Genomic DNA, 115,343 nt, shown 5'->3' with positions numbered 1-115,343 from the left:
AACCTGGGCGGCCGCCGATCATGCCCATGCCCTTGCCACCGCGCATGCCACTGGCTTCTTTATGCGCAGGCGTCGCTGCGGGCCACAGCCACCAGGCCAGTGCAGCCACCAGCAGCAGGATCAGCAGGCCGACGAGCCAGCGACGAAGGGAACGGGAATTGGACGCTTGCATGGGTTGAACGAACCTTGTTCGGAATGACGACTTGGGGAGGATGAACGATAAGCACTGCCATCGTTTTAGCAAAGGGCCTTTACCAGAGGTTTACCTTTGCCTGACGTTGCCAAGCGGCGGAATTTTAAATGAAAACGGCCCGGAACGTGTTCCGGGCCGTTACAGGGTGTTGCTTGGAGCGGTGGCGGGCCTGAAGGTTCGGTTGCCTGGTCTGGCCCCTTCGCGGGTGAACCCGCTCCTACGGGGATGTCACAGCCGTTGAAACCCGTGCCGCACGTTGTAGGAGCGGGTTTACCCGCGAAGAGGCCATCACAGGCTACAGACGCCCGCCCTGCCCCACGCAATCCTTACTTCAGTACAGCCAGCGCCGCGTCGTAGTTCGGCTCGTCAGCAATTTCGCCAACCAGTTCGCTGTGCAGCACCTTGTCGTCCTCGTCCAGCACCACCACGGCGCGGGCGGCCAGGCCGGCCAGCGGGCCGTCGGCGATGGCTACGCCGTAGTTTTCGAGGAACTCGCGGCCACGCAGGGTCGACAGGTTCTTCACATTGTCCAGCCCTTCGGCGCCGCAGAAACGTGCCTGGGCGAACGGCAGGTCAGCCGAGATGCACAGCACCACGGTGTTGGCGACGTCGTTGGCCTGGGCGTTGAACTTGCGCACCGAGGTGGCGCAGGTCGGGGTATCGACGCTTGGGAAGATATTCAGCACCTTGCGCTTGCCGGCGTAGTCTTTCAGCGACTTGTCAGCCAGGCCTTCACCTACCAGGGAGAAAGCCGGAGCCTGGGCGCCGGCCTGTGGCAGGTTACCGTTGACCTGGACCGGGTTGCCTTTGAGAGTCACTTGAGCCATGACGAAATCCTTATGCGGGGTTTGAAAAGGACACTGAGTTAAGCATGAAGGCAGCCGGGTGCCTATGGGGGCAGGTGAAATTGTTCCATTGCCGGACGATTTTTGTGGACAAAAAATGCCGATAGCCGCGGTTACGGCCAGTTGCCTCACCGTTGCCGAACGCCCATCCCGGCCTCTCCCTACAATTCCTACACCTCTATCGGAAGTTTCGCTACCAAGCTCACCTTGTACATCTTTAGCGTACTGATTTACTGGATGACGAAAGCTATTTCTTGCAGTTCCAATCGAGGAGTTAATGGCATGAACCGCCCCGCTGGTTCGCTCCGGCGCCACCTGTGCTCGACATTGCTGATTTTGTTATGTCTGCTGGGTGTGTTTCCTCTGGACGTGATCCTCCCATCATTCCCTGCGCTCTCAGATGAGTTTCGGGTCGACACAAAACAGATTGCGTACTCAGTGAGCTTTTTTGCTGTCGGTGTGGCCATGGCGCAAATCGTGATCGGCCCACTGTCGGATGGCATCGGGCGCAAGCGTTTGTTGCTCGCTGGGTTGAGCGTATCTATTGTGGGGGCGCTCGGTTGCGTATTTTCAACCCAATATGAAACGTTCATGGCCTTTCGCTTGGTGCAGGCCTGGGTTGCGGCAGCCTCGTGCTAGGCCAGGCGCTTGTGCAGGACCTCTACAGCGGTACACAACGCAATGCCATGCGCATCCTGTTAACAAGCACGAGCGGGTTGTTCATCTCCCTGTCACCGCTGGCAGGTGCCTTTCTTCAACAGTCGTTTGGCTGGAAGGCAAGCTTTACGGTATTCGTGATCATCGCTGCAATCGTTTCACTTCTATCGTGTGTGCTGCTCCATGACGCACCTGCGTCGCATGACCGGGCGCCAAGCATGTCCAGTTATCGGGTGATGCTGCGAGACACGGACTATCTCGCGCATGCCATGCTCTCCAGGCTCGCCTTTGCCTGCCATTTTTCCTTTATCGTCATAGCGCCCTTGCTGCTGATGGGCAGGCTGGAGCTGACGGCCTATCAATTTTCTCTGGTCTTTATCGGCTATGGGTTGGCATACATCGTCGGCGGCATGGCTGCGACCTACCTGAACAGTCGCGCAAGCCCGCAAGCTCAAATAAAAGCAGGCTTGCTGCTTATAAGTACGGCGGGCATTACCCTTTTGATGTGGGAATGGGTAGCAGGTTTATCTGTGCTGGGTGTTCTACTGCCGATGATTGTCTGTACCACCGGGACAACCCTGGTACGCCCCGCCGCAACGACCCAGGCTTTGGCGCGCTATCCGCTTCAGGCAGGTGCGGCAGCGTCGCTCAATACGACATTGCTGTTCGCCGGTGCCGGTTTGACGAGCAGTGTGGTCGCAGGTTTGGAAAGCGAGCTACCGGCAGGCTTGGGCGTGCTGTTCGTGGTGGCCAGCCTGTGCGGAGGGTGGCTGCTTGCATGCACCAAGGACGATGGAATGCAACGCTGCTGAAACCTTGATCAGGCAAAAAATGCCCGGGTGGCGACAAGCGACCCGGGCATTCTTGAATGAAACGGGTGAATCAGCTTACAAGGCCGTACACCACCGAAGTCAGCGCAACCAGGCCGACCACAACGACGAACACGTTGGAGGCCGCACCGCTGTACTTGCGCATCGATGGCACACGGCGAATGGCGTACATCGGCATCAGGAACAACAGCACCGCGAGAATCGGGCCGCCGAGCGACTCGATCATGCCGAGAATGCTTGGGTTGAGGGTGGCAACGATCCAGCACACCACCAGCATCAGTGCGGCAACCACGCGGTCCAGGGCCTTGGCGCCTGGGCGCGCACCGGTCTTGGCGATGATGCCCTTCAGGCCTTCGCTGGCACCGATATAGTGGCCGAGGAACGACTTGGCGATGGCCACGAAGGCGATCAACGGCGCAGCGAACGCGATGGTCGGGTTGCTGAAGTGGTTGGCCAGGTACGACAGGATCGACAGGTTCTGCGCCTTGGCTTCGGCCAGCTGGGCGCTGCTCAGGGTGAGCACGCAGCTGAACACGAAGAACAGCACCATCACCACCATCAGCAGGTGGGCACGACGCAGGATCTGGCCGCTGCGCTCATCGGCGTGCTCGCCGTAACGGCGCTTCTGGTCGACGGCAAAGGCCGAGATGATCGGCGAATGGTTGAACGAGAACACCATCACAGGAATGGCCAGCCACAGGGTGTGCAGGAAGGCCGAGGCCGGCGGCACCTCTGTGGCGCTGTCGAGAATGCCACCGGTCCAGTGCGGCACCAGGTACAGGCCCAGCAACGCCAGCGCAACGATGAACGGGTAGACCAGCAGGCTCATGACCTTGACCGTGGCCTGCTCCCCGCAGCGCACGATGGCCAGCAGGCCGAGGATCAGCACGAATGACAGGATTGCCCGTGGCGGTGGCTGCATGTGCAGCTGGTGTTCCATGAAGCTGGACACGGTGTTGGTCAGCGCCACGCTGTAGATAAGCAGGATCGGGAAGATGGCGAAGAAGTACAGCACGGTGATCGAGGCACCGGCGGTGATGCCGAAATGCTCCTTGACCACTTCGGTGATGTCGCTGCCATCGCGCCCGGAAAGGACGAAACGGGTCAGCCCGCGATGGGCGAAATAGGTCATCGGGAAGGCCAGCACGGCCAGGATCAACAGCGGCCAGAAGCCGCCAAGGCCGGCGTTGATCGGCAGGAACAGTGTCCCGGCGCCGATGGCTGTGCCGAACAGGCCCAGCATCCAGGTGGTGTCGTGACGCGCCCAAGTGCCGAGGGCGGCGGGGGTCGATTCTGCAAAGCGTTGTTCAACGCTTGGGGCCTGCTCATTCATTCCGGGTGAAGCTCCACTCGCAAGACTGCAACAGGCTGAGAATGGCGAAATAGACGTTTCGCCCAACTCAACCGGAAAAGAGGGGCGCGATTGTGCACGGAAAGGTTGCACTTGCGAAGCCCTTTTCCGAGGAGCGGTTGCACTTGTCTTTACAAGTGGAAGGCATTGCTGGTGTCGTTCGATGGAATGTAGCGGCTTGGGAGCCTGTGGGGCCGCCTGTGGGGCCGCCTGTGGGGCCGCCTGTGGGGCCGCCTGTGGGAGCGGCCTTGCGTCGCGATAGGGCCGCAAAGCGGCCCCAGCAATTTCAGCGGCAAAGCTACAATCGTGGGGGCGCTCCGCCCCCCTTTCGCGACGCAAGGCCGCTCCCACAAAGTCCAACCGCGCCCCACAGGAGGGGCCGTGGCTGGCCCCTTGGCGAGTTACTTCTGAACGGCAGCGAACGCTTCGGCAACCCGTTGCAGGTTGGCCGGGCGCAGGCCGGACATGCACACACGGCCGCTGTCGATCAGGTACACGCCGAACTCGTCACGCAGGCGACGTACCTGCTCGACGCTAAAGCCGGTGTAGCTGAACATACCGCGCTGGCGCAGGAAGAACTGGAAGTCCTGGCCCGGCAGCAGCACGGCCAGGGCATCGACCAACGCCTGGCGCATGTCGAGGATACGCTTGCGCATCACTTCGACTTCTTCGGCCCACTGGGCATTCAGGCCAGCATCGCTCAGTACGCCGGCAACCAGCTGGGCGCCGAAGTTGGGCGGGCTGGAGTAGTTGCGGCGCACGGTGGCCTTCAGCTGGCCAAGCACGCTCTGGGCAGTGGCCTCGTCATCGCACACCACCGACAGGCCGCCCACCCGCTCGCCATACAGCGAGAAGATTTTCGAGAAGGAGTTGCTGACCAGGCACGGCACGCCGGCACGGGCCATTTCGCGGATAGCGTAGGCGTCTTCTACCAAGCCTTCGGCGAAGCCTTGATAAGCGATGTCGAGGAACGGGATCAGCTGGCGCGCCTTGACCACTTCGACCACTTGTTGCCACTGGTGCTGCTGCAGATCGGCACCGGTAGGGTTGTGGCAGCACGGGTGCAGCAGCACCACGCTGTTGGCCGGCAGGCTCTGCAAGGTGGCCAGCATGCCGTCGAAGTCCACGCCACGGGTGGCCTGGTCGAAGTACGGGTAGCTGTGCACCTTGAAGCCTGCACCTTCGAAGATGGCGCGGTGGTTGTCCCAGGTCGGGTTGCTGACCCAGACTTCGGACTGCGGGAAGTAGCGCTTGAGGAAGTCGGCACCAACCTTCAGGGCGCCGGAGCCACCCACGGTCTGTACGGTGGCCACCCGGCCGCCGGTCACGGCCGGGTGATCAGCACCGAACAGCAGCGCCTGGATGGCTTGGCGGTAGCTGGCCAGGCCTTCCATCGGCAGGTACAAGGAGGCTTCGTGGTCCTGACCGGCAATGCGTTTTTCCACCGCATCCACCGCCGCCAGTTGCGGCACCACGCCGGCCTCATCGTAGTACAGGCCAATACTCAGGTTGACCTTGTCGGCGCGCGGGTCGGCCTTGAAGGTTTCCATCAACGAGAGGATCGGGTCGCCGGCATAGGCATCGACATGTTTGAACACAGCGTGCAGCTCCTTGGATCAGGACGGTACGGAAAGTCAGCCCTGAGCATACCCGCAGAGCGGGCTCAGGAACATCCACTATTGTGCAAGGTTGTCTATGCAACATTGCATGGCTGGAAATTCGTGCTGGATTCTTCGCGAGTAAACCCGCTCCTACGGGTTCAGCGCACAGCCTGGGAACAGCTCAGGCACCTGTGGGTTTACCCGCGAAGGGGCCAGATCAGCCAAGCAGCTCTTTCAGGCCTTGCAACTCCTGCTCGGTCACCGCCACCCCCTCCTCCTCGGCCACCTCGCGCTCACGGTAGCGCCGCTCGCCCGGCATGCGCGTCAGCCCCACCGCCTGCATGTGCTCCACCAGCTCGCGGCTGCGCTGGGCAAAGCGCTCGCCCTCGGCCTTGCCTGGGTCGATGACGATGATCAACTGCCCGGTCCATGGCGTTTTCGCGCCCGGATGCCCGGACCAATCGAACTCCCAGGAGAAATGACCGCCGGTCAGCGCCGCCGCCAGCAGCTCGACCATCATCGACAACGCCGAGCCCTTGTGCCCGCCAAATGGCAGCAGGGCGCCGCCTTCCAGGATCGCCTTCGGGTCGGTGGTCGGCTGGCCATCGGCATCCACCCCCATGCCCTCCGGCAATTGCTGGCCGGCGCGCGCGGCAATCTGCACATCGCCATGGGCCATGGCACTGGTGGCCATGTCGAAAACGATCGGGTCATGCTCGGCGCAAGGCGCAGCAAAAGCGATGGGGTTGGTACCGAACAGCGGCTTGCGCGCACCATGCGGCACCACGCAGGTCATGCTGTTGACCACGCTAAGGGCTACCAGGCCCTCTTCGGCGAACGGCTCGACATCCGGCCATAGCGCGGCGAAGTGGTGCGAGTTGTGGATCGCCAGCACGGCAATGCCTGCGCTGCGCGCCTTCGCCACCAACAGCTCACGGGCCGCCGCCAGTGCTGGTTGGGCAAAACCGCCCGCAGCATCGACACGCACATAGCCGGCGGCCACGTCGCTGACCTGTGGCGTGGCCTGGCCATCGACCCAGCCGCTGGCCAACGTCGAGACATAACCGGGCATGCGGAACACCCCATGGCTATGGGCGCCATCACGCTGGGCGCTGGCGCAGTTGTGGGCCAGCACCCGGGCCACGGCCTCGCTGCACCCATGGCGCTGGAAAATCGCCTGCAACAGGCTTTGCAGCTCGGTAAAAGGCATGCGCACAACGGTGCTGGTGGAAGGTGCGGACATCTGAAGCTCCTTGTTGATTTTGGAATGGCTACAGCGTTGCAACGACAAAAACTTTCCTTCATGTGACAGCAATCTGTCAAATGTTGACTTGATGACAGAAAACATTCATTTTCTTCCCAAGCCTCACCCCTGGAGCCGCAGCATGAGCCAACTGATCAAGCAACGCCTGGAAAACAGCCTCGAAGGGGCCGCTGCCTCGGGTCGCAAGATCGCCACCTACATGCTTGCCAACCTGCACGAACTGCCGTTCCAGACCTCGGCCAGCATTGCCGCCAAGCTGGGCGTCAGCGAATCCAGCGTCGGGCGCTACTGTCGCTCCCTGGGTTATGCCCACCTCAAGGCGCTTAAGCAAGACCTGCAGAACGATCTGGGCGATGGCCCGTGGCTGGTAGGTGATCGCCTGCAAGATTACCGCCAGAACCAGGACGCCAGCGACAACGCCGGCAGCCTGGAGCTGGAAATCGCCGCCCTGGTGCGCGTACACGAATACCGCCAGAGCCCCGCCTGGCACAACGTGGCGCAACGCCTGGCGAGCAAACCGCGGGTGTTCATCGCCGGCTTCCAGACCGAGCGTGGCATCGCCATGTGCATGAGCCACCTGCTGCAATACCTGCGCGATGGCGTGCAACTGGTCGACATCAGCGCCGGGCACTTCGGCGAAGTGCTGCTGGGCCGCGCCGAAGACAGCGCCCTGGTGGTGTTCGAGGCGCGCCGTTATTCCCGCCATGCCCTGATGCTGTGCCAGAAGGCGCGCGAGGCTGGCATTGCGGTCACTCTGGTGACCGACACCTTCTGTGACTGGGCGGATGCCAATGCCGACGAGGTGTTCCGCATCCCCACCGAATTCAACCTGTTCTGGGAATCCACCTCGACGATGCTGTCGTGGGTGCATCTGATGGTCAACGAGGTCTGCAAGAAGCTCGGACCGGATGTTGAAAAACGCTTGGAAGCAACTGCCGCTCTACATAACGAATTCGTCGGCTACACCTCGTGGTCGACGGGCAAACAACAATAGCAAGAGTGCAATGAGGTGCGAGATGAACAAGTCCATGGCCTTGCTGGGTGCGTGCGCCCTGCTGCTGGCGGGTGCCGCCAGCGCTGAAACCCTGCGGTTCGCCACCGAGGGTGCCTACCCGCCCTTCAACTATGTAGACGCCGATAACAAGCTGCATGGCTTCGATGTCGACATCACCCATGCCCTGTGCGAACAGATGAAAGTCGAATGCACGCTGGTGGCGCAGGACTGGGAAGGCATCATCCCCGCCCTGATGGCGCGCAAGTATGACGCGATAGTGGCATCGATGATCGACACCGAAGAGCGACGCAAGAAGATCGCCTTCACCGAGCACTACTACCGCACGCCCCTGACCGTGGCGGTTGCCAAGGACAGCAAGATCGACAGCGCCCAGACCGACTTTGTCGGCTACACCGTCGGTGCGCAGTCTTCCTCTACCCAGGCCATCTACGCCGAAGACGTGTACGGCAAGGCCGGTGCCGACGTGAAACTGTACCCGACCATGGACGAAGCCAACGCAGACCTGGCGGCCGGCCGCCTGGACGGCGTGATTGCCGACAAATTCCCGCTGCACGAGTGGATGAACAAGAACGGCGGGGATTGCTGCAAGATCCTTGGCGACGTGGCCGACACCAAGGCCGATGCCGCGATCGCTGTGCGCAAGGACGACGAAGCCCTGCGCCAGCGCCTGAATACCGCGCTGCAACAGATTGTGGCCAACGGCACCTACCAGAAGATCGCCAGCAAGTACTTTGCTTTCGATATCTACAACTGATCTTCAGGAAGTTGTGCGCCCCCCCCTGTGGGAGCGGCCTTGCGTCGCGACAGGGCCGCGTAGCGGCCCCGGCAATCTCTGCAGTTGCATAAACCCTGGGCCGCTACGCAGCCCGTTCGCGACGCAAGGCCGCTCCCACAAGGCCGCATAACCTGCCCAAGAGGTTCGTCATGCTCGATCAATTGTCCTTGCTGTCTTTCGCCAGCGGAGGCTGGGGCCAGGCGTTGCTGGCCGGCGCGCTGGTTACCGTTTCCCTGGCCTTGGCCTGCCTGCCCATCGGCCTGCCACTGGGCCTGGTGGTCGCGCTGGCGGCGCGCTCACGCAAACGCCTGCCTCGGGCCTGGGCCACCACTTTTTCCACCGTCTTCCGCGGCCTGCCCGAGCTGCTGACCTTGCTGATCATCTATTACGGCTGCCAGATCGCCGCGCAGAAGATCCTCGCCGCCATGGGCTACCAAGGTGAGTTCCTCATCAACACCTTCCTCGCCGCGATGATCGCCTTCAGCCTGGTGTTCGCCGCGTTTTCCAGCGAGATCTGGCTGGCAGCCTTCAAGACCCTGCCCAAGGGCCAGCTGGAAGCCTGCTCGGCGCTTGGGCTTAGCAAGCGCACCGGTTTCTTCAAGGTGTTGCTGCCACAACTGACCCGCATCGCCCTGCCCGGCTTGTCCAACAACTGGCTGTCGCTGCTCAAGGACACCTCGCTGGTGTCGACCATCTCGCTGGTCGACCTGATGCGCCAGACCAACCTGGCGGTCAGCGTAACCAAGGAGCCGATGTTCTTCTACGGCGTCGCCTGCCTGGGCTACCTGCTGTTCGCGGCACTGTCCGGGCGCGTGTTCGCCTACATCGAACGGCGCAGCAACCGCCACCTGCAAGGAGCACGCGCATGAGCTTCGATCAACTGCTGGCAATGGTGCTTGACCCCGACCTGCTGGAACGCTACGGCCCGCGCTTCATCGACGGCCTGCTGGTAACCGCCAAGCTGGTGGCGATTTCCTTCAGCCTGGGTGCTGTGCTCGGCCTTCTGCTGGCCCTTGCCCGCCTGTCTCGCAGCCTGGTGCTGCAGCGCATGGCAGCTGGCTACGTGTACTTCTTCCGCGGCTCGCCGCTGCTGGCGCAATTGTTCCTGCTGTATTACGGCCTGGGCTCGCTCAAGGGCTTCTGGCAGGACGTCGGCCTGTGGTGGTTCTTCCGGGATGCGTGGTTTTGCACCTTGCTGGCGTTCACCCTGAACACTGCCGCCTACCAGGCCGAGATCTTCCGCGGCAGCCTGATGGCGGTTGCGCCTGGCCAGCATGAAGCGGCACGGGCGCTGAACCTGAAGCGCTCGACCACGTTCTTCAAGGTGATATTGCCGCAGTCGCTGCTGGTAGCCATTGGCCCGTTGGGCAACGAACTGATCCTGATGATCAAGGCCAGCGCGATCGCCTCGCTGGTGACGATCTACGACCTGATGGGCGTGACCAAACTGGCCTTCTCGCGCAGTTTCGACTTCCAGATCTACCTGTGGGCCGCCGTGCTCTACCTGGTGATCGTCGAACTGGTGCGGCGCCTGTTGAAACACCTGGAAGCCCGCCTGGGCCGCCACCTGAACTGACCGAAGGATACGTTTCATGCATTGCCAGACCCTTGTCCTCGGCGCCGGCATCGTCGGCGTCAGCACCGCGCTGCACCTGCAGGCACGCGGGCGCCAGGTAATTCTGATCGACCGCGACGAACCGGGCAGTGGCACCAGCCACGGCAACGCCGGGCTGATCGAGCGCTCCAGTGTCATCCCCTATGCCTTCCCGCGGCAACTGAGCGCACTGCTGCGCTACGGCCTGAACCGCCAGCCCGATGTGCGCTACAGCCTGGCGCACCTGCCCAAGGCCGCACCGTGGCTGTGGCGTTACTGGCGCCAGTCGGCACCCGGGCGCCTGGCCGGCGCCGCCGCCGATATGTTGCCGCTGGTGCAGCGCTGTGTCGACGAGCATGACGCGCTGATCGCTGCCGCCGGCCTGGAGGGCCTGGTGCAAGCCAAAGGCTGGATCGAAGTGTTCCGCGACCCCGCGCTGTTCGAGCAGGCAAAAACCGATGCCAAGGGCCTGAGCCGCTACGGCTTGCGGTTCGAAATCCTTGAATGCGGGCAGCTGCAGGCACGTGAACATCAGCTGGACGCCACCGTGGTCGGTGGCATCCACTGGCTCGACCCGAAAACCGTGAACAACCCCGGCGCGCTCACCCGTGGCTATGCGGCGCTGTTCCTGCAGCGCGGCGGGCAGTTCGTGCATGGCGATGCGCGCAGCCTGCGCCAGGCCAATGGCCAATGGCGGGTAGAGAGCCAGCGTGGCCCGATCACTGCCGACGAGGTGGTGGCCTGCCTTGGGCCTCAGTCAGCCGACTTGTTCAGCGGCCTGGGCTACCAGATCCCGCTGGCCATCAAGCGGGGCTACCACATGCACTACAGCACCCGTGACGGCGCTCAGCTGGAGCACTCGATCTGCGACACCCAAGGCGGCTATGTACTGGCGCCGATGGCGCGCGGCGTGCGCCTGACCACCGGCATCGAGTTCGACGCAGCCAGTGCGCCTGGCAATCAGATTCAGCTGGGCCGCTGCGAGGCCTTGGCGCGCAAGCTGTTCCCGGCCCTCGGCGAACGGCTGGACGACACACCATGGCTGGGCCGCCGCCCCTGCCTGCCCGACATGCGCCCGGTGATCGGGCCGGCGCCGCGCCACCCAGGGCTGTGGTTCAACTTCGGCCATGCCCATCACGGCCTCACGCTGGGCCCGGTCTGCGGCCGGCTGCTGGCCGAGCTGCTCACTGGCGAGCCCCCCTTCACCGACCCCGCGCCTTACAGCGCGACCCGTTTCGACTGAACCCACGCGGGAGAACAACAAGATGACCGCACCACTGAGCCTTGCCACCCTTGCCCCCGAACCCGACCCGCGTCCGGTGCTGATTCGCATCGAAGGCCTGAACAAGCACTATGGCGCGTTCCACGTGCTGCGTGACATCGACCTGCAGGTGCGCGAAGGCGAACGCATCGTGCTGTGCGGGCCGTCCGGCTCGGGCAAGTCGACCCTGATCCGTTGCATCAACCGCCTGGAAGTCGCCCAGCAGGGCAGCATCCAGGTGGACGGCATCGACCTGGCGGCCACCACGCACGAGGCTGCACAGGTACGCAGCGACATCGGCATGGTGTTCCAGCACTTCAACCTGTTCCCGCACATGAGCGTGCTCGACAACTGCCTGCTGGCCCCCACCAGCGTGCGCGGGCTGTCACGCAAGGACGCCGAGGAGCGGGCACGCATGTACCTGAGCAAGGTCGGCATCGAAAGCCAGGCGCACAAGTACCCCAGCCAGCTGTCCGGCGGCCAGCAGCAGCGCGTGGCAATCGCCCGGGCGCTGTGCATGAAGCCGCGGATCATGCTGTTCGACGAGCCCACTTCGGCGCTGGACCCGGAAATGGTCGCCGAGGTGCTGGACGTGCTGGTGCAGTTGGCTGGCACGGGCATGACCATGCTATGCGTCACCCATGAAATGGGCTTTGCCCGGCAGGTCGCCGAGCGGGTGCTGTTCCTTGAGGGAGGGCAGATCATCGAGGACAGCCCGCCGCAGGTGTTCTTCAACCAGCCGCGCACCGAGCGGGCCAAGGCGTTCCTGGCGCAGATCCTGCACTGATTGAAGACCTGTCACTGGACTTTGTGGGAGCGGCCTTGCGTCGCGAGAGGGCTGCGCAGCAGCCCCGGCAATCTATGCACAGTGCTGAAATCCGAGGGGCCGCTTTGCGGCCCTCTCGCAACACAAGGCCGCACACATGGACCAAGGTGACTTCAAGCGACCTATTCATTGCGCCGCTGCAATGACCCAACTGCATCGTTAAATATTATTGACCGCAGCCCCTGCCAAACCCACGCCGCCACAGGCCCGCATCGGTTTCAGCCCCCAGAAAACGGCGTGTCCCCCGCGTTAAAGCCCGCTTCCGTCGTTTGACATATCGAACGGCTCTGGCAAGCTATCTACAAGCCCCGACCGGAATCGTCGCCTCTGACGAGCCGGCAGTGCTCGGGGCTACAGGCAGCACCCAAGGCCCCGCGCCGTGCGCCTGCACAACAACGACAGGTCGAACCTGTCCCAAGGTGACATATGTCCAACAGCAACATTGGCAACAAGCAACCTTCCCTGCGCAAACCCGTCGTCCTGATGACCATGGGCAGCCAAGAGCGCAAAGGCCATGACTACCAGGTCATGACCCACAAATACATTACCCCGCTGGTCGAGTTCTCCGATTGCGTCCCGGTGTTGGTGCCTACCTGCTGCGGCACTGACGACCTCGAGACCTACCTGGACATGGCCGACGGCGTTTACCTGACTGGCGCTGGCAGCAACATCGACCCGGCCCTGTATGGCCAGGAAAACCAGACCCCAGGCAAAGGCCAGGACCAGAACCGCGACCTGTTCGACATTCCGCTGGTCAAGGCGGCGATCAAGCGTGGCCTGCCCATTTTCGGCATCTGCCGCGGCATGCAAGAAATCAACGTGGCCCTGGGTGGCGACATTTACCAGAAGGTGTATGCCGAACCTGGGTTCAATGACCACCGGGAAAACCCGGAAGACCCGGTCGAAGTGCAATACGCCCAGGTGCATGGGGTGAAGATCCAGCCGGGCAGCTGGCTGCACGACACCCTGGGTACCGACGAGATTCGCGTCAACTCGCTGCATGGCCAAGGCCTGCACAAGCTCGGCGCCGGTATTGAAGCGATCGCCCGTGCCGAAGATGGCCTGGTCGAAGCGATTCATGCGCCAAGCATTTCGCCGTTCTTGTTCGCGGTGCAGTGGCACCCTGAATGGCAGGCGGCGAAGAACCCTGACTCGATAAAGATCTTCCAGGCTTTCGGCGATGCTTGCCGGGCCCAGGTACGCAAGGCGCAAATCAAGCGCCAGCACGCGGCCTGACCTTCAGTTTCCTCTGCTTTGATCGCGGGGCGGTGCAAGGCCGCCCCCGTTTCCCCGGTCACCCTCTGCTGGTCCCAGAACACTTCCCGTGGAATCGGGCGGCGGGCTTGTGCCTGTCTCCGCGATCGTTTTTTCCTTTCCCTTAAGAGATACGATGACTGCCATGTGTTTGTCGTTGTACCTGCTGCGCCTGTGAAATCGAGCGCCGCCCGCGCGGCGCTTCGCGGGTAAACACGCTCCTACGTTTGTTTCGGGCCAGTTATGCCTGTGGCATTTGCGCGCGAACGCCTTGGCGCATGCCTCGATATCGCGTCGTACAAACAAGGCGGTCGCGCGCGTCTGGCACAGGCGATACTGGCCCGAAACAAACGTAGGAGCGGGTTCACCCGCGAAGCGCCGCGCGGGCGGCGCTCGATCTGCGCCACAACACACCTATCCAGACGGCCACCCTGGCGAGAACACAAAACTCTGAAAAAGGACTAGTCATCGCACAAGTTGTACGATAACTTACCTCCAACACAAAACAACACCCCCTCACCCAAGCGCCACAGGATGCCAACAACAATGAATCCACAAGAACTTAAATCCATCCTCTCCCACGGCCTGCTGTCTTTCCCGGTCACCGACTTCAATGCCCAGGGCGACTTCAACCCGGCTGGCTACATCAAGCGCCTTGAGTGGCTGGCCCCCTACGGCGCCAGCGCGCTGTTCGCCGCTGGCGGTACCGGTGAATTCTTCTCCCTGGCCGCCAGCGAATACAGCCAGGTGATCAAGACCGCGGTCGACACCTGCGCCACTTCGGTACCGATCCTCGCCGGTGTCGGTGGCTCCACCCGTCAGGCCATCGAATACGCTCAGGAAGCCGAGCGCCTGGGTGCCAAGGGCCTGCTGTTGCTGCCGCACTACCTGACCGAAGCCAGCCAGGACGGCGTCGCCGCCCACGTCGAAGCGGTGTGCAAATCGGTAAACATCGGTGTGGTGGTGTACAACCGCAACGTCTGCCGCCTGAACGCCGACCTGCTGGAAAAACTGGCCGAGCGCTGCCCGAACCTGATCGGCTACAAGGACGGCCTGGGTGATATCGAACTGATGGTGTCGATCCGTCGTCGCCTGGGCGAGCGCTTCAGCTACCTGGGTGGCCTGCCGACCGCCGAAGTGTATGCTGCCGCCTACAAAGCCCTGGGCGTACCGGTTTACTCCTCCGCGGTGTTCAACTTCGTGCCGAAAACCGCCATGGACTTCTACAACGCCATCGCCCGTGACGACCACGCCGCCGTGGCCAAGCTGATCGACGATTTCTTCCTGCCCTACCTGGACATCCGCAACCGCAAGGCCGGCTACGCCGTGAGCATCGTCAAGGCCGGCGCCAGAATTGCCGGTTACGACGCTGGCCCGGTGCGCACTCCGCTGACCGACCTCACCGCCGAAGAGTACGAAATGCTCGCCGCGCTGATGGACAAGATGGGCCCGCAGTAAGCGCTGCCCGCGGCCTGCCAGATGCCGCACCCGGAGTGGGCCTACCCCCACTCCGGTTACAATTCGTGAGCCCGCACAAAAATAACTAGTGGGAGTTTTGCCAGCATGCAAGCGACTAAGAAAACGCATGTGCGCTACCTGATCCTGTTCATGCTGTTTCTGGTGACCACGATCAACTATGCCGACCGCGCTACCATTGCTATCGCAGGCTCCAGCCTGCAGAAAGACCTCGGCATTGACGCCGTAACCCTCGGTTATATCTTTTCCGCCTTCGGATGGGCTTACGTGGCTGGCCAGATTCCTGGTGGCTGGCTGCTCGATCGCTTCGGTTCCAAGAACGTCTACGCCTTCAGCATCTTCACCTGGTCGCTGTTCACCCTGCTGCAGGGTTTTGTCGGTGGCCTGCCGGTTGCCTGGGCCGTGGTCACCCTCTTCACCCTGCGCTTCCTGGTCGGTTTCGCCGAAGCCCCGTCATTCCCGGGTAACGCGCGCATCGTCGCCGCATGGTTCCCGACCCAGGAACGCGGCACGGCGTCGGCCATCTTCAACTCGGCGCAGTATTTCGCCACTGCACTGTTCGCCCCGATCATGGGCTGGATCGTGTTCAGCTTCGGCTGGGAGCACGTCTTCGTGGTCATGGGTGTGCTGGGCATCATCTTCTCGATGGTGTGGCTGAAGACCATCTACAATCCGCGCCAACACCCGCACATCAGCCAAAGCGAACTCGAGCACATCGAGCAGAACGGCGGCCTGGTCGACATGGACCAGAAGCGCGGCAGCGACGGCCCGAAATGGGGTTACATCAAGCAGTTGCTGACCAGCCGCATGCTGCTGGGCGTATACCTGGGCCAGTACTGCATCAACGCCATCACCTACTTCTTCCTCACCTGGTTCCCGGTGTACCTGGTGCAGGAACGTGGCATGACCATTCTCAAGGCCGGCTTCATCGCCTCGCTGCCGGCGGTGTGTGGTTTTATCGGCGGCGTCCTGGGTGGCGTGATCTCCGACTGGCTGCTGCGCCGCGGCAACTCGCTGACCTTCTCGCGCAAACTGCCGATCGTCTGTGGCCTGCTGCTGTCCACCACCATGGTGTTCTGCAACTACGTCGATGCCGAGTGGATGGTGGTTGGCTTCATGACGCTGGCGTTTTTCGGCAAGGGCATCGGCGCACTGGGCTGGGCGGTGGTCGCGGACACTTCACCCAAGCAGATCGCCGGGCTGTCCGGTGGCCTGTTCAACACCTTCGGCAACATCGCGTCGATCACCACCCCTATCGTGATCGGCTACATCATCAGCGCCACCGGCTCGTTCAAGTGGGCGCTTGTGTACGTGGGTGCCAACGCGCTGGTCGCGGTATTCAGCTATCTGGTTATCGTCGGCCCCATCAAGCGTATCGAATTGCGTGATGCTGCCCCGAAGCCACACGCTGAGCCTGCCACCGACGGCGAACTGGCCAGCTCCCGTCACTGAAAAAACACGCCCGCGCCGGGTCACCCGGCATGGGCGGATGTACAAAAGCCTGAGAACCTGACAAGTAGGGCCCAAACATGCAGTTGATCGAACATTCCGACTCGCCCCGCTACGTCCGCCTGCACGACGACGACAACGTCGTGGTCGTTGTCAACGACGGCGGCTTGGGCGAAGGCGCCCGCTTCGCCGACGGCCTGACCCTGATCGAAGGCGTGCCGCAAAGCCACAAGGTGGCCACCGTGGCCATCGCCAAGGGCGAGCCCGTGCGCCGCTACGGGCAAATCATCGGCTACGCGCTGGAAGACCTGCGCCAAGGTAGCTGGGTTCAGGAAAGCCAGCTGGCCATGCCGGCCGCCCCGGACCTGGACAGCCTGCCGCGCTGCGATGCAGTGCCACAACCGCTGCCGCCGCTGGAGGGCTTCACTTTCGAGGGCTATCGCAACGCCGACGGCACTGTCGGCACCCGCAATATCCTCGGCATCACCACCACCGTGCAGTGCGTGACCGGCGTGCTGGAACATGCAGTCAAGCGCATTCGCAACGAACTACTGCCCAAATACCCCAACGTCGATGACGTGGTAGCCATTACCCACAGCTACGGCTGCGGTGTGGCAATCAACGCCCGCGACGCTTACATCCCGATCCGCACCGTGCGCAACCTGGCGCGCAACCCCAACCTGGGCGGCGAGGCACTGGTGATCAGCCTGGGCTGTGAAAAACTGCAAGCCAGCCAGGTGATGCACGACAACGACCCCTCGGTGGACCTCAGCGACCCATGGCTGTACCGCCTGCAAGATGCCAGCCTTGGCTTTGTTGAAATGATCGAGCAGATCATGGACCTGGCCGAAACCCGCCTGAAGAAGCTCGACCAGCGCCGCCGCGAAACGGTCCCGGCCAGCGAACTGATCCTCGGTATGCAATGCGGTGGCAGCGACGCCTTCTCGGGCATCACCGCCAACCCGGCACTGGGCTATGCCGCCGACCTACTGGTCCGCGCTGGCGCCACCGTGCTGTTCTCTGAAGTGACCGAGGTGCGCGACGCGATCTACATGCTGACCTCGCGCGCGGAAAACCAGGACGTTGCCGACGCGTTGGTGCGCGAAATGGACTGGTACGACCGCTACCTGCAGCAAGGCGCCGCCGACCGCAGCGCCAACACCACGCCGGGCAACAAGAAAGGCGGGCTGTCGAACATCGTCGAGAAATCGCTGGGTTCGATCGTCAAGTCCGGCAGCGGCGCTATCCAGGGTGTGCTCGGCCCAGGCGAACGGGTCAATCGCAAAGGCCTGATTTTCTGCGCCACCCCAGCCAGCGACTTTGTCTGCGGCACCTTGCAGCTGGCAGCCGGCATGAACCTGCACGTCTTTACTACCGGCCGCGGCACCCCGTATGGCCTGGCCATGGCACCGGTGGTCAAAGTGTGCACCCGCAGCGAACTGGCCCAGCGCTGGCCCGACCTGATCGACATCGACGCCGGTCGCATCGCCAGTGGCCGCTCGACCATCGAGGAGCTGGGCTGGGAGCTGTTCCATTACTACCTGGACGTAGCCAGCGGCCGCAAGCAGACCTGGGCCGAACATCACCGGCTGCACAACGACATCACCCTGTTCAACCCGGCGCCCATTACCTGATGCCGCAGCCCTGACCACGCATTCACACACGCCACTCTCAATCCCACAGGAGCACCCCATGCCTGAAATCCTCGGCCATAACTTCATCGCCGGTCAGCGCAGTGCCGCTGGCCCTCAGCGCCTGCAGAGCCTGGACGCCAGCACTGGCGAAGCCCTGCCCTACAGCTTTGCCCAGGCCACCGAAGCCGAAGTGGACCAGGCCGCCAAGGCCGCTGCCGCTGCCTTCGCCAAGTTCCGCCAACTGACTCCGGCACGTCGGGCCGAGTTCCTCGACGCCATCGCCGCTGAACTCGACGAACTGGATGACGCCTTCGTCGCCATCGTCTGCCGCGAAACTGCACTGCCCGCCGCCCGTATTCAGGGCGAGCGCGGCCGCACCAGCGGGCAGATGCGCCTGTTCGCCCAAGTGCTGCGCCGCGGCGACTTCCTCGGCGCGCGCATCGACCTGGCACTGCCCGAGCGCCAGCCGCTGCCACGCGTAGACCTGCGCCAGATGCGCATCGGTGTGGGCCCGGTCGCCGTGTTCGGGGCCAGCAACTTCCCGCTGGCCTTCTCCACCGCCGGTGGTGATACCGCGGCCGCCCTCGCCGCGGGCTGCCCGGTGGTATTCAAGGCGCACAGCGGGCACATGGCCACGGCCGACCTGGTCGGCTGCGCCATCGTGCGCGCCGCTGAGCGTACCGGCATGCCCAAGGGCGTGTTCAACATGGTATTTGGTGGCGGCGTGGGCGAGTGGCTGGTCAAGCACCCCGCCATCCAGGCGGTTGGCTTCACCGGCTCGCTCAAAGGCGGCGATGCCCTTTGCCGCATGGCCGCTGAGCGCCCGCAGCCAATCCCGGTATTTGCCGAGATGTCGAGCATCAACCCGGTCATCATCCTGCCGGGCGCCCTGGCCAAGCGTGGTGAGGCCATTGCCCGCGAGTTGGCGGGGTCCGTGTGCATGGGCGCCGGGCAGTTCTGCACCAACCCTGGGTTGGTGATTGGCCTGCAGTCACCACAGTACAGCCAGCTGCTCGCCGACCTTGGCCAGTACCTGGACCAGCAAGCCGGGCAAACCATGCTCAACGCTGGCGGCCTGCGCAGCTACGTTGGCGGCCTTGAACACCTGCATGCCCATGCCGGTATCGAGCATGTGGCCGGCCAGGCGCAGGAAGGCAACCAGGCACGCGCTCAGCTGTTCAAGGCCGATGCACGCCTGCTGGTCGAGTCCGACCCGCTGTTGCAGGAGGAAGTGTTTGGGCCCACCACCGTGGCTGTAGAGGTGCAGGACCACGACCAACTGCGCGACGCGCTGCTCGGCCTGCGCGGCCAGCTGACCGCGACGCTGATCGGCGAGGCGGAGGACTTCGATGCCTTCGCCTGGCTGGTGCCGCTGCTGGAGGAGAAAGTCGGGCGAATCCTGGTCAATGGCTACCCGACCGGTGTCGAAGTCTGTGATGCGATGGTGCACGGAGGCCCGTACCCGGCTACCTCCGATGCGCGTGGCACCTCGGTCGGCACGTTGGCCATCGACCGCTTCCTGCGCCCGGTGTGCTACCAGAACTACCCGCAGACACTGCTGCCTGAGGCACTGCGCGACGGCAACCCGCTGGGGCTGCGGCGGTTGGTGAACGGGCAGTGGAGTGACGGGGCGATCTGACCGGTTGCAAGCAACAAGAAAGCCCTGCGCACGGCGGGGCTTTTCTTTTTGACTGTACCGGCCTCTTCGCGGGCAAGCCCGCTCCTACAGGGCTATCTTGCCCGCGAAGAGGCCAGTACTGGCAGCAAAGGCTTCAGGTCCCTTGCGCTTCCGCCGCCTCATGCGCCTGGCGCAAGCGCTCGCGGCTGTTGCTCAGGTGCATGCGCATGGCCATCTTCGCCCCTTCGCTGTCACGCCGGGCAATCGCCTCATAGATCGCCTCGTGCTCATGCATCAGGCGACTCATGTAATGCGCCTGATCATCATGGGCCAGGCGCGCCGAATTCAGCCGGGTGCGCGGAATGATGCTGGTACCCAGGTGGTTGATGATGTCGGCGAAGTAGTGGTTGCCGCTGGCCTGGGCAATGCGCAGGTGGAACTGGAAGTCCGCCGACACCGCATCGGTGGCGTGGGCCGCCCCCTCGTTGAGTTCGTCCAGCGCCGCCCGCATACCGGCCAGGGCTTCGTCGCTTCGCCGCTGGGCCGCCAGCCCGGCCGACTCGATCTCCAGGGCAATGCGCAACTCCAGCACCGCCAGCACTTCGCGCAGGGTGACCACGGTGGCCGGGTCGATACGGAAACCGCCCGTAGCCGGCGCATCCAGCACGAAGGTGCCGATGCCGTGGCGGGTCTCAACCTGCCCGGCGGCCTGCAACCGCGAGATCGCCTCACGCACCACCGTGCGGCTGACGCCCTCTTCGGCCATGATCTGCGATTCGGTCGGCAGCTTGTCGCCGCGCTTGAGCTGGCCGCTGCGAATGCGTTCGGTCAGCACCGTGACCAGTTCCTGGGCCAGACTGCGCGGCTTGCGCCGGGTCCTTGCCTGTACCTGCTGCTCTGTCATTGCCCTGTATTTCACCTTGAAAGACAGCGCTCATCATAGCGCAAGCGGTTGTACGATCACATACACCCCGTGCGGTATTTATTGCCATCTTTGCAGTCCCTGGCCCCTGAAAAACGCACAGAATTCGTGGCCCATGACCTGCGCAAGCCTGTACTGTACGCCTTCACGCTCACTGTTCCATGGAAGGAATCTGCAGTATGAAAACCCTCGACCGCCTTTTGCTCGGCAGTGGCCTGCTGATCCCCCTCTGGCTGCTGGTGGGGGTATGGCTCACCGCTCAGGCCTACCCTGGCTATGATCACCTGCAACAGGCCATGAGCCAGCTTGGCGCGGCCGGTTCGCCAACCCACAGCTGGTCGCCACGGGTCAACAATTTCCCTCTGGCCCTGCTGTTTGCCCTGTTTGCCTGGGGCCTGGTGCGGCGCTGGCGCAGCTCGAAGCTGGCGCTGCTGAGTGCGGGCCTGGTGTTGCTGCATGGCATGGGCAGTTTGGGCACCGGCTGGTTCCCTTGCGACCAGGGCTGTGCACCGGCACAGCCATCTACCTCGCAGCAACTGCATAACCTGTTTGGTCTGCTGATGTTCCTCTCACTGACCTTGGCCAGCGCCGTATGGGCATGGCTGGGCAACCGCATTGCCGGCTCCCCCGCCTTGGCGCTGCTTTCCCTGGCTTGCGTGGTGTTGGCCATCATCACCGTCGCGTTGATGGGCCAGGCAGCGCAGAGTGGCCAGCTGTTCGGCCTCTATCAACGCCTTAACTACGGTGTTTCGGTGCTCTGGGTTGCCAGCCTGGCCTGGACAAGCCTGCGCAGGCCCGTGGCCAGCCCGCTGCGCATGGCTGTGACCTGACGGCAAATTGCTGGCCCACGGCTGTGGAAAGCGAAGGCAAACTCCGTTCTCTTTCAGATGCTTAGGACAGCAACATGCGAGTACTTCTAGCAACGATGGCCGGCTGCCTGCTGGCCACCTTCGCTTTCGGCGCCCAAGCCAGGGCACTGAGCCAGAACGATCGCCACACCTGCAGCTGGGGCGCGCAGATAGCCGCCGAGGCCCAACAGGCCAAGCTTTCCGGGGTGACCTTGTATGCCACGCGCAAGAAGCTGCAGGTACGCAAATTCCCCAAACCCTGGATGCGCATGACTGCCTTCGGCATTACCGAGCAGACGTACAACAGCCGCTCGCGGCTCAAGCCTGAAGCGATAAAGCGGACTTACTTTGAACAGTGTGTTCAGCATGCGACTGCAAGAAGATAACTCTTTTTTATCAGTAAATTACAGCTCAAACATAAAGCCATTTAGTAGAGTCCATATGCTGCGAAAAGGCCTCTATCGCCAGCAGCTTGTAAGCGCGTGCAAGACTCAAGCATTTGTTAAGCTGATCCGAGTCGCCAGAATTGACCAAGGCCATTCACCTGATGGATGAACTGCGCAAGATCGACCTCAACCTGCTGCTCGCCCTGCATGCCCTGCTCAGTGAACGGCACGTGACCCGCGCAGCCCTGCGCCTGCACCGCAGCCAACCGGCGGTCAGCCACGCCTTGGCGCAGTTGCGCAAACACTTCGACGACCCTTTGCTGGTACGCCAAGGTGGCGGCATGGCCCTTACCGCCCGCGCCCAATCGCTGGCACAACCGTTACAGGATGCACTGAGCAATCTCGACAGCCTGCTGGCCACCCCGCTGTTCGAGCCAGCCCGGGCCCAGCGCCGGTTCCGGCTGTCGCTGTCCGACTACGCCTCGCGCATCATCCTGCCGCACCTGCTGCGCCACCTACGCCAAGTCGCGCCCGGGGTGGACCTGGCCATCAGCCAGGCCAGCCGTGAAACCATGTTGGCGCAGTTGCTCGATGGCGAGCTGGATCTGGCCCTTGGCCTGTTCCCCGAACTGCCTCAGGACATCACCGCCCAGCCCCTGTTTGCCGATCGCTTCATCAGCGTTGCCGATCGCCAGGTCCTGCCTGCCAGCGGCGGCATGGCCTTGGAAGACTGGCTGGCACGCCCACATGTATTGATGGCCATGCGCCCGGATGCTTTCGATGAAATTGAGCGCGCACTGGCCGCCCGGGGCTTGCAACGCCGTATTGCCCTGGCCTTGCCACACTGGAGTGCGGCAGTCGAAGTGCTGGCCGGCACCGACCTGATCCTGACGGTGGCCAGCCGCGCCGTGGGGTCGTTGCGCCAGCACAGGACACTGCGCCAGTTCACGCCGCCACTGGCCATCCCCTCGTTCGACTATCAGCAAGCCTGGCACAACCGCAAGGACAGTGACCCCGGGCACCGCTGGCTGCGCGAAACCGTATGGGCCTGCAGCCAAGCAGGGCGCTGATCAGTTTTCTTGCCCCTTCACAGCTGCCGTGGAATGGGCCGGTGACGCCGTTGCCCAAGGGCCCTGTACCAGCAACACTCCGCACAGGATCAGCACCACGCCAGCCACCCTGGCCAGGCTAAGCGGCTTGCCACCCAGCCCCATCACCCCGTAGTGGTCGGCAAGCACTGCCGTGATGATCTGCCCTGCCACCACCAGTACCAGGAACCCTGCTGCGCCAAGTTTCGGGGTGAGTGCTGCGGCGCCGGCTACATACATTGCCCCCAGCACGCCTCCAATCCATAACCACCAGGGCCCTTGCAAGGCCTTGCCCATGTCTGGTGCCGGTACCCGGATAATCAGCAGCGCAGCGATCACCACCAGCATGCTCACCGTCAACGATGTGAAAGCCCCCCACAGCCAGTGCCCAAGGGCCCGGCCTACCGCAGCATTGCCGGCGGCCTGAAATGGCAACACAGCACCGGCAAGCAACGCCATTGCCACAGGAAGCACCAGCAGGAGCATCGATTTACTGAACATGGCAGTCCTCATCCAAGGTATCGATGGCCACCATGATGGTGCATTACCCAGTACTGATAGAAATCAAAATCCTGCACTTGAACTATTCGTACCATGCATAGTGAAACATCCCTTCCGTCCGGCGTGCGCATGTTGTCTTAACCCTGAAACATCTGTGCTGTTGACTTACTAAGGCACCAAGATAAACTGCGCCTTATGAATACTCTTGAGAACAAGCATCACATCATGCTCGATGCACTGGCCGAGGCCCCCGCTGACGCCAGGCAGAACGTGCGCCTGTGTTTCGAACTGCTGTCCGCTGCAGCGGCCATCAACCGGGTATGCGCCGCACGGTTGGCCCGCCATAACCTGTCGGAAGGGCGGTTCGCAATCCTCCTGACCTTGCAAGGTGCAGGCGGCCGCCTGGCACCGCTGGAGCTGGCGACGCGCCTGGCAATCACCTCAGGCACCGTGACCGGCCTGCTCGACGGCCTGCAGGGTGATGGCTTTATCAAGCGCCGCAAGGACGCCCATGACCGGCGCAAGCTGAGCATCAGCCTTACCTCGGCAGGCATAGCGGTACTCGACGCCGTTTTCGCCGAACACACCGACTGGATCGGCACGATCATGCAGTCACTGGACAACGCGCAACGTGATGCCCTGTCCGCCACGCTACAGGCACTCTCGGCCAGTCCTGCCCTGGCACTGCCACCGGACAAGCACTGAACCCAAGGCACACCCGCAAGACCACATGGAGGTGGATGATGTTGCAGAATCAGAGCGTATTGGCCCGGCTTGGCAGGAAGCCCCGGGTACATAGCGAACACGACCAGTTAAGTCGTCGCCAACCTTGGCTCGAGGCCTGCCTGCCAGCGGCCCTTTACCGGCGCCTGTTCATCCGCCGCCTTGCCAGACAGCCACTGGCCATCGAGGGTTTCAGCTTTCGCCCGGTGCAGAACCTGTTCGAACTCGAGCAGGCCCTGCGTCTGGTCAACGAGAGCTATGCACGCCGCGGCATCGCCACCGTGTGCCGTGCGGGCATGCGGTTTTCGCCGTTTCACCTGCTACCGGGCACTACCACCTTCGTGGCACTGAAAGACGGGCGAGTGGTTGGCACCGTGTCGCTGATCGAAGACTCGGCACTGGGCCTTCCACTGGAGGATGTGCACATCAACGAGGCTGTGCTACAGCGCCTGGGCGGTGTGCTCGTGGCCGAAGTCGGGACCTTGGCGGTATGTAGCCGCTACAAGGGCAAGGGCGTGCCACTGATGCTGTACAACGCCATGTTTCGATGGGCCATTGACCACCGTAAGGTGAGCACCTTGGTGATCGCCGTGCACCCGCGCGCCGCCAGCTTCTACCGCAATGTACTGTTCTTCTCGCCCATCGGCCCGGTACAGGCCTATACCAAACTCAACAATGCCCTGTCGCTGCCGCTGGCCGTGAATCTAGCCCGGGCGCGGGATGTGTTCGCCAAGGCCTACAGTGCGCCAGGCCTGAAATTTACGGTCGACCAGACGTGTACCGACCTGTTCGACTTTTTTTGCTCGCGCCATTACCCACATATCCAGCTGCCCGCCGCACAGGCTCGCTGGAGTGCCGACGACGTCCTCACCCACATGGCACGTTGTGGCACCTCGCCGCACCACCTTTCGCCGCGGGTGCGACGGGCTCTGCAACTGGACTGAGCAGCCCGCCCCGCGTTCCAAACCCACACGACTTTCATGGAGGACAAGTTCATGGACACAGGATTGCTGCGCGCGATCTACAGGGAAATCACCCTCAGGCAACCGTTTGTACGTACACCTGAGCCCGACCTGGTGATGGTCGACGAAACTTGCGTCAGTGCCTACGCCGACAGTGCCGGCCAGGGCCAGGCGCTGTCCGGCACCTACTTGTACCACTGCGCACAGATGTGCGCCCTGATCAAACCCGGTGATGTCGTACTGGATATCGGTTGTGGCCCTGCCAGCCTATTGCTGCAGTTGGCCCGGCTGAACCCGCGGGCCGAGTTCATCGGTGCCGACCTGTCCGCCAGCATGCTCGAGGTGGGCCGTGAATCGATCCGCCAGCAGGGCATCGACAACGTCGAACTGCGCGAAGAAGACATGACGCGCCTGGCCGGTATCGCCGACCGTAGCGTCGATGTAGTGATTTCGTCCATGGCCCTGCATCACCTGGCAGACCTCTCTCAGCTGGAAGCGACGTTCCGCAACATCGCGCGCGTGCTGCGCAATGATCGGGCCATCTACCTGAATGATTTCGGCAGGCTCAAGTCGGTGGAATCGGTGGACTACTTCGTCAGCCGCGCCAGCGACGGTGCCGACCAGGCTACCCTGCTCGACTACCGCAACTCGCTGCTGGCGGCGTTCTCACGGGAAGAGTTCCAGACCCTTGCCGCCAGCTATCTGGGCCCATGTGCCAAGGTCTACAGCACCGCCATCAGCCCATTGATGATGGTTGTCCGCACTCCCAAGCGGCGCTGCGTGGCGGCAATGAAGGACGAGTTCCGCCGCCGCTACCGCTGCTTGCCGCGTAGCCGCCAGGCTGATGTCGATCAGTTGCGCCTGTTCCTCGGCATGGGGGGGATGGCGAGTGCGTTCTGAGCCGCAGCGCCTGCAAGCCGCCCTGGCGGCGTGGCGCACATTGCTGGGCGACGTCCACGTGCAGACGGATGCCGCGACGCTCGCCAGGTTGCGCCAGGACACAATGCGCTCGCCCGCCCATGCCTGCGCCCGTCTCAGGCCCGCCAACAGCGAAGAGGTGGCGGCCTGCCTGGCCATTGCCCGCCAGCACAACGTTGCGCTGCAACCTGCCAGCACCGGCAACAACTGGGGCTACGGTGGCATGGCGACTACGAATAGCCACTGCGTCCAACTCGACCTGTCGCGCATGGACAAGATTCTCGCCTTTGACGAAGCGCTGGCTGTGGTCACCCTCGAGCCTGGCGTGACCCAGGCGGCACTGGCCGACTACCTGGCCAGCCGCGACCTGCCCTTCCTCACCCCGGTCACCGGCGCCGGGCCCACGTGCAGTGTGCTGGCCAATGCTCTGGAGCGAGGGTTCGGCATCACGCCGGTAACAGACCACTGGCAGGCCGTGATGGGCCTTGAGGCCATCCTGCCCGATGGTCAGCGCTACCGCTCGCCCATGTGGGCGCCTGGCACCACCCCGTGTTTCAAGTGGGGAGTCGGGCCTTACCTTGATGGCCTGTTCGGCCAGAGCGGCCTAGGCGTGGTGACGCAAATGTCGATTGCCTTGGTCCGACGCCCGCAAGTCGTGCAACCGTTCTATTTCTGGGTCGACTCCGCGGCACAGTTACCTGCAGCACTGGACGGGGTGAAACGCATTCTTGACCGTTGCGGCAGCCAGGTGGGCGGCATCAACCTGATGAACAGCACACGCCTGCTGAGCATGGCCTATGACGCGCGCCCCCTGACCCAGCTAAACCAGGCTGAGCGCGACACCGCTGCGAGGTCGCTGGCCCTGCCTGCCTGGATGGGGGTGGGCTCGATTTACTGCGAACAGGCGCAACTGGCCTCGCTGAAGGGCATTATCCGTACCGAACTGCGTCGTTTCAGCAGCCGCTATCTGTTCCGCAGCCAGCGCCAGCTGGCATGGGCAAGCCAAGCCCTGCGTCTGCTGCCAGGTGCCTGGTCCAGGCGCTGGCGGGTCATGCTGGACAAACTGCACTTGGGTATGGAACTGATGGAAGGCCGACCCAATCAGGTGGCGCTGCCGCTGGCCTATGTCGCCGGAGCACGGCCGCAGGCAGGCGCCCTGCTCGACCCGGCACGGGACAACTGCGGCCTGATCTGGTACGCACCGATCCTGCCTTTGCGTAGCCAGCAGGTGGCAACATTCGTCAGGCACATGGAGCATGTGTGCCAGACCCACCGCCTCCCCTGCCCGGTCACCCTCACCACGTTGTCTGGCCGGGCAATCGACTGCACCTTGCCACTGCTCTTCGATCGCAACGATGAAAAGGCCACGGCCCGCGCAGAGGACTGTTACCGGGACTTGTTCAACAGCGGCAAACAGCAAGGTGTACTGCCCTATCGCCTGCCTCTGGCCTTCATGCACCTGCTGACCGATACGCAGGCGCCTGCCTGGCAGCTTGGGCAGCGCCTCAAGCACGCCCTGGACCCGCAGCACCTGCTCGCACCAGGGCGTTACTGCCCACCAGCCCCGGCCACCGGATGCCATTCCTCCGCCATGGAACCTCTGCAATGAGCGACCGAAAATCCCTGATCGACCTTGGCCAACTGCCAACCCGCAACCTGGCCGAATGCCTGGCGGTGGATCAAGCCGCCCTGGTCAACGCCTTGACAGGCCAACTGCCCTCAACGTTGGTAGAGCACCTCGCTGCCAGTGCGGACCAGGCCCAGGCACTGGGCCTGTCAAAAAAAGTGGCGGCCATTGGCCTGGCGTTGGGCAAGTGGCTGGAGCAGGCCCCCGAGTCTTTGCGCCAGCAGGTGTTCGAGCAATGCTGCACGCACCCATCCGATACCGTGCGCAGCTGGGCGGCGTTTGCCCAGGCGTTCCTGTCACGCTCGCTGCCAGCGGAAGATGCCCTGCTGGCGCAGTTTCGCTTTGCCCGCGATGAGCACTTCGGTGTGCGTGAATGGGCCTGGATCGCCCTGCGACCGCGCCTGGCCCAGCACCTTGAAGCGGCCCTGGCGCTACTCGGCCGCCATACGGGCGATGCAGACCCACTGGTCCGTCGGTTCTGCATCGAGATCCTGCGCCCGCGCGGCGTTTGGTGCGAGCACATTGCCGCGCTCAAGCAACAACCAGAAGTGGCCGAGCCGTTACTGGTACCGCTACTGGCCGAAGCCGAGAAATACGCCCAGGACTCGGTCGCCAATTGGCTCAACGATGCCAGCAAGACCCGCCCCGACTGGGTACTTCAGCTGTTTCAGCGCCATCCCCCGGCCTGCAAGGCCTCGCAGCGCATCCAGACCCGGGCTACCCGAAGCCTGCCCCAGTGAACCACCACAAGGAAACAAGCATGTCACTCAAGGAAAAACTCAACGCTGTCAAACAGCAGATGGCCCAACTGCCCACCGAGGTGCTGGAAAAATTTGGCGCCTCGTTGCAAGCCCTTATCGCAAGACACCCTGAGGAGCACGTGCTCAAAACCGGCGACAACGCCCCGCTGGCCGTGCTGGAGGATGCCGATGGCAAGGCCGTGGACCTGCGGGCCCTGCTGGCACGCGGTCCATTGGTACTGGTGTTTTACCGCGGCCTGTGGTGCCCGTTCTGCAATGTAACGCTCAGCGAATACCAGCAGATGGCAAGCGATCTGGCCGCCAGCGGTGCCACGCTGGTCGCCGTCTCTGCCCAGAGCCGCGCTGCCACCCTGAAAACCCGCGAATCCCTGGGCGTGCGCTACCAACTGCTGAGCGACCCGGGCAACCAGCTGGCGCGCCAGTACGGCATCGTCTTCGAGCTGGAGCCAGAGCTGGAAGCGGTGTATCGGGCACTCGGCGCCGACCTCAAGGCACTGAACGACTGCGACGATCTCAGCCTGCCGATGGCCAGCGCTTTCATCATCGGCCAGGATGGCCGCATTCGCCATGCATTCGTCAATGTCGACTACTCCGAACGTGCCGAACCGCAGGCCTTGATCGAAGCCGCCAGCCACTAGGACTCACTCCCCGGCACCGGCCTGCCCGGTGCCTCACCTCATCACGGACAGATGACATGAAACGTATTGCTATCATGGGTGCCGGCGTGGCCGGCCACCTGGCTGCCCTGTACCTGCGCAAACGCCTGCCGGGCGTGGAAGTGACGCTAATCGGCCGTCCGGACCGCAAGCGGCCGATCGTCGGCGAGTCGACGGTCGAACTCACTACGCACTTTTTCAAAGGCATAGGCCTGGGCAGCCTGCTCGAAGAGAAGCACTACCACAAGTACGGCCTGACCTATTACCTGAAGCTACGCAACAACCCGGAATGCCGCAACTACGTGGTCCACGAGGCCCCCGGGGTTATCCGCATGCCAGCCTACAACCTTAACCGGTTCAGTTTCGACAAAGACCTGCGTGCCATCGTCGCCGGGCAGCAGGTGCAACTGATAGAGGCTGACGTGGCTGCGGTGGACCTGCATGAAGGTGAGCACACCCGCCATCGCCTGACCCTGCGCAACGAGGCGCAGAGCTGGCAGCTGGATGCCGACTGGGTGGTGGATGCCACAGGCCGCAATCGCTTCATGGCAAAGAAGCTCAAGCTGCACAAGGAGCCAACCTACCAGCGCAGTACCTTCTGGTTCCGCCTGCGCCAGTTCGACCGCAGCATTCTGCACAACATCAACACCCACAAGGACAAGCATCACTGCTACGACCCCTACTACGTCACCCACCATTTCTACGGCAAAGGCTACTGGATCTGGCTCATCCCCATGCGCAGTGACGACGGTGCCGACATGATCAGCATCGGCATCACCTACCGGCCCGACATGGTCAACGAGCGGATCGGCACTTTGGAGGCGTTCAAGGAGCGGGTCATGGCCGATCATCCGGTGATCACCGAGTTGATGGCCTCGGGCGAAGTGGTCGACCAGCACGCCATGTACAACTACATGTATGAAGCCAACCAGTACTACTCCACCGATGGCTGGTTCCTGATCGGTGACGCGGCATTCACCTTCGACCCGGCCAACAGCGCAGGGCTGGCCTACGTGGCCCAGCAGATCCCGCAGGTGGCTGCGATGATCGAAAAGGATATCCAGGGCACCCTCACCCCGGGCTACGTCAGTTGCCTGGAGTCGCACATCCAGGCGCAGCTCGCACTGCAGGACACCTGGAGCAAATGGTACGAGGTGATGGACGACCCGTTCCTGATGGGCTGGACGCTGTTGTTCGCCAACATGGCGTACTTCCATGTGGTGCTGCCGATGTACGTCAGTGGCGACTTCCTCGACGGCCACCAGGCGCAGCAGTTCGCCGACCTGCTGCCACGCTACACACGTGACTTACAGCCATCGCCGCTGCCATTCGCCTGCCTGCTGCGCGAAGTGCGCCGCTCCAACCCGGGCATTAGCCCACAGATGATCCCCAACCTGTACTCGCGCACCATCAACTTCGCCCTGTACAAGGCCGACAACCAGGCTCGCCCGCGTTACGCCGCCAGCTACTTCCTGCGCTCGGCAATGCTGCGCCTGCGCCTGATGCGCATGGTGCGCTGGAGCTTGGCACCACGCCACCTGAAGTTGCTGGCGCGGCACAGCCTGGGCACCCTGCAGGACCTCGGCCGGGCAACCAGCCTAAGGCTGATGCCCTCGTTGTTCTACAAGTACGGCGAAGCCCCCGAACTGCTCAAATCGCCATTCGGCAGCGACGGTGGTTTCCTCGACCTGGCCAAACACTGATGGCCTTGCCCAAGATGACGGCCGACCACGAACTGCTCGCCCAGAGCGGTGTGCGCCTGGCTGCGGGGGTGCGCGATGGCACGCTGTCACCGGTCGCCCTGGTCGAGGACAGCATCGGCCGCTGCCAGGCCATACAACAACGCTGCAACGCCGTGGCAGTGGCGTTGTACGACCAGGCACGGCGGGCCGCCGAGGTTGCCGAGCGCCAACGTGACCAAGGGGTTACGCTGGGCCGCCTGCATGGCGTGCCCTTCAGTTTCAAGGAAGGCCTGGGGCTGGCCGGTGCACCGAAAACCTGCGGCTCGCGCCTTCGCCAGCAACAGGTTGCGCGTTTTACCGCCACTGCCGCGCAGCGCCTGATCGAGGCTGGCGCCATTCCGGTGGCACTGGGCAACCAGGCCGAGATGGCGCTCTGGCCTGAAACTGATAACCCGGTCTATGGTTGCACCGGCAGCCCTTACCGGCAGGGGCGCAGCGCCGGTGGCAGCAGTGGTGGTGATGCCGTGCTGGTGTCCAGTGCTTGCGTACCTTTCGCGCTGGGCACCGATGGTGGCGGCTCGGTGCGTATCCCGGCGGCCTGCAATGGCATCTTCGGCCTCAAGCCATCACGGGGGCTGGTGCCATTGACCGGGCATCTGCCCCTTGACGAGCGCGGTCTGGGGCAGCCGCATGCACTGGGTATCGCCCGGCATTTCACCGTGGGCCCGTTATGCCGACATGCCGAAGACCTGCCCGTTCTGCTGGAAATCATCGCTGGCCCCGACCAGCGCGATCGCAACATTGTCGACCACTACCAGCATTGCCAGGCGCCCGGTGCATTGCAGCACCTATACCTATGCCAGCCAGACCGCCTGAGCTGGGGCAGCCGGGTATCCCCGGCAGTGACCCAGGCACTGGAGGACCTGGCGCACCACTTTCAATTACAAGGCACCCAGGTCGAACGCTGGTACCCTCAGGCACTGGACGACGCATTCGCCATCTGGCTGGCCGTGCTGAAGAAGGAAGCCGGCGCTCGCCTGGCCGATATCCTCGGCGATGGCCAACCTGTGGCGCACCTGACCCAGGCCTGCCTGGCCCTGGCCGGTAAACCCTTGCATGCCACCGGGCCCTGGCTGGCTACCGTACTCGACAGCCTGGGCGAATTCCTGGGCAGCCCCGGGCTTACGCGTCAGCTGTCGAAACGAGATGCCCTGCAACAGGCATTGGCCGAACGCCTGGCGGGCAACAGCTTGCTGGCACTACCGGTGCTCCCCGGCATCTCCCCCAAACATGGCCATGCCCTGCGCTATCCGGGCGATATCGGCTACACCGCATTGTTCAACGTACTCGGGCTGCCAGCGCTGACGGTCCCCATGGGACGCCTTGACCAAGGTTGCCCGGTTTCCGTGCAACTGGTCGCCGGCCCAGGGCAAGAGCACCGGCTGCTGAACGCAGCCCTGGCCCTGGAACATGCATTCGGTGGCTGGCTCGCACCGCCTATCTGACTCTTTATTTTCGGGACTTCATCATGTCCAATGCCATTCATGCCAGTACCGTGCAACTCACGCCGGCACCCCAGGCCCAGTCAGCCGTAGGTTCCCAGGCGGAGCACCTGACCCTGATGTTTCTGCTGCAACTCATCGTGATCTTCAGCGTCTCGCGGCTGATCGCCTGGTTCAGCACCCGCAGCCTGGGCCAGACGCCGGTCGCCGGCGAAATCCTTGCCGGGCTGGTGCTCGGTCCGAGCCTGCTGGGGTATTTCTTCCCCGAGCAACTGGCCGCGCTGTTCGTACCGCAAACGGCCACCGCCTTCGTGGTCACCGCGCAGATCGGCCTGATCCTGCTGATGTTCCAGGTCGGCCTTGAGTTCGAGTTCGGCACACACCTCAAGGGCCGCAAGCGTTCGGTCATCGTCATCAGCATGGGAGGGCTGCTGGTGCCATTTGCCAGCGGCATGCTCACTGCCGAGTACTTCTGGCAGCAGATCAGCGGGGACAAACCCTCACTGCTAGCCTTCCAGTTGTTCTTTGCAACGGCACTGTCGATCACCGCACTGCCCATCCTGGGACGGATATTCATGGAGCTTGGCCTGTCCCGCTCTCGGGTCGCCACGCTCACCATTGGCGCGGCAGCAATCGACGATGTATGCGGCTGGCTGATCCTGGGCGGCGTCACTTCGTTGATCGCCTCGCAGTTCAACCCCTGGACCTCTCTGGCGAGGTTGCTGGCGCTAGCGTTGTTCTTCGTCGTCGTGATCGCCCTAGTACGGCCACTGGTCCTGCGCTGGATAATCGGCGACCTGCAGCGCCGGCCGTTGTCGACCCAAGGGATATCGCTGATGCTGATCATTCTGTTGACCAGTGCGACAGTGACCAACCTGATCGGGGTATTTTCGATCATCGGCGGTTTCATACTTGGCGTAGCGCTGCATACCCAGCGCACCTTCGTCGAACAGTGGAATGCCAAGGTCAGCGGCGTGGTCAATGCGTTCTTCCTGCCGATCTTCTTTGCCTATACGGGCCTGCGCACCGATATTGGCGCCCTTGAGGGCAACACCGCTCTGTGGAACTGCCTGTTGATCTGCCTGGTGGCCTTCGCCAGCAAATTCTTCGGTGCTTATGGGGCTAGCCGCCTTCTGGGCGAAAATCGCCGCGATTCGGCATTGATCGGTGTATGCATGAACACCAGGGCGCTGATGGAGTTGGTGGTACTGAACGTTGGCTATGACCTGGGCGTGCTGCCCAAGGAGTACTTCACGCTGCTGGTAATCATGGCCATCATCAGTACCTTCATCGCATCGCCGCTGATTCGCTTGTTGACCGCACGCACCCGCGCCCCGCATGCGACCCCGGGGGCAACCGAGGTCAGCAACGGCCGAGGTCAGCGCGAGGTTTCGACGCGCAGCACTTCGGTGTAGATCGCGTCAACCGTCTGGCCAACCTTGAGGTTCTTCATGCGTTTCTGCAGGTCTGGGTTCTCGACCTTGACCACCTGCAGCTTGCCCTCCGGTGGCAACAAGCTCACCTCATGCGTCTTGAGGTCGATCTTCTTGATCTGAGAGGTAACCTTGACCTGGCGGAACGCCTCGCCGCCCGGGTTGGGGTTTTGCTCGGTTGCACGAATGGTACCGGACTCTTCAGTCGCTTTCGGCGCCCCACCCACTTCCGGATTGAGCACATAGGCCACGGCGCGTGTCACGTAGATGTCGACTTGGTCACCGACTTTCAGGTTGGGCAGCGCTTTGGCCTTTTCGGTCAGCTGGAACGTCACATCCTTCTTCTCGTCAGGGCCTTTCACCGTGACTTGTCGGGTGGCCAGGTCGATAGCCGTTACCTGTGTGGTGACATGGCTTTCCAGCGCCTCGCTCCCGATGGGGATACCGGCAGCCTGTACCGTGAAGCTGGCAGCAGAGGCCAGCGTGGCAAGGGCTACAGCACGAGCGAGAGTACGAATGGGGTTCATAGGCGTGCTTCCCTGTGATCAAGTCCGAATAGGCGCGTGAAAGGCTCACGCGCTAACAAGCATAGCCATTACCTGCCGCCTTGCCGGCCCTCCCGGTTGGCGACACATTTCGTCGCAGAGATCACTGTTATAGCTAATACGAATTCTTTACACTTGCTTTACATTTGCAAATCATTACTATTCGTGATCCCGATAACAACAAAGAGTCGCCTGTAATGGCAAAAAGGTCTGTTGCCCCAGCATCCATTTCCATGCTGGGCCTGCTCGTTGTGCCTGGTGTCCACGCTGCCGCCCAAACCGATACGCAAAGTAGCCTCGCCCTGCCCGCCACCGCCGTCACCAGCGTCTATGAGCAGCAAAGCTACAAGGCCAGTGAAAGCCGCAGCGCCATGAAGATCGACGCGCCGCTGCGCGATATCCCGCAAACCGTCAACGTCGTTCCCGAAAGCGTGATCAAGGACCAAGGCGCACAGTCCATGGAAGACGTGCTGAAGAACGTGCCCGGCATCGGCCTGTCCAACGGCGACGGCCAACGCGATCAGGTGACCATCCGTGGCTTCAGCGCCATTGGCGACATGTACATAGACGGCGTGCGTGACGACGCCCTGTACTTTCGCGACCTGTCCAACATCGAGCGTGTCGAGGTGATCAAGGGCCCGGCCGCGGTGCTGTATGGCCGTGGCTCCTCGGGCGGGCTGATCAACAGCATCAGCAAAAAACCAAGCTTCACGCCCAAGCGCGAAGTCGGCATGAACGTCGACAGCGAAGGCAAACGCCGAACCCAGTTCGACACCGGCTGGGCCGACCCGCAAAGCAACCAGGCCTACCGCGTGACCGGTGCCTTCGAAGACAGCGACACCTTCCGCGATGATGGCTACATCGACCGCAAGGCCATCGCACCGTCGGCCTACTTCCGTCTCTCGGACGACCTGGAACTGAACCTGGGCGCCACCTACCTGTACGACAAGCGCCTGATCGACTTCGGCATCCCGGCCCTGGGCAACCGCCCGGTGGACGTGGACCGCGACAAGCGCTTTGGCTCTGGCGATGCGGACCAGGATTACGCCCGCAGCGAGGTGTTCTCGCTTACAGCCAGCCTGGACTACCGCATCAACGACAACTTCACCCTGACCAACACCAGCCGTTACTACCGCTACGACCTGGACCGCAACAACACCTTGGCCGACAGCAGCCCGACGCGCTTCGTCACCGCGCCCGACGGTGAACTGCTGATCAAGCTCAACCGCGGCAACGTCGCCCGCGATGAGTACGGTGTGTTCAACCAGACGGAGCTCAAGCAACAAGCGCAACTGGCCGGCATGCAGCACAACCTGTTGTACGGCGTGGAAGCAGGCTTTCAGGACAAGTACCAGCGCGTGCTGAGCCAGACCAACGTGGCCCAGGTACCGGTGTACCGTGATGCCTTGGTGCCGGTACCGGAACATGCCGCCAACCTGTCGTCCAAGGGCACCAACTTCCAGCAGACCACCGGTCTGTACGTGCAGGACATGATCGAGCTGAACGCGCACTGGAAGGCATTGGTCGGTGTGCGTTATGACATCTTTGGCCAGGAGTACGACGACGACCGCGTGCAAAACATCGACCTGGATCGTACCGACAAGACCTGGAGCCCGCGTGCGGGTCTGGTCTACCAGCCAGACGCCATCCAGTCCTACTACATGTCGGTCAGCCGCAGCTATCAGCCTTCGGGCGAAGTGTTCGCGGTGAGCCCGAGCAACCAGCACCTGGAGCCGGAAGAAACCACCAACTATGAAATCGGCGCCAAATGGGACCTGCTCGACAGCCGCCTGTCACTGACCGCCGCAGTGTTCCGCCTTGAGCGCACCAACATGAAGACTGCCGACCCGGCCAACCCCAACCTGACCGTATTGGCTGGCGAACAGCGTACCGATGGCTTTGAAGCCACCGTCAGCGGGCATCTCACCGACAAGTGGCAGATCTATGCCGGTTACGCTTACCTGGACGCCGAAATCACCAAGTCCAACAGCAAGACCAATGGCGTGGCGAACGAAGGCCAGACCCCTACCCTGACGCCGCGCAACAGCGCCAACGTCTGGCTGGTACGTACCCTGACACCAGAGTGGCGTGTGGCCGCCGGAGCCAACTACGTCGACGAACGCTACACAGCGCTCGACAATGTGGTGGTGATGCCAGGCTATACCACCTTCGACGCCGCGCTGCTGTACAGCGTGCCGCAGTGGGATGCCGCGCTGCGCCTGAAGAACGTGTTCGACCGTGACTACTATGCCTCGGCACATGGCTCGGTCGACCTGATCACCCCAGGGGCACCGCGCACACTGGAAGCCAGCTTCAACTACCGCTTCTGACCCACGCGCAATGCCTGTCAGTCAGCAATTGGGCCGCTCTGCGGCCCATCGCCAGCAAGCTTTGACGATTTGATCAGATAGCATTCAGCGATTACGCGTCACCCGCCACACCGTATTCGCCAGGTCATCGGCAATGATCAACGCTCCCCGCGGGTCCACCGTCACCCCAACCGGTCGCCCCCGGGTCTTGCCATCCTCACCGCGAAAGCCCGTGGCGAAGTCGATCGGCTCCCCAGCAGGCTGGCCATTGCTGAACGGCACGAAAATCACCTTGTAACCTACCGGGTTGGGCCGGTTCCAGCTGCCGTGCTCGCCCACGAACACACCGTCGGCAAAGCGCTCGCCCATTGCCGAGGTCGAGAAGTCGACACCCAGTGCGGCCACATGCGAACCTAGGCTGTAGTCCGGCTTGATCGCCGCCGCCACCTTGTCCGGGTTCTGCGGCCGCACCCGCTCATCCACATGCTGGCCCCAGTAGCTGTAAGGCCAACCATAGAAGCCCCCTTCACGTACCGAAGTGAGGTAGTCCGGCACCAGGTCGGGGCCCAGCTCATCCCGCTCGTTGACCACCGTCCACAACTGCCCGGTCTGCGGCTGGATGGTCAATGCCGTCGGGTTACGCAAGCCGGTGGCATAGGGCCGGTGTGCGCCGGTCTCGGCATCGACCTGCCAGACCATGGCCCGATCGATCTCCACCTCCAGGCCGCGCTCGGTGATATTGCTGTTCGAGCCGATACCCACATACAAGAAGCGGCCATCCGGGCTGATGGTCAGCGCCTTGGTCCAATGGTGGTTGATTTCGGCCGGCAGGTCGGTGACCTTGGTTGGCGGGCCGTCGGCCTGGGTCTGGCCTTCCTTGTAGTCAAAGCGCACCAGCGCATCCTGGTTGGCTACATACAGCTTGCCGTTGGCATAGGCCAGGCCGTACGGTGCGTTGAGGTTATCCGCAAACACGGCCTGTACCTCGTAGTTGCCATCGCCATCAGCATCGCGCAGCAAGGTCAGGCGGTTGCCACCCTTGACCTGGGTATTGCCCTTGGCCTTGATCTGGCTGGCGATCACATCCTTGGGCTTGAGCTTGGCCGCGCTGCCTCCCCGGCCCTCAGCCACCAGAATGTCGCCATTGGGCAGCACCAGGCTCTGGCGCGGGATTTTCAGGCCGGTGGCAATGGCGGTGACACTGAAGCCCTCCGGCACGGTCGGTTTCAGTTCGCCCCAGGCAGCCGGTTGCGCAATCTTCATGCTCGGCAGCAAGCCGCGCTGAGGCTCCGGCAGCTTCGGGTCCGGGCCATGGGCCTGGGTCGGCTCGCCGTCGCCACCACAGGCACTCAGCAATAGCGCCACGCCCAACAGGCTAAATGCATGCAAAGGCTTCATGCCACACCTCCTGAACGCAGGTTGCTCAAACCGGTCCAGGCGGCCACCACCGCGAGCACTGTCACGATGACCGACAACACCAACCCAGAGGGCATCACCGCCCAGGCGTCCTTGGCATGCTCAAAGGCATTGATCAGCCCAAGCCCCCAAGTCACCAGCAGCAGCACGAAGTACAGCGTAGCGCGCCCGCCCTTGCGCTCGGCGCGGATCAGGTTGGCCAGCGCGAACAACAGAGCCAGCCCACAGAACACCAGGGCACCGGCGATCAGCCAGGCGGCGAAGTTGCTCCACTGAATCTGGTAGCTGTTGTAGTAGGCGATATCGCTCAGCAGCGCACCAAGGAACAACGGTACGCTGCCCGCCAGCAGCAGGGCATGCAGCGGGCTGGGCGTACAGCGGTAAAGGGTTTGATCAGGTGCGGTCACGGTGCCTCCTTTTCATTCAGTGACCCAGGGCTGATGGTCTTGCGCCATCAGGTAAGCGCGGGGTGCGCTTAGCAAAGGAGCCCCTTGACGCCCTGATAGTTCACCGCTTCGCTGTAATGAAATATCCTGCAAGGCATTTGCTGCCAAGCGCAGAAGGGGAATACATGAGCAGACCAAACGCGTACTGGGCCCTGGCCACCCTGCTCGGCCTCAGCCTGGCTCTCGCCGGCTGCTCCAGCAACGCCAGCAAGGCACGCTACGCCACGCCTGCAGTGGGCTCCAACTGCTTTGCCAAGGCCGTCCCCACTACCGGGGAAGGCGGCCTGGCCTGGGGCAATACATTGAGCATTGCGCGACAGAAATCCCTGAATAACTGCGTGCGTTATGCCAGCCGCTCGGGAGGCACGCCCAGGACTTGCCAGGTAGTGATGGCCAAGTGCAAAAACTGAACATATAACAATCTTAAAGTACGAAACCTCCTACAAAAACACTGCAACTTTTCACACGACATTGCGCAAGCACAATACTTATACATTCAAATAAAATCTTACACTTTCAGCCTCGACCCAAAAGCAGCGACCGAGGCATTGTCTTTCACTTGAACTCCAGATACTTGATCGCCCGCGCATCTCAGCAAGTAAGTAGGAAACTTCTTACAGCATAGAGTCGGGCCTGAAATCCAGCACAGTATGAATAACGGCATTTCAGTCTTGTCAGTACTGAAAGTTGCCGCAGTGCGTCTCTGGTTCGAAAAGACTGTCTCTCTGAGCAAGGAGCTCGCATGACCAATGCCTCCGTCAGCAGCGCCACCTCCGGCCCTGCCTGCAGCGCACGCGTGCCCATCCTACCGGTGCGCTACGCCATCGTACCCCGCACCGGCGACGCCCCCGCCTGCCGCTATGCCGATGCAGGCTTCAACCTGGAACAAGGCTTCGCCCCGCTGCAGCACTCGGCCTACACCCTCCGCGCTGTGCGCCCAGGCTATGTCTACGTGTTCATGAAAGGCCCTCTGGGCGAAAAGCTGGTCATTCATGAGCACGTCGGCGCGGGCCTCTACAAGGAGCTGCGCTACCAAGGGCTGGAGGACTACCACCGCCGTGAGCGCTACCTGTCCGGCCAGAGCACGGGCTGGGTGTGGGCCGACACCTGCCAGGACACGGCCAAGGAAGTGTGGATCGGCTACAGCCCGCACCTGTGGACCAACGCCATCACCGCCCGTATCACCGGTTCGGCAGCCCTGCGCAAACGGCACATGCGCCAGCTGGACATGGCCGAGCTGGTGAGCGGCAATCAGGCGCCGTCCACCCAGCCCCATGTGTTGCCAGTGAGTGCCCTGCAAACCTGGGTCGAAGACTTCAAGCCAACCGAGCGGCGCATGCCGCTGACCTGGAGCAGCGACCCGGTCACCGAAGCCTTGCCCATCGGCAACCTCAATGCCATCGCCCGCCACTACCCCTGGACCCAGCCGAAAGTGCCAGTGGTGGTGGCGCTCGCCGACGCCGAAGGCATGGCCCTGGACCTGAGCCTGTCGGTCTCGGCCTACCAGCATCAACTGCGTGACCTGATGCCGGCCGAGCAACTGGAGCACACAAAACCCGCCCAACCTCCCGAGCAGGAGCGCGTGCCGGCATGCTACCGGCTGGATGCCGAACAGCTCAGCCCGCAGAGCCGCGACTTTCACCATCGCAACCTGGTCGCCATGCTGCTGAACAAGACGCTGGAAAGCCTGTACCCGGCGGATGCACCTTCACCGGAACTGGCCGCGTTCAGGCTGGGCACCTCACGCCGGGGGCCTGCCCTGTCGCCGGCCGAGTCCCATTTCCAGGCCCTCACCCATGAAGATTACTCCCCCAATGGCGCGCGCCTGGCACAGCGCCTCGATGTCGACAAATACCGGCGCTTCCTCGCCGAACGCGACGCACTGGAACGGCGGATTGCCGCCCTGCGCAACCTGGCCTTGCAAGCCAGCAACGATCATGACGCCTGGCTGGCGACGGCCGAACCCCAACACATTGATAACCCCTACAGCCTGGCTGCGGCACTGGCCTGTTACGACCGCGACGAACGCACCTCCGCCCGTGGTCTGGAAATCTCACTGGCGTTGCTGATCCACCCGATGGGCCAGCCGACACCCGGCACCGAAGATCATGACCGACGCTTCAAACGCCTGGAGCAATGGCTGGACCAGCACGACAGCCCGCTTTACACCGCCTTGGCGCCGTTCAACCCGTTCAAGGATAAAGCCGATTCGATCGGCTCTTTGTTCGGCGCCAGCGACAACGTGATCGAAGGGCTGGCCGGTCGCTTCCCGGCCATGGCTGACATCACCGACCTCACCGCCCAGTCGGTCAATGCCGTGGTGCTCAAGCGCCTGCGTGGCCAAACCCGTTGGGATGCCAGCCATGGCCTGCGCCAGCAAGTGTTGCTGGCAGCGCGTGAGGCCAATGCCGAGAAAGCGCTGGGGTTGTTGGCGGCGCGCTATCGCATCACCGAGCAGGCCATTACGGAAAATCCCTTTAGCCAGGAGGTGCAGCGGTATTTGAAGAGCGGCATGGCGCAGGTTGAAGAGATGAAAGCGTTGCGCATTTCGGGTAGCCGCACGGTGTCCATCGAGCTGACCACCAGTGCGCGCGTGAAACCCAACTTCCTTGGGTTGCTCACTTCCGGCGGTGGTGGTGGTTTAAACGCGGGGATGCTGTGGTTCAACATCTTATCGCTCAAGACGGCCTACAACAGCCTGCAGAAGAGCGATGCACCGGAATACACCCTGGGGTTCGCTTCATCTGTTTTCGGGGTGATTGGTGCAGCGGCGGCGACATTGGTCAGCGTGCGGGCAACGCATAAGGCCGTCATGCTGAGATTAAGTGCCACAGCGCCGGGCATGGCCTTTGGTAACGGTCTAATCAAGCTCCTAGGAAGCAATTTGTTCGCAAAGTTGTCCGGCTACCCGGCTATTTTCCTAGGATTCGCCTCTGACTATAAAAAATCCCAAAGGCAGAAGATGCACGGTAATACTGCCGCTTCTGATTTAACTTTCTATGGTGGGGGCGCGGTCGCAATAGGCTCCGTCTTGGTATTAGAAGGTGGATTAGCTATTGCAGGCGCCACAACACTTATCCCTTTTGCAGGGTGGACTGCAGCTGCAGTAGTCCTATTAGGTGCTGCGATCATAGCTGGAGGCATCTACCTCCATGCGAAAGCCACCGAACACCTTCACAACCCTATAGAGCTATGGGCCAGTCGAAGTATATTTGGGAACCGTCTCAATGACGGCGAAAGCCGACCAGACATAATTTTAGATACCGACAAGAAACTTCCAAACCTCGTCAACATTAAAGACGAAATCAACGCTTGGCATCAGGTATTTTACTCACCCTCGCTGCTTTCAAAAAAAGAGACAAAACTGTTTGACCTAGGGCATCTAGACAGCAAATGGACTGACTTAAACACATGGACTACTCCGAACTGGACTGCTATCACACACAATCAAGTTTCTAGCATCCCCCCCACTGCTGAATTTACAGTCCTCCTACGAGGGTTTCTATTGGGCCAGAGCGAATGGCAAGCCAGCCTTAGTAGCCAACCCGAGAACAATGGCATATCTGTATTCCCAGCCACACCAGACTGCTATGAAATCAGGGGAGGACTGATACTCCACTTCAAGAATCAAATTCGAAACCACCGCCACATTAAACTGAACATCAAATATCTGCCAAATCTAGGCTTAGATGAACAAGCAGGCTCCTCCCAGACCTTCAAGCTTGGGGAACGATAATGGCCATTTCATGGATTTTCACACCCTCCGCACGCTCTCAGTTCACTCCACATATCTCAAGCCAACTATCAACCATAAACAAACATCACTTATCCCTCGTGAACCCATGGGTATCCGACTCCGTATTCATGGGAAAACTATATACCGCCATGACATTAGGGTTAGCAGCCTATATCTACCCGGAGATCATAGATGCAGATTTTAGAAAGTCAGCGCTAGCGGACCTTCACTCACTCGCACAATACATTATTGCACCACTAATATTTACACCATTCATCGCCTACAGGATATTCTTCATAAAAAATCTTTCAAACATCTACCTCAATCGCGCAACTGGAAAAATTCTATATCAACGTAACAAAAAGCTTATCTCATTCGATTGGACCAATATCAAGGGAGGGGTATTTAAGCGCACAGAGTTCGGTGGTTCATCCTTCAGCACTAGCTATGCACTTGCCTTTGCCCCGCCTAGGAAGGACGGTAGCCTCCACAAAAAAGACTGCCTCTGGGTCGACAGTAACGAACCCACCGAACCCGGCGTCAAACATGTCGCCGAAGTGTGGGAATACCTGCGCCACTTCATGGACCACGGCCCGGACAAACTCCCCCCGCCCGGTGAACCCAACTGGTGGCACAAGCCACTCCACGCCATCTGCCTGACCCCGGCAGAAGCCTGGCGCCACTATGCCCCCTGGCGAACCGGCGAGCCCGGTGAAATGCAGGGCAAAAAGAACTGGCAATTGCCGTTCTGGGCCGTGCTGTTTCCCTACAACCTCTCCGTCGCACTCTGCTGGTATGGCATCTGCCGCCTGTTCAACGTCCGAGCAGCGCCACCGCCACCAGCAGCCTTCGAAGAAGCCCCCGTTCAACCCGGCAAAAGGAAGCGCAAATGAAACCCATCGTATTGGTAGGCCATCGTCATAGCTGCCCGCTCCATGGCGAAGGCACTGTGGAAACCGGCGCAAATGCAACATTCGTGGATGGCAAGGCCGTCGCTCGTGTGGGCGATCGCATCAGTTGTGGCGCCGTTATCGAAACCGGCGCTGCCTGCACAATCATCGAGGGCCACCCCGCAGCAAGGGAGGGTGACACTACCAGTCATGGAGGGACGTTAATCGAGGGGGACCAGGGTTGGCTCATTGATTGAAAGCCACTATCGGTCACTGAGCCGGATACTGAAGCCTGTCAGTCATCCGGTTGGGGCCGTCCAGCGGGTGCCCCGTTCTCACACGCATGGCGCCATGCCCGCAGACTGCGCCATGCCTGCGTCAATCCAGCACTGGCCGAAGCAACGCCTGTGCCTCATACAGGGTCGGCAAATACCGCAACCGTATCTCATCAATACTCAACCGCGAAGCATGAGTCGTGATGGTCAGCGTCGCTTTCAACTGACCGGCCCGTCCCAGCAATGGCACCCCCAGCACCCGCATACCGATTTCATATTCCTGATCAACGATACAGAACCCCTGCCCCTTCACGCGCAACAGCTCAGCGTCCAGCTGCGCCCGGTCTGTCAGTGTGTAAGGCGTCAACGCCCGCAGCGGCTGACGGGCAAAGTATTCGTCCCGCTCCCCCTCTTCCAGCCAGGCCAGCCAGACCCGCCCGCCGGCCGTGCAATACATGGGTACCCGCGAGCCCGGCCTGATCGACAAAGACGCCACATGGCTATACCGGCTACGCACCAGATGGATGATCTCATCGCCATCGCGGGTACCCACCGATACGTGCTCCTGGGTCTGCCGCGCCACCTGTTCAACAATCGGCCGCAGCATGCGCGGCAGTTGCGCCGAGTCCACATAAGCCTGGCCGATACGCAAGGCCTTGGGGGTCAGCCAGTACTCCCGGCTGTCAGTTTCGGCAAAGCCCTCATGCACCAAGGTCAGCAGAAACCGCCGCACCGCACTGGGCGTAAGGCCAGATAACCTGGCCGCCTGCGGCACACTCAGGCGCGGCTGCTCGGCGCTGAACAGTTGCATCAGCGCCAGGCCTTTCTGCAAGCCCGCGATCAAGTCACGGGGATGGATGGCGGGTGTGTTCATGCATTCGACTCGCTACCAGAGGAACAAAAACAGCCGATTACTGCGATAACCGGATCATGACTGCGATTATCGCATTAAGTGGCCGCTTGACGCATTGTTGCACGCGTCCCTCTGCCTCACCCTTGCCTCCATAACAACGCCAATAAGGAGGTCAGCATGATTCGAGGTTCCACTGAACTGGTCGCCATCGTCGGTTCGCCCATCGCCCAGGTGAAGTCTCCGGAAAACTTCAACACCTGGTTCAACCACAACAACTGCAACCTCGCCATGCTGCCCTTCGACCTGCACGAGGCGGCGCTGGACAGCTTTGCGGATACCCTGCGTGGCTGGCAGAACCTGCGCGGTTGCGTGGTCACCGTGCCTTACAAGCAGGCGCTGGCCAACCGCGTGGACGGCCTGAGCGAGCGCGCAGCTGCCCTGGGTTCGGTCAATGTGATACGCCGCGAGCGCGACGGACGCCTGCTGGGCGACAACGTGGACGGCGCCGGCTTCCTCGGCGCTGCGCACAAGCATGGCTTCGAGCCGGCGGGCAAACGGGCACTGGTGATCGGTTGCGGCGGTGTTGGCAGTGCCATTGCCTATGCACTGGCTGAGGCAGGGATCGCCAGCATTACCCTCAGCGACCCCAGCACAGCACGCATGGGTGCTGTATGCGAACTGCTCGGCAACGGCTTCCCCGGGCTCACGGTCAGCACACAGTTCAATGGGCTGGAAGACTTCGACCTGGTGGCCAACGCGTCCCCAGTCGGCATGGGCACCCGCGCAGAGCTGCCGCTGTCCGCCGCCCTGCTGGCTACCCTGCTGCCAGACACCCTGGTCGCCGACGTGGTCACCTCACCCGAGATAACCCCGCTGCTGAACCGCGCGCGGCAAGTAGGTTGCAGGATCCAGACTGGCCCGGAAATGGCCTTCGCCCAACTGGGCCACCTTGGCGCCTTCATGGGCGTCACACCGTTGGAGATCTGAAGCCATGACGACTCTGGAGCACACACACAACAGCTTCGACCTGGTTGTGCTGGGCAGCGGTGCCGGTGGTTTTGCCGCTGCCGCCACCGCGGCCCGCCGTGGGCTGAAGGTGCTGGTGGTGGAAAAGGCCGAACGCTTTGGCGGCACCTCGGCGATTTCTGGCGGCGCGGTGTGGCTGTACGGCACCGACCAAGCCCGTGACGCCGGCGCCAAGGACTCCCCCGAGGCAATGCGCACCTACCTCAAGCAGGTCATCGGCGACGGCTACGATCCCGCCTTGGGCGATGCCTTCATCGAGCATGGCCACCAAGCGCTGCGCTGGCTGGAGCAGAACACCGAACTGCGTTATGCCCTGCGCCCACTCTCGCCCGACTATTACCCGGATGCACCCGGCGCCACTCAGTTCGGCCGGGCGCTGGAAATGGTCGAATACGACGGCAAGCACCTGGGCACACGCTTCAAGGACCTGCAGATGCCACCGCCCGGCATGCTGCTGTTCGGCGGCATGATGGTCAACCGGGTGGATATCCAGCATTTCCTCAGCATTCGCCGCTCACCCAAGTCGCTGTGGCATTGCCTGAAGCTGATGGCGCGTTACGCGCGCGACCGCCTGCAGCACCCACGCGGCACCCGGCTTACCACCGGCAACGCATTGATCGCCCGCCTGGCCACCAGCGCCTTCGCCCACGGCACGCAGTTGTGGTTGCGCAGCGAAGCCGTGGAGCTGATCGCCGAGCACGGCGTGATCACGGGCGTGGTCGTACAGCGCGAGGGCCGCCGTGAGCGGGTAATGGCCCGTGGTGGCGTGGTGTGCGCCATGGGCGGATTCGCAGCAGGCGCAATGGCCGCCGGCTACCGCCCTGCTCAAAAGGCGCCGCACCTGACCATGTCACCACCGGCCAACGACGGAGCCGCCCTGCGTCTTGCCCAGGCCGTGGCAGCAGCCGAGGGCGAGAGCCTGGCGGCCAACTTTTTCTGGGCACCGGTTTCCGAACTGCGTCATGCCGATGGTGAACGTGAGCGCTTCCCGCACCTGGTCACCGACCGCGCCAAGCCGGGCGTGATTGCGGTAGACCAAGCCGGGCGGCGCTTCGTCAACGAGTCCGACTCCTACCACCACTTCGTGCACACCATGTTCGCCAACGGCATTGCCAGCTGCTGGCTGGTCTGCGATGCCGAAGCAATGAACCGGTACGGGCTTGGCCTGGCGCGGCCCAAGCCCGTCAACAACCAGGCGTTGATCGACGCAGGCTACCTGTATCGGGCCACCACATCGCAGGCACTGGCCCTGGCCATCGGTGTCGATCCACAGGTGTTTGCGCAAACACTTGCACAGTTCAACAGCGATGCCGGCAATGGCATCGACCGCGCATTTGGCAAAGGCGGCAACAGTTACAACCGCTACATGGGCGACCCGCAACATACGCCCAACCCATGCTTGGCCCCCCTGACCAAGGGGCCGTTCTATGCCATCCGCATTCACACCGGCGACCTCGGTTCAGCCCGTGGCCTGGTGACCAACGCCGATGCCAACGTGCTGAACCGCAGCGGTTTGCCCATTCCCGGGCTGTATGCGGTCGGTAACGACATGAACTCACTGATGAAGGGCACCTACCCCGGCCCCGGCATCACCCTGGGCCCTGCCCTCACCTTCGGCTGGCTTGCTGCCAACCACATCACCGCGCGCCTGCAGGCGCCGGCTACCCCTACGGAGAAACCGGCATGTACTACGAACTGAGAACCTACACCCTCGACCCATTGAAAATGGCCGATTGGCTGGCCCTGTACCAAAGCCACGCACTCGAGGTGCAGAGCGAACACCTGGGCAACCTGGTGGGCTTTTTCACCAGCGAGTTCGGCGACGTCAACCAAGTGGTGCACATCTGGGGCTATGCCAGCCTCGACGACCGCATGGCGCGCCGCGCAGCCATGGCGGCAGACTCACGCTGGGCGGAATTCTCGCGACGCAACCGCGAGCTGGGCGCGGTACTGCGCCTGCAATCGCGGCTGCTGCGCCCGACCGGTTTCTCACCGCTGCAGTAAGCCACACGCCACCTCTTCCAACAGCCGAGCGGACCCCTTCCATGCCCCCCCTTGAATGTGACGTACTCATCATCGGCTCCGGCGCCTCTGGCCTGGCTGCCGCCGTAACCGCCGCGCATCATGGCCTGACAGTGGTCGTCGCGGAAAAAGCCAGCCAGCTGGGCGGCACCAGCGCCTGGTCGGGGGGCTGGTTGTGGATACCGCGCAACCCTCTGGCCATCGCCGAAGGCATCGTCGAAGCCGACGATGCCCCGGAGCGCTATTTGCGTGCGCAAACCCACACCCGCGAGTTGGACCCGCGTCAACGCGCCTTCCTGCGCCATGGTCCGGAAATGGTGGCGTTCTTCCAGCAACACACTGCCGTGCAGTTCCAGTGCGGCAGCCGTATGCCCGACATGCGTGAAGGCGATGGCAGTGCACGCGGTGGTCGCTCGCTGTGTGCATTACCTTACGACGGGCGACGGCTAGGGCCTTGGCTGCACACGTTACGCCCACCGCTGGACATCGTCAGCCTGGCCGGCATGGGCATTGCCGGAGGTGCCGACATGGCTGCCTTCTTCAACGCCACACGCTCGCCGAAGGCAGCGCTGCATGTTGGCAAGCGCCTGTTGCGCCATGGCCGAGACCTGCTGCTGCACCGTCGCGGCCTGCATCTGGTCAATGGCAACGCGCTGGTGGCGCGCCTGCTGCGCAGCGCCCTTGATCGTGGCGTGACATTGCTGACCGAGAAAGCGGCCAGCCGTCTGTTGTTGTGCGAAGAACGGGTCAACGGCGCGCTGTTTGCCGATGGCCAAACGATCTACGCACGGCGTGGTGTGGTGCTGGCCTGCGGTGGCTTCCCACATGATCGCCAGCGTATCTCGCAACTGATACCGCACGCGCCGGACGGTGACCAGCATTACTCCGCTGCGCCCAGGGAGAATAGCGGTGATGGTTTGCGCCTGGGCGAACAGGCGGGTGGGCGGGTGTCTGCGGCAGGCGCCCACGGGGGCGCCTGGGCGCCGGTATCGCAGGTACCGCGCCGCAATGGCCATTTCGGCCATTTCCCACACCTGATCGACCGTGCCAAGCCCGGTTTCATCGCCGTGCGCCGCGATGGTCGGCGCTTCGTCAACGAAGCCGATTGCTACCACGACTTCATGAACGCGCTGTTCGCCGCCACGCCGCAGGCTGAGCAGCCGGAGGCCTGGCTGATCTGCGACCATGCTGCGCAACGGCGCTATGGCATCGGTTGGGCCAAGCCCTTTCCCTTCCCTACCCGCTTCTATCAGCGCAGTGGCTATTTGCACAGCGGCGCTACCCTGGCGCAACTGGCGCAGCGCTGCGGGATCGACGCCGAGCAGTTGCAACGCACGGTGGAGGGCTTCAACCATCATGCGGCACAAGGTGAAGACCCTACCTTTCTACGTGGCGCGTCGGCCTACAACCGGGCCCAAGGCGACCCGCAGCAGGCACCCAACCCGTCGCTTCGGCCGTTGCTGAAGGGGCCGTTCCATGCGGTGAAACTGCTGCCAGGCAGCCTTGGCACCTTCGCCGGCCTGGACACAGACGCCTCAGCCCGCGTACTGGACCACGCAGGGCAGCCGATACCCGGGTTGTTTGCAGTGGGTAACGACATGCACAGCGTGATGGGTGGGTACTACCCGAGCGGCGGCATTACCCTTGGCCCTGGGATGACCTTCGGGTATCTGGCCGGTAGAGCGTTGAGCGGGGGCTGTGCACATCATTGATGTCGGTGTTGCGCCCATCAGGCAACCAGGGCCAAAGCCTTCTACCCTTCAGTGAGGTGAATACCTGCCGCGCCCGCAGGCCAACGCAACCGTTCGATAACCGAACAGTAGCCCGTCTCTTGAATTGACGCTGCCGTCTTCACTGCTCACCATGCACCGGCCTTGCGTGCCCCCCCTGCCTGGGAAACGGTCACGTACCCGTAGCACCGCAGCTGAATACAATTTCAAGAAACGAGCAGTCTATGAACCACTCCAAGATCCCCCCCGCCGCGCCCCGGATGTCCCAGGGCTCGATCGGCGACAAGCTCCGCGGCGCCTTCGGCGTCGGCAAGACCCGTTGGGGCATGCTCGCCCTGGTGTTCTTCGCCACCACCCTGAACTACATCGACCGCGCCGCCCTCGGCATCATGCAGCCCGTGCTGGCCAAGGAAATGAGCTGGACGGCGATGGACTACGCCAACATCAATTTCTGGTTCCAGGTCGGCTATGCCATCGGCTTTCTGCTGCAAGGCCGACTGATCGACAAGGTCGGGGTCAAACGGGCCTTCTTCTTCGCTGTACTGCTGTGGAGCCTGGCCACGGGGGCCCACGGCCTGGCCACCTCGGCGGCAGGTTTCATGGTTTGCCGCTTCATCCTCGGCCTGACCGAGGCCGCCAACTACCCGGCCTGCGTCAAGACCGTGCGCCTTTGGTTCCCGGCGGGTGAGCGGGCCATTGCAACGGGGCTGTTCAACGCCGGTACCAACGTTGGTGCCATGGTCACCCCCGCGCTGTTGCCGCTGATCCTGGCTGTGTGGGGCTGGCAGGCTGCGTTCATCGCCATGGGCAGCCTGGGCCTGGTGTGGGTCGTGTTTTGGGTGCTGAAGTACTACAACCCTGAAGACCACCCCCGCGTGCGTCAGAGCGAGGTGCAGTACATCCAGCAGGATGACGAGCCCGAGCCGACCCGCGTGCCGTTCAGCCGTATCCTGCGCCTGCGTGGCACCTGGGCTTTTGCAGTGGCCTATGCGATTACCGCGCCGGTGTTCTGGTTCTACCTGTACTGGCTGCCGCCGTTCCTGAACCAGCAATACAGCCTGGGCATCAACGTGACCCAGATGGGCATCCCGTTGATCATCATCTGGCTGACGGCAGACTTCGGCAGCATCGGGGGGGGCATTCTGTCGTCGTGGCTGATCGGCCGTGGCGTGCGTGCCACGACAGCGCGGCTGGTGTCCATGCTGATCTTTGCCTGCACCATGCTCAGCGTCATCTTTGCCGCCAACGCCAGTGGACTGTGGGTCGCGGTGGCGGCCATCTCGATCGCGGTAGGTGCGCATCAGGCATGGACGGCGAATATCTGGAGCCTGGTGATGGACTACACACCCAAGCATCTGGTGAGCACCGTATTCGGCTTCGGCAGCATGTGTGCGGCAATTGGCGGGATGTTCATGACGCAGATTGTCGGCAGCGTGCTGACCGCTACCAACAACAACTATGCCGTGCTGTTTACCATGATCCCCGCCATGTACTTCCTGGCGTTGGTGTGGATGTATTTCATGGCACCGCGCAAGGTCGAGAGCGCCTGAGAGCGCTAGCTACTTACCTCTACGGGGCCCTTGCGGGCCCTTTTTTTTGGCCTGGTATTTCTTGAGAAGCAAACAACGACAAGGCAATGTTCGGTGTGGGAGCGGGTTCACTCACGAACGTGACGCAGCCGGTGCCATGCGCCACGTTCGCTCGATCAGACGGTGGCCAACACCGCCTTGGCTTTCTCCAGCGCCATGCGCGCGCGCTGTTCGCCGCTGATGCCCTGCTCCAGCAATTGCCGCGTGGGGATTTCCAGGCTCAGCGGCACGCTCGGCGGCAAGGCGCGCAACAGGCCAACCAGGTCAGCATCGCCATCACCCGGGAAGCGTCGCTCGTTACGCGCCTGGCGCAGGATCTCGTCCATGTCGGCCGGTACCGGACCAGCAACGTCACACAGTTGGGCATAGCGCATGCGCTGCGGCGCCAGCTGCGCCAGGTCGTCCAGCGAAGAGCCGGAGCGGTTGAAGTGGAAGGCATCCACCAGTACGCAGCCATTGACGCGGTCGGCGTTGGCCACCACCCGCATGGCCTGGCGCAGGTCACGTACGTCGGTCCAGGGCATGAACTCCAGGTGAGGGTGAATGCCGTATTGCGCCGCCAGCTCGCACAATGCGGCAAAGCGTTCGGTCAGGCGCGCTTCGTCGGGGTCGTTGCCCGCTACCAGCAATTCAGTGCCACCCAACTCGGCGCCCACCGCCAGGATCGCTTCGAAATCGGCCACACAGGTTGCCGGCTCAAGACGCAGGATCTCCAGGTCGAGCACCTTGATGCCCGTGTCGCGCAGGCGCGCCTGGGTTTGCCGACGCAGTTCGGCATCGGCAACCAACGGGAAATGCCGCTCCTGTTCGGTGGCTGGCACCAGCCGTAGGCCGACATGGCTGTAACCCGCTCGGGCGGCGGCCTCGACCATGTCCGGTGGAGACAGCTCGAGCACCGTCAGGGCCGCGAGGGAAAAAATTCGATCAGTCATTTATCATCACCCGCAATAGTAAGGTTGTATCAGCCAATGTGCTCGGGCGCGCAAGCCCGACCGCTTTGGGCTGCCTGCCTTATCGCTTCGATCAGCGCCAGTGTGCGCCCCCCGTCGGCAGCGTCGATCAGCGGCGCCTGTTCACCCCGGGCAACCCGCACAAAATGCTGCAATTGCAGGGTCAATGCCTCGCCGGCGGGGATGCTTTCCGAGCTTTGCAACAGGGGCGTATGCCAGCCCGAGCCTGCCTCGGCGTAATGCCAGCGCTTGAGCTGGGGAATGCTCAGTGCTCCTTGGGTACCGGCCAGCAGATAGCACGGCTGGCCATCCTGGCGCGGGTACACAGGGCTTTCGCCAGCGTCCAGCTCCCAGCTCCACGGTGCAGCCACCGCGTCGGACCCGGTCAGGCTGCCCAGGGCACCGTTGGCAAACTGCAGCAGCACCGCGGCGCTGTCTTCGTTGGCAAAACCGCGGACATCGTTGCGGGTGAAGGCCTGCACCTGCACCACCTCGCCGCACAGGTAACGCAACAGGTCAAGGTCGTGGATCAGGTTGGTCAGCAAGAAACCGGCCCCTGGCTCGCGGCGCCAGGGCGTTTCGAAATAGCTGTCGGGCTTTTGCAGCTGCCACAGCGCGGTGACGTTGATCAAACGGCCCAGCTTGCCTTCGTTGATCACCTGGTGCGCCTTGGCGATCAGCGGATTGTGTCGGCGATGGTGCCCTACAAGCACCGGCACACCTCGGCGGCGTGAGGCTTCCACCAGAGCACGCACTTCATCCAGGTTCACGCCCACCGGTTTTTCCACCAGCACTGGCACTCCGGCCTCGACACAATCCAGGGCGGTGGCGACATGCAGGTTGTTGGGGTTAGCGACGATCACTGCCTCGGGGCGCGCATGCGCCAACATTTGCCGGTGGTCGGCAAAGCAGGGCACACCGCACTCGGCAGCGAAGGCCTCGGCCTGCGGGCCGGGGTCGGCTACCGCACACAGTTGGGCTTGCGGCACATTGCGCAAGTGCTGGTAATGCTGCCGGCCCATAATGCCGGCGCCAATCAAGGCAATACGAAGGGGTGCGTTCAACAGCCTGTCCTCTTGTCATTGTTGTTATGAAATTCTGAAACCGGGTTCCAAAATTCATACTCGACAATTTAGAACCAAGTTCAGCTTTTCAGAAGAACGGGCGCAACAGACTGTGCGGTAATCGACCGGAATATCCTCTCAGGCAAACAGCTCGCTGGCGGGGCTGGCCGCCGACAGCTCTTCTGCCGCCGACAGCAATAGCGGTGCCAGCGCGGTAAGGCGGCTTTGTGCCAGCCGCGCGCTGGGCCCGGCGATGCTCAGCACGCCGATCACCTCGTCACTTTGCGGGCGGCGTACCACTGCGGCCAGGGCTGAGGTGCCGATGGCGGAGGTCTCCTCGACCCAGGCATACCCACGCTCGCGGGCGCGGTGCAGGTAGGCGAGCAGCTCGTCGGTGGAGCGTGGCGCATTCGGGCCGAACTGTTCGGGGTCGGCAATACCTTGGCGCAACACCATCTGCAGCGCCTGCTCATCGTCCAGGCTGGCCAGCCAGGCATGCCCGGAGGCGGTATAGAACAGCGGCGCGTCGCGCCCCATATCCGGGTCGTAGCGCAGCCCGGAGCGGGCCCCCTGAGACTTGGCGATCCAGGTTTGCCGGGCACCGTCGATCACCCCAAGGCGCACCAGCTCACCGCTGTCCTGGGCCAGGCGGTCAAGAATCGGCTGGATGATGTCGGCACCGTTGCTGGCGAGGTAACGAAAGCCCAGCGCTACCAGCTTGGCCGACAGCTGATAGCGGCTGTTTTCCCGGTTCTGGCGCACGTAGCCCAGCCGCACCAGCTCCGTGAGCATGCGGTGGGCAGCGCTTTTGGGAATGTCCAGGCGCTCGGCCAGGGTTTGTAACGGCAGCCCTTGGGGTTCACCGGTAAGGCTTTCTACAAGACTGAAGGCGCGTTCGATCTGACTACCAGCCATGTCACAGGTCCCTGATTTTTTTGCGAATTCTAGAAGATGATTCCACATCGTCGCTAGCCAGCGCAGCTCGGGCCACCCCGAATGTCCGATGATCGCCCAGTTCTTGCCTGACATGACCAACCTGACCTTGCAGGACCACCCGCTGCTGATAAGAATGTGGAACATTGTTCTAATAAAAGCACAGGAAACCCGCAATGCCTTCCGCTCCTCTCGAAACCGAATGCGATGTACTGGTCATAGGTTCTGGCGCCGCCGGGCTGGCGGCGGCCGTCACGGCTGCCTGGCATGGGCAGAAGGTGATCGTGGCGGAGAAAGAGCCGGTGTTTGGCGGTGCCACCGCCTGGTCCGGCGGCTGGGCCTGGGTGCCACGCAACCCGCTGGCGCGCAGGGCCGGCATCGAGGAAGACATCGAACAGCCGCGGACTTATCTGCGCCATGAGCTGGGGGCAAACTACAATGCCGAGCGCGTCGATGCCTTCCTTGAGGCGTGCCCGCACATGGTGGCGTTTTTCGAGAAGTACACGGCGTTGCAGTTTGCCGACGGCAACGGCATCCCGGACATGCATGGCGATACGCCAGGGGCAGCCCTTGGCGGCCACCAGGTGATCGCCGCGCCCTACGATGCCCGCGAGGTTGGCGCCCTGCTGCCACGCTTGCGCAAGACCATGCGCGAAACTTCGTTCATGGGCATGCCGATCATGGCCGGTGCCGACCTTGCCGCCTTCCTCAACATGACCCGCTCGCCCAAAGCCCTGCTGCACGTGTGCAAGCGCTTTGGCCGCCACCTGTACCACCTGGCCCGCCATGGTCGGGCCATGCACCTGGTCAACGGTGTGGCACTGGTGGCGCGCCTGGCTAAATCGGCACAGGACCTGGGTGTGCACCTGCAAGCGTCGGCGCCGGCCAAACGCCTGCTGATCGAGGGTGGCCAGGTACGCGGGGCGTGGGTCGCGACGCCACAGGGCGAGCAGCTGATCCGCGCCAAGGCCGTGGTGCTGGCGGCAGGTGGTTTCCCCAATGACAACGCCCGGCGCCAGCAACTGTTCCCGCGCGATGCCAGCGGCCACGACAACCTGGCGCTGCCGCCCAAGGGGTGTTCTGGCGATGGCCTGCGCCTGGGCGAATCCGCCGGCGGTGTGGTTGCCACCGACCTGAAGTCGCCGGTGGCCTGGGCACCGGTTTCACAGGTGCCGTATCGCGACGGCAGCGTCGGCCACTTCCCGCACATTATCGAGCGCGGCAAACCGGGCGTTATCGGTGTGCTGGCCAACGGCAAGCGTTTCGTCAACGAAGCGCATGGCTATTACGACTATGTGTCGGCCATGGTCGCTGCAGTGCCGCAGGGCCAGGAGGTGTGCTCGTGGCTGGTTTGCGATCATCGCTTCTTGCGCCGCTATGGCCTGGGGCATGCCCGCCCGGCACCGCTGCCGGTAGGGCCGCATGTGCGCAACGGCTACCTGAAACGCGGCGCCACGCTCGAGCAGCTCGCCCAGGCCTGCGGCATTGACCCGTCCGGGCTGCGCGCCACGGTCACTGACTTCAATAACCATGCCCGTAACGGCCAGGACCCGGCGTTTGGCCGCGGTTCCACGCCGTTCAACCGCAAGCAGGGTGACCCACAGCACAAGGGCCCTAACCCTTGCGTGGCGCCCATCGAGCACGGGCCGTTCTATGCGGTGAAAGTAAAGCCCGGCTGTTTTGGCACCTTTGCCGGGTTGCGCACCGACGGCAATGCCCGTGTACTGGATGAGGCCGGGCAACCGATTGCAGGCCTGTACGCAGCAGGTACCGACATGGCCAGCGTGTTTGGTGGCTGGTACCCGTCGGGTGGCATCAACCTGGGGCCGGCGCTGACCTTTGGCTATGTCGCCGGGCGGCACATTGCCGGGGTGCAGGGGTATGAGTGAGCTGATCCACAATACCCGGGTGGTCGGCGCTCTGCAGGAGGACGCAGGGAAAGGCCGTGGCGCTTGAATCGAGCGCCACGCGGTCTGATTTTTCAGCGCTGTCGTCCCTCAGCTCACAGGTCTCGCTGCGCTGCGCTCCTGAATCTGCGCCAGCCAGTAGACCACATCCACCTCGTCGATCTGCTCGGTGCGCAGGAAGCGCTCGGCATATTGGCGGTATACCCCGCTGCTGAGGAACAGTTGTAGCAGTTGCCCGTCGACGTGCCCCTCGCGGGCCATGGCCACCAGGATCTTCACCGATTCGGACAGCGTCTTCGGGGGTTTGTAAGGCCGGTCTGCTGCCGTCAGTGCTTCGAAGATGTCGGCAATCGCCATCACCCGCTCGGCGATGCCCAGGTCCTGCCCGCCCAGGCGGCGCGGATAGCCGCTGCCGTTCATCTTTTCGTGGTGGTTGCCGGCGATGTCGGGTACCCGCTTGAGCTGGCGCGGGAGCGGCAGCGCACTGAGCATGATGATGGTCTGCACGATGTGTTCGTTGATCTTGAAGCGTTCTTCGTCAGTCAGCGTGCCACGGCGGATCGACAGGTTGTACAACTCGCCGTAGTTGCTGGCGTGGCCTGGCAGGTGCATGTCGAACCCCCAGATATTACGCGGGTCATCCTTGACCACCGGCGGCGTGCGGGTGCCCCAGTGCACGCAGTGCTCGGGGCGATCAGCCAGCAATGCCTCCTCTGTCGGCAGTGCAGGCTGCGGCACGCCGACAAGGCGTTCCGCCTCGTCACGGGAGATGCCCAGGCGGTTATCGAAATGGCGCAGCCAGCGGCGCTTGCCGATCACCTGCAAACGCTGGATATCGGTGTCCTGCATGAACTCGCCGCCGATGTTGGCCTGGGCGACGAAAGCGAAGTCGTCCTGCAGCTCGGCCTGGCTTCGCTGCAGTGCGGCTTTCAGCACCTGCTGGTCGGCGCCACTGGCCAGGCCTTGCCAGTAGGCCAGCTCCGCATCGCGCCACAGCACTTCGAAACGCATGCGGACTTCGTGGATGCGGTTGTACAGGGTCTCCAGCTTGGTCGCCTTGTCCACCACGTACTCGGGGCTGGTGACCTTGCCACAATCGTGCAGCCACGCTGCCACACGGAACTCGTACCGTTCTGCCTCGGTCATGCTGAAGCTGGCGAACGGACCGCTGTCAGCTGCCACTGCCTGATCCAGCAGCATCTGCGCCAGCTGAGGCACCCGCTCGCAGTGGCCACCGGTATAGGGGCTCTTGGCATCGATGGCGTCTGCCAGCAGCTTGATCATGGCGTCCAGCAGGCGTTGCTGGGCTTCGACCAACTGGCGGGTTTCGATAGCCACCGCAGCCACTCCGGACAATTCCTCGACAAAGCGCCGGAATGCCTCGCCCACCCGCTCCTGCGCCTGCTCTTCGTCCATTTGCAGGACCAGGATGCCCAACAGTGCCTGGCTACGGTCATTCAGCACCACGGCCAGACTGCGCTCATGCAGGCCGAGGGCCTGGGTCACTGTTACAGCCAAGTGCTGCCGGGCGCCCTCATCCACTGCCAGCTCGCTTGGGTAGTGTTCACCGCGGCACGAGGCGGCCAGGCGCAGCAAAGCCTGTTCAGCGTCATAGAGGTAAACCCCGCCGGCGTCGCCCCCGGCAGCTTCTACCAGATGGTTCAGCACGCCGTCGAGCATGCGCTCCAGGTTTCGCTCACGGCTGAGCGTAAGGGTAATCGCCTGAAAGTGGCGAATGGTACCGGACATGCGGCTCAGCACGCGGCTCAGTTCACGCACCTCGGAAACCCGCGAGTGCACGCCCACCTCACGGCTGAAATCAAAACTGGCCAAGCCTTGAACCTGCTCGCGCAACAGCCGCAGCGGGCGGCCAATGCGCCGGCCAAGCACACCGCCGAGCACCAGCAGCACGGCCATCAGCGCCACGGTCCAGAGCAACTGCTCGTACAAGACTTTGCGCGCCCCCACCAGTAACTCGTGGCCGGGTACGGCAATCAGCACGTACAAGTCGTGCCCGGCCAGGGTGGTCAGATGCACACGAATGCCATACCAGGTCTGGCCATCCACCTGATAAGGCTGAGGCTGGTTGCCCTTGGGCAGGTCAGCGTATAGCCGCGCCAGGCTGGGAGCGCCCAGCTCGGCGACACGCGACAGGCGCACGCCTTGCCCTTCGTGCACGATTGCCCGCTGCGGGTCCGGATAGGCCACAACGTTGCCCTGGTCATCGACCACCACGATCTCGGTACCCGGGGTCATGCGCAGGTCCTGAGTCTCGCTGGCCAAGTCGTTGACCGAGACATCCAGGCCGATCACGGCGCCACCGTCGACGCTACGTTGGGCCATGGTCAAGCCGACCTCGCGGGTGGTGAAGAACACATAAGGGCGAGTCAGCACCGTAGAGGGTTGTACCGTGGCTTCAGCGAACCAGGGGCGCAGGCGTGGATCGTAGCGATAGTCAGGTTTGGCCTGGGCCTGCAACAGGTTCAGCGCCCGATCATAAAAACGCCACTCGCCCTGCACCTTGGCGCCCTCGCCATGGTTGACGCTCTGCACCAGAAATGCCGTGCCCGGTGGAGCGGCGAAACGCTGCATCAGCTGCGGGTCATGCAGGCGACGCACCAGCAGGAACTCGCCGCTGGGGTAACCCAGATAGGCGGCGCTGAGCATGCGGTTGGCGTCCAGCATTTCCACCAGCTGTGGCAGCCGATCCAGGCGCTGTGCCTGGGTGTGCACAGTCGGGTTGTGGGCAAGCAGGCGAATGCTGCTTTGCGCAGGCTCGATCAGGCGCCTGGCGCGCTCGTCGATCGTCTTGGCAACCTGCTGGGCGGCATCGCCAGCAGCAGCCACAAGGGTTTGGCGAATACCGCGGTACCCCTGCCAGGCCAGGGCAGCGCCGAGCAGCAGCATGCCCAGCACGATGGCCAGCGCCACCAGCCACTGCAGTGAAATACCACGTCCTCTATTGCCAACGACACGCCCCGTCGACACGCAGCCCATCCCAGGTACTCCATGTGCGGCACATTGCCTTGGCTGATGTCTGCAGCAGTGTAGAGTGCATGTGAGCGTTCTGCCGGGCCGGCAACACGTTTACAGACGATCGTGCAAGGCTTTGTACCGCGACGCAGGCGACGTGGGCCATGATCAGGAGATCAGCCGCGCAACTGGTACCAGGTGGTCTTGAGCTGCGAATACTTGTCGAACGAATGCAGTGACAGATCGCGGCCAAACCCCGACTGCTTGCCCCCACCGAACGGCACCGTCACATCCAGCGCATCGACCGTGTTCACCGATACGGTACCGGCTTTCAACGCACGCGCTACCCGGTGCACCTGGTTGAAGTCGTCGCTCCACACCGAGGCTGCCAGGCCATAGATGCTGTCGTTGGCCAGGCGCACCGCTTCTTCTTCGGTGTCGAAGGCGCTGACCGCCAGCACCGGGCCGAACACCTCCTCCCGCGCCAGGCTCATGCGGCCCTCGACACCGGCAAAAATGGTCGGCTCGATGTAGTTGTCCGAACCTTCGACGGTCAGGCGTCGGCCGCCACACACCAATCGCGCACCCTCTTGCCCGGCACGCACGATGGCGGCCTCGATGCGGCCGGTCTGCTCGGCATCGACAATGGCCCCGGCGCGGCTCGCCGGATCCAGCGGGTTACCGGGCAGCCACTGGCGAGCCTTGGCCTGCAGGCGCTCGATGAACTCATCGTGGATGGCACGCTGCACGTACAGCCGCGAGTTGGCCGAACACACCTCGCCCTGGTTGAAGAAAATGCCGAAGGCGGCCTTTTCCGCCGCCAGGTCCAGGTCCTGGCAGTTGTCGAACACCAGGTTTGGGCTCTTGCCGCCGCACTCCAGCCACACCTGCTTGAGGTTGGACTGCGCCGAATACTGCATGAAGTACTTGCCCACCTGGGTGGAGCCGGTGAATACCAGGCAGTCCACATCCGGGTGCAGGCCCAGCGCCTGCCCGGCCTGCTCGCCCAGGCCCGGCACCACGTTCAGTACGCCTTCCGGCAACCCCGCTTCCAGCGCCAGTTGGGCCAGGCGCAGGGCCGAAAACGGTGATTGCTCGGCGGGCTTGAGTACCACGCTGTTACCGGCAGCCAGCGCCGGGGCTAGCTTCCACGCGGCCATGTCGAGGGGGAAGTTCCACGGCACCACGGCCGCGACCACGCCGAGGGCTTCGCGGGTGATGGTGGCCAGCGCCGTGGGCGCCGTGGGCGCCACCTGGTCGTACAGCTTGTCCAGCGCTTCGCCGTACCAGCCGAACACATGTGCCGAGCCCGGCACGTCGATGGTGTAGGCGTCCATCACCGGCTTGCCCATGTTCATCGAGTCCAGCAAGGCCAGTTCTTCACGATGGTCCATGATCAGCTCGGCCAGGCGCAACAGCACTTTCTTGCGCTCGCCCGGCGCCATGCGCGGCCAGGGGCCGTGCTCAAAGGCTCGACGGGCGCTGGCGACGGCCAGGTCGACCTCGGCCTGGCCGCAGGCGGTAACCTGTGCCATTACGTTGTGGGTGGCGGGGTTGATGGCTGCGAAGGTGGCGCCATCCTGTGCGTTGACGGGTTTGCCGCTGATAAGCGCCTGGGATGGCAGGTACAGATCCGAAGCGCGCTGTTGCCAGAATTCGAGGGTATACATGTGTACTCCTGGTAAACATGGGAGCAATCTTTTGGATGGGGGCGTCGTCCCACGGATGAATCGCCGGGGCTGCTTTGCAGCCCAATCGCGACACAAGGCCGCTCCCACAAGAACAGCGTTGCCCCTGCAAGCGACGCGATTGCTGTGGGAGCGGCCTTGCGTCGCGATCGGGGCGCGAAGCGCCCCCAGAAGGCTTAGAGCTTGCCGACCAGCCGCGCCGTGCGGTCTACGGCTATCCGGGTCTTCTCCACCAGCTCATCCAGCTCGCTGTGGTTGGCGATCAAGGCCGGGGCCATGATCATCCGGCCCAGGGTCGAGCGAATGATCACCCCTTCCTCGAAACCAAAGGTGCGGCACTGCCAGGCCAGGTCGTTCTCGTTGGCAAAGCGCTTGCGCGTCGGCTTGTGCTCGGCAAACTGCAGGGCCGCCACCAGCCCGGCCCCTTGCACCTGGCCGATCAATGGGTGATCGGCAAACACTTCGCGCAGAATGCGCTGCAGGTACGGCCCCGTGTCGTCCTTCACCTGGCGCACGATGCCTTCGTCACGCAGCGCCTTCAGGTTGGCGATGGCCACTGCCGCCGCCACCGGGTGGCCGGAATAGGTCAGGCCGTGGGCAAATACCCCGCCGCGCTCCACCAACGCCTCGGCAATGCGCTTGCTCAGCACCAGGCCGCCCATGGGCACATAGCCGCTGGTCAGGCCCTTGGCAATCGACAGGGTGTCGGGCTCGAAGCCGAAGTATTCATGGGCGAACCATTCGCCGGTGCGGCCAAAGCCACCGATCACCTCATCGGCGCACAGCAGCACGTCGTACTGGCGGCAGATACGCTGGATTTCCGGCCAGTAGCTTTCCGGCGGGAAGATCATGCCGCCGGCCCCCTGGAAGGGTTCGGCAATGAAGCCGGCAACGTTCTCGGCACCCAGTTCGAGGATCTTTTCCTCCAGCTGCAGGGCGCAGCGGCGGCCGAACTCGGCCGGGGTCAGTTCACCGCCCTCGGCGTACCAGTAAGGTTCGTCGATGTGTGCCACATCCGGAATCAGCCCGCCCATGTCGTGCATGAACTTCATCCCGCCCAGCGCCGTGGCCGCCAGGGTCGAGCCGTGGTAGCCGTTCCAGCGGCCGATCATGACCTTCTTGCCTGGCTGGCCAACCACCTGCCAGTAGCGGCGCACGGTGCGGATCAGTACCTCGTTGGCCTCGGAGCCGGAGTTGGTGTAGATCGCGTGGCTGTAGTGCCCCGGCAGCAGGCTGAACAGCAACTCGGACAGTTCGATCACCGCTGGGTGGGTGGTGTGGAAGAACATGTTGTAGTAGGCCAGCTGATCCATCTGCGTGGCTGCGGCGGCCGTCAGGTCACGACGGCCATAACCGAGCTGGGTGCACCACAGGCCGGACATGCCATCCAGGTAACGCTTGCCCTCGCTGTCCCACAGGTGCAGGCGTTCGCCCCCGACGATCACCCGCGGCCCTTCGGCGTTCAGCGCCTTCTGGTCGAGGAAGGCATGAATGTGGTGGGCGGCATCGGCTGCCTGGTAGTCACGGGTCTGGCGTTGCGGGGCGAAAGGCGCGTTCATTGTTGGTTTTCCTTTGCGGTGGGGTTGCAGGGCAGCTGGCGCTCAGCGCAGCTTGCCCATGTAGCTTTCCAGCGGGTCCTTGCCCAGCACGCCCTGGGCATTGGCCAGTGCGTCGATGAACAGGGAGAACAGTTCGGACTGGGTGCCGATGTCGAGCTTGACGTAGACGTTCTTGCGGTGCGACTTGATGGTGTCTTCCGACACCCCCAGCCGCTCGGCCAGCGACCTGGTCGAGTGACCACGCAGGATCAGCTGGGCGATACGGCATTCACGCTCGGTCAGCAGCGAGCTGCCGAAATTGTTCAGCGCGGCATGAATACGTTGCTCGAGGATGTTCTCGAAGCGCCCTGCGCGGCTGTCCAGCCCGGCAAAATGCTTGCCGAGTACCGCCAGTACCCAAGGCGTGATGAGCCCGAACCGCGTGCGGCTTTGCCCATCCAGCTTGTCGGTGAAGGCCAGCGACACCGCCAGGCTTTGCCCGGGCGCCACCTGCAGGATGTAGTTGAGTTCGTCCTCCAGGTGCGAGTGGCGGTAGAACGATTGGTAGTATTCGCTGACCTCGAAGTGATCGGGCGCCACTTCGAACAGGCCGTAGCAGCCGGATTCGACCTGTTCCACACAAGCACCGTAGAACGGGTCAAGCAGGTAGAAGCCCGACAGGTAGCGGCTGACATTGCCCTCGGGCTGCCAAGGTGCCTTGTCATCCTGCTCGAACAGCGCACAGGGCATGCCGTCGTGCGGGTACAGGTACACCGTGGTCGCCTGGATCGGCCGTATCACACTCAATGCAGCAAACAGGCTGGCGGCAAAGCCCGGCCGGCCGATCGCCTCGGTGACCTTGGCCTGGTGCTCGAACCATTGTGCTGAAAGCAATTGATTAGTCACTGTAAGCCTGCCGTTTCTTCTCAGTGGCACCGCCGCCGGTGCGGTGCGTCGTTGAGCAGATACTCCCACGGGGCTGCAGGCACCGGAATCACCCTTTGGGGTGAGCCGGGCAAGGGCAGTGGCCGCTCACCCCAAAGGGTGATTCCGGGTGCCTGCAGGGTGTGGGAGCATCAACCCGCCCCAGCGCTGCGAGCTTTCCGCTCGACCTCCTTGCACAGCACCTAACGGTTGCGAGCCTGCTCGCCTGCCGCGGTGTCCTGCATCCCTTTTCAGGAGTTAGCAATGCATACAACAACAAGTACAGCCCATAGCCCCGCCCCGCATGCACCCTCGCAACCCGGCACCAGCACCGGCCGCTTCCGCAAGTCCATGAGCATGACCGCCCTGGTGCTGTTTGGCCTGGCCTACATGGTGCCCCTGGCCGTATTCACCACCTACGGGCTGGTCACCCAGATGACCAAAGGGCACCTGCCCACCGCCTACCTGCTCACGCTCGCCGCCATGCTGCTGACCGCCTACAGTTACGGCCGCATGGTCCAGGCCCACCCCTACTCCGGCTCGGTCTACACCTACACGCGCAAGGCCTTCGGCAGCCATATCGGCTTCATCACCGGTTGGACACTGCTGCTCGACTACATCTTTCTGCCGCTGCTCAGCTACCTGCTGATCGGCATCTACATGTCGGAATACTTCCCGACCATCCATGCCTGGGTGTGGGTGGCGGGCTCCATTGCCCTGGTCACCTTCCTCAACCTGATCGGCATCGAGTCGATCACCCGGGTCAACTGGATCCTGGTGGTGGTGCAACTGGTGTTCATCATCGTCTTCGTCGCCCTGTCCATTCTCAAGCTCAGTGGACAGGCGGAGCCGGTGTCGCTGCTGGCCCCCTTGCACCACGAAGGCTTCAGCGTGCCGTTGATCATGACCGGCGCCGCCGTGCTGTGCCTGTCGTTCCTCGGCTTCGATGCGGTATCGACCATGGCTGAGGAAACCAGTAACCCGACCTACCGCATTCCCGTGGCGATTCTGGCGGTGTCGTTGATCGGCGGCCTGCTGTTTCTGGTGGTGTCTTATTGCGCACAGATGGTGTTCCCCGATTGGGGCAGCTTCGCCGATCCGGATTCGGCGTCGGTCGACGTGATGCGCCGGGTGGGCGGCGAGCTGCTGGTAACCGCCTTCACCGCTACCTACGTGGCCGGCTGCTTCGCCTCGGCCATGGTGTCCCAGGCCAGCGTGTCGCGCGTACTGTTCGCCATGGGCCGCGACGGCGCATTGCCGCGGGCATTCGGCCAGCTGGTGACGAAAAAGCGCGTGCCGGCCACTGCCATCCTGGTGGTCAGCCTGCTGTCGCTGATCGCCCTGGTGATTACCCTGGATACCGTGGCGAACATGATCAGCTTTGGCGCACTGTTCGCCTTTTCAGCGGTGAACCTGGCAGTGGTCAAGCACTACCTGGTTGACCAGAAACTGCGCGGTTGCCGCAACTGCCTGCTGTACGGCGCCATTCCCGGCCTGGGCTTTCTCAGCACGTTGTGGCTATGGAGCAGCCTGACCAGCCTGTCGTTCACCATCGGCCTGTGCTGGATGGGCCTGGGCCTGTTGGTGCTACTGGGGCTGACCCGGGCGTTGCGCGTGAAGCTGCCAGAGTTGCAGATGGCCGAGTGAGCCCTGACGCCTTGCATGACCGCTCCTGCAGGGCATCGCGAGAACCCGGGTGATAACTGCTCGTTATCACCCGATCCGGATTAATCATTATTCAGCCCCCCGTTCGCCCCCTACAGTCCTGACCAACGATTTTCATTGCCAACGGGAAACGAAATGTCCATCGAACACCGCCTGAACCACATCGCCGGCCAGCTCAGTGGCCACGGTGACGTGCTGCTGCACAGCCTCGACGCCCACACCGGTGAAGCACTGCCCTACGCCTTCCACCAGGCGACCGGCGACGAGGTGGAGGCCGCCGCGCAGGCCGCCGAGGTGGCCTACCCGAGCTACCGCAGCACCCGCCCGGACCAGCGCGCCGCTTTTCTCGACGCGATCGCCAGCGAACTGGACGCGTTGGGTGATGACTTCATCCAGGATGTGATGCGCGAAACCGCACTGCCTGAAGCGCGCATCCGCGGCGAACGCAGCCGCACCAGCAACCAGCTGCGCCTGTTTGCCGAAGTGGTACGGCGTGGCGACTTTTACGCTGCACGCATCGACCGCGCCCTGCCCCAGCGCACCCCGCTGCCGCGCCCGGACCTGCGCCAGTACCGCATCGGCGTGGGCCCGGTGGCCGTGTTCGGCGCCAGCAACTTCCCTCTGGCCTTCTCCACCGCTGGCGGTGACACCGCTTCGGCGCTGGCCGCCGGCTGCCCGGTGGTGTTCAAGGCACACAGCGGGCACATGCTCACTGCGGCCCATGTGGCCGCGGCCATCGACCGTGCAGTGACCAGCAGCGGTATGCCGGCGGGCGTTTTCAACATGATCTACGGTGCCGGTGTGGGCGAAGCACTGGTCAAGCACCCAGCCATTCAGGCAGTCGGCTTTACCGGCTCGCTGCGCGGTGGCCGCGCCCTGTGCGACATGGCCGCAGCACGCCCGCAGCCGATCCCCGTGTTCGCCGAAATGAGCAGTATCAACCCGGTGATCGTGCTGCCGCAGGCTCTGCAGGCTCGCGGTGAACAGGTGGCGACCGAACTGGCCGCCTCGGTGGTGCTGGGCTGCGGGCAGTTCTGCACCAACCCGGGCCTGGTGGTGGGTATCAGCTCGCCGCACTTCGAGCATTTCCTGCAAACGCTGGTGGCACGCATGGCCGACCAGAGCCCGCAGACCATGCTCAACGCTGGCACCCTGCGCAGCTACCAGAACGCTGTGCAGCACCTGCTGGCGCACCCGGGTATCCAGCATCTGGCCGGCCAACCGCAAACGGGTAACCAGGCTCAGCCGCAGTTGTTCAAGGCCGACGTGAGCCTGCTGCTCAATGGCGACCCGCTGTTGCAGGAAGAAGTGTTCGGCCCTTGCACCGTGGTGGTTGAAGTGGCCGATGCCCAGCAACTGGCCGAAGCATTGCGTCACCTGCAAGGTCAGCTGACCGCCACCCTGATTGCCGAACCTGACGACTTGCGCGCCTTTGCCTCACTGGTGCCGCTGCTCGAACGCAAGGCCGGGCGCTTGCTGCTCAATGGCTACCCGACCGGTGTGGAGGTTTCCGATGCCATGGTGCATGGCGGCCCCTACCCGGCCACCTCCGACGCCCGCGGCACTTCGGTCGGCACCTTGGCCATCGACCGCTTCCTGCGCCCGGTGTGCTTCCAGAACTACCCGGACGCACTGCTGCCGGATGCGTTGAAAAACGCTAACCCGCTGGGGATTGCCCGGTTGCTGGAGGGTGTGAGCAGCCGCGAGGCGGTGTGATCTTTCATGGCTGCAACCCGTTGCGGCCTCTTCGCGGCTCTAGCCGCCAAGAGGCCGGCACTGGCGCTTCAAGCTGTATACAATCAGTAAAAAGCTTGCTTACAATACCGAGCGCCTATGACATCGGTAATCGCCGATGCGTATTGCGCAGGCTTGCACCATGTCATCTACAAACCCTGCAAAAACGCTCCTCGTCAAAAACGCCGCGCTGCTGGTCACCATGGACGGCGAACGCCGCGAAATCAAGAACGGCGGCCTGTTCATCGAAGGCAACCTGATCAAGCAAGTCGGCCCCAGCGATACCCTCCCGCAGCACGCCGATGTGGTTCTGGACATGGCCGGCAAGGTGGTCATCCCAGGCCTGGTCAACACCCACCACCACATGTACCAGAGCCTCACCCGCGTGGTACCGGCAGCTCAGGACGGCGAGCTGTTCAACTGGTTGACCAACCTGTACCCGATCTGGGCGCGCCTAACCCCCGAGATGATCGCGGTGTCGACCCAGACCGCCATGGCCGAGCTGATTCTCTCCGGCTGCACCACCTCCAGCGACCACCTGTATATCTACCCCAACGGCTGCAAGCTCGACGACAGCATCCACGCGGCGGCCGAGATCGGCATGCGCTTCCACGCCGCGCGCGGCAGCATGAGCGTGGGGCAGAGCCAAGGCGGCCTGCCACCTGACGCGGTGGTGGAAAAGGAAGCCGACATCCTCAAGGAATCGCAACGCCTGATCGAGGACTACCACGATGCCAGCCACGGCTCGATGCGCCGCATCGTGGTCGCGCCATGCTCGCCGTTCTCGGTCAGCCGCGACCTGATGCGCGAAGCTGCCGTGCTGGCGCGCCAGTATGGGGTGTCGCTGCACACCCACCTGGCCGAGAACGTCAACGACATCGCCTACAGCCGCGAGAAGTTCGGCATGACCCCTGCCGAGTACGCCGAAGACCTTGGCTGGGTCGGCCATGATGTATGGCATGCCCACTGCGTGCAGCTCGACCAGCACGGCATCGAGCTGTTCGCCCGCACCGGCACCGGCGTCGCCCACTGCCCATGCTCGAACATGCGGCTGGCCTCGGGCATCGCCCCGGTACGCAAGATGCGCGACCACGGCGTACCGGTGGGCCTGGGGGTCGATGGCTCCGCCTCCAACGACGGCGCCAGCATGATCGGTGAAGTGCGCCAGGCCCTGTTGCTGCAACGGGTGGGCTTCGGCCCTGACGCGATGACCGCACGCGAAGCACTGGAGATTGCCACCCTGGGTGGCGCGAAAGTGCTCAACCGCAATGATATCGGCGCCCTGGCCCCGGGCATGGTCGCCGATTTCGTCGCCTTCGACCTGGGCCATGTGGCGTATGCCGGCGGCCACCATGACCCATTGGCGGCACTGGTGTTCTGCACCCCGACCCAGGTGCATACCAGCGTGATCAACGGCCGCGTCGTGGTGAAAGACGGCCAGCTGGCCACCGTCGACCTGCCGCGCGTACTGGAACGCCACAACCAGCTGGCCCATCAGCTGGTCAGTGGCACTTGAGGCCAGGCATCAGCTCGGCATCGCCGGGTTGAATGAAGGTCATGCGCAGCCCTTTGGGCTGCGCTGTCATGTAGAAAAGCTGCGGGTAGCGCGCACTACGATGTCATGTCCACTCAAAGGTCCATGACCATCTCATGCCAGGCCATACCGCCGTGGTCCGACGGCGACGGTTTCACGTATCGGTAGCCCAGCTTCTGGTACAGGGCCACATGCTGCTCCTTGCACATCAGGTGAATGGTCTGCTTGCCCGCCGCGTGCATGCGCCCGATGAATTCGTTCATCAACAGTTTGGCGTAGCCTTTGCCCTGGTGGGCCGGGTCTACAACCACCGACATGATCACCACGTTCGCGGCCGCCGGGTCATGGCCGACCAGCTCTTTGAAGGCCTCGTCGGACATCACGACCTCGTGGGCGCAGCCACTGTTGATGAAACCCACAATCTCGCCGTCGCTTTCCAGCACCAGGAAGCCTTGTGGGTACTGCGTGATACGCGTGCGGATTTTCTCCAGCGTGGCCGCCTCATCCCCTTCATAGGCGCCAATTTCGATGGCGTAGCAACGCTCGGCATCGGCGGGAACGGGGGTGCGGAACTGAAGGGCGCTCATGGCAAGTATCCTTGGCAATGGTAAAGGCAGCCGCCATGATAAATGAGCCTCGACCTTGCGCTCCATCATTGCGAACTCGGTCAGGTCGGGCGTGTGACGCTTGATGCTTGCCAAGGATGGCAAGCATCATGGGGACCTTGCTCTATTGCCACGGATACGCCGATGACCGCTGTAACTTCCCCCTTCACCGAACCCAGCCGCTGCAAACGCCTGAAAGCGGCCAGCAGCAGGGATCATGACAGCGTCGATCAACTGGTAATGGCAGCGCGGCCTTTCGAGAGCCGCGAGCGTTATGGGCGCTTCCTGCGGGTGCAGCACCGTTTTCATGGCAGCCTGTTGGCGTTGTATCAGGATGAACAGCTCAACCAGCAACTGCCGGGGCTGGCGGCGCTGTCACGGTTCGCGGCAGTCGAGGCCGACCTGCGCGACCTCGGCCTGCTGCTGCCAACGCCCACCCAACCGGTCCGTGTCAGCTCGGCCCAGGCCTTGGGATGGCTGTATTGCAGTGAAGGCTCGAACCTGGGGGCGGCGTTTCTCTACAAGCACACGCAACGTCTTGGGCTGGAGGGTGACAAGGGGGCCCGCCACCTGGCCCCTCACCCGGATGGCCGAGCGCTGCATTGGCGCGAATTTGTTGCCAGGCTGGACAGCCTGGTGCTGGGGGAGCAGGAAGAAGCAGAGGTGGTGAAAGGGGCGATTGCTGCGTTCGACAGTTACCGGCGGCATTTGCGTGAGGTGTTTGCAGGCCTATGACTGACCAGTGGGGCACTCACGGCGGCTACTGCACAGCGCCAACCACCCCGGCAAAGTTCTTCAAGTTGTTGCTGTAGCGAACTTTTTCTTGATTCCCTGTCTATGTGTGAGGCACAGAAGGTAGCGGAACGCGAGACAGGGTTCGCCCCACACCTGCTGGCCAGATGGCTCATTCGTTATCAGAGGTTGGCTACGCTCATGAAAATACATGTCGCAAGGTTGGTGCTGCTCGGCCTGTTCTCGCTCGCGGCGGTGGGCACGGCATCGGCAACGCAAATGAAAGCCGCCGAACCGGTTTCACCGGCTGTCCAGTCACCGTTAAAGCCAGCCGGCAACCCTTGGTCGAGCGTGGCCAGCGTGGCCGTTGAACAGCCGGCCACCCTCCTGGCGCATGATGACGATCGCTGGCACGACCATCGAAGCGACTGGCGCCGCGAACAGTGGCGGCGTGAACAAGCCCGTCGGGACTGGGAGCGGCGGCGCGACTGGGAACGGCGCCGTGATTGGGAGCGCCGCCATGAGCGCGCCATGCGCCAGCGTCATCATGACGCGCATCATTACTACCGCCGTTGAAGCCCAAGCGATCGGTTTTAGGGGCAGTGTCAGTCGGCCAGCTGCGGAGCCTCCCCCGACGCCTCTGCCTCCATCTTCAAGCGGTCCGCCTTGCAGATGTACTTGGGCTTGCGTGGCGCCAGCTTGGCACTGGCCTTTTTGGCATGCGCCTGCAATAGCTGCTTGATCTTCTTACGACGGTTCATAGTCTACGGGGCCTTTCAGGACGTTTCGCTGCCGCCATCATAACCCGGCAGCCTTGGGAAAACGCGGTGAACAGCCCAGCTTATGCCTGCTACGGCCACGCAGCTCACAGGATTCAACGCGTTGACGTATTTTTCACAGTCCGCAGATTAGCGTCACGCCCTTTCCGGTCACGCGCACAACCGCTGGCCGCCAAGGTACGACGAGGCATACGTGTCAAACACTACATCCCCCGCCGCGCACAAGCGCGTGGACTGGGCCGGGCTCGGCTGGCTCTTGCTGTTCTTCTGGTATTTCTCCGGTGTAACCCAGGCGCTGCTGCTGTTCAGCGGGACGACCGGCTTCGCCGGTTTTCGCGATGCGTTATTCCTCAGCAGCCTATGGCTGGCGCCCGTCCTGTTGCTGCCGCGCTTCACCCGCGCCACCGCGGCAATCATTGGTCTGGTGCTGTGGGCTGCATCGCTGGTGGGCCTGAGCTACTTCGGCATCTATCGCCAGGAGTTTTCACAAAGCGTCATCTTTGTGATGTTCGAGTCCAACACCGCCGAGGCTGGTGAGTACTTCAGCCAATACTTCAGCGTGGGGCTGGGCCTGACACTGGTGCTGTACACGCTGGTTGCGGTAATGCTGTGGCGGCGCGTGCGCCCGGTCAGCCTGCCGCTGCGCAGCCGCCTGCCGGTGGTCGTGCTATTGCTGGTGGCCAACCTGGTCATGCCGTTCTACAAGCAGATGGTCACCCAGGAGCGAAACTTCGCCGATGCGCTCGAAAAAGTGCAGCAGCGAATGGAGCCGGCCGTCCCTTGGCAGTTGCTGGTCGGCTACCGACAGTACCGCCAGCAACTGGACAACATGCAGAAACTGCTGGCCCAGAATGCCGCACTGCCACCGCTGCAAAACCTGCGAGACAGCAGTGGTACAGCGCCACGCACCCTGGTATTGGTGCTCGGCGAGTCGACCACCCGCGAGCACATGCACCTGTATGGCTATAACCGCGATACCACGCCCAACCTCGACGCGCTGGCCGCCAGCGACAAGGGCCTGACCGTGTTCCGCGACGTGGTATCGCCGCGCCCGTACACCATCGAAGTGATGCAGCAGATTCTCACGTTCGGCGACGAGCAGAACCCGGACCGCTTCCTCAGCGACCCGTCGCTGATCAACCTGCTGAAACAGGCAGGCTACAAGACCTTCTGGATCACCAACCAGCAGACCTTGACCAAGCGCAACACCATGCTCACCACCTTCTCGCAGCAAACAGACGCGCCGGTGTACCTGAACAACCAGCGCAACCAGAATGCCAGCCAATACGATGACGTGGTGCTGGCACCGTTCGAAAAAGCCCTGCAAGACCCTGCGCCCAACAAGTTCATCATCGTGCACCTGCTGGGCACGCACATGGACTACCGCTACCGCTACCCGGACGACTATGCGCACTTCAACGACAAGCAAGGTGTGCCAGCCAAGCTGACGGCGGACCAGGTAGAAACCTACAACTTCTATGACAACGCGGTGCGCTACAACGACTATGTGGTGTCGACCCTGATCAAGCGTTATGCGGCAGGCAACCCCAACGGGTTCCTGATGTACCTGTCCGATCATGGTGAAGACGTGTACAGCTCCGGTGACCACGACCGCCTGGGGCGCAATGAAGGCGCACCGACCCGGCCGATGTACACCATCCCGTTCCTGCTGTGGACCTCGCCTAGCTGGCAGGCCGAACACCCGCGTGACTTGCAGGCAATGGCCAACCGCCCCTACAGCAGTTCGCATCTGATCCATACCCTGTCAGACCTGGCCGGATTGAGCTACGACCGCTATGAACCGGCCAAGAGCCTGGTGAGCCCACAGTTCGTGGCAGCACCACGCTGGATCGGCGATCCGTACCGCAAGGATGGCTTGCGCGAGTTCGATCAGCTGCCGCAGGACAAGGCCGACGGGGCACAGGAAACAGCCAGCACCCGGCAGTAATAAGGCCGGTTCATGCCCGGCAGCTACCCTGCAGGGCACTCCCCCGCACCGCCTCGGCCAACTTGCGCAGGTTGGCCTGGTGTGCATTCACCAGGCTGGTGATGCTGTTGTCCGCGGCAGTCTGCACGGACGTTCGGCAGGTCAGCTCGGCCTGCCCTTGCTGCTTCAGGCGCCACACCGCCTCCAGCGAGGCATAGCGCCCTGGTACCGTGTCGAAGCGCTGCACATCCACCCGCAGCGACGCCTTGCCACCGCCCGCCGGGCCGCCCAACAGGTCCTGCAGGGCGCTGCGGAATTCATCCACCAGGTTGGCGCCCCACCACTCCGTCTCCAGGATGGCCAGGCCGCTCTGCCCTTGCCGCACCACCAACTGTGGGCGGTCGACCTGGGGCGGCACAGCCACCCTGACCACCTGGATGCGTTGGCCGCTGTCACGTACCGGGTCGCTCGGTACCAACGTGTGGTAGTTGTTCGGCGTACTGCTGCAGCCCCCGAGCCACACCAGCAGGCTGGCCACACATGCATTGCGCAGTCGTTGCATCGGCTGTCTCCTCAAGGTTCAAGGTCTGCGGACCCGGCCGCTTTCGGCCGGCCACGAATCAGCGACTCGGGGTGGCGGCCCAGGTAGTCGGCAAGGTCACGTAGCGAACGCGACATACGCTCCAGCTCGTCCAGTGTTTCGCCCATTCGCTCGCGCTGCGGCGAATCTTCGGAAATGGCCGAGTTGGCCGTGCGCAGGGTCTTGTGCACCTCGTCCAGCGCCACCTTCACCTCCGGCAGCGTCTGGCCATTGAACTGCCTGAGGCTGGCGCGCAGCTCACGCAAGCTACCGTCCAGGTTACCGGCGATGCTTTCCAGCGGCAGCTTGGCAATGCGCTCCATCACCCGCTGCAGCTGTTCCTGCAACTGCTCAAGGCTGCCGGGCAGCGTCGGGATCATGATGGGGTTGGCAGCCATGTCGAAGGTCACCTTCGGGGCATCCGGGTAGAAGTCCAGCGAAATGAACATCTGCCCGGTGATCAGGTTGCCGCTACGCGCCTGGGCCCGCAGCCCATGTTCGACAAACGTGCCAATCAGTTTCCGCGCCCCTTCCATATCACCCTCGGTGTGCTTGAACACCGCCAGCATCTTGCGGTGCACCGGCCCTAGCCGCTGGGGGTAGATCACCGCATCGACCACTACCGGGAAGCTCTGCCGCGTAGCATCGTAATCGAGCTGGATCGAGGTGACCCGGCCAAACTCCACCCCCTTGAATTCCACTGGCGCGCCCACCGACAGGCCACGCATGGCCTGGTCGAAGCGCAACTGCAGGTACTGCGCCTGGCCATGCGGAGGCGACAGCGCCATGTCGCGGTCCGCGAATAGCTGGAAGCGGGCCTGATCGGCAGCAGGCTCGGCTTGCGCGGCGAAATCGGGCGAGCCGAAGGCCAGCCCGCCCACCAGAATCGACGACAGCGATTCGGTATCGACCTTCAGGCCATTGGCACCGATCTGCATGTCGATGCCACTGGCATTCCAGAAGCGCGTGTCATCAGTGACGAACGTGTCGTAGGGCGCCTGCACGAACACGCCAATCTCTACCCCCTTGCCATCGCCCTGGAGGGCAAAGGACACCACTTCGCCCACCGGGATCTTGCGGTAGTAGATCGAAGAGCCGATATCCAGTGAGCCCAGGTCGCTGGCGACAAGAACGAAACGCTTGCCCTTTTCGTCATAGGTGATCGGCGGTGGCAGCTCCAGGCCGACAAAGGACTTTTCCGGCACCTTCGACTCGCCTGAATCGGCCCCGATGAAACTGCCCGAAAGCAGCGTGTCCACCCCGGAAACCCCGCCCACGCCGATGCGCGGTCGCACCACCCAGAAGCGCGCCCCCTGGGTAGCAAACGAACGGGCATCGTTGGAGAGCTGAACCTTGGCCACCACGCTCTTATTGTCGTCGGCCAAGTCCACCGTGGTCACTTCGCCGATCACCACGCTGCGGTATTTTACCTGGGTCTTGTGCGCCACCAATCCCTCGCCACTGTGGAAAGAAATGGTGATCACCGGCCCTTGCTGCATCCAGTTGCGCACCACCAGCGAAGCGCCGATCAGGATCGCCAGGATCGGCACGATCCATACCAGCGACACACTCCAACGTCGGGTGCGCACTTCAACCTGCCCAGGGCCCTCGCGCTTGTCAGTCTGTTGCCCCATCAATGCGGCCTCCCCTCGTTGGCATGGCTATCCCAGATCAAGCGTGGATCAAAGCTCATCGCAGAGAACATGGTCAGCACAACCACCATGCCAAAAAACAGAATGCCCACACGCGGCTCGATGGTGCCCAGCCCGCGCAGTTGCACCAGCGCAGCCACCAACGCCACTACCATCACATCGAGCATGGACCAATAGCCGATCAGCTCGACGAAGCGGTACAACTGCGAACGCTGCCGGCAGGCCCAGGAAGAACCACGCTGGGCAGTGAACAGCAGCAGGCCAAGGGAAAAGAACTTGATGGCGGGCACACCCACGCTGGCAATGAAAATGATCAGCGCGATGTCCCAGGCCCCGGCTTCCCAGAACTCCAGCACGCCACCGCCAATGGTGCTTTCTGTACCACTGCCGAGCATTTCGGTGTGCATCACCGGCAGCAGGTTGGCGGGGATGTAGAAAATCAGTGCGGCCAGCAGAAACGCCCAGCCACGGCTGATGGCATTGGCCTTGCGCCGGTGAATGACGGCGCCGCACCGGTTGCAGGTGTGCGCGCCACTGCGCGTGTCGCATGCCTGGCCACAGCCATGGCACAGACACAAGCCAAGGTCGTGCGCCATGGCTGGGACAGTCATACCTGTTCCCACAAATCGCGGATGTCCTTGCCGGCAATGTGGATGATCAACATGCTCAGTGCGGCCAGGGCCAGCAGGCCGATACCGGGGATCACATCGAGCAGCCCCGCCAGCTTGATCACCGCCACCATCGCCCCCAGCAGACACACCTCCAGCATGCTCCAGGGCCGCAGGCTTTCCAGGCCACGCATGCACAGGGCAAAGCCGGGGGCACGCTGACCGTCAAGGGCAAAACTCAACACCCAGCACAACAGGGCAATTTGTAGCAGCGGCGCAAAAATGATCGACAGCGCCATGACCAGGGCGATGAAGGTGATACTGCCGTGACTGAGGATCTGCACGGCGTCCCACAATGTGGCCGAGTGGGTCAGCCCCTGCATGCCGATGGTCATCACCGGGTAATAGTTGGCGAACACCAGCAGGACACCGCCAGTCACACTCAATGCCAGCCGCTGCTCGATGGTCAGTGACCTGTGCCGGTACAGCACGCCGCCACAGCGCGGGCAAAGGGCTCGTTGATGTTTGAGCAGCGGTGCGCGGTGGTACACCGTGTCGCAATACTCACAGATGATCAGATCTTGCGTCTGGCTCATGGTTTGCCCGCAGGTAGCCTTGGATCAGGCCAAGAGGCTAATCGGAACGGCGTCTGATATCCGGTGTAGACCATCTGGGCAAAACTTCCATCACGACCTCAAAGGCGAACTATCCTGTGAGGCGGGCTTTCTGCCCGGTGGAGGTGTGCCATGCGTACGTTCACGTGGAGTTACCTGTTGATGCTGCTGTGCGCAGCATCGGCCGCCCAGGCGCAGTCGGTGGTGCCGCTCAAGGGCCAGAGCAGCCAGCAGATGCAACTGGATATCAACGATTGCAATACCGTCGCCACCAATGCCGCAAACGGCACGGCGACGTCCAGCGACCCCCATGTCGGTGGCCGGGTTCGCGGTGCAGCTGCGGGTGCCGCCGCCGGTGCTGTAGGCGCGCAGGTGCGCGGCAACCAGCATGACGCGTTGTACGACCGGGTGGGTGACGATGCCAAGCAGCAATACCGGCAGAACCGTGCCGGCGAAGTGGCCGCCGCCGGGGCCGCGGTCGGTGGCATGCGCCAGCGTCAGGACCGGCGCCAGGACCGGCGCGGCCAGGACGAGGCAAAAGCCCAGGCCCATGCCAGTGCCTACAGCGGTTGCCTGCAGGGGCGCGGCTATCAGGTCAGCCCCTGAGCAATGCCACGCCATGCGCCTCCTGCCGGGGCAGCATGGCGTGCTCAGTTCAGGAACTTCGCCAGCTCTTCCCGGCAAAACTCCACGAACAGCTGCGCCGGCTTGGTTAGCTGGACTCGCTTCAACCACGCCGCAGCCAGCCCCGACAGCGCCACCGGCTCGGCAATGTCGAGCATTGCCAGGCGCTGGCCGTCATAGGTGTATTCCGAGTGCGGACGGGTTACCAGCAACGAAAAACCGAAACCCTGACCGACCATGCCGCGCACCATCTCGATCGACGGCGAACTGAAGACAATGTTCGGTGCCAGGCCCATCTCGTTGAACAAGCTGACGAAGTAGGTGCGGCTAGGGGCCACGTCCAGCAGGATCATCGGCTCCGGGCACAGGTCGCGCAGCGAGACCTGGGCCTGGCCGGCAAAGCGGTGGTTCTCGGGTAGCAGCACATAGGGCTTCTGCGGCGGCATCAGCGGCTCGGCCTCGATGGTGCCATCCAGGTCGTGGTCATAGAGAAATGCCAGGTCGAATGTTCCAGCGGTCAGGCCCTGGATCAGGTCCTGCTGTTCACCGTCGCGCAGGCGAATGTCCACACCCGGGTAGCGCTGACGAAAACCGGCGATCAGGCGCGGCAGGTAGAGTGGCGCCACGGTTTCGAAACAGCCAATGTCGATTTGCCCGGCGACGGTATCGTTGTCGGCCAGGGCATTCTGTTCGAACTCATGGGCCATCTGCAGCAGCGACTTGGTCTTGGCGTAGAAGCGTTTGCCGCTGGGCGTCAATGACACGCCCTGGGCGTGGTGGCGGATGAACAGTTGCACACCGAAACTTTCCTCCAGGCTCTTGATGGCCGTGGAGATGGACGGCTGGGCGATGTACAGCTGGCGTGACGCTTCGGCCACACTGCCCGCTTCCACGGTGGTGACGAAGTACTTCAGTTGTCGCAAGGTATAGGCAGCCACAGGGTACCTCTCTGACGCGGGTCTTGGCAGGCTGGGATCATGCCTCACACTTTACCCTTGGCTGCCGCTCTGCGGGCGCTGAGCGCTGAAGGATTTACCTATGCCTTGAGCAGGTTTTTTGTAGGGTCTGCCAGTACCTCGGCTCACAGGCCTGCGCAAACCGGCGCCGCACCACGCTTGCGCCTGGAACGGGGCCCCGTGGCACAGCAACCACTGGTCAAAAACGCCCGAACGTCTTTACTGATAGTCATCGGCCCCAGGTAAACGGTGTGTGCTTATGAAGATCGTGGTCACCAGCATCCTCGTCGACGACCAGGCCAAGGCCCTGGCTTTCTACCACTACGTACTCGGTTTCGAGCCCAGGCACGACATCCCCATGGGCCGGCACCGCTGGTTGACCCTGACTTCGCCCAACGACCCCAATGGCGTCGAACTGCTGCTGGAACCCGACGCGCACCCGGCGGCCAAGGTGTACAAGGCCGCGCTCAAGCAGGATGGCATCCCCGCCACCTCGTTCGGCGTGCGTGATATCCAGGCCGAATACACCCGGCTCTGTGCAGCCGGTGTGCAGTTCATCCGGCCACCCACCCCAATGGGGCCGGTTACCGTGGCGGTGTTCGATGACACGTGCGGCAACCTGATCCAGATTGCCCAGAAGCACTAGCCGGTTGCCCTTACCCCAATGCGCACCCACAAGGAAAAAAGATGCGCCACGAATTCAGCGAAGTGCTCAACGACCTGGTCGACTACTTTCTGCTCGGCGATATCCAGTTGCTCGAGCGCTTCAAGCAAGACCATCAACTGCCCGACGACCTGGCCGGTGCGTTCACCCACGGTGACAGCGGCGACCAGGCGGTGCGCGAAGGCATCGTGCTGCCGCTGGCCGGTGTCGACAACCTGCCCTACCGCATCCTGTTCACCCTCGATAACCACACCCCGGCCCTGCGCGAGGCCGGCAGCCGCCTGAAGCACCGGCGCAATGGCTATGTACTGCGGGTCGAGCACGGTGCGCTGATGCTGTACACCTGGCGCATCCTGCAGCACTTCACGCCCAAGACCCTGGGTGACCTGATGGCACGTTACCAGGTGCCAGGGCGGCCGATCATCGAACTGGACAATGGCTGGTACGACGTGGAGGTGCTGGCGGGGGCACTGGTGCGCGACGGGTTGTACGAGCCGGCATTCGAGTTCGTGCTGAAGAAGCGCTGGAGCCGGGGTGAGGCGACAGCTGTGGATACCGGGTATGCATTCGGGCTTCGTGGCTACTTCGACTGATTGATCGCCTGTGCCGGCCTCTTCGCGGGCAAGCCCGCTCCTACACAGCGTTCGAGGCCTGTGCCGGCCTCTTCGCGGGTGAACCCGCTCCTACACTGCATTCGAGGCCTGTGCTGATCCTTTCGCGGGTGAACCCGCTCCTACAGCGAAGGGGCCAGCACAGGCAAACTCGACCTTCAGGTGTGAGTGATATCCCGATCCTTGGTCTCCGGCAGGAAGAAGATCCCCAACACCGCCGTCATCACGGCAATCACGATCGGGTACCACAAGCCGTAATAGATATCCCCGGTCGCTGCCACCATGGCAAACGCCACGGTCGGCAGGAAGCCGCCGAACCAGCCATTCCCGATGTGGTAAGGCAGCGACATCGAGGTGTAGCGGATGCGCGCCGGGAACAGCTCCACCAGCCAAGCGGCAATCGGCCCGTAGACCATGGTCACGTAGATCACCAGAATGGTCAGCAGCAACAGCACCATCGGGTAGTGAATCTTCGCCGGGTCGGCCTTTTCCGGGTAGCCCGCCTCTTTCAATGCACCACTCAGGGTTGCGGTAAACGCTTCGCTTTGCACCTTGAAGTCGGCCGCCGCCAGGCTGCTGCCATCAAAGCTCGGCAATACCCGTTCGCCAATGCGGATCTGTGCCACGCTGCCGGGCTCCGCCGCTTCATTGGTATAGGGGATGGCGCGCTTGGCCAGCAGGCTCTTGGCAATGTCGCAGGAGCTGGTGAATTTGGCCTTGCCCACCGGGTCGAACTGGAACGCACATTGGCCCGGGTCGGCCACCACCACCACCGGGTTCTGCTCCTGGGCAACGAATACATCCGGGTTGCCGTACTCGGTCAGCGCCTTGAAGATCGGGAAATAGGTCAGTGCGGCGATGATGCAGCCGGCCATGATGATTTTCTTGCGGCCAATCCGGTCGGACAGGCTGCCAAAGAAAATGAAGAATGGTGTGCCGATCAACAGTGAACCGGCAATCAGCAGGTTGGCGGTCTGCGGCTCGATCTTGAGCGTCTGCAACAGGAAGAACAACGCGTAGAACTGCCCGGTGTACCACACCACGGCCTGGCCGGCGGTGCCGCCGAGCAGCGACATGATCACCACCTTGAGGTTGTCCCAGCGGGCGAACGATTCGGTCAGGGGCGCCTTGGATGCCTTGCCCTCGGCCTTCATCTTCATGAACACTGGCGACTCGTTCAGCTGCAGGCGGATGTACACCGAAATCGCCAGCAGCAGAATCGACAGCAGGAACGGTATCCGCCAGCCCCAGGCCTCGAACGCTTCCGTCCCCATGGCCGTGCGACAGGCCATGATCACCAGCAGCGACAGGAACAGCCCCAGGGTGGCAGTCGTCTGGATCCAGGCAGTGAAAAAGCCGCGTCGGCCCTTGGGCGCATGCTCGGCCACGTAGGTGGCCGCGCCGCCGTACTCACCGCCCAGCGCCAGCCCCTGCAGCAAGCGCAGGGTGATCAGGATGATCGGCGCGGCCACGCCAATCGTGGCGTAGCCCGGTAGCAGCCCCACCACTGCGGTGGACAAGCCCATGATGACAATGGTGATGAGAAAGGTGTACTTGCGCCCGATCATGTCGCCCAGGCGACCGAACACGATGGCGCCGAACGGTCGGACGGCAAAGCCGGCGGCAAAGGCCAGCAAGGCGAAGATGAACGAAGTGGTTTCATTGACCCCGGCAAAGAAGTGCTTGGCGATGATTGCCGCCAGGGAGCCGTACAGGTAGAAGTCGTACCATTCGAACACCGTGCCCAGGGACGAGGCGAAGATGACCTTGCGCTCCTCCCTGGTGATGCCGCGTTGGGGCGCGCTGCTGCCCGTGGATGCGCTGTCGAGAACCGCCATGGGTTGCCTCCGTCATGTTGTCATGCAGGCCGGAGCACCTCACAACTACTTCACCGTCGCACCCAGGCCCTTGAGCTTGCTTTGTTTGCGCGAAGCACGACGAGGCGGGCCGCCTCGGATCGCAGCAAGGTAAATGAAGCATAATCGGGATTGCCTGGATATCCACCCGCCAGGCCCTGCACAAGAAGGCGGTCTGGACTACACGGCAGCACCGGGTGATGGGCGATATCGGGTTGGCTGACGATTTTGGCGGGGGCGGTTTCACCCGCCAGGCACTACCGGCCCCTTCAACTCGACCTGATTACCATCCGGGTCGTAGCAGTAAAGCGAAAGCCCCTCGCCTTCGGCACCATAACGCTTCTCTGCAGGCTCCACCTTTACCCCGGCGGCTTCCAGATAGGCCGTCAACGCGGCCTCGTCAAACGGCTCGATGCGCAGGCAGAAATGGTGCAGGTTGCGCCCTTCCACGCCCGGTGCAGCTCCGCCTGGCTGCCCCAGCGGGCCATCCAGGGTTACCAGGTCGATCATCGCCGTGCCCGTGGCCAGGTGCACCATGCCCAAGTCTTCGCGCACGCGGCTGACGGTGCAGCCGAGCAGTTCGGTGTAAAAGGCAACACTGCGCGGCAGGTCGCTGACCCGCAACACAAGGTGGTCGATGTGCTTGATGGTGAAAGGCCGCATGCCGGGCTCCCTGTGGCGTGTTTGCGAATACGTTCGCCACCATAGCCCAGGTTCACGCGGCGTGACCAGAATCAGCTACTCGTTCACCAAGCGTTGCAGAACGCCCCCTTCATGGCGCGTCAGGATACGCAGCAACTGGTCGACCAGCGCCCGGTCCGGCGCATCCAGGTGGAAGTGGTGCCCGCCTGGGTGCCAGGAGACTTTCGCCTGGCTGGGCAAGGCGGCCTGACGCCGGGTAAAGGCCTCGCCGGTGAAGGCCCCCTGGCGGCCGAACAGCAGGTACAACGGGCAGCGGATCTGACTGAGCAGGTCGCAGGCTTCGCGCTCGGTCAGTGGCATGGGTTCGGGCAATACCAGCCGCGGGTCGTGGCGCCAGCAATAGCCATCGTCCAGCTGTAGCAGGTCGCGCAGCGCCAGCAGCCGAGCGGCACCTTCCGACAGTTCGGTGTCCAGCCGCTCGCGGCGTTGCGCCAGGGCGGTGTCCAGGTCGTCGAAGCGACCAACATCCGGCTCGGCAAAACCCGGCAACTGGCTACGCTGTACCATGCGCTTGAGCCGGTAGGCCCGCGCCAGGTGCTGCACGCGGTCATCCTCGGCCACCGTGAACGGTGCCCCCATGCCGTCGAGGAAGGTCATGCTGGCAATGCCACTGGTCATGGCCGCCAGCAGCGACGCTATACCGGTGCCCATCCCATGGGCCAGCACATGAAATTGCGCCAGGCCCAGGCTGTCGGTCACCGCCAGCATGTCTTCGGCATGCTCCCACAGGTAATAGCCGCTGTCGTGGCGACGATGCCCGGAACGGCCATGGCCGATCAGGTCGGGGGCCACCACGAAGCAGCCGTCCAGCATCGGTGCCAGGCGCTCGAACGAGGCAGCGTTATCCAGCCAGCCATGCAAGGCCAATATGGGAATACCGTCTTCTGCCCCCCAGGTGCGAACCGCTATTTCAACGCCATCGAGGTCTAGCAGGTGGTCTTTCGGACTGCACAGCGAACGCATTGCGATTCTCCTTGGCTGAAGCCTGCACCATGGCCTGCCTCACCCTCTCGCAGATGCTCCCTCGCTGCCAGCCCCCCACCGACCCGCGCATACGCAGGACCGACTGCTGCCAACAACTATCTACCGCACCCCGGCGCCTTGATCAGCGTGGACTGTCTCCCCCCACAAAAGAGATGGTGACCATGACAACCCCGACACCGTTGCATCAAAACCAGATAACCCGATCGTTACCGAAATGGAGCAAGGCGCTCCAACCCACGCATACGCGCAAAGTGGTGCAGAGCCTGTACAAGGAGTACCTCGATGAAGATGGCACCCCTTACTCGTGGTATGCCACTGCCGATGGGCCAATGCGTGAGCAGTTGCACAGCGCGTTGCAAACCCGTAACAAACGGCTGGCGCAGGTCAAGCAGGCGCTGGGCGAGTTCAAGGACATCATCGCGTTCTGCGGCCCTCTGTTGACCGAGCGCTTGAAGCTGAATGTGCCTGTAGACAGGGCGCAGTATGTGTTCCAGCCCTTTGAGTCAGAGGCCAACATCTGGGTTGGCGTTCCCGATGTGGAAACGCCTTTGGTCCCGGACGTGGAAGCGGACGTGCTGGCCACCCGCCCCGTCGGCCAGCCGCAAACACGCAGCTTGCTGGAGGCTGCCCTGCACAACTTCGAGGGGCTGGACGAAGTCGGTCCCTACAGCAGGCTCACCGACGCCGCTGGCAGCGACATGCCCCTGGCAGGCCTGACGATGGCGGACTTCGTGAGACATTGTCGGGCGCTGGACCTTGGCAAACGCTATCAAGACCATTTGCTTGCAACCCATGAAGGCGCCAATCGCGCTGAAATCCAGCGCCTGTCAATTGCAGCGAACCGTGAGGCCTTGAGGGTCCAGGCATTGATCGCCAAGCTCAAAGGCCTGCTGAGCGAGGCCGGGCTCGATGCGCTTGGGCAACTGTGCGACGGCAAGCCTCACCCCACCTATGAAAACGAGGCGTTGCATTGCTGGCACTTCAACCTGTTCGATACCCCCGTCCACGAAATACTGTTCATCGGGCCAGACAACCCTTACCGCAAGAACCCCTGCATTGTGTATGTCCCTGGCGACAGCGAGCACCCGGTAAGGGAGTTCGCTTCTCGTCAGGAAGCGGGCAAGCACCTGCGCAGCCGGCTATTGCAAAGCGAGTTTCGCCGCGCTTTGGTGCATTTAGCCTACAAGGACAGGCAAAAAGAACTCGCCGTAAAGCTGGAAATCGCGCTGTTCGAAGAGGATGAAGCGGGCATACGCAAACCCCGCATCATGCCAGTGATCCCTTTCACGCTCTCGCCCATCAGGACCGACCCTTGGACGTCCTTGTACAACGCACACCTTGCGCGCATGAAGGCCGACGCAAAAACCATTGCTGTGCCTACCGCCGAAGTCGACGCCAACGCCCGCAATGAGCGTCTGAAGTACTGGTTCGACCTGGGGATGAACGTGCTGAATGTCGCCGCGTTCTTCGTGCCGGGTTTGAACACGGTCATGCTAGGCGTTTTTGCTTACGACCTGATGAGCTCTGTTTTCACCGGGTTCGAGGCCTGGGAAGAAGGTGATACCCGGCAGGCACTGGCGCAGTTGGAATCGCTGGCCATCAACGCGGGCGTGATTGCCGGCTTTGCAGTGGGCACCAGGATCGTCCAGGCGTCTGGCTTTGTCGATGCACTGAAACGTGTATGGCATGAAGACAAGGAGGTGCTCTGGCACCCCGACATGAAACCCTATGCGAGCACGGCGGCTATTCCTGAGGGGGCTCAACCCGATTTGCTCGGCCATGTACACGTCGATGGGAAGACCTACCTGAAGCTGGATGGGACCCTGTACGAGGTGTTTCAGGGCACTGATCAGCAATGGCGCGTGCGCCACCCCGATGACGCGCAGGCCTATGCCCCACGCTTGCTGCATCAGGGTAACGCCCGCTGGCAACTGGCCCATGAGCAGCCTCTGGAATGGGACCGCGAACAGCTCGCGCGCCGCCTCGGCAGCCATAGTGCAGGCCTGGACGACAGCGAACTGGACCATGCCATGCGCAGTACCGGTACCGATCCAGACGTGCTGCGCCGCACCCAGGCAGCGGGCCTGCGTCCACCCGCTTTGTTGATCGACACGCTGCAGCGGTTGCAACTGGACAATCAGACACAACAGATCATCAACTGCGTACGCCATGGGCTGCCGCTGGCTGCGTACAAGAACTTTGCCTTGCCCGAGTTGCTGCGCCTGCCGGGGTGGCCCGAGGGGAACGCGCTCAAGGTTTACCAAGGGCCAGAACCCTGGGGCGAATCTGTGCGCTACGGCCCCCCTCACACGCTGGGCCAGACAGAAATCGAAATTACCCGTACCGACCTGGACAATGGCCAATTGAGCCAGACCGTGCTGGATCAGATGGATGAAGAAGCCATTGGGCATTTGCTCGGTGACACACCAGCCGAGCACCGATCGTCCGTACTGAACAATAAGCTCGCGCAACACCTGGAACAGCATCGCGAGGCGCTGTTCGAGAGCCTGCAACAAAGACACCGTCCCACACGCCCAGCAACCGCACAAACCCTCGCCCGGCAGTTTCCTGGGCTGCCGGACAGCGCGCTTGAAGCATTGCTTGGCAATATCAGCAACGCCGAACGGGAACGCCTGACCAACGGCCGGGTGCCGCTTCGCATTGCCGAGGAAGCACGCCTTCTGCAAGCTCGAGCGCGGCTTGACCGCGCCCTCCTCGGCCTGTTCAGGCCTAGCCTGGCCAACGACGACAGTCTACGCATCAAACAGGCGCTGCAAGCCGCGCACCCGCAGGCTGACCCGGCCCGGTTGCTGCAACTTGCCCTTGACGATCGCCAGCACTGCGCCTCACTGATCGGCCAGCAACCCATCAACCCCAGGTTCCGCTCACCTTTGCGGTTGGCCAACGGCCAGCTGGGCTATCCTCTGAGCGGCCGTGGCCTGCAAGGACGAGCCTTGCCGGCTGCACGTCGACTCCGGGCGCTCTACCCCGAACTCAACAGCGAGCAAATCAGTGGGCTACAAGCCGAACTGGCTCGAGGAGGTGACCTGGGTAGCGCCATCAACCGGCTGGAGGTCGAGCAGCGTACCCTCAACCGGGATCTCAACCGCTGGGTAAGCACCGCCCGCACCCTTGAAGAGCGCTTTGATCGCCAGCAATGCACCGAGCGATTGATGAGTGCTTCCCGCCGTGAAGGCGGCGCGCACGCCAAAACACTGGTACTGGACCGTATGCAGCTCGAAGCGCTACCCGCTTTCACTGCACGTATGCCGCATATCCGCAATCTCAGGCTCGAGGGGTTACAGATGCGGCGCCTGGAGGTCAGCTTCCTGGCGAACTTCCCTAACCTGGAAACCCTGGAAATCATCGGCAACCCGGACATCGATGCCGAAACATTGTTCGAGGCGCTCAGGTCGGCACCACGGCTACGCGAGCTGGGCCTGACAGACAATGGCTTGACCACCCTTTCACCCACCGCCCAACAGGTCATCGGGGCAATGCCCGGCCTGCGGCTACTGTGGCTCAGCCGCAACCGGCTGCAACTCGACACCAACAGTTTAGGCTTCCTGACGCGCTTGCCCCTGGATGCCCTCGGCCTGGGCCACAATCAAATCACACTTGACGAAAGCCTTGCCGCCCAGTTCCAGGACATGATCCACCCCACTGTACTGCACCTGTCAGGCAACCCACTGCAACTGCCGCCCGACCTGCGCTTCATGGCCCGTCTTGTCCACCTGGAGCTTGAGCGTTGCGAACTGCAGCAGTGGCCCGACAGCCTGACCGTCCTGATGAGCCAGCCCCAGTACCAACTGCGCTACCTGAACCTTTCGTCCAACCGCATTCGTACCCTGCCAGACTTGCCTGGTGTGCTGCGTACCCCGTTTGCCCGCGATGTCGCCGCGCACTTGCCGGAGCGCCGCTGGCTGTTCAACTACAACACCCTGGAAGCCCAGACACGAGCACGCCTGGGCAGCAGCGGCGTCAACGTCTTCGAGCACGCAGAAGACGTGCCACTGTGGCAAGGCGTTTTCCGTGGCGAGGCGAGCAATGCCGAGGAGCAACTGTGGAGCGACCTGTTTGACCAAGGTGAAAACGCAGCGCTGCTGGGCGTACTCGAACGTCTTGCCCAATCGGCAGAAGCGCAGCGTGATGGCGAGGCCCTGAGGGCACGCGTCTGGAAGCTGTTGGATGACGCGGCCCGCGACACCGCGCTGCGTGAACGCCTCGCCACCGTGGCCGGCGACTTCCCGCCAACCTGTGGCGACGCAGGTGCCGACGCGTTCAGTGCCTTGGAGATAGAAGTGCTGGCCCACGAAGCGGCAGCCGTCGCCGGTAGTCGACCCGCTGATCTACTGAGCCTGTATGGCAAGTTGTATCGACGCAGTCAGGTCAATCAACTGGCCGATCGCATCAGCTGGAGAAGGTCCTTGCGCAAACAGGCGCTGCTCGACGGGGCCTTCGATGAAAACCTCCCCCCCTACGATGAGCTGGACGACCCCTCAGCCTTTCCAGACAGCGAACTTCAAACGGGGCTGGTGGACGATGTCGAGGTACGTTTGGCCTTGCGCCAGTCGTTGGCCAGCGCGCTGGACTACCCTGAGCCGAGCCGAGGCATGCTGTACCGCAATACGGCCAGAATCAACGACACAATCATCGAAATGGTGAAAGCTGCGGTCCGTTCCCTGGACAGGGATGCCATCGCTCGGGAGCAATGGTTGACCCAGCAGCCGGGCTGGGTCGAGTACTTGAAACGAGAGCATGCGGCACAGTTCAGCCTGATCACCGACTTCTGGCGGCCAGGCCTTGACTACCTCTATTACTGCCTGGATGAAACCGCCGACCCGGTGACATCCCTGGACAGCTCTGTGCGACGAGCCTTGGCCAGGGTCATGCCTGAAAGCCCGGTGGATGCTGAGGGCAGGCTGCGGCGCGTGGTGCTCAACGAGCAGCAGTATCGCCAGGGCGTTGACGCGCTGACTGCCGAGCAGCAGCAGGTTGAAACCGGTCTGCTGACCAGCCTCACCCGCCAGACGCAAACAATCGGCCGCTGACCCCCACTCACTGCCCGCGCAGGTCTTCGAAGAAGGCCTGCTTGCCGTCCACCTGGCTGGACGCCCGTGGGGCCGCTGCGGCGTCACCATTGGCGGCCTCTACGTGCCAATAGCAGTGTTGTACTGCACGGGTCACCGCCACGTAGGCCAAGCGCTGCACTTCTTCCTTCTGTGCCGAGTCGAACGGTTGAGCATCACCTGCCCTGCCCAGCCCGGCCTGACGGTATACCTGGTTCTTGTAGGGTGAGCTGGTCAGGTACTGGCAGTCACCCAGCATGAACACCGCATCGGCCTGTAAACCCTTGGCACTGTGGTAGGTCAGCTGGCGCAGCCGGCGCTGCTCGGCCGGAAGCGCCGCGTCGGCGTGCAACACGCTTTGCAGGTGCTCGTTCATCAACGCTCGGTCACTGCCCTTGCGGTACAGCATCATGACCGTCTCACCCCGCTGGTAATGCTCGACAAGCGTTTCGCCCAACGCAGCCTCGTCACGGTCGAACACCTTGACCGGCGAGCCGGGCAACTCAGCCGCCGGGCCACTGGCACGGGCTTTCTTGCCGGCAATCGCCGGGGTGCCCTTGACCAGGTGCTCGGCCGCATCGATCACCTGTTGCTGGCATCGGTAGTTGTCGACCAGCATCACCCGCGTGTTGGCCGGCGACGGGAACGCCTTGGTGAACTCCATGAAATACTTGGGCGAGCTACCACGCCAGCCGTAGATCGATTGCCAGTCGTCCCCCACGCACAGCAACGACGAATGCTGGGCATGGCGCCCGGTGTGCATGGCCGGGCCGCGGCGCCGTATTTCGGCGAGGCTGGCACGCAACCAACTGACGATCTGTGGCGACACGTCCTGGAACTCGTCGATCATCAGGTGCGCCAGCGGCCGCAGCAACGGATCGGGCAGCAAGTGCAGGTTTTCTGGGTTGTTCTCGCCAAACAAGGCGAACATGCGGTTGTAGCTCATCACCGGCGGCGACTGGTCCAGCAGGTGCGCTTCCAGGGCTTTCCAGTACAGCGCCAAGGCCTCGAAGAACAGTGCATCGCTATCGCCGGACGGAAAGCTCATCGCCGCCACCGCTTTGTTCACCTCCAACCCAAGGTTTTCGATGAAATTGGCCGCACTGACGAACGCATCCAGCAGCGGCGCCGGGGCCAGTTCGCCCTTGACCTTGTACTCGAAGCCAGGGCCGGCCACGGCATCGCCCGCCAACGATGCCGCCAGGCGCCTGGCCATGGCGTAGTTGTCGAGCCAGATCAGCGGCCTGTCGCAGAACGCCTGCAACAGTGTGCGCTTGACCGCCCACTCGGCACGCACGGTCAGCTTGGCGCCGGGGCGCTGGTACTGCGCGCTTTGTGCGGGGTCGAAGCCCAGCACCACCAAAGGCCCCTGGCCTTCCAGGCGGCCATGCACATGGAAGCGGCTGCCACGGATGTCGACCGTTTCGCGGCAGGGCTCGATGCCCTTGATCGGCCAGACGCCAGCGGCGAACCACAGGTCCTCGATCACGTCGCACAGTTCTTCGTCGCGCTGGGCGGCCAATTGGGTCACCTGTGCGCGCTTCTGCACATCGGGGTTGTTCGGGTCCAGCGGCTTCAGTTGCAACGCTTCGCTGCGCAACTGGCCGACCAGCTCGGCAAAACGCGGGCTCTCGCCCAGCAAGCTGCTGTAGCACTGGTTCAGCTGCTGGCGCTGGGCATCGTTCAGGCGCAGGTCGAACGGGTTGCTGTCGGCCTCGGCCTCACGCCCGGCAGGCATCTCGTGGCCCAGTGTTTCAAATGCACGCACCTGGCCGAAGCCCGGCAGGCTGCGCACCAGCGGCAGGATGCGCGAATGGAACGTGCGCACCAGCTCGCGGGCCTGCGCAGGCTGCAGGTTGATCTGCCACAGGGCGAACACCTGCAGCAGGCGCTTGATGAAGTCCTTGCGCGACTCGCGGGTGAAGGTGACCACGGTCATCGCATCCAGCTCGTAACCCAGGTAATGACGCAGCAGCAGGATACGCAGCACCAGCGACGTGGACTTGCCTGCCCCGGCGCCTGCCACCACGCAGGTAGACGGGGTGTCACTGAAGATCAGCTTCCATTGCGCGGCGCTGGGCTGGGCTTCGGCGGGCAGGCGCTGGGCGACATCGGCCTTGAAGCGCTTCTTCAACTCGGCCGTCAACGGCAGGCGCCAGTCGTCGAACAAGTTGTCATCCTGGCCTGGCACGGCGGCGCTGTCGGGGCGCGTATCGCGGATCACCAGCACCTGGCGCCCCGCTTCATAGCCCTCCACCCGACCACGCTCGAACCCTTCACGCACGCCATCGGCATGGCCAGTGCGCTGGCCTGTGGCGTGGCCGAGGAACCACGAGTCGCGGTGCTGGGCTTGCAGGCGGGTCAGGCCACGCCCCAGCAAGCGGGCGGCCAGGCGGCGAAACCAGGGCAACTGGGCAGGAGGGGTAAGGTCGGCGGGGGCCAAGGGTTGCTCGTGGGCCACGGTCACTCCGTTGAAAAACAAAACAGCAGGCATGTTCGCCGCATCGACGAAAAATCGCCAGCGAATGCTTGCAGATCAGTGGATTAGGCGATGAAGCGAATAAAACGCCACACAAAAAGCATCTATAAAACAGATTGTTTTAAGCCGATATTTACGCTTATTTTCGATGTTTCTTTAGCGCATCATGGCGTCATTCCACTGATTCAAGGAGCACGACCATGCTGCAACTGCGACCCTTCGAAAGCCTCGGCCACGCCAACCATGGCTGGCTCGATGCCCACCACCATTTCTCGTTTGCCGAGTACTACGACCCGGCACGCATGCACTGGGGTAACCTGCGGGTTTGGAACGACGACCTGATCGCGGCCGGCAGCGGCTTCCCACCGCACCCGCACCGCGACATGGAAATCATCACTTATGTGCGTGAAGGCGCGATCAGCCATCAGGACAGCCTGGGCAACAAGGGCCGTACCGAAGCCGGTGATGTTCAGGTAATGAGCGCCGGTACCGGCATTGTGCACAGCGAGTACAACCTGGAAGACATCGATACACGAATTTTCCAGATCTGGATCGTGCCGGAGCGCACCGGTGAAGCACCGCAGTGGGGTAGCCGGCCGTTCCCCAAAGGCGAGCGCGGCGAAGGCTTCGTGACCTTGGCCAGCGGCCGCGCGGGTGACGAGGACAGCCTGCAGATCCGTACCAATGCCCGTCTGGTGGCTGCCACCCTGCGGGCGGGTGAAACCGCCGAGTACCGCTTCGATGCCGCACGCCGGGGTTACCTGGTGCCGGCCAAGGGGCTGGTGGAAGTCAACGGGTTGCGGGCCAAGGCGCGCGATGGCGTGGCGATCGAGCAGGAAGAGGTGCTGCGGGTGACCGCCATCGAGGACAGCGAGATCGTGCTTGTGGATGTGGCCTGAAAACCAGGCCTGTGACAATCCATGTCGCAGCGCAAGGCGGCTCCCATGGAACAACCGCTAACCCGTCCGGTTAGCAGGGTTTTATGGGGGCACGCTTGCGGCCCTGGACCTGCCCGGCTATCGCAAGGCAGCCTTCAAATATTGGCGCCATCAGCCAGCCTGCACTAGCGTTGTGCTACCAGCCAGCCCAACGTTCCTGCGGAGTACTCGATCATCATGCCGGACCTGCGCCCGAACCCGACGCTGTGCCTGGAGTACCGTGCCGAACAGCCCATTCACCACGCTTTCATCCAGCAGGCCAGCCGCTGCCCGGCGGCCATTGCCATCATTGGCCAGCACACAACCTGCAACTACTCCCAACTGGAGCAGATCAGCGCGGGCATTGCCGCGTTTCTGGTTAAAAACGCCACCAGCGGCACCGATCGTGTGGTCATCGTCACCCGCCGCAGCGCCGCCCTGGTATACGCCATGCTCGGCTGCCTGCGTGCCGGCCTGGCCTTCACCGTGGCTGACGCCGCTTACCCTGCCGCGCGTATCGAGCAAATCGTCAACACCCTGAAGCCTGCGGTGATACTGCGCTGTGCCGAGGCAACCGTCGACGTCGGCCAGCCCATGGTCGTCACGGTGCCTGAAGCCCCCGCGGAGGCGCTGCAGGCCTTCCCTCGCCAACCTGTCGCGCTGCCCGCTGTCAGCCCTGAGCAGCCGGCCTACATCACCTTCACCTCGGGCAGCACCGGTGAACCCAAGGGCATCGTTACCCACCACGCACCGCTGGTGCACTTCATCGACTGGCATGTGCGCCAGCACGGCTTTACCCAGGCCGACACCTTCTCGCTGCTTTCTGGCCTGGGCCACGACCCGGTATACCGCGACGTGTTCACGCCACTGTCGCTTGGCGCGACCATTGCCTGCCCGGCGCAGTCGACCCTGACCGCCCCCTCACGGCTGGCCAGCTGGCTTCAGCAGCACGGTGTGAGCGTGATCCACCTCACCCCGCCGCTGGGCAAGCTGATCGAAACTGGCGCACACCTGAACGGCCAGGTTCTCGACCACCTGCGCTACCTGTTCTGGGGTGGCGATGCACTCAGCCCGACGCAGTACCAGCAGGTCCGCGCCATCGCACCGAATGCCGTCAATGTGAACTTCTACGGCACCACCGAAACCCCACAGGCCATGGCTTTCCATACCCTCGACCCGGAAATGGACAATGCCCGGGTGCCCTTGGGCAAAGGCATTGCCGATGCACAATTGCTGGTGATAAACCCGGCCAACCAGCTGGTCAGCGAGGGCGAGACAGGCGAAATCCTGATCCGCAGCCCCTACCTGTCGCGGGGATACTGGGGCGACCCGGGGCTGACCGAAGCCAAATTCATCGCCAACCCGTTCACCGCTGACGCGGCTGACCGCTGTTACCGCACGGGCGACCTGGGCACCTACCTGGCCGATGGCAGCGCCAGTTTTCTGGGGCGCGCTGACAGCCAGGTGAAAATCCGTGGGCATCGCATCGAGCTGGCGGAAATCGAGAACACCATCAGCCGGCACCCACACATAGGGCAATGCGTGGTCCTGGCCAACCACGAGGGTGCATCGACCCGGCTGGTGGCCTATTGCGTCGCACAGCAGGCCACCCGAGCTGACGAACTGCGCCAGGCCCTCGCCGGCCAGTTGCCTGACTACATGGTACCGGCGCTGTTCGTGTTCCTTGATGCCCTGCCGCTCACCCCAAACGGCAAGGTCGACAAACGCGCGCTGCCTGCTGCATTTGACGACAGTATCAGCCCACCGTTTTCACCCTTGGCCGAAAAGCTGAGTACAGCCTGGGCACGCATCCTCCAGGTGCCGCGCCTGGACGCCAGGTTGAGCTTTGTCGAGCTGGGCGGCGACTCGCTGTCGTTCGTACAGGCTTCGCGCGTGCTCGAAGCACTCATCGGCCACCTGCCTGAACGTTGGGAAACCCTGCCGGTGTGCCAACTGGCCGAGCTGAGTGCGCCACCCAAAGGCACGTGGCGGGTAATGGAGATGCCGGTGTTCATCCGCATGCTCGCCATCATCCTGATTGTGGTCGGCCACCTGGGCGAGTTCGACCACTGGCTGATCGTCGGCGAAACCTCGGTGCTGTTTCTGGTCTCCGGCATCGCCCTGGCGCGCTTTCAGCTCAAGGCCATCGAAGCGCGTGGCGATGCACGCATGCTGCTCAGGTCACTGGCAGCCATCGTGGTGCCAACACTGTTGTATACCGCATTGATCCAGCTGGTATTCGACCGGCTGCATTGGCAATCGCTGCTGCTGGTTTCCAACTGGTTCCCCGCCAGCGAGGTCAGCCTGTTCAACTATTGGTACATCGAAGTGTTGGTGCAGATGATCGTGATCATTGGCCTGGTGCTGTCGATCAAGCGCGTGCGCCAGGTGCTGGTTGCCGATCCGTTTCGCTGGCTGATCATCGCTGCCTGTGCACTGGTAGCGCTGGATGTGTTCCTCAACCAGTTCGTATTCGACGCCAGTGCCCTGCTCAACCGGGTACCCCAGCACTTCCTGGCGGTGATGGTGCTGGGCATGGCCGTGCACCATGCCGACACGACCTCACGCAAATGGGTGGCCAGTGCGGTGGCCGTGCTGGTGGTGGGTGAGCTGGACCTGATGGCGGTTGCCGGTGTTGGCTGGCAAGCGTTCACACGCTATGTCGACATCGCCCTCCCAGCGATACTGGCGCTTGTCTGGTTCCGCTCGGTGCCAGTACCCGCCCTGGTTGCGCGGGCAGGTGCGGTGATCGCTTCGTCAACCTTGTATATCTACCTGACGCATTTCCAGTTCGAGTCGGTGGCGGACCATGTTTTCAGGCACCCGCTGTTCGAGGTGGCCCTGGCAATCGCTGGAGGGGTATTGGTGAGCTATTGCTGGAACACCCTGTTACGTCTGCTGTTTACCCGCAGGCGCAAGCAGCACCAGGCGCGTGGAGCCGATCCAGCTGAGCGCGCCACCTCTGCCTGAACGAAGATGTCCCCGCCGGCGCATGCACTACGCGCGTCCGGCCAGTTCAGCCAGCACCTCGGCCGAGGTGGTGACCTGGCGGAAGTGGTGCTTCCACAGGTCGGTCCCCAGCTTGCCCGAGCGGTCCAGCGATGACCCTATTGTCATGTCTGTCACCAGCGTGGGCATCAGCCCTGCATCGAACAGGGCAAAGCCGGCGGCCAGCACGCAGGTTTCGGTCTGCAACCCACACACCAGCACCCGCTCGACACCCAGTTGCCGGATGTAGTCGATAGCTTCGGCACTTTGCCCATAGCCATGCTTGACGAACACCTGGTCGGCCTCGACCAGGCTCTCGTCCTCGGCCGCCGGGTGCCAACCGAGCTGGCGCTCGAACGGCGTGACCTGTTCATCGTGCAACTCGACCGAGGCTATGGTGGGAATGTTCGCTGACAACCGCCGCAAACCATCGACCAGCCACTCGGGCGGGCTGAAGGTGGACTGAACATCGACGATGAGCAAAACCTGGCGCATGGGCGGATTCCGGCACGGGCAAAAGGCGCGAAGTATAACGCGAAGCAACTGCCGTGGTCGCTGGACAGGCCCGGGGAACCATTCGGCGACTCTTTGCGCAGAAAAAGGGGCTGCTGCGCAGCCCCCCTGTTGTACCCGTAACAGCTAACCCCAGCGCCCCTCAACCGGCCAGGATGAAGTCTGCGGCGGTCACCGTGGTTGCATCTGCCACCCCCACCAAACGTATGGAGTCGGCAGCACCGATGCTTACCAAGGTGTCCGCACCAACATCGGCGATGGTCACACTGGCACCAAAGGTGGCTGCGGTGATGTTGAGGGCGGTGATATCCAGCCGGTCCTGGCCACCTGCCGCAATGGCATCGAAATTGATGATCAAGTCGTTGCCAAAGCCTGCAGCGAACTGGAACACATCGTTGCCATCGGTGGCTATCAGGGTGTCGTTACCGGCCCCACCCACCACCGTATCGTTACCTGCCGCACCGTTGAGGAAGTCGTTGCCGGCCCCCCCGATCAGGGTGTCGGTACCCACGTCGCCGAACAGTGTGTCGTTACCATCGCCGCCCTGCAGGGTATCATTGCCGTTGCCGCCATCCAGGCTGTCATCGCCAGCGCCCCCGTTCAGGTTGTCGTTACCGGCCTCGCCCAGCAACGTGTCGTTGCCGCCACCGGCATCGAGGCTGTCGTCCCCCCCTCCACCGCGCAGTTGGTCGTCACCCAGGCCGCCGAACAGCTGGTCGTTCCCGGCGTCGCCGTTGAGGATGTCGTTGCCGGCATTGCCGTTGAGCACATCGTTACCGCCGTCGCCGCTGAGCGTGTCATTACCTGCCCCACCGTCGATGATGTTGGCCAGCCCGTTACCCGTGCCGGTGAAGTTGCCCACCCCGGTATAGGCCAGGTTCTCGACGTTGGCGGCCATGGTGTGGCTGGCCAGCGTGGTACGTACAAGGTCCGTACCGGCCCCCGTCGCCTCGACCACTACATCCCCGGCGTCATCCACCACATAGGTGTCGTTGCCCACGCCACCCACCAAGCGGTCGGCACCCGCACCGCCGTTGAGCAGGTCGTTGCCGGCCCCCCCTGTGAGGGTGTTGGCCAGCGCGTTACCGGTACCGGTAAAGGCGCTGCTGCCGGTATAGGTCAGGTTCTCGACGTTGGCGCCAAGGGTGTAGCTGGCCAGGCTGGTCTGCACCTGGTCCGTGCCACCATTGAGTGCCTCGGTGACCGTATCCCCGGCGTTGTCGACCAGGAAGGTATCGTTGCCGGCACCGCCGTTCATGGCATCTGCGCCAAGCCCGCCGTTGAGGGTGTCGTTGCCATCCTCGCCATTGAGGAAGTCGGGGTCGTCACCGCCATTGAGGATGTCGTTGCCAATGCCACCGAACAGCTGGTCGCTGCCGCCCAGGCCGTTGAGCGTGTCGTTGCCGCCCAAGCCCGAGATCACGTCATTGCCTGCGCCACCGGTCAGGGTGTTGGCTCCATTGGTACCAACCAGTACAACACCCGGTGGCACGGTGACTGCAGCGGTCGCCGCCGAGGTCAGCGACTCCAGGGTGCCGAAGCCGTCGGTGTAGCGCACGATCACCCGTAGCTGCTGGTTACCCTGGGCGAAGCCGGGGGTGAAGGTGGCCGCCGTGGCCCCGGCAATATCGGCGAAGGTGCCGCCGGTGCCTTGCTGCCACTGGAAGCTGAAGGCCCCCAGGCCGTCGATGTCGGCAATTGCGCCGGTGAGCGCGGTCAGCGTCTGGCCTTGGTCGGGCGTGGTGTCGCTGATCAGCAACGCACCGGTCGGCGCATCGTTGACGTTGGCCACCGGGTCGAGAATGTCGGAGGCGACGCTTTCCTGCACGCCAAAGTCATCCACGTAGCTGACCACCACACGCATGTTCTGCCCCACTTGCGCCTGGGTCAGGACGAACGTGCTGCTGATGGCGCCGGCGATGTTGACCCAACCGACACCCCGGTTGGACTGCCACTGGAAGGTGAACTGAGGGTTGCTCAGGCCGTCGGCATCGACGATGGTGGCCGGGTTGGCGGTGAGCGTCTGATTCTGCACCAGCAGCCCGGTCACGGTCGGCCCGGCGCTCGGCGCGCTGTTCGGCGTCGAATCGACGATTTCCAGCGTGCCCTTGGCATCCTGGTACACCGCACGCACGCGGATGTTCAGGCCGGCGACATCGTCCGTGACGCGGTAGGTCGTACCGGTGACCCGTGTCGCTTCACCAGCGGCCACAACCGTGATGTCTTCATAAACCCCGGAACCCGGCAGCGCCTCGACTTGCCAGTAGTAGGCCACGGGGCCGTTCACCGCACCGGTCGCATTGGTTGCGCTGACATTGTCCGCGTCATGCACGGCGAGGTTGCTTACCCTCAGCAGCTGGCCACTGACTGGCGTATCGTCGCGCAAGCCGGTGGTAGCATCGAGAATCGCCAGGTGGCCGGTGGGGCCGGCGTTGACTGCCGTACCGACGCCAGAGGCCTGCGAACTGTCAGAGAACTGCAGGCGCTCGATGCCGGTCAGGTGGTCGACGCCATCACGACCAGCCACCAGGTCGGTGACGGTCACCGAGTTGCCATCGACCACCACGCTGTAGTCGGTGGACACCCCAGAGTACACCGCCGTGTCGTAGTGGTCGGTGCCGCTGAGTATCTCCCGCACGATCACCAGCTGGCCCGGCTTGTAGGTGCCATTGAGCATGAACGGCACCATCGGCTCCATGCTGTTGAAGCTGGCGATTTCCAGGCCGGTGCCATCAGGGTTGGCGCGTACGCTGATGCGCACGTTCAGCCACTTGTCGCCGTCGAGGATATCGTCGCCACCCCGGCCTTCGAGCAGGTCGCTACCGCTGCCACCGAGGATGATATTGCCACCGTCATAGAAGGTCGCCCCGGCCGCCAGCAGGCCGGCCAGGCCGTCGATCAGGCTAATGTTGGTCAGCACGCTGCCGGTAGCACCTGCAGTAGGCAGCGAGGTGGCGTCTTCGCTGTCGCCGCGCAGGAAGTCGCCATGCGCCGAGCCCGACAGGCCTTCCATGATGTCGAAGCGCACCAGCGTCGAAGCGCCCGAACCCGGTACCAGTGGCACATCGAAGAAGCGGTCGCTCATGTCGATGGACACGCCTTGGGCCAAGTCCTTGAAGGTTGCCCAGTCATAGCCCGAGCCACCAATGTAACGGTCGCCGAACCCCAAGCTGCCGACCATGATGTCGTCGCCGCCTTCACCGTTGAACTTGTCGTTCTCGTTGCCGCCGACAAATACGTCGTTACCGATGATCGGGTCGTTGCCGAGCGGGTCGAAGTTGTCGCCAGGCGCGCCGTCCGAGGTGCCCTTCTCGATCCAGTCGTCACCTTCGTTGCCCATGTCCTGCTCGTTGGCCTTGCTGCCGAGGATGAAGTCATTGCCCTGACCGCCGATGGCTTCGGAGGCGTCCTCACCAGTGACGATAAAGTCATTGCCGAAACCGCCGATGATCAGGTTGATGCCATTACCGCCATGCAACACATCGTTGCCGTCGCCGCCCTGGATGTTGTCGTCACCGCCCATGTCGCTGATGATGTCGTCCCCGGCCCCACCGCGCAGCTGGTCGTTGCCGTCGCCACCCTCGATGCGGTCGTTGCCGGCATCACCCCAGACCGTGTCGTCGCCTTCGCTGGAGACCAGAATATCGTCCCCGTTGGTGCCGCCCAGCACGATGTGCTCGGCACCGGCATAGCGGATGTAGTGGGTGTCCGGGCCAGCCGTCAGCGGGCTGTCGCGGAACACCACCTGCTCGCCGTTTTCGCCCAGCGGGTCGGCGCTGCCAAGGCCCTCGTTGTACTGCTTGGTCTGGTCCAGTTCCAGGTAGAAGCCAGGGTCGGAAAACACCAGGCCTGGCAGGTGGGTGGCCGAGCTGTTGGCCATGATCAGCTTGGCGAACGAGTTGCTTTCCAGCTCGGCGTTCATCGACAGGCCCGCGGTGCGCTCCAAATAGTAGAAACGGTCGCCGTCCTGCAGTTTCTCCATCTGGTTCTCGAACACAAAGTTGAAGGTGCTGCCGAGCATGCCGCCAAACGGTGCTTTTGCTTCCGCCAGGCCGCCGATCCACAGGTCGATGGCATCGACACCGGTCACGGTGACTGCCTTCAGGTCATCGGCAGTACCCAGTACACCGTCCTTGCCGGGCAGGGTCACATTGGCCCAGGCGCCGCTGCTGTTGAGGAAGTCCATGCGGTCGGCGGGTGCGCCATCGCCGCCGAACACCAAGGCCATGGCCGCGGCGCGTTTTTCCAGCAGGGTGGTGGCAGCGGTGATGGTGCTGTGGGTGCCGTAGGCCGCGATGAAGTTGATCAGCGACTCTGGATGTTTCAGGTGTTGCACCAGGTCGACCCAACTGCTGTACGGTTTGAGCTGGGTATCGCCGGTTTGCCCGTAGATTTCACGGCGCACAGCGTTCAGCGAAGGGATACCGACGTCGCGGCCACGGGCGATGTTGATCGCTGGCAGGTCCAGTGGCAGGCCGAGCAGGTTGTTGCGCAGCGCCTCGGTGACGAACTCGTCGATTTCGTTACCGGCCTGGCGGGTGACCCCGCGCACGATGGCGCTGGTGGCGTCCTCGGGGGTTACGCCACTGGCGGCATAAGCCAGTGGGTTGAGGAAGGCCGCGATCAGCCCCAGTTGCTGGTCGGGGTTGGCGCTGGCCGGGTCCTGGATGACGTTGAAGTCGATGTCGAAGCGGTCGACAGTCTCGGTCAGCATCGAGTGGCCAAAGCGGTACACGGTGTGGGCGAACTCGGCCACGATCGAGGCATCGAGGTCGACGTCGTACACCTGGGTCGGGGCAAAGAACAGGTCGACCCGAGGTTGCACGGTGCGGGCGAACTCCTCGAACACCAGGTGCTGGTACTGCATTTCGGTGCCGAACTTGGCCGCCTGGAACAGCCGCTCGCCATTCCACACCAAGGCATCGATCTCGGCCGGGGTGACTGGCAAGGCGCTGACCGGGTTGAGCAGCCATTCGTTGAGGAAGGCCAGGTCACCCGAGTCGAGCACGGTGTCCATGGTCTGCGCCACCAGCCGGTTGTGCTCGGAGTGGAAAATCGCATGCACGGCGGTCAGGCCGATGTTCTCGTTGACCCGGCCGTCACCGGCGATGTAGTGCGCGTCCAGCAGTTCGTTGTCGTAGGCCAGGTTGGCACCGGTCTGCGGGTTGACCGGCACGGCATTGCCGGCCACGTTGTCGGCATCCGGCGCCAGCACGCCGCCACTGAACACCGGCACGGCATTGTGGGCGATGTCGGCAAGGAACTGGTGCCCGGTACGCACGGCGTTGGTCAGGTCGAGCGGCGCCAGCGGGTTGCCTTCGACCTCCTGGTCATCAGCGGTGCCGGCAATACCGTCCAGGCCTTTCATCACCACCATCGGGTAGCCGTTGGGGCCTTTGATGAAGTTGCCGTAGGCGTCGGTGGCCAGCAGCGGCACGTTGTCGACGTCGGCATCGGTCAGGTTGATGCCGAGCAGGTCGCGGGCCTGGGCCTTGACCACCTTCCAGGTGGCCATGCCGCCGATCTCGGTGTCGTCGGCCGTGCCGAACCGCCCATCAGCGCCCAGGTCGCGATTGGTGATCAACCGGCCCGTGGCGACCGGGCCGTCGTCAGTCATGACATAGGCGCGCAGGAACACCTGGTGCGAGGGATGCGAGCTGTAGGTCTGGTTCTGGTCGACGAACGGCGTGGTGGTGTTGGTGTGTTCGCGGATGTCGTCGGCGTTGCCAAGGATGCCGTCCGGCCCAGGCAGGTTGGTGGCACGGGTTACCACCATGAAGTTGGTGAAGCCACCCTCCACGTACAGCGGGTCATCCGGTTGCAGCGGGATGTAGATGGTACCGGAGCCGCCCTTGGTGACCAGGTCCAGGCCATGGTCGAAGAACTGCCCGAAGAAGGTCATCCAGGCGTTGAACGGCGCAGACAGCCCGGCATCGGCAGCGGTGTTCTCGAACAGGTACACGTCATGGTCGTCGGTGGTGCCGAACTGGCCGTCCATACCTGGGCTGGCGACGATGCGCACGCCATCCTTGAGCACGTCGTCGTTGCCTGCGGCGCCGAAGTTGAGCACGCCATCGGCACCCGGGTCATACGCGGTGGCATAGGCTGCCGGGTTGTTGGAGGTCTGGTCGACAATCAGGTTGCTGATGGTACGTGGCTGCGAATCGAACACCGGCCCGCTGGTCTGCTGGTACGACGACCCCGGGATCGCCGGGGAACCTGGGCCGAAGAAACCGGCTGGCGCACCTTCGGCCGGGTTGAATACCGGGTCGGTCACGCGCGGGAAGACGTTGTCGGCGGCACCGTATTGGGTGTTGTTGTTGCCGTTCAGGTTCATCAGGTTGTTGTTCGAGCCATCCACCGCACGCAGGCCCATGGCTGCGCGGACGTTGGGGATCAGCGAGAGGATGTCCTGCCCGGCGGCATCGGCCTCGGCAATCTTGATTTGCGCGAGGATGAAGTTCAGGTCGGAGCGCACCATGTGCAGGCCGGCACCGCCGTCACTGGCATCCACCACCGGGGTGGCCACTGTCGGCACCACGGGCGCGCCAGGTTGCACCACGGTGGTAGGCTGCGAGTACAGCACTTCGGTGGTGCCATGGGCATCCTGATAGATCGCCTTGACCCGCAGGCTCAGCCCGGCCAGGTCTGGCGACACCTTGAACGAAGTGCCATCGGCGCTCTGGAAGGCCAGGTCGCCGGCCGGTAGCAGGATGATGTCCTGGAACACACCGCTGCCCGGGTCGGCCTCGAACTGCCAGTAGTAAGACACCGAACGGTCGGCGAGCGAGCCCGTCGGGTTGCCTGCACTGATGTTGTCGGCGTCGCGCACGGCGGCCACGCTCACCGTCAGCATATCACCCACGGTAATCGCACCGCCGTTGCCGTCGAGCAGGGTCGGGCTGCCGGTGGGTTGTGCGTTCACCCCCTCCACCAGTACGCGCTGGCTATCGGCAAACTGCAGGCGCTCGATGTGCAACAGGGTATCGACGCCATCGCGGCCGGCCACGGTGTCGGTCACGGTCCAGACGTCATCGGCGACATCGGCGGTGCCCTTGGTGTTCTGGGTCACCAGGTACTCGCTCTGTAGCCCAGAGAATATTGCCGTGTCGAAGGCGGCCCCGCCGGTCGAAGTCCCGGGCAGGATTTCGCGCACGGCCTTGAGTTGACCGGGGTTGTAGGTGCGGTCAAGCATGAACGGAATCATGTCGGCCATGCTGTCGAAGCTGGCGATTTCCGGGCCGGTGTGGTCGACGTCGCCAGGGGCGTACACGGCGATGCGCACGTTGAGCCACTTGTCGCCATCGATCAGGTCATCGCCACCCCGGCCTTCGATCAGGTCACTGCCATTGCCGCCGAGCATGATGTTGCCGGTGGCAAAGCCGGTGGTGGGCAGGCCGGCATCCGCCAGGAACTGCTGCAGCCCACGTATCAGCGCCACGTTGGTCAGCGCACTGCCGGTGGCGCCGCCATGGTTGAGAATGGTCACGGCATCGACGTCGTCGCCCTTGAGCACATCGGCGTAGGCCGAACCGGACACCCCTTCGACCTCGGCGAACCGATCCAGAATCGATGCCGGCGAAGCGCCCACCGGGTTGAACACGCCAGCGTTCTGGTTAGGCGCGTTGCCATGGGGCTGAGCCAAGGCGGCCAGGCTGAGGTCCACGGTGACACCCACGCGGTCATTCTTGTTGGTGACCCAGTCGAAACCGGACATGCCGTCCATTTTGTCTTGGGCATCGCTGCCGACGAAGATATCGTCGCCGCCCTCACCGATCATTTCGTCAAAGCCGCCGCCCCCGACGAAGATGTCGTTGCCAATGACTTCGTCACCCAGCAAGGGTGCGAAGTTGTCACCAGGTGCGCCGTCCTGGGTGCCCTTCTCGATCCAGTCGTCACCTTCGTTACCGGTAGGTGGCAGGTTGGTCTTGGCGCCGAGGATGAAGTCGTCGCCCTGGCCGCCGAAGGTGGTGCTGATGTCCTCGGTGGTGATGATGAAGTCCTGGCCATCGCCACCCAGGATCAGGTTACCGGCAACCCCCATGCTGCCAGCGACGATCACGTCGTTGCCGGCGTTGCCTTCCAGGCGGTTGTCGCCGAACGAATCGGTGATGATGTCGTCGCCCGCGCCACCCAGCACCGCGTCGTTGCCGGCGCCGCCTTCGAGCAGGTCATCACCGGCATCGCCATAGAGGGTGTCGTCGCCTTCGCTGGAGATGATGATGTCGTTGCCAGCGGTGCCACCCAGCACCACATGGTCTTCACCGGTGTAATGCAGGAAGTTGCCGTCTGGCCCGACAGTATCGGGGTTATCGCGGATCACCAACGGAACGATTTCAACCCCGTTGATCTCGATGCCGCCAGTGGGGTCGGCCTTGCCGTCGGCACCCAACCCGGTGAACTGGTTGGCCTGGTTCACTTCCAGGGTGAACGTGGGAGTGAGGAACACGGTGTTGGACAGGTGGGTGACGTCGGAGTTGGCCATGATCAGCTTGGCGAAGGAGTTGTTTTCCAGCTCCGTACCAAAATTCATGCCCGCCGTGCGCGACAGGTAGTAGAAGCGGTCACCGTTCTGCAGCGCTTCCAGCTGGGTTTCGAAGACAAAGTTGAAGCTGGAGCCGAGCATGCCGCCAAACGGCATTTTCTTCTCGGCCAGGCCGCCGACCCAGAAGTCGATGGCGTCGACCCCGGTCACGGTCACCCCGGCAATGTCGTCGGCGGTGCCGGCGATGCCGTCCGCGCCCGCCAGCGTCACGTTGGCATAGGCACCGGTGCCGTTGAGGAAGTCGAGGCGGTCAAGGGGGGCGCCGTCTCCGCCAAGTACCAGTGCCACGGCGGCGGCGCGCTTGGCGGCCTCGGTGGTGGCCCCGGTAATGCTGCTGTGGGTGCCATAAGCGGCAATGAAGTTGATCAGCGAAGCCGGGTGCTTGAGGTGGTCGGCAAAGTCGACCCAACTGATGTAGGGCTTGAGCTGGCTGTCGCCGGTGGCGGCATAGAACTCGCGGCGGGCCTCGTTCAGGCTGGGGATGCCGGTATCACGACCGCGGGCGATGTTCAGCGCAGGCAGGTCAAGTGGCAGGCCGAGCAGGTTGTTGCGCAGGGCTTCGGTGACGAACTCGTCGATCTCGTTGCCCACCTGGCGGGTAACACCGCGGATGATTGCGCCCGCCGCTTCATCGGCCGTGGCCCCGCTACCGGCGAACGCCAGCGGGTTGAGGAACGCGGCAATCAGGCCCAACTGCTGGTCGGGGTTGGCCGGGTCGGCAGAAACCGGGTTGAACGCCGGGTCGTAGCGGTCGACGGTTTCGGTCAGCATCGAGTGGCCGAAGCGGTACACCACATGGGCGAACTCGGCGAGGATGGCCGGGTTGATCGAGGTGTCGTAGCCGTTGGGGGCGAGGAACTCGTCGATCTGCGGCTGGATGGTGCGGGCGAACTCTTCGAACACCAGGTGCTGGTACTGCATCTCGGTGCCGAACTTGGCGGCCTGGAACAGCCGCTCGCCATCCCACACCAGCGCGGCGATGTCGGCAGGCGCGGTGGGGATAGCGGTTACGTCGTCGATCAGCCACTCATTGAGGAACGCCAGGTCGCCCGCGGCCAGCAGAGTATCCTTGGTCTGCTGCACCAGGCGGTTGTGCTCGGAGTGGAACACATGGTGCACGGCAGTCAGGCCGATGTTCTCGTTCACCCGGCCGTCACCGGCGATGTAGTGCGCGTCGAGCAATTCGTTGTCGTAGGTCAGGTTGTTGCCACCCTGCCCGACCGGCTGTGCGTTGCCCACCAGGGTGTCGGCGTCAGCCTGCAGCACACCCCCAACCACCACGGGCGCGGCATTGTGGGCGATGTCGTCAAGGAAGCCATGCCCGGTGCTCACGGCATTGGCCAGGCTGATCGGCGCATTGCGGTCGCCCTCGACCAGCTGGGTGACGTCATCGGCGGTGCCAGCAATGCCATCGGCGCCGTTGTTCACGCGCATGACCACCTGCGGCATGCCGTTGGGTCCGCGCAGGAAGTTGCCGTAGGCATCGGTGGCCAGCAGCGGCACGCTATGCACGTCGGCATCGGTCAGGTTGATACCCAGCAAGTCGCGGGCCTGGGCCTTGACCACCGCCCAGGTAGCCATGCCACCGCTTTCGCCGTTGCCATCGTCGGCGGTGCCGAACTTGCCATCGGCGCCCAGATCACGGTTGGTGATCAGGCGCCCGGTAGCCACCGGGTCACCTGCGGCGTTGACCGTGTATTCGCGCAGGAACACCTGGTGCGAGGGGTGCGAGCTGTAGGTCTGGCTCTGGTCGACGAAGGGCGAGGTGGTGTTGGGCTGGCTATCGTCGGCGGTACCCACCACGCCGTCGGCGCCAGCGGTGCGCACGGCGCGGGACAGCACCATGAAGTTGGTCGGGCTGCCGGCCACGAACAGGGGGTCGTCCGGGCGCAGCGGGATGAACACGATGTCGGTGCTGCTCTTGCTGACCAGGTCCAGGCCGTGGTCGAAGAACTGACCGAAGAAAGTCATCCAGGCGTTGAAGCCGGCGGTCAGCCCGGCGTCTGGCGACACGTTCGGGATGAAGAACACAGGCTTGTCGTCAGCGGTGCCGAACACGCCATCGATACCAGGGCTCATCACCGGCGCGGCACCGCCGTTGGCCTCGACTGCGGCCGGGTTGTTGGCTGTCTGGTCGACGATCAGGTTGCTGATGGTGCGCGGTTGCGAATCGACAACATTGCCGGTGCCGACATAGTTGGCGCGGTAAGAGGCTTCGAGCAGGCGCAGGAACGAGTTGTCGGCTGCGCCGAACTCGCTCTGCCCGGCGACCAGGTTGTTGTAGCTGCCATCCACCGTGCGCAGGCCAAAGGGTACCTGGCTGTTGGGCAGCAGGTCGATCAGGCTGGCGCCATCGGCGTGTGCCTCAGCGATGAAGATCTGTTTGAGGATGAATTCAAGGTCCGACTTGCTGAAATTGGCCATTGCAGTTGCCCTCGATCTGTCCGGAGATGACACAGGGCAGCAGGGTCCTTCCCGCGCCCAGTCAGTGTTGACGTGCGCAGAATCTGGTTGGGTGTACCGGGCTCAGTAGCGCAGCACTCGTGTGCTGAAACCTCTGGCCTCTTCTTGGCAAGCTGGCCCCCGTTGCAGGAGGGGCCCTGTAAACCGTGCGCAACAGGTGTAACGCACGTGCATCGATCCCAGCTCGCACAGGGCCCGAATACTTCAGACTAAAGTCGTAGGCCAAAAGCTTGTCAATATTTCGTCAAAAAAATCTTAGCCGTTGATAATCAGATGCAACTCACTGTTTTTCCGTGACTTATAAAAAGTTCAAAGTATTTATAGAGCGAAATGATATTACTGGATGTTTCGTTGCAACCTACGCTGCAGTCTGTGGGAGCAACGCAGCGTTTGGGCAATATCGCCATCAGTGCGACCCGCCTGCGAGCCGACCAAGAAGCCACAACAGCCGTTGTACGGGGCGCCGCAAGGGCTTCCCGCTTTGTGATAAAGGGAGGCCCCCGATGCCTAAGCCACCACGCACCCGCTCCGAACTGGCCGACGTGCTGTTTCGCTTGCGCCGCAGCTTCTACGCCCTGGCCGCCTTCAGCGGCGTGATAAACGTCATGATGTTGACGCCAGCCATTTATATGTTGCAGGTGTACGACCGCGCCCTGGTCAGCCGCAATGTCACGACCTTGGGCATGCTCACCTTGCTGGTGGTCGGGCTGTTCCTGCTGATGTCGGCCCTGGAGATGGTCCGCACCCGGGTGTTGATAAGGGTGGGCAATGGCCTGGACATGAGCCTGAACCGGCGCCTCTTCAGCGCTGCCTTCGAACGCAACCTGAGCCGTGCCGGCGGTAACCCGGCCCAGGCCCTGCAGGACTTGGCGCAGGTTCGGCAGTTTCTCACCGGCAACGGCCTGTTCGCGTTCTTCGACGCCCCCTGGACACCGATCTATCTGCTGGTTTGCTACCTGATCCACCCCTGGCTCGGGCTGGTCACCACGATTGGCTCGCTGATCCTCGTCGGCCTGGCCTACCTCACTGAAAAGGCTACGCAAAAGCCCTTGGCCGAAGCCAACCAGGCAGCCATGTCGTCTGCCAGCTACGCCAACAACAACCTGCGCAACGCCGAAGTGATCGAAGCCATGGGCATGCTGCCGTCAATCGGCAAGCGCTGGTACCAGGGCCACTTGCGCATCCTGCAGATGCAGACCCTGGCCTCCGATCGCGCGGCGCTGATCAGCAGCACCGGGCGCTTCGTGCGCATCACCCTGCAGTCGCTGATCCTCGGCACCGGCGCGCTGCTGGCGATCGAGGGCACGATCACCCCCGGCATGATGATCGCCTGCTCGATCCTGACCGGCCGAGCCCTGGGCCCGGTGGAACAGGTGATCGCCGCGTGGAAGCAACTGCTGGGCTGCCGCCTGGCCTGGGGCAGGCTCAATGACCTGCTGCAGGACTACCCGCAACGGCCACCAAGCATGTCGCTGCAGCGGCCGATGGGCATGCTGGCCGTGGAGAACGTGATCGCCGGCGCCCCTGGCAGCACCACCAGCATCGTACGCGGGGTGAGCTTCAGCCTGGCCCCGGGTGACAGCCTGGGTGTCATCGGCCCTTCGGCCTCGGGCAAGTCCACCCTCGCCCGCCTGCTGGTAGGTGTGTGGCCGGCCCAGGCCGGCAAGGTGCGCCTGGACGGCGCCGATATCTTCACCTGGAACAAGGCCGAACTGGGCCCGTGGCTGGGCTACCTGCCGCAGGACGTGGAGCTGTTCGAAGGCACCATCGCCGAAAACATCGCCCGCTTTGCCGAGGTGGACAGCGACGCGGTGATCCGTGCTGCCCGCAGCAGCGGTGTACACGACATGATCCTGCGCTTCCCGCAGGGTTACGACACCCGCCTGGCCGCCGATGGCAGCCCATTGTCTGGCGGCCAGAAGCAACGCATCGCGCTGGCCCGCGCCCTGTATGGCGAGCCCAACCTGGTGGTGCTGGACGAGCCCAACGCCAACCTCGATGACGTGGGTGAAAAAGCCCTGGTCGATGCCCTGGCCGAGCTCAAGGCACGCGGCGCCACGGTGGTGCTGATTTCCCACCGGCCCAATGTGCTGTGCGCGGTCGACCAGATACTGATGCTGCGCGACGGTGGTGTGCACATGCTTGGCAGCCGCGACGAAGTGTTCGCCGCGCTGCGCAAGGCCGCGGTGATTCCGGCAACGGCTGCGGCACCGCTGGCTTCGGTCAAAGTACGGGAGTAACCAACCATGCAGATGACTCAACATGCCGAACTGATCCCCGCCGAGACCAGCCACCTGATCGACCTGGACGCGGGCCGCCCGGTACGCTGGGGCGTATGGCTGGTCATCGCCGGCTTCGGCGGCTTCCTGCTGTGGTCCTGCCTGGCGCCACTGGACGCCGGCGTGGTCGCCACCGGTACGGTCAAGGTCACCAGCAACCGCAAGGCGGTCCAGCACCTGAGCGGTGGCACCGTTGAAGCGATCATGGTGCGCGAAGGTGATGTGGTGAAGAAAGGCCAGGAAGTGGTGCGCCTCGATGCCCTGCGCGCGGTGGCCGAACAAGGCGCTCTCAGCGCCCAGTACATCGTCAGCAAGACCGTGGAAAACCGCCTGGAAGCCGAACGCGATGGCCGCGATACCGTTACGTTCGACCCTGCCCTGCTTGAACACTACGCCAATGACCCACGCCTGCTGGCCGCCATGGACCTGCAACAGCGCCTGCTCGACACCCGCCGCGCGGGCCTGGCCGGCGAACTGAGCATCCTTGAAGAAAACCTCACGGCCTCGGCAGTGCAACTGAAAGGCCTGCAGCAGGTGTACGGCGCCCGCGCCTCGCAGATCGGCTTCCTCAACCAGGAACTGCAAGGCACCCGGGTACTGGCCGCCGAAGGTTATGTACCCCGCAACCGCCTGCTGGAGCTGGAGCGCAGCAATGCCGACCTGTCCGCCGGCCAGGCCGAAAACCTCAATAACATTGCCCGGGCGCGCAGCCAGGCCACCGAGATCAAGCTGCGCATCCTGCAGCGCCAGCACGATTACCTGAAGGAGGTGGAGTCGCAACTGACCGATACCGCCAAGGAAAACACCACCCTGGCCGACCGCTTGCGCGCACTGGACTATGAAGTGACCCACACGGTGATCCGCTCGCCGATCGACGGCATGGTCCAAGGCCTGAGCATCGCCACGGTCGGCGGCATCATCCAGCCCGGGGCCAAGATCATGGAAGTGGTGCCGCTCGACCAGCCGCTGCAGGTCGATGCGATGATCCCGGTGCAGGCGATCGACAAGATGGTTCCAGGCCTTGCCGTGGACATCGCCTTCCCGGCCTTCAACCATGCGCAGACGCCGAACATTCCCGGCCGGGTAAAAACCATTTCCGCCGACCGGCTGCTCGACGAAGAAAGCAAGCAGCCGTTCTACCTGGCCCAGGTGGAAGTGACGCCGGCCGGCATGGGCTTGCTGGGCAGCAACCACATCCGCCCCGGCATGCCCGCCACCGTCACCATCAAGACCGGCGAGCGCAACCTGCTCAGCTACCTGCTCAAACCAATGCTCGAACGTGTGGACGCCGCGTTCAAGGAGCAATGACATGAAACGCCCATGCCTGATGGTGTGCCTGCTGGGAGTTGCCGTACAGGCCAGTGCCATGGACCTGAAGCAAGCCTGGGACCTGTTGCAGTACCAGGGCCCGATCTACCGCGCTGCCGTGCATGAGAAACAAGCCGGTGGCGAAAACCGCGCCATCGGCGAGGCCGGCCTGCTGCCGCAGATCAACGCCTCGGCCTACTTCAACCAGGTCAATGGCAGCCAGCGCCAGAATGGCCAGGACAATGACCTCGACTATGACTCCAAGGGCGCCAACGTGCGCCTGCGCCAGCCGCTGTTCAACAAGCAGAAGATGGCCGAGTACCGCCAGGGCCAGCAACGCGCCGACTACAGCGTGGCGGTGTTCGATGCCAAGAGCCAGGACGCAGCGGTGCGCCTGGCCGACGCTTACTTCGACGTGCTGCTGGCCAGCGAAACCATCACCCTGGCCAAGGCCAAGCTGAACGCGTTCGAGGAACAGCTGGCATCGGCGAAGCGGCGCAAGGAACTGGGCGCCGGCACCATTACCGACGTCGACGAGTCGGTGGCCCGGCGCGACCTGGCCGAGGCCGACCTGATCGACGCCCAGGACAACCTGGTCAACGCCCGGCGCAAGCTGGAGGAATACATTGGTGAAACCCCGCAGGCGTTGACCACCCTGCAGGCGGGCTTCAGCACCCCGCCGCTGATGCCGGGCAACCTGCAGGAGTGGCTGGTCAAAGCTCAGGCTGACAGCCCGCTGATTCATGCGCGCCGGCACAGCTACGCGCTGGCCGAGGAAGAAGTCAACCGCGCCCGCGCCGGACACTACCCGACCCTGGATTTCGTGGCGGGTTACACCGCGGGCAGCAGCCAGTCGATTTCCGAGCTGAACCAGCGCAACCACTACAGCTCGATCGGGCTGGAGCTGAACATCCCGCTGTACAGCGGTGGCAGCACCCGTGCCCTGACCCGCCAGGCCAGCGCCAACAGCGCCAAGGCCCTGGATGAACTGGACGCCACTCGCCAGGAGGTGATTTCCAACACGACCCGCGAGTACCGTGGCGTGCAGAGTGGCGCCCTGCGCATTCAGGCACTGGAAAAGGCCGTGACCTCCAACGAGCGTTCGCTGACCTCGACCCGCAAGGGCTTCAAGGAAGGTGGCACCAGCACCAACTCGGATGTGCTCAATGCCGAGGAGCTGCTGTATGACGCCCGCCATGACCTGTTCGAGGCCAAGCTCAACTACCTGATGTCGCGCCTGCGGCTGGCCTCGTCGGTGGGCAGCCTGGGGGATGATGATATCGAGCAGATCAATGATTACCTGGGGCCGGAGCTGATAGTCAGCAATTGATAGCGACCTCAAGCCATGCAGTGTCCCTGCACGAGCAGCCTTGTACTGCGAACAGGCCAGCAAGGCCTGACCGGTGGCAACGATCCACGAGACCCACCCCTTTCGATGCGGTCGTTGCCAGTTTCAAGGAAGGGGCACCCGCCCTGCAGGCTGCCGTAGCTGCGACGTATTCCTTCAGGCTATGATCGGTCACCCTGCCGCGGACACCCTGAGCCATGCCCGTAGACCTGCAAGCGTTGTACCCCAGGCTGATCCATCTGATGCTGGACACGGTATTCGTGGTCGACAGGGACAACCAGATCGTGTTCGTCAGTGATGCCTGCGAGACACTGCTGGGCTACGGGGCCTGCGAACTGATCGGCACGCCGATTACCCGCTACATGCACCCTGACGACCTCGCGGCCACGCGCGCCTCGATCATGCGGGTGATGAACGGCCAGCCGCACTACGACTTTTGCAACCGTTACCTTCGCAAGGACGGCAGCGTGGTGCACATTTTGTGGGCGGCCTGCTGGTCCGAGGAGGCCCAGGCGCGTATCGGCGTGGCGCGGGACGTTACCGCCCAGCGCAAGGCCGAAGACGAACTGCGCTTCCTCGCCCATCATGACCCTCTGACCCGGCTGGCCAACCGCGCCATGTTCAATGAACGGCTGGACACTGCCCTGGCCGCGGCCCGGCGTCACAACCGCAGGCTGGCCTTGCTGTTCCTCGATATCAATGACTTCAAGCAGATCAACGACAACCACGGCCACAGCGTGGGTGACCAGGTCCTGTGCACACTGGCCCGCCGCCTGGAAAGCTGCGTAGGGGCGGCTGGCACGGTAGCGCGGATGGGCGGTGACGAATTCACCGTGCTATTGCCCGATTGCCCGTCGCCGGAGGCCATTGCCACGCACGTGCAGTACATTCTCGCGGTCATGGCTGAACCGCTCGATGCCGAGTTTGCCGGCATCGATGCACCGTCCTGCAGTATTGGCGTGGCCCGCTTTCCCGAAGACGGCAACGATGCCGACATGTTACTGCGCCATGCTGACGGGCACATGTACCGAATCAAGCGCCAACGCGCTGCGACTGGCTGAAAGCAAGGGCACACCGCATGGCTGAACACCTGCAAGCAACTGCCGGGCAAACACCCGCCTCTGTCGGCCTGGGCCAGGCATTGCTGTTCTGGCTGAAGCTGGGTTTCGTCAGTTTCGGCGGCCCGGCCGGGCAGATTGCGATCATGCATCAGGAGCTGGTGGAGCGGCGCCGCTGGATCAGTGAACGGCGTTTCCTGCATGCCCTCAACTACTGCATGTTGCTGCCCGGGCCCGAGGCCCAGCAACTGGCCACCTACATCGGCTGGCTGATGCACCGCACCTGGGGCGGGGTGATGGCCGGCGCTCTGTTCGTGCTCCCGTCGCTGTTCATCCTGATCGGCCTGTCGTGGGTGTACCTGACCTGGAGCGAAGTACCGGTGGTCGCCGGGATTTTCGAAGGGATCAAGCCGGCCGTGACCGCCATCGTCGTGCATGCCGCCCACCGCATTGGCACGCGGGCGCTGAAGAACGGCTGGTTATGGGCCATTGCCGCGGCCTCGTTCGTGGCCATTTTCGCGCTTGACGTCCCCTTCCCGCTGATCGTGCTGGCGGCCGCACTGCTGGGTTATGTCGGTGGCCGGCTGCTGCCGGCACAGTTCGCGCCCGGTGGTGGCCACAGCGCGCCAGGGCCCGCCAGCGCCCGGCGCTGATTGACGACGATACCCCGATACCCGCGCACGCCCGCTTCAGCTGGGGCCGCCTGGTGACCTTGCTGCTGGCAGTTGCAGCGCTTTGGCTTCTGCCCATGGGCCTGCTGATGGCGGCCTTTGGCTGGCACGGCACACTGACGCAAATGGGCTGGTTCTTCACCAAGGCGGCGCTGCTGACTTTCGGCGGTGCCTATGCGGTGCTGCCCTATGTCTATCAAGGGGCTGTCGGCCACTATGGCTGGCTGTCGCCCACGCAGATGATCGATGGCCTGGCGCTGGGCGAGACCACGCCCGGGCCGCTGATCATGGTGGTGGCCTTTGTCGGTTTCGTCGGCGGCTACCTGCAGCCGATGTTCGGCGCCCACCAGGCGTTCCTCGCGGGCGCAGTGGCAGCGAGCCTGGTGACCTGGTTCACCTTCCTGCCCTCGTTCCTGTTCATCCTCGCCGGAGGCCCGCTGGTGGAGTCGACCCACAACGAACTGAAGTTCACCGCCCCACTGACCGGGATCACTGCGGCGGTGGTGGGGGTAATCCTCAACCTTGCGCTGTTCTTCGGCTACCACGTGCTGTGGCCGGCCGGGTTCGATGGCGCGTTCCACTGGTCCTCGGCGGTGATAGCGCTCGCGGCGGCTGTGGCGCTGTTCCGCTACAAGCGCGGGGTGATACACGTGTTGATCGGCTGCGCCGTTGCCGGGCTTGCCCTTCACCTTTTCCGCTGATGGAGCCGATCATGCGCAACCCTGAAGACGCCTTGCTCGACAGTTGGCACCATAACGCCCAAGTCTGGATCGACGCCGTACGCAGCGGCGCCATCGAAAGCCGTCGCCAGGTCACCGACCAGGCCATCCTGCTGGCCATCCTCGGCCGCCAGCCCGAACGGGTGCTCGACCTGGGCTGCGGTGAGGGCTGGCTGCTGCGCGCGCTGGCCAGCCGGGGTATCGAGGCCGTGGGCGTCGACGGCGACAGCTCCCTGGTGGATGCAGCGCAGGCTGCGGGCGCGGGTGAGGTGCACCTGGCCAGCTATGCGCAGCTGGCTGAAGCGAAGGTACATGTTGGCAAGGACTATGACGTGATCTGCGCCAACTTCGCGCTGTTGCACCAGGACATCATTGAACTGTTGTCGGCCATGCGTACTTTGCTGGTGCCAGGCGGTGCGCTGGTGATCCAGACCCTGCACCCGTGGAGCGTGGCCGGCGGGGATTATCAGGATGGCTGGCGAGAGGAGTCTTTTGCCGGGTTTGCCGGGGATTGGCAACCGATGCCTTGGTATTTCCGCACCCTGGCCAGCTGGCTGAATGCGGTGGACATGGCGGGGTTGAGGCTGGTCAGTCTGCAGGAACCGCAGCATCCGCAGAGCGCGGTGCCGCAGTCGTTGTTGATGGTGGCTGAGCGTCACTGAATCGGGCCGTAATAATCCTGTGGAAGCAGGGTTCACCCCACTCCCACAAGACAGGCCGGTGCAGGCGACTACAGCACCGGCTTGCGCGCCGCGCCGCTACGGGCCTTGGCCATGGCTGCCAGGCGCACCGCAACGTTGGCAGCGCCGTAACCGGCGTACCCCGCCTTGCGCTGGATGATCTCGAAGAAGAAACGCTCCTCGAACGGCTCGGTATAGACGTGGAACAGCTCGCCACCTTGAGCGTCACGGTCGTACAGCACGTTGTAGTACGCCAGTTCGCTGAGGAACTCGTCGTCGAAATCGAAACGCGCCGCCAGGTCGTCGTAGTAGTTCAGCGGGATTTCCAGCAGCGGTACCCCTGCCAGCTTGGCCCGCGCCACTTCGCGGAAGATGTCGTCACAATCGAAAGCGATGTGATGCACACCCGAACCACGGTAGCTTGACAGCGCATGGGCGATGGCGGTGTTGCGGTTTTCCGAGATGTTCAGCGGCAGGCGCAAGGTGCCGCACTGGCTGCGCAGGGCGCGGCTCTTGACCAGGCCATACGGGTCGGGCAGCACCACTTCGTCGTCGGCGGCGAAGTCGAACAAACTCTTGTAGAACAGCACCCAGCTGTCCAGCGACTCGGCCGGCAAGGCCAGGGCCATGTGGTCGATGCGGCGCAGGCCGCCGGTCGCGGTTGCGTTGTTGTCCAGGCTGAAGTCGGTGTCGTACAGGGTGTGGCCGGCAGTGCCCTGCTCTACCAGGTACAGCAGGCTGCCATCGGGCGCACGCACCGCCGGCACTTCGCATTCATTGGGGCCGACCAGGCCGCGGAACGGCTGGCCACGGAAGGCGGTGGCCCGCTTCAGGGCCGCTTGCTGGTCCTTGACCCGCAGCGCAGTGGCGCACAGCGACGGGCCATGGGCCTCGAAGAAGTTGTGGCCAAAGGAATACGGTTCGGCGTTCAGCACAATGTTGATATCACCCTGGCGCAGCAGTTGCACTTCTTTGCTGCGGTGCTTGCCGGCTTCGGCAAAGCCCAGGCGCTTCAACCAGTTGCCCAGGCGCGCGCCGACGGCTTCGTCGACCGCGAACTCCAGGAACTCCACGCCGTCATAAGCGCTGGCCGGCGGCGGGGAGAACAGCACGCCAGGTTCGATCGGCGTGTTTTCCTGCTCCAGGCGCAAGCGGGTCTGCTCTTCGAGGTACAGCAGCGAACGCAAGCCGTCGGCGGCATTCTGCCGGGTCGGTGCGGCGCGGAAGCCGTCGTTGAAGATTTCCAGCGACAGCGGGCCACGGTAACCCGTGGCGAGGATCGGCGCGAGGAAACCGGCCATGTCCATTTCGCCCTGCCCCGGGAAGCAGCGAAAGTGGCGGCTCCACTCCAGCACATCCATGGCCAGGATCGGCGCATCGGCCATTTGCACGAAGAAAATCTTGTCGCCGGGGATGTCGCGGATCGCGCTGGGGTCACCTTTGAGCGACAAGGTGTGGAAGCTGTCGAGGATCACCCCGAGTGCCGGGTGGTCGGCCTGGCGCACCAGGTTCCACACTTGCTGGTAAGTGTTGACGTGGCGGCCCCAGGCCAGCGCTTCGTAACCAATGCGCAGGCCACGCTTGCCGGCATGTTCGCCCAGCAGGCGCAGGTCGTCGACCAACAGTTGCTCGTCACCCAGGGCATCGGCCTGGACGTTGCTGCACACCAGCACCAGGTCGGTACCCAGTTCCTGCATCAGGTCGAACTTGCGTTCGGCGCGGTCGAGGTTTTTCTGCAGACGGTCACGGCGGCAGCCTTCAAAGTCGCGGAAAGGCTGGAACAAGGTGATGGCAATGCCCAGGTCGGCGCACATCTGGCGCACCTGGCGCGGGCTGCCAGCGTAATAGAGCAGATCGTTCTCGAAGATCTCGACGCCGTCAAAACCGGCGGCGGCGATGGCTTCGAGCTTTTCCGGCAGAGTGCCGCTCAAGGACACGGTAGCGATCGAACGCTGCATGGCGGGAGTTCCTTGTTGTTGGAAGAATACGGTGCCATTCGGGCAAACAACCCCTGTTACAGTTTATGGCACGATCGATTATTCGCAGGTAAAGTCGTCGCTTCAATCTCTTTGTACGGAATGGTTAGTTTTGCGTTCGATTATCGCACAAAACCCGTTTTAGCGAATTGCTAGACCGCGGGCCCGTGGTCAACATGGACCACAGACGCAGGCACACCGACCGTTGCCTCCTGCCTTGGCATAACCTCTGGCGGAACCTGCGCAAACAACAATAACAACGGAGACAACGATGGCTCACTCCAGCTCGCAAGCAAAGAAAGCGACCGCCAGTGGATGGATAGGCTCGGCACTCGAGTACTACGACTTCTTCATCTACGCCCAGGCCGCTGCGCTGATTTTCCCGCAGATTTTCTTCCCTAACACCGACCCGAAAATGGCCATCATTGCCTCGTTGGCCACCTATGGCGTGGGCTACCTGGCACGCCCGATCGGCGCCTTCGTACTGGGCCACTGGGGTGACACCCGCGGTCGCAAGAACGTACTGCTGCTGTGCATGTTCCTGATGGGCCTGTCGACCATGGCTGTCGGCCTGCTACCCACCTACCACGACATCGGCTACCTCGCACCGGCCTTGCTGGTGGTGTTGCGCCTGATCCAGGGCTTTGCCGTGGCCGGGGAAATTTCCGGTGCCAGCTCGATGATCATGGAGCACGCGCCGTTTGGCCGAAGAGGCTACTACGCCAGTTTCACCCTGCAAGGTGTGCAAGCGGGCCAGGTACTGGCGGCGGCGGTATTCCTGCCACTGGCGTACTTCATGCCCAGCGAAGCCTTTACCGAATGGGGCTGGCGCATTCCGTTCCTGATGAGCGCCATCGTGCTGATTGCCGGCTTCATCATCCGTAAGGAAGTGCACGAAACCCCGGCGTTCGTTCAAGAAGAGAAACAGGACAAGGTTGTCAAGTCGCCCATCAGCGAAGCCTTCCGCCACAGCTGGAAGCACATGGTGCTGGTGATGTTCATGGCCCTGATGAACGTGATCCCGGTCGTGGCCACCA

Annotated in this window: 84 protein-coding genes and 2 pseudogenes (2 of these 86 only partly in view); 54 read left to right on the top strand and 32 right to left on the bottom strand. The window is 63.1% G+C overall.

Going from position 1 to position 115,343, the window contains the following annotated elements; translation table 11 throughout:
- Nucleotides 1–172 carry the 5' portion of an MdtA/MuxA family multidrug efflux RND transporter periplasmic adaptor subunit gene (locus V6093_RS01800; protein ID WP_003247736.1) on the bottom strand. 1,136 nt of this gene lie to the left of the window's left edge, so only the first 172 of its 1,308 coding nucleotides appear in the window; the start codon lies at nt 170–172; its stop codon lies off the left edge, out of view.
- Between the two features lie 347 nt (nt 173–519).
- Complete coding sequence (gene tpx / locus V6093_RS01795; RefSeq protein WP_265979963.1) at nt 520–1,020, bottom strand: thiol peroxidase; 501 nt, start codon at nt 1,018–1,020, stop codon at nt 520–522.
- Between the two features lie 300 nt (nt 1,021–1,320).
- On the opposite strand from tpx, the pseudogene V6093_RS01790 reads away from it, so the two are divergent.
- Nucleotides 1,321–2,507: pseudogene (locus V6093_RS01790) on the top strand (MFS transporter).
- Between the two features lie 70 nt (nt 2,508–2,577).
- Here V6093_RS01790 and V6093_RS01785 read toward each other — a convergent pair.
- From V6093_RS01785 to V6093_RS01775, 3 genes are all read right to left on the bottom strand, one after another.
- Nucleotides 2,578–3,858, bottom strand: a complete 1,281-nt coding sequence (locus V6093_RS01785) for a serine/threonine transporter (protein WP_012052080.1) — start codon at nt 3,856–3,858, stop codon at nt 2,578–2,580.
- 419 nt (nt 3,859–4,277) lie between these two features.
- Nucleotides 4,278–5,474: an amino acid aminotransferase gene (locus tag V6093_RS01780; protein ID WP_108078866.1), complete on the bottom strand. Its 1,197-nt coding sequence runs from the start codon at nt 5,472–5,474 to the stop codon at nt 4,278–4,280.
- 220 nt (nt 5,475–5,694) lie between these two features.
- On the bottom strand, nt 5,695–6,720 hold the full coding sequence (locus tag V6093_RS01775; RefSeq protein ID WP_179052889.1) for an Ldh family oxidoreductase: 1,026 nt from the start codon (nt 6,718–6,720) through the stop codon (nt 5,695–5,697).
- Nucleotides 6,721–6,862: 142 nt separating this feature from the next.
- On the opposite strand from V6093_RS01775, the gene V6093_RS01770 reads away from it, so the two are divergent.
- From V6093_RS01770 to V6093_RS01720, 11 genes are all read left to right on the top strand, one after another.
- A complete protein-coding gene (locus V6093_RS01770; RefSeq protein ID WP_012052078.1) occupies nt 6,863–7,735 on the top strand; it encodes a MurR/RpiR family transcriptional regulator in 873 nt (290 codons plus the stop codon).
- 22 nt (nt 7,736–7,757) lie between these two features.
- On the top strand, nt 7,758–8,510 hold the full coding sequence (locus V6093_RS01765; RefSeq protein WP_003247722.1) for a transporter substrate-binding domain-containing protein: 753 nt from the start codon (nt 7,758–7,760) through the stop codon (nt 8,508–8,510).
- Between the two features lie 170 nt (nt 8,511–8,680).
- Complete coding sequence (locus V6093_RS01760) at nt 8,681–9,400, top strand: ABC transporter permease (RefSeq protein ID WP_003247720.1); 720 nt, start codon at nt 8,681–8,683, stop codon at nt 9,398–9,400.
- Nucleotides 9,397–10,107, top strand: a complete 711-nt coding sequence (locus V6093_RS01755; protein WP_003247716.1) for an ABC transporter permease — start codon at nt 9,397–9,399, stop codon at nt 10,105–10,107. The genes V6093_RS01760 and V6093_RS01755 overlap by 4 nt, the downstream gene beginning before the upstream one ends.
- Nucleotides 10,108–10,123: 16 nt before the next feature.
- Nucleotides 10,124–11,368, top strand: coding sequence for an FAD-binding oxidoreductase (locus V6093_RS01750; protein ID WP_121783654.1), 1,245 nt, complete (start codon nt 10,124–10,126; stop codon nt 11,366–11,368).
- A 22-nt stretch (nt 11,369–11,390) separates the two neighbouring features.
- Entirely contained in the window at nt 11,391–12,173 is a 783-nt protein-coding gene (locus tag V6093_RS01745; protein WP_406669684.1) for an amino acid ABC transporter ATP-binding protein, read from the top strand.
- Nucleotides 12,174–12,638: 465 nt separating this feature from the next.
- Entirely contained in the window at nt 12,639–13,448 is an 810-nt protein-coding gene (locus tag V6093_RS01740) for a gamma-glutamyl-gamma-aminobutyrate hydrolase family protein (RefSeq protein ID WP_004575279.1), read from the top strand.
- Nucleotides 13,449–14,012: 564 nt separating this feature from the next.
- Nucleotides 14,013–14,924, top strand: a complete 912-nt coding sequence (gene kdgD / locus V6093_RS01735) for a 5-dehydro-4-deoxyglucarate dehydratase (RefSeq protein WP_003247703.1) — start codon at nt 14,013–14,015, stop codon at nt 14,922–14,924.
- A 105-nt stretch (nt 14,925–15,029) separates the two neighbouring features.
- The gene (locus V6093_RS01730) at nt 15,030–16,394 is read left to right on the top strand and encodes an MFS transporter (RefSeq protein WP_108078865.1); all 1,365 of its coding nucleotides are present in this window, start codon (nt 15,030–15,032) and stop codon (nt 16,392–16,394) included.
- A gap of 77 nt (nt 16,395–16,471) precedes the next feature.
- A complete protein-coding gene (garD, locus tag V6093_RS01725; protein ID WP_047603901.1) occupies nt 16,472–18,025 on the top strand; it encodes a galactarate dehydratase in 1,554 nt (517 codons plus the stop codon).
- Nucleotides 18,026–18,083: 58 nt separating this feature from the next.
- Nucleotides 18,084–19,664: an aldehyde dehydrogenase (NADP(+)) gene (locus tag V6093_RS01720; RefSeq protein ID WP_047603903.1), complete on the top strand. Its 1,581-nt coding sequence runs from the start codon at nt 18,084–18,086 to the stop codon at nt 19,662–19,664.
- Between the two features lie 133 nt (nt 19,665–19,797).
- Here V6093_RS01720 and V6093_RS01715 read toward each other — a convergent pair whose 3' ends face one another.
- The gene (locus V6093_RS01715; protein WP_003247694.1) at nt 19,798–20,547 is read right to left on the bottom strand and encodes a FadR/GntR family transcriptional regulator; all 750 of its coding nucleotides are present in this window, start codon (nt 20,545–20,547) and stop codon (nt 19,798–19,800) included.
- Nucleotides 20,548–20,744: 197 nt separating this feature from the next.
- On the opposite strand from V6093_RS01715, the gene V6093_RS01710 reads away from it, so the two are divergent.
- The 3 genes from V6093_RS01710 (at nt 20,745) to V6093_RS01700 (ending at nt 22,869) form a co-directional block, all read left to right on the top strand.
- Entirely contained in the window at nt 20,745–21,395 is a 651-nt protein-coding gene (locus tag V6093_RS01710; RefSeq protein ID WP_014861620.1) for a DUF998 domain-containing protein, read from the top strand.
- Between the two features lie 74 nt (nt 21,396–21,469).
- Entirely contained in the window at nt 21,470–21,799 is a 330-nt protein-coding gene (locus tag V6093_RS01705) for a hypothetical protein (protein ID WP_012052790.1), read from the top strand.
- A 161-nt stretch (nt 21,800–21,960) separates the two neighbouring features.
- A complete protein-coding gene (locus tag V6093_RS01700) occupies nt 21,961–22,869 on the top strand; it encodes a LysR family transcriptional regulator (RefSeq protein WP_108079079.1) in 909 nt (302 codons plus the stop codon).
- On the opposite strand, the gene V6093_RS01695 is transcribed toward V6093_RS01700, so the two are convergent.
- Nucleotides 22,870–23,388 (bottom strand): DMT family transporter, encoded by a 519-nt coding sequence (locus V6093_RS01695; RefSeq protein ID WP_014861623.1) that lies wholly within the window; start codon nt 23,386–23,388, stop codon nt 22,870–22,872.
- A gap of 195 nt (nt 23,389–23,583) precedes the next feature.
- On the opposite strand from V6093_RS01695, the gene V6093_RS01690 reads away from it, so the two are divergent.
- The 9 genes from V6093_RS01690 to V6093_RS01650 are packed head-to-tail and all read left to right on the top strand — an operon-like array spanning nt 23,584 to nt 33,634.
- Nucleotides 23,584–24,093, top strand: coding sequence for a MarR family winged helix-turn-helix transcriptional regulator (locus V6093_RS01690; protein ID WP_003247680.1), 510 nt, complete (start codon nt 23,584–23,586; stop codon nt 24,091–24,093).
- A 38-nt stretch (nt 24,094–24,131) separates the two neighbouring features.
- Nucleotides 24,132–25,055, top strand: a complete 924-nt coding sequence (locus V6093_RS01685; protein WP_108079074.1) for a GNAT family N-acetyltransferase — start codon at nt 24,132–24,134, stop codon at nt 25,053–25,055.
- 51 nt (nt 25,056–25,106) lie between these two features.
- Nucleotides 25,107–25,973 (top strand): class I SAM-dependent methyltransferase, encoded by an 867-nt coding sequence (locus tag V6093_RS01680; RefSeq protein WP_108079075.1) that lies wholly within the window; start codon nt 25,107–25,109, stop codon nt 25,971–25,973.
- A complete protein-coding gene (locus V6093_RS01675) occupies nt 25,963–27,600 on the top strand; it encodes an FAD-binding oxidoreductase (RefSeq protein WP_047603907.1) in 1,638 nt (545 codons plus the stop codon). Before V6093_RS01680 ends, V6093_RS01675 begins: the two co-directional genes overlap by 11 nt.
- Nucleotides 27,597–28,358 (top strand): hypothetical protein, encoded by a 762-nt coding sequence (locus V6093_RS01670; RefSeq protein ID WP_047603909.1) that lies wholly within the window; start codon nt 27,597–27,599, stop codon nt 28,356–28,358. The genes V6093_RS01675 and V6093_RS01670 overlap by 4 nt, the downstream gene beginning before the upstream one ends.
- A 20-nt stretch (nt 28,359–28,378) precedes the next feature.
- The gene (locus tag V6093_RS01665) at nt 28,379–29,017 is read left to right on the top strand and encodes a peroxiredoxin-like family protein (protein ID WP_265979962.1); all 639 of its coding nucleotides are present in this window, start codon (nt 28,379–28,381) and stop codon (nt 29,015–29,017) included.
- 56 nt (nt 29,018–29,073) lie between these two features.
- Nucleotides 29,074–30,738: an NAD(P)/FAD-dependent oxidoreductase gene (locus V6093_RS01660; RefSeq protein WP_047603911.1), complete on the top strand. Its 1,665-nt coding sequence runs from the start codon at nt 29,074–29,076 to the stop codon at nt 30,736–30,738.
- The gene (locus V6093_RS01655; protein WP_108079077.1) at nt 30,738–32,222 is read left to right on the top strand and encodes an amidase; all 1,485 of its coding nucleotides are present in this window, start codon (nt 30,738–30,740) and stop codon (nt 32,220–32,222) included. Before V6093_RS01660 ends, V6093_RS01655 begins: the two co-directional genes overlap by 1 nt.
- A gap of 23 nt (nt 32,223–32,245) precedes the next feature.
- Complete coding sequence (locus tag V6093_RS01650) at nt 32,246–33,634, top strand: cation:proton antiporter (RefSeq protein WP_265979961.1); 1,389 nt, start codon at nt 32,246–32,248, stop codon at nt 33,632–33,634.
- Here the strand turns inward: V6093_RS01650 and V6093_RS01645 are convergent.
- Nucleotides 33,598–34,179, bottom strand: a complete 582-nt coding sequence (locus tag V6093_RS01645; protein ID WP_003247673.1) for a hypothetical protein — start codon at nt 34,177–34,179, stop codon at nt 33,598–33,600. The two genes, V6093_RS01650 and V6093_RS01645, sit on opposite strands and share 37 nt — an antisense overlap.
- Nucleotides 34,180–34,394: 215 nt before the next feature.
- Between V6093_RS01645 and V6093_RS01640 the strand changes: the two genes are divergently transcribed.
- A complete protein-coding gene (locus V6093_RS01640; RefSeq protein ID WP_265979960.1) occupies nt 34,395–36,527 on the top strand; it encodes a TonB-dependent siderophore receptor in 2,133 nt (710 codons plus the stop codon).
- Nucleotides 36,528–36,611: 84 nt separating this feature from the next.
- On the opposite strand, the gene V6093_RS01635 is transcribed toward V6093_RS01640, so the two are convergent.
- Together V6093_RS01635 and V6093_RS01630 are read right to left on the bottom strand one after the other, a co-directional pair.
- Nucleotides 36,612–37,904: a sorbosone dehydrogenase family protein gene (locus V6093_RS01635; RefSeq protein ID WP_265979959.1), complete on the bottom strand. Its 1,293-nt coding sequence runs from the start codon at nt 37,902–37,904 to the stop codon at nt 36,612–36,614.
- Entirely contained in the window at nt 37,901–38,329 is a 429-nt protein-coding gene (locus tag V6093_RS01630; RefSeq protein ID WP_003247665.1) for a DUF2231 domain-containing protein, read from the bottom strand. Before V6093_RS01630 ends, V6093_RS01635 begins: the two co-directional genes overlap by 4 nt.
- Nucleotides 38,330–38,493: 164 nt before the next feature.
- Between V6093_RS01630 and V6093_RS01625 the strand changes: the two genes are divergently transcribed.
- The 4 genes from V6093_RS01625 (at nt 38,494) to V6093_RS01610 (ending at nt 43,251) form a co-directional block, all read left to right on the top strand.
- The gene (locus tag V6093_RS01625; RefSeq protein WP_003247660.1) at nt 38,494–38,778 is read left to right on the top strand and encodes a hypothetical protein; all 285 of its coding nucleotides are present in this window, start codon (nt 38,494–38,496) and stop codon (nt 38,776–38,778) included.
- Between the two features lie 332 nt (nt 38,779–39,110).
- Nucleotides 39,111–42,104: a T6SS effector BTH_I2691 family protein gene (locus tag V6093_RS01620; protein ID WP_406669683.1), complete on the top strand. Its 2,994-nt coding sequence runs from the start codon at nt 39,111–39,113 to the stop codon at nt 42,102–42,104.
- Nucleotides 42,104–42,997, top strand: coding sequence for a DUF6708 domain-containing protein (locus V6093_RS01615; protein WP_143999962.1), 894 nt, complete (start codon nt 42,104–42,106; stop codon nt 42,995–42,997). Before V6093_RS01620 ends, V6093_RS01615 begins: the two co-directional genes overlap by 1 nt.
- Nucleotides 42,994–43,251, top strand: a complete 258-nt coding sequence (locus tag V6093_RS01610; RefSeq protein WP_003250871.1) for a PAAR domain-containing protein — start codon at nt 42,994–42,996, stop codon at nt 43,249–43,251. Before V6093_RS01615 ends, V6093_RS01610 begins: the two co-directional genes overlap by 4 nt.
- Before the next feature lie 121 nt (nt 43,252–43,372).
- Here V6093_RS01610 and V6093_RS01605 read toward each other — a convergent pair whose 3' ends face one another.
- Nucleotides 43,373–44,143 carry an IclR family transcriptional regulator gene (locus tag V6093_RS01605; protein WP_047603919.1) on the bottom strand — a complete coding sequence of 257 codons (771 nt, stop codon included), beginning with the start codon at nt 44,141–44,143 and terminating at the stop codon, nt 43,373–43,375.
- A gap of 156 nt (nt 44,144–44,299) precedes the next feature.
- Here V6093_RS01605 and V6093_RS01600 point away from each other — a divergent pair, with 156 nt between their 5' ends.
- From V6093_RS01600 to V6093_RS01580, 5 genes are all read left to right on the top strand, one after another.
- Nucleotides 44,300–45,109 (top strand): shikimate dehydrogenase, encoded by an 810-nt coding sequence (locus V6093_RS01600; RefSeq protein ID WP_003250867.1) that lies wholly within the window; start codon nt 44,300–44,302, stop codon nt 45,107–45,109.
- Nucleotides 45,110–45,113: 4 nt separating this feature from the next.
- Nucleotides 45,114–46,847 carry an FAD-dependent oxidoreductase gene (locus V6093_RS01595; RefSeq protein WP_047603920.1) on the top strand — a complete coding sequence of 578 codons (1,734 nt, stop codon included), beginning with the start codon at nt 45,114–45,116 and terminating at the stop codon, nt 46,845–46,847.
- The gene (locus V6093_RS01590) at nt 46,832–47,152 is read left to right on the top strand and encodes an NIPSNAP family protein (protein ID WP_003250862.1); all 321 of its coding nucleotides are present in this window, start codon (nt 46,832–46,834) and stop codon (nt 47,150–47,152) included. The genes V6093_RS01595 and V6093_RS01590 overlap by 16 nt, the downstream gene beginning before the upstream one ends.
- A 41-nt stretch (nt 47,153–47,193) precedes the next feature.
- Complete coding sequence (locus V6093_RS01585) at nt 47,194–48,882, top strand: FAD-dependent oxidoreductase (protein ID WP_047603921.1); 1,689 nt, start codon at nt 47,194–47,196, stop codon at nt 48,880–48,882.
- Between the two features lie 242 nt (nt 48,883–49,124).
- Entirely contained in the window at nt 49,125–50,450 is a 1,326-nt protein-coding gene (locus tag V6093_RS01580) for an MFS transporter (protein ID WP_012052802.1), read from the top strand.
- A 155-nt stretch (nt 50,451–50,605) separates the two neighbouring features.
- On the opposite strand, the gene V6093_RS01575 is transcribed toward V6093_RS01580, so the two are convergent.
- The 3 genes from V6093_RS01575 to V6093_RS01565 form a co-directional block, all read right to left on the bottom strand.
- Nucleotides 50,606–51,421, bottom strand: coding sequence for a sugar phosphate isomerase/epimerase (locus tag V6093_RS01575; RefSeq protein ID WP_143999961.1), 816 nt, complete (start codon nt 51,419–51,421; stop codon nt 50,606–50,608).
- Between the two features lie 29 nt (nt 51,422–51,450).
- On the bottom strand, nt 51,451–52,503 hold the full coding sequence (locus V6093_RS01570; RefSeq protein ID WP_004575428.1) for a Gfo/Idh/MocA family protein: 1,053 nt from the start codon (nt 52,501–52,503) through the stop codon (nt 51,451–51,453).
- 138 nt (nt 52,504–52,641) lie between these two features.
- Nucleotides 52,642–53,418 carry an IclR family transcriptional regulator gene (locus V6093_RS01565; protein WP_012052805.1) on the bottom strand — a complete coding sequence of 259 codons (777 nt, stop codon included), beginning with the start codon at nt 53,416–53,418 and terminating at the stop codon, nt 52,642–52,644.
- Between the two features lie 194 nt (nt 53,419–53,612).
- Here V6093_RS01565 and V6093_RS01560 point away from each other — a divergent pair, with 194 nt between their 5' ends.
- A complete protein-coding gene (locus tag V6093_RS01560) occupies nt 53,613–55,325 on the top strand; it encodes an FAD-dependent oxidoreductase (protein WP_003250851.1) in 1,713 nt (570 codons plus the stop codon).
- A 108-nt stretch (nt 55,326–55,433) separates the two neighbouring features.
- On the opposite strand, the gene V6093_RS01555 is transcribed toward V6093_RS01560, so the two are convergent.
- From V6093_RS01555 to V6093_RS01540, 4 genes are all read right to left on the bottom strand, one after another.
- Nucleotides 55,434–58,340: an HD domain-containing phosphohydrolase gene (locus V6093_RS01555; RefSeq protein WP_332729072.1), complete on the bottom strand. Its 2,907-nt coding sequence runs from the start codon at nt 58,338–58,340 to the stop codon at nt 55,434–55,436.
- A 152-nt stretch (nt 58,341–58,492) separates the two neighbouring features.
- Complete coding sequence (locus V6093_RS01550; protein WP_143999958.1) at nt 58,493–59,986, bottom strand: aldehyde dehydrogenase; 1,494 nt, start codon at nt 59,984–59,986, stop codon at nt 58,493–58,495.
- A gap of 194 nt (nt 59,987–60,180) precedes the next feature.
- Entirely contained in the window at nt 60,181–61,563 is a 1,383-nt protein-coding gene (locus tag V6093_RS01545) for an aspartate aminotransferase family protein (RefSeq protein WP_004575424.1), read from the bottom strand.
- Between the two features lie 42 nt (nt 61,564–61,605).
- Nucleotides 61,606–62,448 carry a helix-turn-helix transcriptional regulator gene (locus tag V6093_RS01540; protein WP_014859221.1) on the bottom strand — a complete coding sequence of 281 codons (843 nt, stop codon included), beginning with the start codon at nt 62,446–62,448 and terminating at the stop codon, nt 61,606–61,608.
- A gap of 282 nt (nt 62,449–62,730) precedes the next feature.
- Between V6093_RS01540 and V6093_RS01535 the strand changes: the two genes are divergently transcribed.
- From V6093_RS01535 to V6093_RS01525, 3 genes are all read left to right on the top strand, one after another.
- Complete coding sequence (locus tag V6093_RS01535; protein ID WP_012052810.1) at nt 62,731–64,113, top strand: APC family permease; 1,383 nt, start codon at nt 62,731–62,733, stop codon at nt 64,111–64,113.
- A 153-nt stretch (nt 64,114–64,266) separates the two neighbouring features.
- The gene (locus V6093_RS01530; protein ID WP_406669682.1) at nt 64,267–65,847 is read left to right on the top strand and encodes an aldehyde dehydrogenase (NADP(+)); all 1,581 of its coding nucleotides are present in this window, start codon (nt 64,267–64,269) and stop codon (nt 65,845–65,847) included.
- 160 nt (nt 65,848–66,007) lie between these two features.
- The gene (locus tag V6093_RS01525) at nt 66,008–67,381 is read left to right on the top strand and encodes an 8-oxoguanine deaminase (RefSeq protein ID WP_019751907.1); all 1,374 of its coding nucleotides are present in this window, start codon (nt 66,008–66,010) and stop codon (nt 67,379–67,381) included.
- A 113-nt stretch (nt 67,382–67,494) separates the two neighbouring features.
- Here the strand turns inward: V6093_RS01525 and V6093_RS01520 are convergent, their stop codons facing one another.
- On the bottom strand, nt 67,495–67,986 hold the full coding sequence (locus tag V6093_RS01520; protein WP_047603929.1) for a GNAT family N-acetyltransferase: 492 nt from the start codon (nt 67,984–67,986) through the stop codon (nt 67,495–67,497).
- 162 nt (nt 67,987–68,148) lie between these two features.
- On the opposite strand from V6093_RS01520, the gene V6093_RS01515 reads away from it, so the two are divergent.
- Together V6093_RS01515 and V6093_RS01510 are read left to right on the top strand one after the other, a co-directional pair.
- Nucleotides 68,149–68,739 (top strand): biliverdin-producing heme oxygenase, encoded by a 591-nt coding sequence (locus V6093_RS01515; protein WP_014860834.1) that lies wholly within the window; start codon nt 68,149–68,151, stop codon nt 68,737–68,739.
- Between the two features lie 198 nt (nt 68,740–68,937).
- Nucleotides 68,938–69,312 carry a hypothetical protein gene (locus V6093_RS01510; RefSeq protein WP_014860835.1) on the top strand — a complete coding sequence of 125 codons (375 nt, stop codon included), beginning with the start codon at nt 68,938–68,940 and terminating at the stop codon, nt 69,310–69,312.
- Between the two features lie 29 nt (nt 69,313–69,341).
- Here the strand turns inward: V6093_RS01510 and V6093_RS01505 are convergent, their stop codons facing one another.
- The gene (locus V6093_RS01505) at nt 69,342–69,497 is read right to left on the bottom strand and encodes a DUF2986 domain-containing protein (protein WP_014860836.1); all 156 of its coding nucleotides are present in this window, start codon (nt 69,495–69,497) and stop codon (nt 69,342–69,344) included.
- Nucleotides 69,498–69,708: 211 nt separating this feature from the next.
- Here V6093_RS01505 and V6093_RS01500 point away from each other — a divergent pair, with 211 nt between their 5' ends.
- Nucleotides 69,709–71,463 carry a phosphoethanolamine transferase CptA gene (locus V6093_RS01500; protein WP_406669681.1) on the top strand — a complete coding sequence of 585 codons (1,755 nt, stop codon included), beginning with the start codon at nt 69,709–69,711 and terminating at the stop codon, nt 71,461–71,463.
- A gap of 10 nt (nt 71,464–71,473) precedes the next feature.
- On the opposite strand, the gene V6093_RS01495 is transcribed toward V6093_RS01500, so the two are convergent.
- From V6093_RS01495 to V6093_RS01480, 4 genes are read right to left on the bottom strand one after another with little or no spacing between them, the layout of a single operon-like run.
- Nucleotides 71,474–72,004: a membrane integrity-associated transporter subunit PqiC gene (locus V6093_RS01495; RefSeq protein WP_047603931.1), complete on the bottom strand. Its 531-nt coding sequence runs from the start codon at nt 72,002–72,004 to the stop codon at nt 71,474–71,476.
- An 11-nt stretch (nt 72,005–72,015) separates the two neighbouring features.
- Nucleotides 72,016–73,656, bottom strand: a complete 1,641-nt coding sequence (locus tag V6093_RS01490; protein WP_108078840.1) for an intermembrane transport protein PqiB — start codon at nt 73,654–73,656, stop codon at nt 72,016–72,018.
- Nucleotides 73,656–74,285 carry a paraquat-inducible protein A gene (locus tag V6093_RS01485; RefSeq protein ID WP_012052818.1) on the bottom strand — a complete coding sequence of 210 codons (630 nt, stop codon included), beginning with the start codon at nt 74,283–74,285 and terminating at the stop codon, nt 73,656–73,658. The genes V6093_RS01490 and V6093_RS01485 overlap by 1 nt, the downstream gene beginning before the upstream one ends.
- Entirely contained in the window at nt 74,282–74,878 is a 597-nt protein-coding gene (locus V6093_RS01480; protein ID WP_406669680.1) for a paraquat-inducible protein A, read from the bottom strand. Before V6093_RS01480 ends, V6093_RS01485 begins: the two co-directional genes overlap by 4 nt.
- 150 nt (nt 74,879–75,028) lie before the next feature.
- On the opposite strand from V6093_RS01480, the gene V6093_RS01475 reads away from it, so the two are divergent.
- Nucleotides 75,029–75,502: a YMGG-like glycine zipper-containing protein gene (locus V6093_RS01475; protein ID WP_108078839.1), complete on the top strand. Its 474-nt coding sequence runs from the start codon at nt 75,029–75,031 to the stop codon at nt 75,500–75,502.
- A gap of 44 nt (nt 75,503–75,546) precedes the next feature.
- Here V6093_RS01475 and V6093_RS01470 read toward each other — a convergent pair whose 3' ends face one another.
- Nucleotides 75,547–76,458, bottom strand: a complete 912-nt coding sequence (locus V6093_RS01470) for a LysR family transcriptional regulator (RefSeq protein WP_004575413.1) — start codon at nt 76,456–76,458, stop codon at nt 75,547–75,549.
- Nucleotides 76,459–76,735: 277 nt separating this feature from the next.
- Between V6093_RS01470 and V6093_RS01465 the strand changes: the two genes are divergently transcribed.
- Both V6093_RS01465 and V6093_RS01460 read left to right on the top strand, forming a co-directional pair.
- Nucleotides 76,736–77,122, top strand: coding sequence for a VOC family protein (locus tag V6093_RS01465; protein ID WP_003250815.1), 387 nt, complete (start codon nt 76,736–76,738; stop codon nt 77,120–77,122).
- A gap of 41 nt (nt 77,123–77,163) precedes the next feature.
- Nucleotides 77,164–77,733, top strand: coding sequence for a hypothetical protein (locus tag V6093_RS01460; protein ID WP_003250813.1), 570 nt, complete (start codon nt 77,164–77,166; stop codon nt 77,731–77,733).
- Between the two features lie 176 nt (nt 77,734–77,909).
- On the opposite strand, the gene V6093_RS01455 is transcribed toward V6093_RS01460, so the two are convergent.
- The 3 genes from V6093_RS01455 to V6093_RS01445 all read right to left on the bottom strand — a co-directional run bounded on the left by V6093_RS01455 (nt 77,910) and on the right by V6093_RS01445 (nt 81,272).
- Entirely contained in the window at nt 77,910–79,589 is a 1,680-nt protein-coding gene (locus tag V6093_RS01455; protein ID WP_047603933.1) for an MFS transporter, read from the bottom strand.
- A gap of 261 nt (nt 79,590–79,850) precedes the next feature.
- Nucleotides 79,851–80,270 (bottom strand): VOC family protein, encoded by a 420-nt coding sequence (locus V6093_RS01450; RefSeq protein ID WP_003250810.1) that lies wholly within the window; start codon nt 80,268–80,270, stop codon nt 79,851–79,853.
- Between the two features lie 75 nt (nt 80,271–80,345).
- Nucleotides 80,346–81,272: an alpha/beta fold hydrolase gene (locus V6093_RS01445; RefSeq protein WP_003250808.1), complete on the bottom strand. Its 927-nt coding sequence runs from the start codon at nt 81,270–81,272 to the stop codon at nt 80,346–80,348.
- Between the two features lie 182 nt (nt 81,273–81,454).
- Between V6093_RS01445 and V6093_RS01440 the strand changes: the two genes are divergently transcribed.
- Nucleotides 81,455–86,344 carry an NEL-type E3 ubiquitin ligase domain-containing protein gene (locus tag V6093_RS01440; RefSeq protein ID WP_406669679.1) on the top strand — a complete coding sequence of 1,630 codons (4,890 nt, stop codon included), beginning with the start codon at nt 81,455–81,457 and terminating at the stop codon, nt 86,342–86,344.
- 7 nt (nt 86,345–86,351) lie between these two features.
- Here V6093_RS01440 and V6093_RS01435 read toward each other — a convergent pair whose 3' ends face one another.
- Nucleotides 86,352–88,856, bottom strand: coding sequence for a UvrD-helicase domain-containing protein (locus V6093_RS01435; RefSeq protein ID WP_108078836.1), 2,505 nt, complete (start codon nt 88,854–88,856; stop codon nt 86,352–86,354).
- A 185-nt stretch (nt 88,857–89,041) separates the two neighbouring features.
- Between V6093_RS01435 and V6093_RS01430 the strand changes: the two genes are divergently transcribed.
- Both V6093_RS01430 and V6093_RS01425 read left to right on the top strand, forming a co-directional pair.
- Nucleotides 89,042–89,740: a pirin family protein gene (locus V6093_RS01430; protein WP_108078835.1), complete on the top strand. Its 699-nt coding sequence runs from the start codon at nt 89,042–89,044 to the stop codon at nt 89,738–89,740.
- Nucleotides 89,741–89,956: 216 nt separating this feature from the next.
- Nucleotides 89,957–92,728, top strand: coding sequence for an amino acid adenylation domain-containing protein (locus V6093_RS01425; RefSeq protein WP_406669678.1), 2,772 nt, complete (start codon nt 89,957–89,959; stop codon nt 92,726–92,728).
- 27 nt (nt 92,729–92,755) lie between these two features.
- Here the strand turns inward: V6093_RS01425 and V6093_RS01420 are convergent, their stop codons facing one another.
- Together V6093_RS01420 and V6093_RS01415 are read right to left on the bottom strand one after the other, a co-directional pair.
- Nucleotides 92,756–93,241, bottom strand: coding sequence for an isochorismatase family protein (locus tag V6093_RS01420; RefSeq protein ID WP_003250798.1), 486 nt, complete (start codon nt 93,239–93,241; stop codon nt 92,756–92,758).
- A gap of 160 nt (nt 93,242–93,401) precedes the next feature.
- A complete protein-coding gene (locus V6093_RS01415; RefSeq protein WP_406669677.1) occupies nt 93,402–104,228 on the bottom strand; it encodes a peroxidase family protein in 10,827 nt (3,608 codons plus the stop codon).
- Nucleotides 104,229–104,770: 542 nt separating this feature from the next.
- Here V6093_RS01415 and V6093_RS01410 point away from each other — a divergent pair.
- From V6093_RS01410 to V6093_RS01385, 6 genes and pseudogenes are all read left to right on the top strand, one after another.
- Nucleotides 104,771–106,507 carry a type I secretion system permease/ATPase gene (locus tag V6093_RS01410; protein WP_014860848.1) on the top strand — a complete coding sequence of 579 codons (1,737 nt, stop codon included), beginning with the start codon at nt 104,771–104,773 and terminating at the stop codon, nt 106,505–106,507.
- A gap of 6 nt (nt 106,508–106,513) precedes the next feature.
- Entirely contained in the window at nt 106,514–107,854 is a 1,341-nt protein-coding gene (locus V6093_RS01405; RefSeq protein WP_012052828.1) for an HlyD family type I secretion periplasmic adaptor subunit, read from the top strand.
- Nucleotide 107,855: 1 nt separating this feature from the next.
- Complete coding sequence (locus V6093_RS01400; RefSeq protein WP_047603943.1) at nt 107,856–109,184, top strand: TolC family outer membrane protein; 1,329 nt, start codon at nt 107,856–107,858, stop codon at nt 109,182–109,184.
- Between the two features lie 215 nt (nt 109,185–109,399).
- A complete protein-coding gene (locus V6093_RS01395) occupies nt 109,400–110,263 on the top strand; it encodes a diguanylate cyclase domain-containing protein (protein WP_406669676.1) in 864 nt (287 codons plus the stop codon).
- 17 nt (nt 110,264–110,280) lie between these two features.
- Nucleotides 110,281–111,632, top strand: a pseudogene (gene chrA / locus V6093_RS01390) (chromate efflux transporter).
- 11 nt (nt 111,633–111,643) lie between these two features.
- On the top strand, nt 111,644–112,312 hold the full coding sequence (locus V6093_RS01385) for a class I SAM-dependent methyltransferase (RefSeq protein WP_332729117.1): 669 nt from the start codon (nt 111,644–111,646) through the stop codon (nt 112,310–112,312).
- Between the two features lie 68 nt (nt 112,313–112,380).
- Here the strand turns inward: V6093_RS01385 and quiC are convergent, their stop codons facing one another.
- On the bottom strand, nt 112,381–114,288 hold the full coding sequence (gene quiC / locus V6093_RS01380; RefSeq protein ID WP_003250790.1) for a 3-dehydroshikimate dehydratase QuiC: 1,908 nt from the start codon (nt 114,286–114,288) through the stop codon (nt 112,381–112,383).
- Between the two features lie 289 nt (nt 114,289–114,577).
- On the opposite strand from quiC, the gene V6093_RS01375 reads away from it, so the two are divergent.
- Nucleotides 114,578–115,343, top strand: the 5' portion of a protein-coding gene (locus tag V6093_RS01375; protein ID WP_003250787.1) for an MFS transporter. It continues 608 nt past the right edge of the window; the window shows 766 of its 1,374 coding nt (coding positions 1–766); its start codon is at nt 114,578–114,580; the stop codon falls past the right edge of the window.

Source organism: Pseudomonas putida group bacterium ESBL64, from assembly GCF_045277175.1.
In the GTDB taxonomy this organism is placed as follows: domain Bacteria; phylum Pseudomonadota; class Gammaproteobacteria; order Pseudomonadales; family Pseudomonadaceae; genus Aquipseudomonas; species Aquipseudomonas alloputida.
Note: the sequence above shows the minus strand (reverse complement) of the source record. Positions and strands in the feature narration are given on the sequence as shown.

Excerpts from the sequence above, each read along its gene's own strand:
- V6093_RS01510 (WP_014860835.1), top strand. The coding sequence starts at position 68,938 with ATGAAAATACATGTCGCAAGGTTGGTGCTGCTCGGCCTGTTCTCGCTC.
- V6093_RS01640 (WP_265979960.1), top strand. The coding sequence starts at position 34,395 with ATGGCAAAAAGGTCTGTTGCCCCAGCATCCATTTCCATGCTGGGCCTG.
- V6093_RS01385 (WP_332729117.1), top strand. The coding sequence starts at position 111,644 with ATGCGCAACCCTGAAGACGCCTTGCTCGACAGTTGGCACCATAACGCC.
- V6093_RS01455 (WP_047603933.1), bottom strand. The coding sequence starts at position 79,589 with ATGGCGGTTCTCGACAGCGCATCCACGGGCAGCAGCGCGCCCCAACGC.
- V6093_RS01530 (WP_406669682.1), top strand. The coding sequence starts at position 64,267 with ATGTCCATCGAACACCGCCTGAACCACATCGCCGGCCAGCTCAGTGGC.
- V6093_RS01505 (WP_014860836.1), bottom strand. The coding sequence starts at position 69,497 with ATGAACCGTCGTAAGAAGATCAAGCAGCTATTGCAGGCGCATGCCAAA.
- V6093_RS01670 (WP_047603909.1), top strand. The coding sequence starts at position 27,597 with ATGAGCGACCGAAAATCCCTGATCGACCTTGGCCAACTGCCAACCCGC.
- V6093_RS01460 (WP_003250813.1), top strand. The coding sequence starts at position 77,164 with ATGCGCCACGAATTCAGCGAAGTGCTCAACGACCTGGTCGACTACTTT.
- V6093_RS01705 (WP_012052790.1), top strand. The coding sequence starts at position 21,470 with ATGCGAGTACTTCTAGCAACGATGGCCGGCTGCCTGCTGGCCACCTTC.
- V6093_RS01740 (WP_004575279.1), top strand. The coding sequence starts at position 12,639 with ATGTCCAACAGCAACATTGGCAACAAGCAACCTTCCCTGCGCAAACCC.
- V6093_RS01495 (WP_047603931.1), bottom strand. The coding sequence starts at position 72,004 with ATGCAACGACTGCGCAATGCATGTGTGGCCAGCCTGCTGGTGTGGCTC.
- V6093_RS01635 (WP_265979959.1), bottom strand. The coding sequence starts at position 37,904 with ATGAAGCCTTTGCATGCATTTAGCCTGTTGGGCGTGGCGCTATTGCTG.
- V6093_RS01680 (WP_108079075.1), top strand. The coding sequence starts at position 25,107 with ATGGACACAGGATTGCTGCGCGCGATCTACAGGGAAATCACCCTCAGG.
- V6093_RS01720 (WP_047603903.1), top strand. The coding sequence starts at position 18,084 with ATGCCTGAAATCCTCGGCCATAACTTCATCGCCGGTCAGCGCAGTGCC.
- V6093_RS01410 (WP_014860848.1), top strand. The coding sequence starts at position 104,771 with ATGCCTAAGCCACCACGCACCCGCTCCGAACTGGCCGACGTGCTGTTT.
- V6093_RS01490 (WP_108078840.1), bottom strand. The coding sequence starts at position 73,656 with ATGGGGCAACAGACTGACAAGCGCGAGGGCCCTGGGCAGGTTGAAGTG.
- V6093_RS01395 (WP_406669676.1), top strand. The coding sequence starts at position 109,400 with ATGCCCGTAGACCTGCAAGCGTTGTACCCCAGGCTGATCCATCTGATG.
- V6093_RS01545 (WP_004575424.1), bottom strand. The coding sequence starts at position 61,563 with ATGAACGCGCCTTTCGCCCCGCAACGCCAGACCCGTGACTACCAGGCA.
- V6093_RS01715 (WP_003247694.1), bottom strand. The coding sequence starts at position 20,547 with ATGACAGAGCAGCAGGTACAGGCAAGGACCCGGCGCAAGCCGCGCAGT.
- kdgD (WP_003247703.1), top strand. The coding sequence starts at position 14,013 with ATGAATCCACAAGAACTTAAATCCATCCTCTCCCACGGCCTGCTGTCT.
- V6093_RS01770 (WP_012052078.1), top strand. The coding sequence starts at position 6,863 with ATGAGCCAACTGATCAAGCAACGCCTGGAAAACAGCCTCGAAGGGGCC.
- V6093_RS01605 (WP_047603919.1), bottom strand. The coding sequence starts at position 44,143 with ATGAACACACCCGCCATCCATCCCCGTGACTTGATCGCGGGCTTGCAG.
- V6093_RS01515 (WP_014860834.1), top strand. The coding sequence starts at position 68,149 with ATGACCGCTGTAACTTCCCCCTTCACCGAACCCAGCCGCTGCAAACGC.
- V6093_RS01535 (WP_012052810.1), top strand. The coding sequence starts at position 62,731 with ATGCATACAACAACAAGTACAGCCCATAGCCCCGCCCCGCATGCACCC.
- V6093_RS01690 (WP_003247680.1), top strand. The coding sequence starts at position 23,584 with ATGAATACTCTTGAGAACAAGCATCACATCATGCTCGATGCACTGGCC.
- V6093_RS01425 (WP_406669678.1), top strand. The coding sequence starts at position 89,957 with ATGCCGGACCTGCGCCCGAACCCGACGCTGTGCCTGGAGTACCGTGCC.
- V6093_RS01400 (WP_047603943.1), top strand. The coding sequence starts at position 107,856 with ATGAAACGCCCATGCCTGATGGTGTGCCTGCTGGGAGTTGCCGTACAG.
- V6093_RS01550 (WP_143999958.1), bottom strand. The coding sequence starts at position 59,986 with ATGTATACCCTCGAATTCTGGCAACAGCGCGCTTCGGATCTGTACCTG.
- V6093_RS01620 (WP_406669683.1), top strand. The coding sequence starts at position 39,111 with ATGACCAATGCCTCCGTCAGCAGCGCCACCTCCGGCCCTGCCTGCAGC.
- quiC (WP_003250790.1), bottom strand. The coding sequence starts at position 114,288 with ATGCAGCGTTCGATCGCTACCGTGTCCTTGAGCGGCACTCTGCCGGAA.
- V6093_RS01435 (WP_108078836.1), bottom strand. The coding sequence starts at position 88,856 with ATGCCTGCTGTTTTGTTTTTCAACGGAGTGACCGTGGCCCACGAGCAA.
- V6093_RS01450 (WP_003250810.1), bottom strand. The coding sequence starts at position 80,270 with ATGCGGCCTTTCACCATCAAGCACATCGACCACCTTGTGTTGCGGGTC.
- V6093_RS01660 (WP_047603911.1), top strand. The coding sequence starts at position 29,074 with ATGAAACGTATTGCTATCATGGGTGCCGGCGTGGCCGGCCACCTGGCT.
- tpx (WP_265979963.1), bottom strand. The coding sequence starts at position 1,020 with ATGGCTCAAGTGACTCTCAAAGGCAACCCGGTCCAGGTCAACGGTAAC.
- V6093_RS01405 (WP_012052828.1), top strand. The coding sequence starts at position 106,514 with ATGCAGATGACTCAACATGCCGAACTGATCCCCGCCGAGACCAGCCAC.
- V6093_RS01695 (WP_014861623.1), bottom strand. The coding sequence starts at position 23,388 with ATGTTCAGTAAATCGATGCTCCTGCTGGTGCTTCCTGTGGCAATGGCG.
- V6093_RS01645 (WP_003247673.1), bottom strand. The coding sequence starts at position 34,179 with ATGAACCCCATTCGTACTCTCGCTCGTGCTGTAGCCCTTGCCACGCTG.
- V6093_RS01775 (WP_179052889.1), bottom strand. The coding sequence starts at position 6,720 with ATGTCCGCACCTTCCACCAGCACCGTTGTGCGCATGCCTTTTACCGAG.
- V6093_RS01730 (WP_108078865.1), top strand. The coding sequence starts at position 15,030 with ATGCAAGCGACTAAGAAAACGCATGTGCGCTACCTGATCCTGTTCATG.
- V6093_RS01710 (WP_014861620.1), top strand. The coding sequence starts at position 20,745 with ATGAAAACCCTCGACCGCCTTTTGCTCGGCAGTGGCCTGCTGATCCCC.
- V6093_RS01520 (WP_047603929.1), bottom strand. The coding sequence starts at position 67,986 with ATGAGCGCCCTTCAGTTCCGCACCCCCGTTCCCGCCGATGCCGAGCGT.
- V6093_RS01700 (WP_108079079.1), top strand. The coding sequence starts at position 21,961 with ATGGATGAACTGCGCAAGATCGACCTCAACCTGCTGCTCGCCCTGCAT.
- V6093_RS01485 (WP_012052818.1), bottom strand. The coding sequence starts at position 74,285 with ATGACTGTCCCAGCCATGGCGCACGACCTTGGCTTGTGTCTGTGCCAT.
- V6093_RS01610 (WP_003250871.1), top strand. The coding sequence starts at position 42,994 with ATGAAACCCATCGTATTGGTAGGCCATCGTCATAGCTGCCCGCTCCAT.
- V6093_RS01650 (WP_265979961.1), top strand. The coding sequence starts at position 32,246 with ATGTCCAATGCCATTCATGCCAGTACCGTGCAACTCACGCCGGCACCC.
- V6093_RS01755 (WP_003247716.1), top strand. The coding sequence starts at position 9,397 with ATGAGCTTCGATCAACTGCTGGCAATGGTGCTTGACCCCGACCTGCTG.
- V6093_RS01475 (WP_108078839.1), top strand. The coding sequence starts at position 75,029 with ATGCGTACGTTCACGTGGAGTTACCTGTTGATGCTGCTGTGCGCAGCA.
- V6093_RS01565 (WP_012052805.1), bottom strand. The coding sequence starts at position 53,418 with ATGGCTGGTAGTCAGATCGAACGCGCCTTCAGTCTTGTAGAAAGCCTT.
- V6093_RS01655 (WP_108079077.1), top strand. The coding sequence starts at position 30,738 with ATGGCCTTGCCCAAGATGACGGCCGACCACGAACTGCTCGCCCAGAGC.
- V6093_RS01415 (WP_406669677.1), bottom strand. The coding sequence starts at position 104,228 with ATGGCCAATTTCAGCAAGTCGGACCTTGAATTCATCCTCAAACAGATC.
- V6093_RS01760 (WP_003247720.1), top strand. The coding sequence starts at position 8,681 with ATGCTCGATCAATTGTCCTTGCTGTCTTTCGCCAGCGGAGGCTGGGGC.
- V6093_RS01480 (WP_406669680.1), bottom strand. The coding sequence starts at position 74,878 with ATGAGCCAGACGCAAGATCTGATCATCTGTGAGTATTGCGACACGGTG.
- V6093_RS01625 (WP_003247660.1), top strand. The coding sequence starts at position 38,494 with ATGAGCAGACCAAACGCGTACTGGGCCCTGGCCACCCTGCTCGGCCTC.
- V6093_RS01765 (WP_003247722.1), top strand. The coding sequence starts at position 7,758 with ATGAACAAGTCCATGGCCTTGCTGGGTGCGTGCGCCCTGCTGCTGGCG.
- V6093_RS01445 (WP_003250808.1), bottom strand. The coding sequence starts at position 81,272 with ATGCGTTCGCTGTGCAGTCCGAAAGACCACCTGCTAGACCTCGATGGC.
- V6093_RS01590 (WP_003250862.1), top strand. The coding sequence starts at position 46,832 with ATGTACTACGAACTGAGAACCTACACCCTCGACCCATTGAAAATGGCC.
- V6093_RS01575 (WP_143999961.1), bottom strand. The coding sequence starts at position 51,421 with ATGACTGATCGAATTTTTTCCCTCGCGGCCCTGACGGTGCTCGAGCTG.
- V6093_RS01595 (WP_047603920.1), top strand. The coding sequence starts at position 45,114 with ATGACGACTCTGGAGCACACACACAACAGCTTCGACCTGGTTGTGCTG.
- V6093_RS01600 (WP_003250867.1), top strand. The coding sequence starts at position 44,300 with ATGATTCGAGGTTCCACTGAACTGGTCGCCATCGTCGGTTCGCCCATC.
- V6093_RS01440 (WP_406669679.1), top strand. The coding sequence starts at position 81,455 with ATGACAACCCCGACACCGTTGCATCAAAACCAGATAACCCGATCGTTA.
- garD (WP_047603901.1), top strand. The coding sequence starts at position 16,472 with ATGCAGTTGATCGAACATTCCGACTCGCCCCGCTACGTCCGCCTGCAC.
- V6093_RS01785 (WP_012052080.1), bottom strand. The coding sequence starts at position 3,858 with ATGAATGAGCAGGCCCCAAGCGTTGAACAACGCTTTGCAGAATCGACC.
- V6093_RS01585 (WP_047603921.1), top strand. The coding sequence starts at position 47,194 with ATGCCCCCCCTTGAATGTGACGTACTCATCATCGGCTCCGGCGCCTCT.
- V6093_RS01685 (WP_108079074.1), top strand. The coding sequence starts at position 24,132 with ATGTTGCAGAATCAGAGCGTATTGGCCCGGCTTGGCAGGAAGCCCCGG.
- V6093_RS01560 (WP_003250851.1), top strand. The coding sequence starts at position 53,613 with ATGCCTTCCGCTCCTCTCGAAACCGAATGCGATGTACTGGTCATAGGT.
- V6093_RS01615 (WP_143999962.1), top strand. The coding sequence starts at position 42,104 with ATGGCCATTTCATGGATTTTCACACCCTCCGCACGCTCTCAGTTCACT.
- V6093_RS01665 (WP_265979962.1), top strand. The coding sequence starts at position 28,379 with ATGTCACTCAAGGAAAAACTCAACGCTGTCAAACAGCAGATGGCCCAA.
- V6093_RS01555 (WP_332729072.1), bottom strand. The coding sequence starts at position 58,340 with ATGGGCTGCGTGTCGACGGGGCGTGTCGTTGGCAATAGAGGACGTGGT.
- V6093_RS01580 (WP_012052802.1), top strand. The coding sequence starts at position 49,125 with ATGAACCACTCCAAGATCCCCCCCGCCGCGCCCCGGATGTCCCAGGGC.
- V6093_RS01465 (WP_003250815.1), top strand. The coding sequence starts at position 76,736 with ATGAAGATCGTGGTCACCAGCATCCTCGTCGACGACCAGGCCAAGGCC.
- V6093_RS01750 (WP_121783654.1), top strand. The coding sequence starts at position 10,124 with ATGCATTGCCAGACCCTTGTCCTCGGCGCCGGCATCGTCGGCGTCAGC.
- V6093_RS01745 (WP_406669684.1), top strand. The coding sequence starts at position 11,391 with ATGACCGCACCACTGAGCCTTGCCACCCTTGCCCCCGAACCCGACCCG.
- V6093_RS01420 (WP_003250798.1), bottom strand. The coding sequence starts at position 93,241 with ATGCGCCAGGTTTTGCTCATCGTCGATGTTCAGTCCACCTTCAGCCCG.
- V6093_RS01525 (WP_019751907.1), top strand. The coding sequence starts at position 66,008 with ATGTCATCTACAAACCCTGCAAAAACGCTCCTCGTCAAAAACGCCGCG.
- V6093_RS01430 (WP_108078835.1), top strand. The coding sequence starts at position 89,042 with ATGCTGCAACTGCGACCCTTCGAAAGCCTCGGCCACGCCAACCATGGC.